Here is a 115,343-nt window from a genome sequence, read left to right on the forward strand (position 1 = left end):
ATCGAGACGGAAGACGATCTCGCCTTAAAGAATTTCCCGTATCACTTAACGGTGAAGAACGGGGAGATCGTCCGGATCGTTCAGCAGTATGTCCCTTAACCGGACCGGTCCCGTCAACGGCAACGTACGTCAAATTATGAGGCTGTCTCCCGATTGGAGAGACAGCCTCGTTCCGTTCGCGGCGCCGTCCTAATCCCTTCCGGCCGAGTAAAGCTTCTGCGCCACCATGCGCGGCTCCGTCATCGCGGTGGACATATGGTCGCCGCCGCCTTGGATGAACCGGAACAAGCCAAGCCGGCTAGACATATGGGGATGCCAGCCGTACTCGCTGCTGCCGAGCGGAAGGACGTTGTCTTCCGTCAGGTAGACGTAGCTCCTCGGCATATCCAGGGCGTAAAATTTCTTCAAATCCAGCTTCTCGTAGGAGGGACCGGCCGGTTCGGGCGAGATGCCGCGATAGATCCGCTCGGCGAGGCCGAGGCTGGCCAAATTGACGAACGTCTCGCGGAATAGCGCGAACGGCAGCATGATCGTGTCGTCCTGCGAGCTTCTCCGGAGCAGGTCGAACAGCTGCAGCGCTTGCGGCGGAAATTCGTCCGCGACGCTCTGTCCGTCGTTCAATACGAAGGCGTTAAGAAAGACGAGCCGTTTGATGCGCTCCGGTACGAGTTCCGCCGTTTTCTGAATGAGCGTGCCGCCGAAGCTGTGGCCGACGAGCACGATGTCCCGCAAGTCGTTCCGCCGGATGTAATCGGCCAGCGACTCCGTCATCATCGCATGCGTGACCGCATTGTTCGAATCGGGCCCATGGCCCGGATACTCCGGCACGTGCACGGTGTGGCCCATCGCGCGAAGCTCCGCAGCGATTCCGTCCCAGAAGCCGGCGTCCGCCCAAGCGCCATGGATAAGGACGAAGGTTAGCGGAAGCTGCTTCTCGAGCCAAGGCGTCGCGGCGAGCTGCGGCCACGCGGGCTTCGCGTAAGCCGGATAGTTCGGAGGGAACCGCCAATCGTGCGAATAGGGGGGCGCAAAGCCGTAATGCCAAGGATGCGCAAGCCCGTTCATTCGGCCGTCTTGCCGGGGAGCGCCGCAAGGAGACGTTCGATCATATTGGAAATTGCGCTGCATAGTCATTTTCCTCTCCAAAATCGGATAGTTCAGCATATGCCTAATCGCGGGAGAGGTTAAACCGTTCGCTTACGGATTCGAAATAACGGACAAATGTGTGAATGTTGTCGCATCGAGAGAGGAATAAGGGAGAAGATGTCGAAAAAGGTTATGAGCTGGATCATATCATTCAATCGGGGAGTGGGCCGTTTTGTTTTTGCATTTTCTGCAGACGAAAGAGGATAAACTCGCTTTTCTGGAATTGGCGCATGTCGTCGCGAACGCGGACGGTTTCGTCAACCGGAAAGAGCGGCAATATTTAAAGTCCTACATGGACGAAATGGGGATCGAGCAGTCGGAGATTTCCTTATCTGCAGATCGTAAGCTCCCGGACATTATCGGCGGCCTTCGGGACGAACAGGTGAAAAATATCTTTTTTGCCGAGATTTTGCTGCTCATCTTCGCGGACGGCGATTACAACGACGAGGAAAAGCAGATTGCCGGAGAGCTTAAGCGGCAGTTCGGCTTCTCCGACGAAGCTTATGAATCGTTCAAAGGCTGGGTCGTCCGGATGGATTCGCTGCGGATCGAGGGTTTGAAGATGATTTTGGAATATAAGAGATAATCGTAGCCGCGCGAAGAATGGAGTGCCGACGAAGCCGTCGATAGCACTCCATTTTGTTTGTCATCGGCTACGGCGAATAGTTCCTGAATTTATAGATCCACTTCTTCAGGGCGGCCGCCTTCGTCCGTTTATCATGCATCTGCGCCGTCCTTTCGGCAAAATCCCCCCTGCGGTCGCGCTTCTTCCATTCCTTCTGACGGTCTTCCCATAACTGCTCGGCGATAAACGAATTCCACATGCCTTGTTCCTCCTTGCGGGCGGCTGGCCCGGCTTTGATTTGTTGACTTTCATGCTTTCATTATGCCGTCGCAAAAAGGGGATAAAAAGTGTATAATCTGATTCAGAGATTTCCCCTTTTATGAAACTGCCGGAACGGGGCGCGATAGAGGAGGAATGCCGATTGTTAACGGATGAGCGTTATTTAACGCTATTAACGAAATATGCCGGCACGGACGAAACGGCAGGCAAGGAGCATGAAGTATCGCTCGAGGAATTGTCGGAGGCTCTATACTGCACGACCCGCAACGTGAAGCTGATCATCCGCAAGCTCGAAGAGGACGGACTGATTCGCTGGAATGCGGGGCGCGGCAGGGGCAACCGATCGAGGCTCTCCTTTCTAGTCGGTCTGGACAGGAAGCTGCTGGAGCTATCGCAGCAAAGCGCGCTCAAAGGCGAGTACAAATACGCGTTCGAGCTGATCCGCAAATACGGCGAGGGTACGCAGGTGCGCCATATGTTCGTGGAATGGCTAAATGATCACTTCGGTTATAGTTCGGTTCAAGCGAACGACGGGAATTCGGATATTTTGCGGCTTCCGGTATACCGGCCGATCCTGACGCTCGACCCGAAGGAGCTGTATTACGCGTTCAGCGCGCATATGATCAAGCAGCTGTTCGATTGCCTGCTTCGTTATGACCGGGACGCCGGCAAAATCGTCCCTTCGCTCGCGCATGCCTGGGAACACGACGAGAGCGGCAAGGAATGGACCTTTCACCTGCGCAAGGGCGTCCTGTTCCATCATGGCAGAGAGCTGGTCTCGGAGGATGTCGTCTATACGCTGAACCGGCTTCGCGGCAGCAGCGCTTCGGGCTGGTTCGTCCGTTCGATCGTGCGGGCGGAGGCGATCGGGAAGCGAACCGTCAGCATCGGACTGGCTGAGCCGAACTGGCTGTTTCCCCGCTTCCTGTGCTCGCCGGGCTTATCGATCGTCCCTCACGATCTGGCGGAGCAGGATGAGCGGTTCTGGCATCACCCGGTGGGAACGGGGCCGTTTCGTTTCGAGGAGTGGACGGCAGACCGGTTCACGATGTCCGCGAACCCCGTCTATTTCCAGGGCAGGGCGCATCTGGACGGCGTGATCATCGTCACGATGCCGGAGGATACGATGGAATATTCGAAAACCTGGGAACAACTGCTCGTCGATCACGACCTGAGAGATATGAAGCCGGAGAACGGCTGGAAAAAAATCGAGACGATCTGCAACGGCTGCAGCTTGCTTTCTTGGAACATGGGCAAGGACGGACCGCAGCGATCCCCCTCGTTCCGCAAAGCCGTCGACCTGCTCGTTGACCGTTCCCGGATGATCCGCGAACTTGGCGAAGACCGCATGTACCCTGCGCGGGGGTTTCATCCGAATGATGAATCGCCCTTCTGGCAGGACAGCTGCGATGCCGAGCCGGCGCTTGCTCTTCTTCGGGAATCGGGCTATGACGGCAAACCGATCCGGATTTGCACGCATGGCATTCATGAGCATGATGCCAGATGGATCCAGCGCGAGCTGGGGAAGTTCGGGATCCCCGTCGAGGTTAAGATCGAATCATGGGACAGCATTAGGGAACCGGACGTCTTTCATAGCGTGGATCTCCTCTTATATTGCGTCGTGTTCGCGGAGGATGAGGTTTGCTTGATCGAGCTCTACGAGCAGAACGGCAATTTTCTAAGAGAGCATCTCGATCCCGGCCTGCGGGCTTGGGTGAAGGAGAAGATCGACGCGGCGCTCGCTTGCCGGAGCGCGGAGGACCGGCGGGAACAGCTTGCGATCATCGAGAATAAGCTGAGGGACGAGACGCATATTCTCTTCCTCGTGCACAAGAAGCTGAACACGTTCTACAATCCGAATATTAAAGGGGTAGGCGTCAACTCGCTCGGCTGGATCGATTTTAAGGACATTTGGCTGGATTAACCGATAAGCGTTTCTTAAATTCGCATTGAGTTGCGCCCTTCAAACGCTTATAATGAAACGAGAAAAAATCGAGAAGAAAAGGTGTCATACATGAGTATTTTAAATGTAGAACGATTAAGTCACGGCTTCGGCGACCGCGCCATCTTCAACGACGTATCCTTCCGCCTGCTGAAGGGCGAGCACATCGGCCTCATCGGAGCCAACGGCGAAGGCAAGTCCACCTTCATGAACATTATTACGGGCAAGCTGCAGCCGGACGACGGCAAGGTGGAATGGTCCAAGCGTATGCGCGTAGGCTACCTCGACCAGCATGCGGTGCTGAACAAAGGAATGACGATCCGCGACGTGCTGAAGGGGGCTTTCCAGTACCTGTTCGACATGGAGCAGGAGATGAACGACATGTACGGCCGGATGGGCGACGTATCCCCGGAGGAGCTCGAGCGGCTGCTCGAGGACGTCGGGACGATTCAGGATACGCTGACGAACCAGGATTTCTACATGATCGACGCGAAGATCGAAGAGACGGCGCGCGGGCTCGGCCTTACCGATATCGGGCTGGACAAAGACGTGCATGACCTGAGCGGCGGCCAGCGGACGAAGGTATTGCTCGCGAAGCTGCTGCTCGAGAAGCCGGACATTCTGCTCCTCGACGAGCCGACGAACTATCTCGACGAGCAGCACATCGAATGGCTGAAGCGATACCTGCAGGAGTACGAGAACGCGTTCATTCTGATCTCGCACGACATTCCGTTCCTGAACAGCGTCATCAACCTGATCTATCATATGGAAAATCAAGAGCTGACTCGCTACGTGGGCGATTACGAACACTTTCAGCAAGTGTACGAAATGAAGAAGCAGCAGCTCGAATCGGCGTTCAAGCGCCAGCAGCAGGAAATCGCCGACCTGAAGGATTTCGTCGCCCGCAACAAGGCGAGCGTGGCGACGCGCAACATGGCGATGTCCCGTCAGAAGAAGCTCGACAAGATGGAAATCATCGAGCTTGCGAAGGAGAAGCCGAAGCCGCAATTTAACTTCAAGGACGCGAGAACGTCCGGCAAGCTGATTTTCGAGACGAAGGAGCTCGTCATCGGTTACGACAACCCGCTGTCCAGACCGCTGGATCTTCGCATGGAACGCGGCCAGAAGATCGCGCTCGTCGGCGCGAACGGCATCGGGAAGACGACGCTGCTGCGCAGCATCCTGGGCGAGATCAAGGCGCTGTCCGGCTCCGTCCAGCTTGGCGAGAACCTGGAAATCGGCTATTTCGAGCAGGAAATGAAAGACGCCAACTACAATACGTGCATCGATGAAATCTGGAACGAATTCCCTTCCTTCAACCAATTCGAGGTCCGCGCGGCGCTTGCGAAGTGCGGGCTGACGACGAAGCATATCGAGAGCAAGATCGCCGTGCTGAGCGGCGGGGAGAAGGCGAAGGTACGGCTGTGCAAGCTGATCAACCGCGAGACGAACCTGCTCGTGCTCGACGAGCCGACGAACCATCTGGACGTCGACGCGAAGGGTGAGCTCAAGCGGGCGCTCAAAGCCTACAAGGGCAGCATTCTGCTCATTTCGCACGAACCGGAATTTTACCGCGACGTCGTAACCGATACGTGGAACTGCGAGTCGTGGACGACGAAAGTATTTTAATCGATCGATCAAGCAGCGTAAGCTGTCTCCTTAGGTCGTGAAGCGACCGGGGAGACAGCTTGCGTTTTTTTACAACGACGACTTTTGGTCAAAAGTTGGCGATGAAAATTTCAAAAAATGAAACTAATTCACTCAAACACCCAGTTATTCTCGATTTTGTTTCAGTATTTGAAATTAATCGGCACCATCCAAGTAGTCCAGCTCGAAATAGGCAATACTATTTCAAAATTTGAAACTAAACCCACATAACACCTCTATATTACTCATTTAGTTTCATTTTTTGAATTTATATCTTGCGTAGATGAGCTCGACGTCCATCTTTGGGGAAGTCAAATATATTGACGCGAATCGGCCGAAAAAGGCTTATGAAATCCGATAATTCGACTGAGAAGGAAAACCAGGTCAAACAAGGGTTGCGTGTTGGCCGATTTATAATCCCCCAGCCAATCCGAGGGTACTACGAAAGATAGAACTGCATCGTCCGCGAACGATTTGTTACGATCATATTGACCAATTGGATTTGCAGCACCGCCGCAAACCAAACCTAACGAGGTGGAAATATGAGTAAAAAAATCGTGATCGCCGGAGGAACCGGCTTTATCGGAACGTATTTGGAACAGGGGTATAAAGCGCTCGGGTACGAGGTTATCGTCGTCTCCAGACAGCCCGGACATACGGGCTGGGACGAGCCCGGCAAAATAACCGAAGCGCTCGAAGGCGCCGAGCTGCTCGTCAATCTGGCCGGCAAGTCGGTGAACTGCCGCTATCATCGCAGAAACAGGGAAGCCATCGTATCCTCCAGAACCGAGACGACCCGAATATTAGGAGATTCGGTATCGGCATGCCGGAAGCCGCCGCGGCTGTGGATTAACGCAAGCACCGCAACGATCTACCGGCATGCGGACGATCGGCCGATGACGGAGACAGGAGGGGAGCTCGGGACGGGATTTTCCGTGGAGGTCGCGAAGGCATGGGAGAAAGCCTTTTTTGCGTATGCGCTGCCCGGCACGAGACAAGTCGCCTTAAGGCTCGCGATCGTCCTGGGCGACGGGGGAGTCATGACGCCGTATCGCCATCTGGTTCGCTTCGGGCTTGGCGGCGCGCAAGGATCGGGCGGGCAAAGGTTCAGCTGGATTCACGTGGAGGACGTCTTCCGCATCGTCCGTTTCCTGGAGCAGAAGGACGAATTATCCGGCGTGTTCAATGCCTCGTCGCCGGATCCCGTGACCAACCGCGAGTTCATGCGGATATTGAGGCACGCCTTGAACCGGAGCATCGGCTTGCCCGCGCCGAGATGGATGCTCGAGATCGGCGCCCTGGCGATCCGTACCGAAACCGAGCTCATCCTGAAGAGCAGGTGGGTCCTTCCGGAGCGGCTGACGAGCGAGGGGTATGCGTTCGCCTATCCCGGACTCGATACCGCTCTGCGCGCGATCGTACGGGGTCAATGACAGGATTGCGCTTTCCGCGATAAGCCGCACCGAGAATTCCTTGACAGGAATATTCCGTAAAGGTTATGTTAAGATTATGGAATAGTAACGACCATCTGCTTATTTGGGCATTTTGTTCGTTATGAGGCTCAAGGATCGGAGGGGTTAACAATGAATACAGCTACGTTGAGCGCACTGGCAGAGCCCACCCGATTGCAAATGGTCGAACTCCTTCGCGACGGACCGCTGACCGTCGGCGAAATCGCCGACCGGCTCCATGTGCGTCAGCCGCAGGTATCCAAACATTTAAAGGTTCTCAATGAAGCCCAGATCGTCGAGGTACGCCCGGACGCCAACCGCCGGATCTACAACCTTCGGCCCGAGCCTCTTCAGGAAATGGATTCCTGGCTCGACTCGTTCCGCAGAATGTGGGAGGACCGGTTCGACCGGCTCGACGAATATTTGAAGGAAATTCAAAAGGACGGGTAGGCGTAGACGCTTTCGGCGTTGACCGTCTCATCCCGTCGCTTCAAGCCCTTTCCTGCCAAGGGCTTTTCTTTTTGTCCAAACCTTGCGCGGCCCGCTTCCATACATTGTATTGTTGACGAATGCTTGGAGGTGTCGGAGCGTGGTTACGATTAGCTTGTGCATGATCGTGAAGAACGAAGAGCGGGTGCTGGGCAGATGCTTGGAATCCGTTCAGGGGATAGCGGACGAGATCGTTATTGTGGATACGGGCTCGACCGACCGTACGAAAGAAATTGCCGCGAGTTACACGGATCGGATCTATCCCTTCGATTGGATCGACGATTTCTCCGCCGCGAGAAACGAGTCGTTCCGTTATGCGACGCAGCAGTACGTACTGTGGCTGGACGCGGACGATCTGCTGCAGGCAAGCGATCGCGAGAAGTTCAAAGCGCTGAAGCGGCAATTGGACCCGGCGGTGGACGCGGTATGCATGGACTATTATTTGGCGTTCGACCCTCATGGCCGGCCGACCGCCGCCGTGAAACGAAACCGGCTCGTGAAGCGGTCCCGGCAATTCCGGTGGCACGATCCGGTTCATGAACAGCTGGCCGTCGACGGGAACGTGATCTACGCCGACATCGCGGTCAGCCATGCGCGGGAGCATGCGAATTCGGACCGTAACTTGCGCATATTCGAAGGGCTGCTCGCAAAGGGGGGGAAGCTGTCCGCGAGACAATCGCTGCACTATGCGATGGAGCTTGCCGCAAACGGCCGCTACGAGGATGCCATCGCGATCTTCGAGCGCCGCATTGACGATCCGGCTGCCTACTTCGAGCAAAAATTGGACGCTTGCGACCGGATGGCGCATTGCTACCGGGAGCTTGGCCGCAAGGAGAAGGAGCTGCAAGCCTTGTTCCGAACGTTTCATTACGATGTCCCACGCGCCGACTATGCATGCCGGATCGCTTACTTCTTCCAGGAAAACGGCGATTACGAGAAAGCGGTGCATTGGTACCGTCTGGCTCTTCGGCTCGAGAAGCCCGCGCACCGGTTGTACGGCATAAATCACGCGGCTTGGACATGGATTCCCCACCTGCAGCTCGCCGTATGCTACGGCAAGCTCGGGCTGCCCGAGCAAGCTTACGAACATAATGAAATCGTGCTGTCCTACGATCCGGAGGATCCGAATCTATTAAGCAACAAGCGGCTGCTGGAAGACATCTTGAACGGGAATAAGCGCGGCCGGTGACGAGGGATTGCGCGGAATTGAGGCTTTGCCGGGAGGCAAAGCCTATTTGCCGTCGTACAGGCAATTACCGTTCCTATCGATCCGCCTCCTCCATATAATAGATTGCTAGAACTAGATTGCTAGCTTGTAGCCAAACCAGCGGGAATCGAGGAGGAGAAGGCATGACGCCGAACAGGAAAGGGACCTGCAAGAAGGTTGTCAGCAAAAGCATCTTTTTCAAAAAAACGGTCATCAAGAAGACGGTATGCAAACCGCCGACCGGTAAAAAATGCGTCGGGAAGAAGGTAAGGAGGGTAAGATCCGCATTTCGGGCAATCGCCGGAACCGAACAGAACGTTATGCAAGATCTATTTACGAAAGTGCGGTTTCAAGTCGAAGAATTCGACTTGAACAACGAGTACAACGCTTCCACTTCAACGTTCCGGCCAAGGCAGAGCGGAATTTATTCGCTGCTCGCAAGCGTCTCGACCGAGACGATTACGATGACGCCCTACACGCTTGATTTGGAGATCAGGGTAAACGGCGTGCCGCGCATATCCGACCTTGAAAATTTTCTGCCTCGACCGGGCATTATCGACGCATCCGGCATCGTGCAGCTAAGAGCGCGCGACCGAGTCGAAGTGTTCCTGCGTTCCACGTTCGAGAACGTCATCGTGCAGAGCGGCCTTGCCACCCGGTTCGAAGGAAATCGGGTCAGCGGATGAATCTTATGAACGGATAGTCTTCTTACGAGAGTAAGAAGGCTATCTTTTCGAAATATTAGAATTTATAATTTTGCACTTATAAAATCGCTTATATTTCATCGTGAAACGAGCTTATCCCGACAAAGGACGGCATAAGCCGTTTACACTTGGAATTGGACGAATTGAACGTACATATGGTATGGAGACGAGAGGGAAGCGATAAGGAGGCGTTAGGCATGGCGGGTGAGTTCGTCGCGCGCTCATTGGAGGAAACGAGGTTTTGGTCGAGGATCATGAAGGAGCATTCGCTGTTTCTTCGACTCGGCTTCCGCTGCGAGGACACGCAATTGATTAACGAGGCTAATCAATTTTATTCGATTTTCGAAGCGATCGAGAACCGGGCGAATGCGTTCACGCTAGGTACCGATCCGAGCGTGATCCGGCGGTTTAACGAAGAGGTCCATAACGCGGTTTCCCATATTTGGGCGTTCAAGCGGAAAGTGCTCGGACTCATTCTGTCATGCAAACTGCCGGGCGGCAATAACTTTCCGCTATTGGTGGACCATGTGAGCCGGGAAGCCAATTACTTCCGCAACCGCTTGGAGGACCTGAATATGGGCCGGATGGAGCCGCTGCCGGACGCGATCATCGACGAGAACGTGTTTTTCTTGCGAATCATGGCCGACCACGCGAAATTCATCAGCCATTTGCTTGATCCATCCGAACGAAGCCTCGTGGAGCAAGCCAATAACTTCAGCGAAGAATTCGACTCGCTTCTGTTTCAAGCGCGGGAGCTGGACTTCATGCGACCTCAATCCCAGACCGTCCCGCTTCTCGATCAATTCCTCGATCAGAACCGGGTATCCGTCAAGTCGCTGCGCGATTTCAAGAAAACGGCACGCGATTTGATCGAAGCCTGCCGAATCAAGAGCATCATCCATCCGCTGCTAGCCGATCACGTGTTTCGGGAGGCTGAGCATTTCCTTGTCATCATCGACCTGTTCGAAGCCAGTCTGACCGGCCAGTCGGCCGGGTGACGAAGCGCGCGCCGCGTTCGAAAGCCGCTATTTTGCGGCTTTTTCTTTTTCGCTGCGAGGGTGACATTCGCCCTGCGAAGGAGTATTATTTTAAAATATAAGATCGTATAAGCAGCAGCTTGGAGAGGAAGGTGGCCATGCGGCCGATTCGATTGGAGGAAATTACCGCTTTGCTAAGCCCGTACGAAGGCCGTTCGCCGTTCATGCACATCGAGGTGACGCCGGGGGCGTTCGTCAGGAACGTTCAGGCGACGGTTGTGCAAGCTTATGTTCGCGGCGCCGGACCGTTCCGCGTCGCGCTCAGGCTGGCGGATGACGGATGGACACGCGTAGAGGGACTCACCCATTTGACGGTGGACGAGGAAGGACGGCTGCTTATGGCCGGACACGACGACAAGGGGAGGCTTACGTGCGCGCTTCAGCTCAGCCTCGAACGCTTCCCGGCATAAGGAGGAACGATAGACGATGGATTTAACGAATAAAAGGATTCTCGGCCTGTTCGCCCATCCGGACGATGAAACGTTCATTTGCGGCGGGTCGCTGGCCCACTTCGCGAAGAGAGGCGCCAAAGTAACCGTCGTGTCGGCCACGAAGGGAGAGATGGGCAGGCGCATGGGCAACCCGCCGCTTATCTCGAGGGAGTCCATGCCGCAAGTCCGCGAAGAAGAGCTGCGCGAAGCATGCCGCCGCCTCGGCATCGAGGAGCCGGTCTTCCTGGGCATCCGGGACAAAACCGTCGAATACGAGGACGAAGCATCTCTAATCGGGCGACTCGCCTCAATTGTGGCTGACGATCAACCTGACGTCGTATTGACGTTCCACCCCGTCTGGGGAGGACATCCCGATCACTGCGCGATCGGAAGCGCTTCGGAAGCCGCGGTCGCGGCGGCCGCGAAGGCGGGCAGAGCCAATCCCGCCTTGTACTACTTATCGTTCGGCGATCCGCTCGGCGGCATTAACCACGGCGGAACGCTCCGGCCGCATGACGTCGTCCGCGTCGACGTGTCCGACAGCCTGCGGGAGAAGCTGCTTGCGTTCCGCGCACACCGCTCGCAGACCGAGATGGACGCGTGGGTATGGCAGCCGGACCGGCAGGCGCTGAACCGGTTCAACAAGCATGAGTTTTTTATCGCGGCGGGCGCCGCTTCCGTCCACCATTCGGCGGAATGGTTCGGCGAGAAGTATTGAACGGAGCAGTATATAACCATTAAGGAAAAGGGCAGCCGGCGGGCTGTTCTTTTCTTTTTATATATTGAATATATATTTATGGCGGATATTCGACTTGTCTTTGTCGAAATGACTGCAAATAAAGGAGGGATTAGTGGCATTCAGAATCGTTTTTTGCTCAAGAAATCGAAAGAATTTATTATTGCACATATTTTATATGTATGATATATTCAGGGCGATTGTTAAAGGCTGGGGGTGAGGACCTTGGGCAGCACGTGATTCACGGACGGCGATCGGTCACGATGACTTCATGTCAGGCCTCATAAGAAGAAGCGTATAGCAACGTTTCCACAACGTTAAATCGGGAGGGTGTCGAATGACTGCTTTGCAGCAGGAACAAAGCTTTAACGCGATTTCTCAGCCGGGCGAATTCACGGAGCTTGACCGTTTCATGTTTGAATCATGGGGCTATCTGATTATCCCGGACGTGCTGACGGCCGATCGGTCGAAAGCATGCCTGGATGCCTCTATCCGGCTTCACGAGAAAGCGGGGACGTCGGGTTGGGCGCAGGTCGGACGGGGCTTCGAGTCGGAGCAGGTGCTGGACGATCTCATCGACCATCCGGCTGTGCTGCCGAAGATTAGGGCTCTTTATGGCGACCGCTTCATTCTGCAATCCGCGTGGTGCACGAAGCAGCCCGCGTTCGGAGGCGTCGGCGGCTGGCATCAAGACGGCTCGGGCGCTTACGATTTCAAGCAGCTGGGCTATCCGATCCCGCTGCTTCAGCTGCGCGCTTCGTATTTGCTCACCGACCAGTCCCTTCCCGGGATGGGCAATATGGAGATGATCCCGGGCAGCCACCGCGCGCAGGCGCCGCTGCCGGCGGACATTCGCCGCGACAAATCCGATCTGCCGATCGGACACGTCGTTTGCGCGACGGCAGGGTCCGTTCTGCTCTTCCACAATGCCGTCTGGCACCGCACCTACAAGCACGACCACGACTATGACCGCTACACGGCGCATTATATATACAGCCCGCCTTGGGTCCGCTTCTCCGACCGGTTCGCCAACGACAAAGCGTATTTGGCGCGCACGACGCCTGTGCGCCGTTATTTGGCTGGCGAGTTCGAGCGTCCGGACGCTCCGTTCGGCGCCGGTTACCCGACCGCCTTCGAAGATTAACGCGCACAAGCCCCTGCTTATTCTTTCACCTAGAACGAACGTGAGAAGATACACTGACGCAGAATCACAATCGATAGGGAGGAATACACGAATGCTTAACGTCGCAATGATCAGCAAATGGCATGTTCATGCCGATGGGTACGCGAAGCACCTGCAATCGCTCGGGAATGTCAAGATTACGTCCGTTTGGGATGAAGTCGCGGACAGGGGACGCGACTGGGCGGATCAGCTCGGAGCCGACTTTGAAGCCGACCTCGACGCGCTATTGCGCAGGGAGGACGTCGACGGGGTCGTCGTCGACGCTCCCACGAGCATGCACGCGGACGTGATGGTCGCCGCGGCCGAAGCGGGGAAGCACATCTTCACGGAGAAAGCGATGGCGCTCACGGTGTCGGAGTGCGACCGGATTTCGACAGCCGTTCGGAAGGCCGGCGTCAAATTTTGCATTTCGTTCCCCGCCCGCACGAGACCGCATCATCTGCTCGCGAAGCAGCTCATGGACGATGGGCTGCTCGGGGCGATCACGCTGCTGCGCATCCGCAACGGCCACGACGGCGCGTTAAACAACTGGCTGCCCGAATACTGGTACGACGAGAAGCTGGCGGGCGGCGGAGCGATGATGGATCTCGGGTGCCACCCGATGTATTTGGCCAGCTGGCTGCTCGGGCAGCCGAAGCGCATCACGTCGATGTTTAGCCATTTTACGGGGCGGGCCGTCGAGGATAACGCGCAATGCTCGATCGAATTCGCAGGCAACGCGGTCGCGCTTCTCGAAACGAGCCTCGTCACGTACCAGACGCCGCCGGCGTTCGAGCTGTACGGCACGGAAGGAACGCTGATCGTCTCCGGCGATCAAGCCCGCTTCGCGTCGAAGCGGACGGATTCGCCGCTGCAGGGCTGGATCTCGCCCCGCCAGCTCCCGAAGGAGCAGCCGCTGCCGCTTACGCAGTGGGTGAACGGCATTCTGAACGACGGGCCGATGCCGTTCGGCCTCGAGGACGGAACGAAGCTGACGGAATTGCTGGAGACGGCCTATATTGCCCACCGCGAGAAGCGGACGGTCGATTTCAAGCAGTCGGGAGGGAACTAGGCGATGCGAACGGTGAAAGTCGGAATCATCGGCTGCGGCATGATCGCGGGCGGCAAGCATATGCCTAGCCTCGCCAAGGTGGGCAACGTGGAGATGGTCGCCTTCTGCGATCTCATCGTGGAGAGGGCGGACGAGGCGGCCGCCAAGTACGGGGTGCCGGACGCGAAAGTATTCACGGATTACAAGCAGCTTCTTGCGATGGAGGATATCGAAGTCGTCCACGTGCTAACGCCGAACGTATCCCACGCGGTCATCTCTATCGACGCGATGGAGGCAGGCAAGCATGTCATGTGCGAGAAGCCGATGGCCAAGACCGGCGCCGAAGCGAAGGCGATGTACGAGGCGCACGCAAGGACGGGGAAGAAGCTGTCGATCGGTTACCAGAACCGAAGCAAGGCGCAGTCGCAGCTGCTCAAAAAAATGATCGAAAACGGCGAGCTCGGCGACATTTATTACGCCAAAGCGGTCGCGGCGAGACGAAGGGGCGTTCCGACATGGGGCGTATTCCTGGATAAGGAGAAGCAGGGCGGAGGCCCCATGATCGATATCGGCACCCATTCGCTCGACCTGATTCTTTGGCTGATGAACAACTACGAGCCGGAGAGCGTCGTCGGCAGCGTGTTTCACAAGCTGAAGCATACGGAGAATGCGGCCAACGAATGGGGCTCGTGGGATCCGAAGACGTTCGAAGTCGAGGACTCCGCCTTCGGATACGTGAAGTTCAAGAACGGCGCCGTCGTGTCGATCGAGACGAGCTGGGCGCTCAATATCGCGAAGCCAGAAGGCTCGTACTTGTGCGGCACGAAGGGCGGCGCCGATTTCAACGGCGGCCTGCGCATTAACGGCGAGCGGGACGGCAGCTTGTTTCTGAACGTGATCGACGTGGACCCGAACGCGAGAGAGCTGTTCCGCGGGGAGAGCATGACCGATTTCGATTATGAAGCGAAGCAATGGATCCACTGTATCGTGAACGATACCGAGCCGCTCGTGAAGCCGGAGGAGGCGATGGTCGTATCGGCGATACTGGAGGCCGTCTACATTTCCGCCGAAACCGGGAAGCCGGTCTACTTCGATTAATCCCGATATTGCGGCATGCCCGAAGGGACGGACGATTCCACTCGTCCGTCCTTTCCTTTTTACGCTTGCATTATGGATATCGTTTATCTATAATGAAGGCGAGAAGCGTTTAACCGAGCAGGAAGGAGAAGCCGCCATGCAATTTTCCAAAAGCACGGGCTACGCGCTGCACGCGCTCATTCATCTGGCGCATGCGGAGCGCGGCCAGAACGTAGGGATCCGGGATTTGTCGTCGATGCTCGGCGTTTCGGAAAGCTACTTGTCCAAGATCATGTCCAAGCTGCGGCAGGACGGCGTCGTTCGCGCCGTAACGGGAGTGAACGGCGGCTACGAGCTTGCGCGCCCGGCCGCTCAAATTACGTTTCTGGAAGTGATCCAGGTAGTCGAAGGCCGGCAAAATTTGTTCGAATGCTTCAACGCAAACGCGGAGCGCCACCGGTTGTTTTTTGAAGCGGAAGAATCGGACGAGGACATTCCCGAACATCGGGGCGGCAGCGAATGCTTGGTCAAGAAAGTGATGGACGGGGCCGAGAAGCAAATGTACGACTATTTGCGGGAGCATACGATTCAATGGGTGATGGATGCATCCTCGTTCGACGCCGATTGCGCGGCAACCAAGAAGCGATGAGCTTCTTTTGCACATATTATGGATATTAAAGATCCAGGAGGATGATAGAAATGGAAAAACGATTTGATGCGGCGATTATCGGAGGCGGACCGGCAGGCCTGAATGCGGCGCTCGTGCTCGGCAGGGCGAGGAAAAGCGTCGTTGTGATCGACGAAGGGCGCCCCCGCAACCGGGTTACCCGCGAGACGCACGGCTTTCTCACAAGAGACGGCATAAGCCCGGGCGAATTCCGTCAAATCGCCAAGGAACAGATCATGGCTTATCCTTCGGTGGAATTTGCGGAAGATACGGTCGTGGCGGTAACGGGCGGCGACGGCGATTTCCGGCTGACGACCGCGCAGGGGAGGAGCTATCGCAGCAAAAAGCTGCTCTTCGCGGCAGGGATGAAGGATGAGCCGCTTGCCATTAACGGATTAACCGAGGTATACGGCAAAAGCGCCTTCGTATGTCCGTATTGCGACGGTTGGGAATTGCGGGATCAGACGCTCGTGCTGATCGTGAACGGAGCCAAGGCGATGCACCTGGCGAAGACGATTGCCGGTTGGACCGAGCGCTACACGATCTGCACGAACGGACCGGACGAGCTTACGGGCGAACAGCGCGAGGAGCTGGCGCGGCATAACGTTCCCGTCTTCGAGTCGCCGATCGCGCGAATCGAATCGGACGAAGGGATCGTGCGGCAGGTCGTGCTCGAGGACGGATCGGTCATTCCGTGCCGGGGCATCTTCTTCGCGCCGCGGCTCGTTCCCGGCTCGGATCTTCCGGAGGCTTTGGGCTGCAGGACAACGGAGGCGGGCGCCGTCGTCATTGACGACTTAGGCAAGACGAACGTGCCGGGCGTATTCGGCGCAGGCGACTCGGCATCGCAAAAGTACCAGGCGATTGCGGCCGCCGCCATGGGGGCGATGGCCGGCGCGGGCATCAACAGCGAGCTTCTGGAGGAAGCTTGGAGCAGCCAAACCGGGGAATCGTGACTTAGCGGCGGGATGAAGGCAGGAATCGGCCCTCGCGACCGTGAATTAGGAAGAGCGAAGCCAAATTCCGGTTGGAGGGATGAACCGTATGAACGTTTACAACGAAGCATCGGACGCTCGGAATCCGCGCGCCGGCCACAAGCTGGCCGATATTCCCGCCCATGATCCGTTCGTCGCGGCCGATGCGGCCTCGGGCACCTATTATTTATATACTGCGGCCAGCCCACGGCTGACCGGCCTGGACCGGTACGGCGTGCTCGCCTACAAGAGCCGCGATCTGGCCAATTGGGAAGGACCCCTTGTCGTATTCCGCGTCCCGGACGGCGTCTGGGCGAACCCGCGGCACGGCGCTTGGGCGCCCGAGGTGCATGCTTACCGCGGACGCTATTACTTGTTCGTCACGCTGCACAACAACGACAGGCCGCTCGAAGGGGAGGCGCACGGCGGCTACAAGCTCCACTGGCGCGGAACGGCGATCGCCGTCTCGGATTCGCTCGAAGGCCCGTTCGAGCTGATCCGGCCGGACGAGCCGGTCGCGCCCGCGCGGCTTATGACGCTCGACGGCACGCTGCATATCGACGAGGAGGGCAGCCCGTGGATGGTGTATTGCCACGAATGGGTCCAGACCGCCGACGGGACGATCGAAGCCGTCCGTCTGAAGGAGGATCTGTCCGGGAGCGCCTCGGAGCCGATTCATCTGTTCAACGGCTCCGAGGCGCCGTGGGACAACGGGGAGCATCCTGCCGGCAGCGCAGGTTCGATGTACGTGACGGACGGGTGCCAGCTATACCGCACCGGCGGCGGCAGTCTGATTATGCTCTGGTCCAGCTACGACAAAGGAAGCTACGTGCAGACGATCGCCCGTTCCGTATCCGGCTCGCTCCAAGGACCTTGGGAACAGCTGGAGCCGCTCGTGCGCGGCGACAGCGGACATGGCATGCTGTTCCGTACGTTCGAAGGAAACTGGATGCTCATCCTGCATTCCCCGTTCCGCATGCCCGACTCCAGGTGCAGGCTGTTTGACGTGACCGATACCGGCGATTCGTTCATCGTCAGCGCGGCCAGGCCGGATTTGGACGGAAGCCGGATTGAAGGCCATCCGGCCTAAGCGTTTGACCGTTCTCCCGTTTCGGGGAAATAGGACTTCCGGCCGCGACATATAGTCTATCGTACGAAGAAAAGTACGGGGGCGAGCGGCCTTCCGTCTAATCGCTTTCTGAACGGGGGAGACCATATGCGATTTTCGGTTGTACTTGACGCGGTTTATGCAGGGAAGAACGTTTATGAAAGCATGCTTGAGGTGAAAAAGCTCGGCTTTCATGCCGTCGAGTTTTTCGGCTGGGCGGATCACGACCTGCAAGCCTTCGCCTCGGTCAAAAACGCGCTTGGCCTTCAGGTCGCCGCAATATTGGCAAAGCCGGTCAGCATGACGCATACCGCACAGAGGCCGGCTCTCGTTGGAAGCGTCAAGCAGGCGATTTCCGCCGCCAGGCAGCTCGGCTGCCATCGGATCATCATGCTGACCGGCCCGCTCGAGGATGAGGGCCGGGGGAACGCGCACGAGCAAATCGTGATTGGATTAAAGACGGTCGAGCCGCTGCTGAGGGAAGCGAACGTGATGGCGGTGCTTGAACCGCTGAATACGCTAGTCGATCATCCGGGCTACTATTTGAACCAATCCGAAGAAGCCTTCCGGATCGTCGATGAAGTAGACAGCCCCTATGTCAAAGTTCTGTACGACATTTATCACATGCAGATCATGGAAGGCAATATTATCGCCACGATCAAGGAAAATATCGCGCGCATCGGACATTTCCACATGGCCGGCGTGCCCGGTAGGCATGAACCGTATACCGGGGAACTGTATTACATCACCATTCTGAAAGCGATCGAGGATACCGGTTACAGGGGATTCGTCGGACTTGAATACAAGCCGGCCGAGGAAGCCGCGGCCGGCTTGGCGAAGTTTCGCGATTGGGTGAGAGCCGCGTCGCTCTATTAAGCCTGCAGCCGGTGACGGACGATATGATCGGCCGTCCGGAGCGCAAGCGCTACGGTCGTAAGCGTCGGATTGGCCGTGCCGCTGGTCGGTATGACGCTGTTATCCGCAACGAACAAGCCTTCAACCCCGTGGATCCGGCCATATGGATTCGTAGCCGACGTTTGCGGATCGACGCCCATCCGGCATGTGCCGATTTCGTGGTTTTCCAATCCCGGATCGAGCAAATAGGCATCCGGCCGATCGGTCTCGGCGACGAGGGCAATGCCCGCCGCGGCTGCCGCATCCCGCACGCCTTGCAGCAAGAGATCGATAACCGCCTGGTCCTTCTCGCTGTAGGCGAACCGAATCTTCAGCTTCGGCACGCCGTCCTCGTCGATGTCGGCCGGATCCAGCTCGATGCGGTTATCGCGGCGGCTCTCCACCCGGCCCGAACCGTAAAAGGCGACTCCCCATTCCGGCTGCAGCGGCTGGATTCGCTTCTGGACCTTGAAGTATCCGTCCGGCCCCGCAATCTGAATCTGGTAAGGCCTGTCTTCCCGCGGCGGAATGATGATATGAAGCGGTCCGAACACTTCGGGGAACTCCTCCCTACGGACGATGCCGAATCCCATGACGCGGGAATGATTCGTCAAGTATCGGCCGATGGCGGCTCCTTCGATGCCGGACTGAAGCAAGATTTGCGGCGAACCGAAGGTGCTTGCAGCCAAAACCACGTTTTTGGCCTTTATGAACGCGTTCCGCCCGTCCGGCGTCCGGACGCAAACGCCGACCGTTCGGCCCTTCTCCGTAACCGCTTCGGTTACCCGCGAATGGACTGCCAAATCGAAGGGAGCGTTCAACGCCTCCGCCAGCCATACGATCGAGCTGAAGAACGGATTCGAGTTCACGACTCCGAATTTGGTCGGCTCCACGTTGATGGCGAGCGGGGCATCGATGGCATCGGGATACCCGCTTCCCTGAAGCCGCTTCAATACGATGTCCTCCAGGCTGGACCCTCGCGTATACTCGGCCGAGACGGCCATGATTTTCTCCGCCAACCGGTAATAATCGTTCATTTCCCGCAAAGGAACCGGCCAGCCGGCGAGATCGGACAGGCTCATCCTCGGAGCCGCCAAGCCCCAAAACAACGTTCTTCCCCCGATCGCGTAGATTTGCGGGGACAGGAAGTCCGGAGGCATGGAGGCGGCATCGAGGAACATCGAATCCGCCAATGCGTCGGACATCGTTGCGATATTCCAAACATGGGTCGGCAGCAGCAATCCGCCTCTTTCGAGAACGCCGATCTTTTTCCCGCTTCCCCCAAGCCGCTCGAGCAGCCGCCACAGCATGGCACCGCCACCCGCGCCGGTGCCGACGACGAGCACGTCGTATTCCTTGTCGGCCATGTCCTCAAGGGATGCGAGCGGTAGCCATTGCGCAGTTCGGCTTGCCGAATCATTTCGCATTTTTGCCGTCTCACCTCCAATCAGGATGGGCTGCCGCCGCATGCTCCGGGAATGAATTCGCATGCGCGCCACGACAAAATATATGTTTGCCGCAAAACCGGCATGACTCGGGATTTTCCCCGCCGGTTTGGACAAACTAGGAAAAGCAGACTTGAGCGGGGTGGAGAAGAAGGTGATGGAAGCGGATAAAAGCACGGCAGCATTATTAACGAAAAAGCCTGCGGCCTCCAAAGGTTTTTTCTTTCTGTTGGGTTATAGCCTGAACGACGAGAGCTTCATGGTCGGCGTACTGAAGGATAACGCGATTTTGCCGGTCGGTTCTTTCGCTACAGGCTTGAAGCGGGAAGAGGCCCGTTCCTTGCTGGAGACGATTCGAACGCATCAAGTCCGGTCGGACCGCACGGCCATCCGGGTCAATCCGGGCATTTGCGTCGAATTGTCGTTCGACGCGGCGGAGGGAGACCGATTGATCAATCCCGCGTTCCGGTCGTTCCAGTTCGGCATGGATTGGAAAGCGTGCACCTGGAACAAGCTGATCGTGGATCAGGCACCCGTGCGGCCTGAAGTGAAGCTGACGCATCCGGACAAAATCGTCTGGGACAATCCCCGCATCGATAAAGAGGGCTACGCCGCCTATCTCGTACAAATCGCGCCGCAAATGCTGCCATTCTTGAAAAACCGGGTGCTGACGACGATCCGTTACGTTCACGGCGTGCCCGGAGAAGCCTTTTATCAAAAAAACTGCCCGGATTACGCTCCGGATTTTATCCAAACCGCGGTAGAGAGCGGGATCCGTTATATCGTGTGCAACGATTTGTCCACGCTGCTGTGGCTGGGGAACCAGCTCGCGATCGAATTCCATATTCCGTTTCAAACGGTCGGCGAGGAGAAGCCGCTCGAAATCGTCTTCGATCTCGATCCGCCCGGGCGGGAGCGCTTCCCGCTCGCGGTGAAGGCCGCGTCGGAGCTGCGGACCGTCTTCGAGCAATTCGGCATCCGAAGCTACCCGAAGCTGTCCGGCGGCAAAGGGCTTCAAATCCATATTCCGCTTTCCCGCAATACGTCCTTGACCTATGACGATACGAGAATTTTTACGGCTTTCATCGCGGACTATTTGGTCGAGCGGTTTCCGGACGATTTTACGACCGAACGGCTGAAAAAAAACCGCGGCGCGAGGCTGTACGTCGACTATATCCAGCACGCGGCCGGCAAAACGATCGTCTGCCCCTACTCAGCGAGAGGGAACGCGGAGGCGACGGTCGCGGCCCCGTTATACTGGGACGAAGTAAACGCCCGGTTAAGACCCGATACCTATAACCTCCCTTTCGTCCTGAATCGCCTCGCGACGGGGGAAGAGCCGATGCGCGATTTTTTCGAACAGGAGAACAAAGCGTTAATTCCCCTTATCGCGCAGCTTAAACATAAATAACGCGCCGAGCCGCCGCGATGATCGAGGCCGGCGTCCGGGAGCCTGCTGCCCGCGCAAGCTCCTTTTTGCCATGCCGTGGCGCGTTCGTCCGGTTGCCCGAAAATGACACCCAAACGACACACGACGTACACGGCAATGCTCTATACTTCGATTTGCAACGACAAACGGAGGTGAAGCGGGCATGCGCGGCGGCTAGGCAGGACGGCGATTTACGGGTAAGCTTACGTTAGATCGAGAGAAACGAAAACGGAGCGTATGGCAATGAAACGAAGCCTATTATTGGTCGAAGACGACTCGCTTATGCGGGAGTTTAATACAGACTATTTCAAAAAAGAACAGTGGGACGTCCACGAGGCGGAGAACGGGAAAATCGCCCTAGACCTGTTCGAGACGACTTCCGTCGACCTGGTCGTGCTCGACATCATGATGCCGGAAATGGACGGCTGGTCGGTATGCAGGCGCATCCGCGCCAAGTCGGACGTACCGATTATGATCATTACCGCCAGATCGGACGACGACGATCAAATGCTCGGCTTCGAGCTCGGCGCCGACGAATACGTTACGAAGCCGCTGAGCCCGAGGGTACTTGTCGCCCGCGCCGGCGCATTAATGAAATTTGGGAGATCCGCGAGCGGTGGATACCCATATCAAAAAAACTGCGGGCCAAGCTCGGTGACGAAGGCCGATGGATCTCGTCCGTCATCCGCGCCGGCTATAAATTCGAGTACGCCCCATGAGAAGGCATAGCGTCGTTTTTAAGCTTTTCGTCGCGACATCCGTCCTTATTCTGATCGTATTTTCCTTGGCGACGCTTGCCGAGGGCTTGTTCTTCGAGCGGTTCTACCGCGCCTCCAAAATGAATGGGCTGGAGAGGGCGATGAGTGGGTTCGCGGAACGGTTCCAGCGGGCGGATTCCGGGGAGCGGCAGCGCTCGCGGCTGCTTGGGACCTTCATGAACGACCATGACGCGAGCGTCGCCGTCCTGAACGGACGGCTCGAACGCAACTGCCCTTATTAATTTCAGAAACTGAAACGGGAAGCGAAATAAAAGGGGCAGCGTGGGTTTTAGTTTCAAATTTTTAAACTTAATCGGTTAGTATCGAAAGGTGAAGCGCGAATGATATTGTTTACTTTCAATCATTGAAACTAAATAACATAGGCGAGGTGTTATGAACCGTTTAGTTACATTTTTTGAAATTAGCATCGCAGTCTCATGTTCGTCGGAGCCCCAATGCCCCTATTTCGAACGCGGATTTAAGAAAAGCTTTAGAATGTCCGCCGCTTCTTTTTAATCCTGTTCCGTTATTCTGTTCTACTGATTGCAGGAAAGCGGGGAGCGGGAATGAACGTTAGGCGGCTATTGCATCATGTCATCATCTTCATCATGTATCTAATCTATATTTACGGTTTGTTCAAAGTCGTTTTATTCAAGTTCAGGGCGATCGAGCCTGTCGATCTATGGCGGCGGCTCGAGCGCGGCCTCGGTGATCCCGGCGCCGTCGCGGAGCGGGCGCAAAGCGGCAATTTGATCCCGTTTCGCGAAATCAATCGGTCGCTTCATCATGTATCGGGCCATTCCGTCTTGAACCTGGCCGGGAACGTGATGATTTTCGCGCCGTACGGCATGCTGCTCGCGCTGCTGGCAAATAATAGGATAACCGCGGCGGGAGCGCTGCTCCGATCCTTCGGCTTAAGCCTATGCCTCGAAGGCGCGCAGCTCGTCCTGTCGCTCGGCAGCTTTGACGTGGACGATCTTCTGTTAAATACGAGCGGAGGCATTATGGGATTCCTTGTTGCGAAGTTTTGCGTTAAGCTTGGACATAAGGCCGGTACGATCCGGAGAGGCCGACGAGAGGCCCACGATTAACAGGGAGTGGAACGAATGAAGACAATTACGATACTCATTGCCGATGACGAAGCGGAAATCGCCGATCTCGTCGAGCTGCATTTGCTGAAGGAAGGCTACCGGTGCTTGAAAGCATATGACGGATTGCAGGCTTTGGAAGCCGTGCAAAAAAACGCCGTCGATCTGGTCATCCTCGATATTATGATGCCGAAGCTGGACGGCTACGAAGTGACGAGGCAAATCCGGGAAAGCCAGCATATGCCGATCATTTTCCTAAGCGCCAAAGCGACCGATCTCGATAAAATCGCCGGGCTCGTCAGGGGGGCTGACGATTACGTGACCAAGCCGTTCAACCCGATGGAGCTCGTGGCCCGCGTGAACGCGCAATTAAGGCGCTCCTTTCAGTTCAACGCATCGGCGAAGGCCGGACAAAATATGCTGGAAGCGGGCGGGCTCGTCATCTACCCCGAAGAACGTTCCGTGTTCCTCTACGGGAGTCCGGTCGAGCTGACTCCGAAGGAGTTCGATATTTTGCATTTGCTGGCCCGTTATCCGAAGAAGGTGTTCAGCTCGGATAATATTTTCGAACAGGTATGGGGGGAAGCGCATTACGACGGCACGAGCAATACGGTCATGGTCCATATCCGCACCTTGCGGAGGAAGCTCGGAGAGGATACGAACAAAAACAAGTGGATCAAGACCGTCTGGGGAGTAGGGTATGCGTTCAATGGCTGACGCGATTCGCAGCTTCCGGTCGAGGATGGTGCAGCTGTTCGGGCTCAGCATGCTCTTCTCCGCCGCGATTACTTATTTGATCTATAGGTTGCTTCAGCTCTATTACCATACGACGCGGTACGAAGACCCGCTCACGCAGGTAAGGTTCTTCATTAAGCGGGTCGGCGACGTCAACTTCTTCCTGATCCTCTTTATTCCGCTCTCGATCTTGTTCTTCTTTCTTCTGACCAAACGGTACGTCGCGTACTTTCGCGAAATTTCGGAAGGGATTCACAAGCTTGCGCGCGGCGAATTCGGCACTTTGGTGGAGATCCGGTCGAAGGACGAATTCGGGGATATCGCAAGAGACGTGAACATGGCGAGCGCGAAGCTCCGCGAGGCGATCGAACGAGGCGATTTCGCAGAGAACAGCAAGGAGCAGCTCGTATTGAATCTGGCGCATGACTTGCGGACGCCGCTTACGTCGGTGATCGGCTATTTGGACTTCATCCTGAAGGACGAGCAGCTGACCGCCGAGCAGACGAAGCATTATTTGAGCGTCGCGTTCGCGAAATCGCGGCGGCTCGAGAAGCTCATCGACGAGCTGTTCGAAATTACCCGGATGAACTACGGCAAGCTTACGATCGACAAAGACTCTATCGATTTGAGCGAGCTGCTTACGCAATTGACGGAGGAGCTATTCCCGGTCTTCGAGAAGAGCAAGCTGTCGGCCCGGCTGAACGTGCCGACGAATTTGACGATCCAGGGGAACGGGGAGCTGCTCGCGCGCGTATTCGAAAATTTGCTGACGAACGCCGCGCGCTACGGCAAGGACGGCCGGTACGTCGATATTCACGGCTATCCGGAAGCCGGCGAAGCGGTTGTCCAAGTGATCAACTACGGCAGCAGCATCCCGCCCGAGGAGCTGCCTCATATCTTCGACATGTTCTTCACCGGCGATAAGGCGCGCACCCATCGCGAAGGAAGCACGGGGCTCGGCTTGTTCATCGCGCGAAATATCGTCACGCAGCATGAGGGCGTCATTACGGCCGAGAGCACCGTCATCCGCACGATATTCGAAGTCCGTCTGCCGCTTGACGATCCGAATCGGACGCCAGAGTAGTTCATCCGTATTGAAATGAATCCGATCCGGCTTTATGATTGAAGAAAATGGCAGTCCGGGGAGAGAAGCGCAGATGAAAAGCAATGACGCCGATACAAAGCGCAAGGAGTCGACCGCCGAGTCTCGCGTTCAAGGTAATCAGCCGAGGCCCGCGCGCGCGGGCCTCGGCTCTTACGAGGGAATCATGACGCTTCAGCGACTGGCGGGCAACCGGGCGGTCGCACAGCTGATGAACGCGGCGCAGACCGCGGACGCCCCGATTCAGCGGCAGAGCGGCCTGAATTCATTGGGCGCGATCAGTCTCGATCTGGCCGGCGGCGACGTGGCCAAGGCCGACGTCATACGCCGAATGATCGACAAGTACGGCCCGATCAAGGTCAGGTCCGCCGCGATAGATCTTCCGGACGCGTTCGCGAGCTTGGAGCGCGCGGAGATGACGATGCAGTTCCTGGAGCAGCCCGGCGCCGGACCGGAGCTGGCTGCCGTTGCCCAGCGGTTGGCCGGCGCGGCGGACGACCGATACTTGAAGCTGCTGAAGCTGATGCTGGATGCGAAGGCGGCCGCAGGCTCCATGGACCTGGACGCCGCCCGGCTGGAAATCGTCTGCGCCCTCGCCGACGAAATCGGCGAGAACAAGGGCCATCTGCAATACGTCGTCTTGTCCGTCGTTCGATCGGACGACTTGGAGGCAACCGCCAAGAAGCTGGATCGGGTCAAAACATTCAATTTCAACGAAAAACTGGAGCAGAAGGTCGACTCGGAAGCGAAAAAATTCGCGGATTGGAACTTGAAGGACAAGCTGTTCGCCATCGATAAGGAAGAGTCGGAGCAGAAGAAGAAGGCATTCGACGACCAGCGGGAAGCGGCTTCCCAGGTTCCAAAGGTGAAGAAGGAGAAATCCGAGTTCAAGAAAGGGCAGCTTCTCGGGGAAGAGCAGCAAAAACGGGCCAAGCCGAAGCAGGACGAAATCGCCCTTGACGCGGAGAAGAAGCGGCAGGATGCGAAGGGTCCGGAATATGAACTGGCCCTGGACGAGAGGAAAGGCAAATACGCGCAATATTATCAAGCCGTCGGCTTCCATCCGCAAGCCGACGCCGCGCTTGCAATGGCCTCCAATTGGTTTGACCAGGCGCTGAAGATCATGGACATCGTGATGCTCGGCAAGGACGGGGAGACGCTCGCCTTCAAATCGGGGCTGTCGATCGATAAGCTGATCGGCCTGCGGAATAAGTTCGCGCCCGGACAAATCGCGCAGCTGCTTCAACAGCTCAAGATTGCCGGGCTTACGCCGTTCATGGAGTATCCGATCTACACCGCTTTTCTGAAAGCGCTTCTTGCTCAAGTACCATGGGCGCCGCTGCAGGACCTTGCCAAGTACGTCGGCAAGTTTCATGCCTATTGCGAGGATCCGGCTGCCACCGGGCATTTCGTCACGCTCGTTCAAGGCTATTCGGTGAAGGAGATCGTCAATTTGCTGGAAGCGGCTCCGCCATACAAGACGCCGGATGTTAACAAAATGAGTCTTCTCGTCGCTTTGTCCGCCAAAGCCGACTCGGCGAGCACGCTTCTTGCCGCCTTGAATCTGTGCGAGCGGGCCGAATGGGACGCGGCGCGCGTCCTTGCGGAGCAGGGCGCATGGCCTGACGGCGCGAAAGCGGCGGAGCTGGAGCTCGCGATCGAGGGACGCATGATGGCGAATATCGATAAGGACGACCAGTTTGCGAGATGGATCAAAAATTTGGCCGTTCTCGCGGAGAAGGGCTATCATACGATCACATACGGCAATGTCGTCACCTTAGGCGGCAAAATGCTTACGAAGGAAGTGCTGTGTACCGTCAGCGGCAACGGATTAAACGAATCTTTCGTCGTGCACGGCCATCCCGGAGCCGGCAAAGCCCAGGTAGGATCGCCGAACGCATCGGATATCCATTTGAAGCCGTCGGGCGGCTACAACGTCAATACGCGGCTTAAGCGGGAGCAAATTCCGGTCGTTATTTGGAACGGAATCGGCGACGCGCGAAGAAAGGAGCTGACGAAGCAGTAGAGGGAGAGGAGCATTGGCCTTCACTTGAATACGGCATCGGCAGGAGGGGCTGTCCCGCAGAGAGGGACGGCCCCTTGTTCTTTCCCGGCGCAACCGCCATTCGGTGCGGATTCGTAACGATTTTAAGAAAAAATTAATGTCAATACCTCTTTCTTTTTCATCCGTTTCCCTTATCCTATAGTCAACGAACAAATTCGTTACGCCACAAAATCCATTCGAAAAGGAGCTGGACCAACGGAAATTACCGGAGCCTATGCGCGTTGAACGAGCCTTCCGCTATTGATGAACGACATCTCGGCATGGACCGTATTTACGAAACGATCATGCATAGGGAAGAAAGAGAGTGCAACATGAAAAAACAACCAAAATACCTGTTCTACGGGTTATTGATGATAAGCATTATGCTGCTGTCCGCGTGCGGCGACGCTCGGCAGGAGAGCGGCGCCGCCTCCGCGAACCAGACCGGTCCGCCCGAAGCCGCCGGCGATTCCGATCCGTCCGAGCCGACGTACAAAGTCGTGATCGATCCCGGCCATGGCGGCGACGATCCAGGCGCAACGGGCGCCAGCGGCCGATACGAGAAAGATTTTACGCTAAGCATTTCCAAGAAGGTCGTTCGGCTGCTGAAGCAGATCCCGCAAGTTCAGGTTTACATGACTCGGGAGGACGACCGGACGCTGTCCACCGTCGACCGGGACCGGACGAACTACGCGAACGGATTGAATGCGGATTTATTCATCTCTTTGCACGGCAACACGTACGAAAGCTCTTCCGTATCCGGCATCGAAACGTTCTACTACCATGATGACTCGCTGCCTTTCGCCGAATCCATCCACGCGAAGCTGGTCGAGGCCTCCGGCTTCAACGACCGGGGAATCAAGCACGAGGACTATTACGTTCTGAAAGAAACGAACATGCCGGCTATCCTGCTGGAGCTTGGTTATTTAACGAATCCCGAGGAAGAGGCGGTCATGCTGTCCGACGAATTTCAAAATGCGATCGCTTCCTCCATCGACGAAGGGGTAAAACAGTTTTTGCAGATTCAGGCATAACCGACAATGACAAGGTGCGGGAGGCGGCCGGCAGGCGCTGCCCGCGCCTTGTTCATTTTGTTTAAAACGTTTCATGATGCAGGAATTGAGCGGTTAGCGGCTAATAGGTTAAAGAGTGAACAAGCTTCACGGTCATTTCTTTCGCAATGTATGCGCTTGCAATGTGAAGTAAACCGACTATGACGCAGGAGGTTAAACGTTTCATGGAGCAGCAAGTGAAAGACGATTTGACAAGGGGTACCGGAAGCAAAAAACAAAGCATCATCGATTGCGACGTCCATCCGTCGCCGCGGAATACGGACGAGATCCGGGCTTACTTAGCGCAGCCTTGGCGTGACCGCTATCATGGCAGCACGCGCGGCTTCTTCGGCAATCCGGTGCATGGCGCGCGCCTTGACGCGACCCCGCCGAACGGAGGACCGACCGGCTCGGATCCGGAATTTCTTCGGGAGCAGCTTATCGACAAGTATGGTCACGCCTACGCGATTCTATTGCCGCGCGCTTTCTGCAACCTGCATCCCGATCCCGACTTCGGGACCGCCATCGCCGCGGCTTACAACGATTGGCTTGCCGACACCTGGCTGGGCGCGTATAATCGCGACGGCGTATTCAAAGGCTCGATTACGGTCAACCATCAGGATCCGCAGGCGGCCGCCCGGGAAATCGAGCGGTGGGCGGGACATCCGCATTTTGTCCAGGTGATGACGGATTCCGGGGCGCGGGCGCCTTTCGGGCAGCGGCATTATTACCCGATCTACGAGGCGTGCGCGCGCCACGGCTTGCCGTTCGCCATTCATCCGGGAACGGACGGCATGGGCATCAATATCCAGCCCTCGCCGGGCTATCCGACGCATTACATCGAATGGCATACATGCCTCTCCTTGGGTTTCCAGGCCCATCTCGTCAGCTTCTTGACGGAAGGGGTGTTCGAGCGGTTCCCGAACTTCAAAATCGTGCTGACCGAAGGGGGCGTCGCGTGGCTGCCCGGCCTGATGTGGCGCCTCAATGCCGAATACAAGGCGCTGCGGTACGAGGTACCGTGGATGAAGCGTCGCCCGAGCGACTATTTGCGGGATCATGTCCGGATCACCTCGCAGCCTCTTGAGCGGCCGGACGACGACCGCGAGCTGCTTCAAATGCTGCAGATGATGGATGCGGAGCATATTCTCATGTTCGCCAGCGATTACCCTCACTGGGATTTCGATTCGCCGACGCACACGTTTCCGAAACTGCCCGAAGCGATGCATCGGCGGATCTTTTTCGAAAACGCGCGCGAATTGTACAATTTATAACGAGCGGGGAACGGAGGAGCTGTCTGGCATGGGGAGACATATAATCGGCGCGGCGGCGGACTTACCGCCGGGCAAAAACAAAATATTAACGGTTGAAGGCCGGTCGGTCGGCGTCTTTAACGTGAACGGCACGTATTACGCCCTTAAGAACAGCTGTCCGCATCAAGGGGCTCCGTTGTGCAAAGGACGGGTAACCGGCATGACGCTTCCGTCCGAGCCCGGACAATATGTGTACGGACGCGAAGGGGAGATTCTCCGTTGTCCGTGGCATGGCTGGGAATTCGACATCGCAAGCGGCAAATCGATCTTCGATCCGCATAAGTGCCTCGTAAAAACGTATGAGGTTGCCGTAGAAGCGGAGGCGGAGGAGAGCCCTTCCGTGGAGACGTACGAGGTCAAGGTCGAGGAAGCGAAAATCGTCGTCTATATTTAGCTTGTATTCGGCCCGCCGCAAAGAGAGATGCGCGGCGGGCCGAACATTAGCGGAACGGACGTCCGGTTGAGCTTGACAATGGGGAGGATCCGCTCTATCATTAGTTTATTAATAGTTAATTATTTAATTATTAGTGAATTAAATTCTGGTTGTTCGTAAAAGCGGCATGAGGAGGTACGGTTATCGAGAAATGGGATCCGTTTGAACGGCCGGTTAGGTCGGTCGATGTTTTTTTGACTCTCTACAAGACGAATCATCATCTGGTCCAGCGGTTGGAGGAGCAGCTGGGAAAGTTCGACCTGACGCTAGGCAGGTGGTGCTTGCTTGTGGCCCTCAGGTCGGGCGGCAGGGCAATGCTGCCGTCGGAGCTAAGCGACGACCTTGCGGTTACGAGGGCCAACATCAGCAATTTATTGAATGCGCTGGAGAAAGCGGGACGGATCCAAAGGGAGTTCGACCCCGCCAACAGAAGAAGAATTCTTGTGAGTCTTACGCCGGACGGCCATGAATTAATTGCGAAAGCTTGGCCCGTCTACGAGGAGACGATCGTCCGGCATGTCGATGGCAAGCTTACGGCGCAAGAACAAGAGCAACTGAAAAAACTGTTAAAGAAATTAGTTTAAAAGCCGGAAACCGCCGCTTAAAAGTTGGCGGTCGCCTATCTTTTGATTAAATAATTAATTATTAATTATAAAACTATAAGGGGAAATGGAATATGTTCGATAACAAGGTTGCGATTATTACGGGCGGAAGCGGCGGTATCGGTCTCGCGGCGGCCCGCTTGCTGTCCGCGAAAGGCGCGAAGGTGCTCATCACCGGCCGACGGCAGAGCGTATTGGATGAGATCGCGTCCGGCGACTCGAATATAAGAGGCTTCGCGGCGGATGCCGGCGATCCCGAGGCGGCATCCCGGACGGTTGCGGCGGCGATCGAGCATTGGGGACGAATCGATATCGTCGTCAACAACGCGGGAAGCGGCGTATTGCAACCATTAGCCGACGCGAACGCGAAATCGATTGCCGACATTTTCGCGGTCAACGTCGCCGGACCTGCTTTGCTTGCCGCCGCTGCCATCCCGCATCTTGAACGGACGTCGGGCGCGATTGTCAACATTTCCAGCACTTACGGCAGCAAAGCGGCATCCGGACTGTCGCTGTACGCCGCCAGCAAGGCGGCGGTGGAGCATTTGACGAGGTGCTGGGCGCTTGAGCTGGCTCCGAAGGGCATTCGGGTGAATGCCGTCGCATCGGGGCCCGTCGAGACTGCTTTCTTGCGCGAGCGGATGGGACTTTCCGACGAACAAATCGATGCCGTGAAGCGGCAGGAGCGGGAAGCGATCCCCCTCGGCCGGAGGGGAGTGCCCGGCGATGTGGCCCGCTGGATCGTCAGCCTGGCCGACCCGGATGCGAGCTGGATTACCGGCCAAGTCATTGCGGTTGACGGCGGTCTTGCCATTGCCTGATATCGGGGGAGCTGCCTTTTGGCGGCTCCTTTTCATTTTGCTCCTGTCCGGCAACCGATTCGATGTTAACCCTTTACAGGCGTACCACGCTCTGCTAAAATGACTTTGTTTTAATTGTTAACCTTTAAAAAATAAATTTGGTTAACAATTCAACCGAAAGGAGTGTGATAACGATTGGGATTGACGTACGATCAGCTGGCCGAGATGAATAAGAAGCATTTATGGCATCCTTTTACTCCAATGAAAGCGTACAACGCGGCCGATCCGCTTATAATCGAACGCGGGGAAGGCGTATGGCTATACGATGTCCATGGCCGACGATATTATGACGGATTTTCGTCGGTGTGGCTTAACGTTCACGGGCATAACGTGCCGGAGCTGAACAAGGCGATAACCGACCAGCTCGGACTCGTCGCGCATTCGACGCTGCTTGGTATGGCCAATGTGCCGGCGGTCGAATTGGCCGCGAAGCTGGCCGGCATTGCCCCGCCGGGGCTCTCCAAAGTTTTTTTCTCCGACTCGGGGGCTGCCGGCGTGGAGATCGCGCTGAAGATGGCATTCCAATACTGGCAAAATCGAGGCCGCCGCGGCAAAGCAACCTTCATCTCGATGAACGGGGCGTATCACGGCGATACGATAGGCGCAGCCAGCGTCGGATCGATTCCGCTGTACCGGGAGACGTTTCTGCCGCTGCTGTTCGCACCGCGCATTCTTCCGTATCCGTACGCTTACCGCCATCCCGAAGGCGCCGAGGGTGCGAAGGATGCGACGTTGTCGGCGCTCAGAAAGCTGCTGGAGCAAGAGGCTGACGAGATCGCGGCGCTTATCGTGGAGCCGATCGTCCAAGGGGCGGGCGGCATCGTCGTCATGCCGCCCGGCTGCCTGAGCGGAATCGCCGCGCTATGCCGCGAGTACGGGGTGCTGCTCATCGCCGACGAAGTGGCGACCGGCTTTGGCCGGACAGGCGAGATGTTCGCTTGCGATCTGGAACGCGTATCGCCGGATCTCATGGTCGTCGGCAAAGGCTTGACCGGCGGGTACCTGCCTGTAGCCGCAACGCTTGCGACCGACGAGGTGTACGATTCGTTCTGCGGCGATGACGAAAGGCGGACGACGTTTTTCCACGGCCACTCGTTCACGGGCAACCCGCTGGGCTGCGCCGCCGCGCTTGCCAGTCTCAGGTTGATGGAGGAACGCACTCTGGTAGAGGAGGTACGCGCGAAATCCGCATTCGTATCGCAGAAGCTGGCGAAGGCGGCGGAGCTCGTTCACGTCGGCGATGTTCGCCAACAGGGATTGATGGTCGGCATCGAGCTTGTCCGGGACAAAAGCACGAAAGAGCCGTTCCCATGGGCGGATCGCATCGGGGTTCGCGCTGCTCAGCGGGCGAGGGAACTGGGCATGCTTACGAGGCCGCTTGGCCATGTTGTTGTATTTATGCCGCCGCTTGCCAGCACCGAAGCGGAGCTGGACGAGATGACGGATATTCTCGTTAAGGCGATAGACGACGCTACGATGGGAAGCGAATGGCGATGAGGCAGCGATCCGGCAAGGCTGGGGAACGCCCCCGCACAGCCGATTGCGGCGCGCGCGGCGGTGCAGGCGAGCATGTCAGCCCGACAAGCCCGCTGCGCGGATTGTTCGTGACCGGTACGGATACCGGCGTCGGCAAAACGGTGGTGACGGCAGCCATTGCCGCGGCCTTGCGCGCCGAAGGGACGAATGCCGGCGTCTGGAAGCCCGTTCAATCCGGCGGGCTGCCCGGCGGCGGCGGCACCGACGCGGAGCGGCTCATCCGCGGCTCGGGCATCGACGAGCGGCCGGATGCCGTCGCGCCATACGCCTTCTCCGCGCCGCTCGCTCCCTCGCTGGCCGCCGCCGCTGCAGGCGCGTCCATCACGATAGGCGAGCTGATCGCCGCGGGCAAGCCGCTAGCCGCACGGTATGAGGCGCTGCTCGTCGAAGGCGCCGGCGGCGTCGCCGTTCCGTTATCCGACGATGCTCTAATCGTCGACCTGATTGCGACGCTGGGTCTTCCGGCTCTCATCGTGGCCCGCTCCGGTCTCGGCACGGTCAATCATACGCTGCTTACCGCTTCGATGCTGCGCGCGGCCGGCGTTCCGGTAGCTGGCGTCGTGCTGAATGACGGATATTCCCTGAACCCGGAGCGGGACGATCCCAGCGTCGTGATGAATGCTGGGTTAATCGAACGGTATGGCGGATTGCGCGTTCTTGGCCGGTTTCCGCACGTCGGAGATGATCCGGCTAGCGCCGAGCTTGCAGCGGCCGCCGCCCGTTCGATCGATTTGGCCCCCGTGAAGGAATGGATGGCGCGATAAGGGAACCAAGCCCGTCTCGTCACCCGATAAATAACAATCAGGAGGTTGCCGACATGGAGGAAATAACCGCTGCTTCGCGCTGGAATGTTCTGTCGCGGAAAGCGTTAAACGGTGAACGGCTTACGCCCGATGAGGGGCTTGCGGTTCTGGAGGCGGATGCCGACGAGCTGCTGCCGTTGATGCACGCCGCCTTCGCGGTCCGTAAGCATTTCTACGGGAAGAAGGTAAAGCTGAACATGATCATCAATGCCAAGAGCGGCCTATGCCCGGAGGATTGCGGCTACTGCTCCCAATCGATCGTATCGGCCGCGCCGATCAGGAAGTACGCGCTGCTGGATAAAGAATCGCTGCTTGCTGGCGCTCGCGAAGCGATTGCGCGCCAAGCGGGGACGTATTGCATCGTCGCGTCCGGCAGGGGCCCTACGGACAACGAGCTCGATCAAGTCATCGACGCGGTACGGGAAATCCGCGGTACGACGCCGCTTAAAATTTGCGCCTGCCTCGGCATTCTGAAGGACGGGCAAGCGGAGAGGCTTGCCGATGCCGGCGTTCACCGCTACAACCATAACCTCAACACGAGCCAAGCGAATTACCCGTCCATAACGAGTACGCATACATACGATCAGCGCGTCGATACCGTGAAGAAAGCGAAAGCCGCGGGAATGTCGCCTTGCTCCGGGGTCATCATCGGCATGGGGGAGAGCAATCGGGAAATCGTCGACATGGCCTATGCGCTGCGCGAGCTCGACGCGGATTCGATTCCGGTCAACTTTCTGGTCGCCATTCCGGGGACGCCGCTGGCGGGCGCAGTCCGGACGCCGGCGATAAAGGCGCTGAAAGTGCTCGCCTTATTCCGGTTCGTCTGCCCGGCCAAGGAAATTCGCGTATCGGGCGGGCGGGAAGCGTGTCTCAGGTCGCTTCAGCCATTATCGCTCTATGCGGCGAATTCGCTGTTCGTCGGCGATTATTTGACGACGTCCGGTCAAGAAGCGGCAAGCGACCACCGGATGATTGAAGACTTGGGCTTCGAGATCGAATTATGCGCGCTGTAAGGGGGAGACTGCATTGCAATGGATGGAACGCGAGCTTGCCGAATGGGCAGAGCTGGCGCAGGAACGATCGTTAAAAGGCGCGGAGCCGGTTCCGGGCAAGCCGGGCTGGTTGCTTAGAGGCGGCAAGCCGCTTCTCGATCTGTCCTCCAACGACTACCTCGGGCTGTCGCGGCACCCCGATATCGCCGAAGCGATGCGCCAAGCGTTATTAACAGGCGGCGCCGGCGCCGGAGCTTCCCGGCTGATGACCGGCAACCGGGAAATCTTCGCCGAGCTCGAAGGCGCTTTGGCCGATTGGCAGCAATGCGAGGCGTCGCTTGTCGTCGCGAACGGCTACATGGCCAACGTCGGCGTCGTTAGTTCCCTGGTAGGCCGCGGCGACGCCGTATTCAGCGACCGGCTGAATCATGCCAGCCTGACGGACGGCATCGCACTCAGCCGAGCGGCTCACTACCGTTACCGCCATAACGACGTCGCTCATTTGGCCTGGCTGTTGGAGAAGAACCGCCACGCGAGACGCAAGCTCATCGTAACGGACACGATCTTCTCCATGGACGGCGACCGGGCGCCTCTTGCCGCTCTAGCCGACCTGAAACGCCGGTACGGCGCCATGCTCATGGTCGACGAAGCGCACAGCGGCGGCTTGTATGGCGGCAGCGGCGAAGGATTGTGCCGCCAGCTTGGCATCCATGGCGAAGTCGACGCGCATGTGGGGACGTTCGGCAAAGCATTCGGAGTCTATGGCGCATACGTTAGCGGAAGTCGAACGCTGATCCGCTATCTCATGAACAAGATGAGGCCGTTCATGTACTCGACGGCGATGCCGCCGTCCGTCGCAGCCGGCGCGATGGCGGCTCTGACGCTGGTCCGGGGCGCCGAGGGCAGTCGGCGCCGCGGCCATGTCCATGCCGCAAGCCTAAGCTTCCGCGGCATGCTGTCGGCCGCCGGCTTTCAAGTCGGCGGCGGCGATTCGCCTATCGTGCCGATCGTTGTCGGCGACAACGAGACCGCGCTTCGCTTCGCCGCCGCGCTCGAGGACGAAGGCATCGCGGCCGTGGCGATCCGGCCGCCGACCGTGCCTGCGGGCCACGCTCGCATTCGTTTCTCGCTATCGGCGGCGCACGCGGACGATGAGCTGGCGGAGGCGGCGCGGAGCATTGACAACGCCGGTCGAACGGCAGGCATCGAGCGGCGATGAACGCAGGGAAAGGAACGATCTTATGGTTGACCGGCTGGAGCTTCGCAGCTTCGTTGTTCGACCCGTTGCGCGAGCAGCTTCCGGAATGGCGTCATGCCGCCGCGCCCTATCATGACGCCGATGCTCCGGAGCGGTTTCTGGAGCTGGCGGCGCAGGCGGCACGTTCTATCCGGGAAGCGGGGGAAGGCCGACTGCTCGTCGCCGGATGGTCGCTCGGCGGGCTGTCCGCTTTGCGGCTGGCCGCGGAAGAAGAGGTGGACGGGCTAGTGTTGCTGAGCGCAACTGCCAAGTTCGTCCGGGCCATAGAGGAAGGCAAGCTTGGCTGGCCCGAGCGCCACGTTCGCAGAATGGACGCCGAGCTGCACCGAAATCGCGAAGCCGCGGAGGAACGGTTTCGCGGAACGCTCCTCACGGACGAGGAGCGAGCCAGCGGCTATGACGCGCTCCTGCCTCCGTCCGGCGGCTGGACGGCCGGCGCGCTTGCCGCCGGGCTGGAGCTGCTGCGGCAAGAAGATTGCCGCGCGCTGCTTGGAGCCGTTGCATGCCCGGCGCTCGTCGTTCACGGCAGCTTGGATACGGTATGTCCCATCGGAGCGGCCGATGAACTCGTCCAGTCCCTTCCGCGCGCGGCGCCTCATATCATGGATAAAAGCGGGCATGTCCCGTTTCTCGGCAGGGAGAAGGAGTTCGGCGAAACGATACGGAGGTGGTGGAATGAGCGGCAGCTTGAACGCGATTAGCCGCCGATTCGAACGCAGCGCCGCCGGCGCTTATGACGCGAATGCCGGCGTTCAGAGAGAGATGGCGGGGAGACTTGCCGGGCTTTGCGCCGATAACCGGGATGACGGCGGCGGGAGGCCGGCCCGCATATTGGAAATCGGCTGCGGCACGGGGGCGTTTACGGAGAAGCTGACGGCCGCTTGGCCGAATGCGCAACTAACGGCCCTTGACGTCGCACCGGCCATGCTCGAAGCGGCTAACCGCCGATTAAGTTCGTCCGGCAGCGCAGGCAGCGAAGCGGTTGGACGGAACATCAGCTTCGTGCGCGCCGACGCGGAGACCTGGGTCAGCGATGCGGCTCCGGCAAGCTTCGACCTGATCGCTTCGAACGCATGCTTTCAATGGTTTTCGAGGCCAAGGCAGACGCTGCATGAGCTTCGGAGGCTGCTGCGTCCCGGCGGATCGCTCGCCTTCGCGACGTTCGGGCCGCTTACGTTCCGCGAGCTGCACCATTCCTTCGAGGCCGCCTATGCGAAGCGGGGGCTCGCCTCGCAGCGTCACGGTTTAACGTTCTGCGAACCGGGATTATGGGAAGCGATGCTTGCCGACGCCGGCTTCGGGCGTCCGCAGCTTGCCCGGCGTATACAGCTGGAAAAATACCCGACCGTACGAGACTTTCTGCATTCGGTCAAGGCCACGGGAGCGAGCGCCTCGCAAGCTTCCGCCTCGGCGGCTCACGGGCTGAAACGTCTGTTTGCCGATATGACCCGCTCCTATGAGTCGCAATACGGGAGCCCGTCGGGCATTTGCGCCACGTACGACATTATTCTCGTCCGCGCGGCGGTACCGCGCTAGAGGAAGCACTCGGAGATCCAGACCGATCTGCTGCTCGGCCTCCAAGAGCAGCGCTAGCCCGTATCCCGATCGCTTTATCCGCACGCCCCGGTCACGTTTCGTGATCGGGGCGCTTTCGCTTGCCGCCGATTCGGCCCGCAGGCCGTCTTATGCAATACGGCTGACCATCCGCCGATCTAATGGTACAATCAACATGATTGTACGATACTTAGAGGAAGGCAGGTTGAAACGAATGTCCGAGCAAGCCGTATCCGATTGGCCGGTCGTACATAACGTCGGCGACATCATCATGCAGGCCGGATTCGTTCTCGGCCCGCGGACGATCAACGATTACGAGCTGGTCTACTTTCCCGACGGTTCCGGCACGATCTACGAGGTCGAGGGGATGCCGTATTTGCTGGACGAGCCATGCTTCGTCTTCACGCGTCCAGGCGAGTGGCATGCGTACCGCTTCGCTCCGGAGAAGAACGTGCGGCATATGTTCGTTCATTTCGAATATGCATCCCTCCGGGAGGGGAGCGAGCGGTTCGAGCCTCTGCTAAGCGGCGGCAACCGCTTCTTGGCCGAACATTACGCCTTGGTCGCCGGCATGATGCAGAAGCTGCTGTGGATCGCCAATCGACAGCCTCCCCACTGGGCAAGAAGACTGGCTGCGCTGCTTTCCGCTTCGCTCGAAGAGCTGTCGATTGCACCGGAGCCGTCCGGCGGCGACGAAGCCCGTCCGCTGCCCGTCCAGGTTCAAAGAGCGGTCGAGTACATGGAGGAGCATCTGTCGGGCCCGCTCACGATCGAAGAAATCGCGGCGCGTTCCGGCTGGACGCACGAGCACTTCACCCGCGTGTTCTCCCAATCGCTCGGCATGACGCCGAAGCGCATGCTGCTCGAGCGAAGACTCCGGCGCGCGGAGCTCCTCATGATGAGGGGAGCCGGTTCGCTCAAGCAGATCGCCTATTCCGTCGGATTCGGGGACGAGCATCATTTCTCAAAAATGTATAAGCGGATTCGCGGCATAACCGCCTCCGAATATATTAAGCGCTGCAACGATCCGCTGTTCCGTCATACGGCCGCCGCCATGGACGCGAGAGCGCACTACCCGGTCAACCGGTATATCCCGGTCCAAACGTGATCAAAAAAAGACATCGGAAACCGTCTTGGAGCCATGGCAGGCGAGTCTCGCGCACGTTTACAATGAGGGTGCAGACATTTTCGAGATATCGGAGGGATTTAGAGCGATGGGGAAGTTTTATGTCCCGAAATCACGAGCAAGGGATAACCGTTATTTGGTTAGCGTGAAGGAGTACGCCCATTACCACAAGGAAGGCTATCTGATCGTCAAAGGACTGCTCTCCACCGATGACGTTGCCGAGCTGTACGAGCTGGCCGAGCAATCCAGACTCGATCGTCTTAAGCTCGATCAAGCGGCGGATGCCGCCAGCACCGACCCGCTCAAGGAAGAATTCGCGAAGGCGACGCGGATTCATATGTTATCCCGGCTCCATCCGGCGGCGGAGCGCGGCATGCTGCACCCGAGAATTCTAGATGTAACGGAAGCGTTGATCGGCCCGGATGTATACGCCCTGCAATCGATGCTGTTCCTGAACCCGCCCGGCAAGGGAGGCCAGGGCTGGCATCAGGATTCGTGCTATATCCGGACCCACCCGGATACGCTGATCGGCGCATGGATCGCCCTGGAGGAAGCGGACGAAGAGAACGGATGCTTATGGGTCGTTCCCGGCTCGAACCACGAGCCCGTCTATCCTCCCGATGGGATGGGAGGCGGCAACGTGCATGCCGTAGACGCCTTCGGAGATTTAAACGGCGTGCAGAACGTCAGTCATCTGGACGATGAGGTGAACACGCTTTCAAAAATTGTCGCCAACTATCCGCCGCCCATTCCGGTTCCGCTAAGCCCGGGCGACGTCCTGTTTTTCCATTCGCATTTGTTCCACCGCTCCTATCCGAACCGAACGGCCGACCGCTACCGTCGCTCGTACGTGTGCCATTACTGCAATGCCAGGTCGTGGGTTCCATGGGATCATGACGGCTTCGAAGGCGATTCGGGCAATTACCGGCAAATTCTGGCCCGAGGCAGCACGCATCTCCCATACGCGGTGCCCGCGTTCGGCACCGAGCTGTTTTTGTCGGAAGAGGGGGATGAGTCCGGCAGCGTAACGATGATGGGCATGGACGACGGCATGATGATGCCGATGGGGATGAAGAAGGACGATTGATCGGCGGCAAGACTAATAATCGAGAGGAGACGAACGCATGAACGAAGCCAATGTTGCGAAGCTGCCGGAGGACGCGAGGATACGCCGTCTCATGCCGCCTTCGGGCCTCGTCGAGCTGGTGCTGGACACCGACGCCTATAATGAAATCGACGACCAATTCGCCATCGTCTATTCGCTGCTCGCCAAAGACCGGATCCGCCTGAAAGCCGTCTACGCCGCTCCGTTTCATAACGAATTGTCGGACGGGCCGAAGGACGGCATGGAGAAGAGCTACGACGAGATGATCCGCATATTGGAGCGCATGAACGTTCCGCACGAAGGCTTCGCGTTCCGCGGCTCCGAAAGCTATCTTCTCGAGGCCGGCAAGCCGGTCGAGAGCGAGGCCGCCAGGGATCTTGCTGCCAGGGCGATGGCGATGCCGGACGGCGAACCGCTGTACGTCGCGGCAATAGGCGCGATCTCGAACGTCGCCTCGGCCATCCTGCTGGAACCCCGGATCATCGACAAAATCGTCGTCGTCTGGCTGGGCGGCCATGCGCTCTGGTGGAACGACGCGAAGGAATTCAATCTCGCGCAGGACGTTATTGCGGCAAGAACGGTGCTCGATAGCGGCGTGCCGCTTGTCCTGATCCCGGTCATGGGCGTCAGCTCGCACCTGGCGACGACGCTGCCGGAGATTAACGCGTTCGTGAAGGGAAGAGGAGCGATCGGCGATTTTTTGGCCGAGCGGTATGAGAGCTGCAGCAAGGACCATTTCGGCTATTCGCGCGTCATCTGGGATATATCGACGATCGCTTATTTGCTTCAACCGGAAGCGATGCGCACCGAGCTCGTGCCGAGCCCCGTTCTGACCGACCTGGTCACCTGGAGCAGGGACGCGAGCCGGCACCTTATCCGAAGCGTCACCTATATTAATCGGGATGCCGTTTTCCGCGATTTCTTCCGCAGGCTGGACGAATATAGCAACGGAATGGAAGCGTGATCGATTCCGCCGTTGTTGTCAGCTGATCACGCCGGTGCTTCTAATATGAACTTGAACGCTGGTTTTCAACTTCACATCCTTGTACTCGTTCTTCCAGTCGATGCTCTTCCATAGCTCGGGATGGCTGACTCGCAGCTTCCTGCCGATCCCTAGCGCATCGCAATTCGCATTCAGCAATTTATTCGCGGTATTGGACGCCCGAATGTTCAGTGCTTCGGCTAACTCCTTTTTCAGCCGCCCCCGATCGACTTTTCCTCCTTCATCCGTGGGGTAGCTGCTAATGTCGCCGTATAGGTCAACCTTTACGGCGCATTCGATTTGCTGCGTGTTTTTATCGACGGACACGTCCATCGTCCGCTTTTCTTTCCGGACCTGAAAAGTAATCATTTTTGCTGCAGCTTCATCGGTGTCACGCTCATTGGAGCTTTGGTTCATAGGGATATCCAGGAGAACACGCTTGTTTAGCTTGTTCATCAGAAGCAATAACATCATGCTTTCATCCCTGGACAAAGTCACGCCGCTGTACCGGCTTCCGTCGAATAATCCGATGTTGTCCACGACCAAAGCCTTATTCTTCGTCTTATGGATCACAGGCAGCACCGTATCAACGCCCGGGGCAGTCATTTGACTCCACAAGGTAAACAAGGTTTGCTCCGGAATAATCGTTTTGGCTACCGCTCCTTCGACCATTTGTTTAATGCTGTAAGCGGCGGGGCTATTTTCCGCGCTTTTAATAGCCAACACTTCCGAAGCCAATCCCTTGCTTATTAGAATATTCGATGTCAGATACCCTTTAGGATCCCGGTAAAAAAACTCCAAAGTAGACATGACGCCGCGCTTAGCCAGCTCTTCCCCAATAATAAATACATGTGTTTTGGTTGCTTCGATGGTGCCCGGAAGCATGCTGTCCATAATCGAACCGATATGTAATACGGAATCCCCGGTCGCTTGAATCAATTGATCCTTTACCTCGAATTGTCCGCTGCCTTTGCTATCCAGAATGAGCGTTCTAACCGCCGCCGCCACTTGACCGTCTTCCGAGGCATCAAGGCTGATTCCATTTATTATCTTTTTTTTGGTTAAATAATGAATGTCCCAACACCCCGTAAGGGCCGCGGCCAGCAATCCGATACAAATCGCAAAAGTCATTTTTTTTCTCATGCGGACCCGACCTTCTTCTTGTTTTTTAGCAGGAAGGATGCCAGCCACAGCAGAAACGGCAATGCCGCAATCATTGCAAGGTAACCGTATTCCACCCATTTGCGGAAGAGGTCTATGCTTTCCATGGAGGATAAATATAATCCCAATAGATAGACCAGCACGCCGCTGAACCATATAAGCTTTCGATAAGAGCTTTGATTTGCGGTCAGGCTTTTCCCGGCCAGGCATAAATACGAAACGATGGTGGCGGTCATCGGAATAATCCAAATGGCTAAAAAGATGAGATCCAAGCGGTCAAACAATTGATAGGTTAACCCTTTGAACATATACAAAACCGGTTCATTCACCCGTTCCAATACTTTGGGGCTGAATCCGATCAGACAGAGGAATACAAAATAAGCATAAAACAAGGTGACAAAGCCATTCGCGAAGGAGAAGACGCGAATCAAGCTTTTGCCATTGTTTTGGACCTGGGCGGCGAAATAAAGAATGACTTCAAAACCAAACATCGCAAAAACCGTTTTTTCGCTTCCCTGGACCATATGCGCGAATCCCGATTCGCCTACCGGCAAAATATTAGCAACCTGCAATTCATTCGTAAAATTTAAAGTACTGATCAGGATCAGCAATCCGAAGAGAACGGAGGTCAGAACAAAAAATCTTGCGATGACGCGCAAATTTTCAAGAGCCAGATAGATCCCCGTCCCGATAATGAGCAGAAGCAGAACCCAACCGGGAGTCATCGGGAGCATCCAAATATGGACCAGCCGGACATAAAGCGTAATCGCGTAACCTGCAATGAGAACAAATAAAACATAATAAATAAAGTTGACGGCTTTACCTATATAAACGCCAAACAATCGTATCGTAATATCGCTTAATGTCTGGTTCGGAAATTTTCTGAGCAGCTGCGAATATACGATCAGCAACAGCTGAATGGCTGCCCCGGCCATAAGAACCGAGATCCAGGCATCTCCTTTGGCCGAGCTTTGGATTTTCGAAGGCAAGGATAAGAGGCCTATGCCGATCTGCGTTTTGACGATCAAAAAGAACAGCTGAGGTCTGGTTACCGAATGATTCAAGACCGTTTCCACCTCCCGGAAAATAACGGTTTTAAAGGATTGGATTTCCCACTCTGCGGTTCTTTATCGTCCATCCATCTTGGCAGCCGCAAATACATATCTTTCGCGTTCTCCTTCCCTTTAAAAGGACCAAACGGCGTGAAATAGGGAACTCCGAGCGTCTCGATCTTGCATAAATGAATGAAGATGGCCATCAGCATAATGGATATGCCGAAAAAGCCGAACAAAGCCGCGGCAAGCATCATCGGAAAACCCAATATTCTTAAGCTTGTCCCGAACTCGTTCAATGGGGTCGCGAACGAGGCAATCGCCGTCAAACCGATAACGACAATCATCGTATGCGAAACCAGCTGAGCCTCAACAACGGCCGTGCCTATAACCAAACCCCCGACGATACCGATCGTTTGGGCGATGGGCGAGGGGAGCCGGATCGCCGCCTCTTTCAGCAATTCAAGAATGGTTTGCATGAGGAGCGCCTCCAAGATCGGCGGCAACGGCACGTAGGTTAAAGAAACCTTGACGGAATAAAGAATCCCGATCGGCAGCACCTCGGAGTGGTACGACACGATGGCGATATAGAACGCAGGCAAACAGGTGGCCAATATAAAGCTGACTAACCGTATAATCCGATAAAACGAACCGATGATCCATCGGCTGTTATAATCGTCGGGCGATTGGTAAAACGAGAAAAAGGTAATGGGCAGAACCAATACATTCGGGCTGCCGTCAACGGCAATCGCGATTTTTCCCTCCATGAGGTAAGATACAACGCGATCCGGCCGTTCAGACTGAATCGTTTGCGGGAACGGGGAAAAGGGGTGTTCCTCAAGCCATTCATCGATGTTGCCGGCGGAATACAAATAGTCGAGCTGAATGGACGATATCCGTTTCAAGCATTCCTCGACGATCTTCGGGTCGGCCAGGTCGTCCATATAAATGATGGCAACTTTCGTATTCGTGACGCTGCCGAGCGTATAGTAGCCGAGCTTGAATTTCGGACTTTTGATCCGCTTGCGGAGCAAATAAATATTCGTGCTCAAGCATTCGTTAAAGCCTTCATGCGAGCCTTTAATAATTTGCTCGCTCCTGGGTTCCTCGACGGAACGGCCTTCCTTCTTCCCGGCGGACATCATGACCGCTTCCGAATCGTTCTCCGTAACCGCGACGCAATACCCTTCGAGCAGCGCACGGCCGATCCGGACGACGTCGGATGATTTGGCGATCGAAGCGGACGAAACGACCTGACCGGGAGCTAATTCGATCGATTCCTGCAATGGCTGAATGATGGCGGCCTGCATGAAGTCCTTGTCGACGAGCCCCTCCAAATAGAGCAGGGCATAGCTTTGATCGTTCGTTTCGATCCGTCGGATCATCAAATCTTCCGTATGCGACATATAAGCGTTAACTTGATCGATTTTCCTCTCGATCGATCCGGCCTCCAGCGCAATCGGGAACGATCCTGCTTGCGGGGCGAGCGGCGTTCGACGAAAAGTAGACTTCATGGGATCATCTCCCTGCGCTGATAATCATTGCCGATGATTTAAATATCCCCATAATCGTTTTCGACAATACCTTGCAGGTTTACGGTAAGTTATTCGATGGGAAGAAGGAGGCTAACAAAAAAAGGAGTTGTCTCAGCAGTCGACAGCGACTTTGAGACAGCTCCTATGTTTGATTTAAGCTTTCGGGGACAACGTAATCCGAATGTCGTCGAGGTAGAAGGTCGTGCGTCCTTCGTAACCGGAATCGCTGCCGATGATGACGTAAAGCTCTCCTTCGGCGTTCGTCTGGAGCGTTGCCGCATGGCTCATCCGCTTCTTCTGAAAGCCTTCGACTGCGTTATCGGGCTTGACCATATTGCCCACGATCTTCAAATCCGCGCCTTCCGTCGATTGGTTGCCTTTGTCGAGATTCAAAGCGAAGAAGGCTTCTTCGCCTTGGGTCTGCTCCACGACCTCCGGCGCCTTCGCGGCGAAACCGGCTTTGATGCTGACGGCTTCTCCCGGCGCGCCTCCGACGCCAACCATGCCGCCTTCCTCGTCGGTGTACAGGCTGAACGACAGCGACGCGTTATAGGCCGTATTCGGCTGCAGGCCGTCGATCTTGCGCGCGGCGAACATGAACAAGTCGTCGCTTCTGTTCATTCCGCTTAATTTCAGTCCGTAATTCGAAGCGTTATCCTTGAGAGGAATAAGTTCCCTGGCGTAAGCAAGCTCGTAGATCGAAGGCTCGAAGTTCACCGGAAGATCGGCAAAATCGCCCTGCCAGCCCTCGTCGTCCCGATCGAGAGAATAACTCTCGGTGACGACGCCGTCTTCTTCGGCGTTCGCTTGGATCGTTACCTTCTTTTCCTTCGCGTTCCAGGACGTATTCGCGTCCAGCAGTTCCGATACGGCTTTGGCCGGAACGAATGCTTGTCCCCGGATCGCCGTAACTTTGGCCGGAAGCTTGACGTTTTTGACATAGGTGCCCGCAACGGCGTCTTTGCCGATTTGCAGATGAACCGTTAATTCGCCTCTTGCAAGCCGTATCGACTTATCGGCCGGCTCCCAGTTCAGGGAAGCGTCCAGACCGTCCGCGAGTGCCCGAACGGGCACCATGGCCGTGCCTTGCTCGATATAAGGCGCGATCGGCAGTTTGACCGGCCCGTTATGATCAATGGCAGTCAGGTTTCCAATCTGGAATTGCACGGAAGGAAGCGCGTTCTCGTCTGCGCCGAATGCCGTGGCCGACGGAAGGACCGCCGTCAACGCCGCCGCTGCCAATAAGGGTACGATGCCTTTGCGAATCTTCCTCTTCGTCTTCGTTATGTTGTTCATGAGCTGTACCTGCCTTTCTATTATTGAAGCCGTTACAGTGCTATAAACGCCGCGATGATTAAAAAGGTTGCAAGAGCTGGGGCAGGGAGTACTTGACAAAAAAAAGCAGCCAGCTTATGATTAGAATGAACATTCGATCTAGATAGTGGGAAGGAGAGACGGAGCATGTTTGCGCGCTACAACAAAGTTCAGCAAGCCGTGCTGGAGACGACGCTGAGGCTGATTATCGACAAGGAACTGCAAGCCACGTCCATGTCGTTGATCGCCAAGGAATCTAAAGTATCGACGGGGAATATTTATCATTATTTCTCGAGCAAGGAAGACATCATCAACGAGCTGTATAAAGCGATCGTGCAATTCAACGGCGAATACGTAACGAAAAATTGGAGCGATGCCGATCCGGTCCGGGTCCGGTTCGAACGGGCATGGGAGAACGTCATCCGGCTTGGCATGGAATACCCGCAAGGCTTTCAATTCATCGAGCAGTACTCTTTCTCGCCCTACATTTACGAAGCGTCCAAGCTGGAGGCGTACAAGGGGGGATGGTGCGGTCCGCTGGAAGCCGTTTATCGGGAGGCGATCGCCGCCGGCCTATTCAAACCCGGTCTCGAGCCCAGGCTGATGGTCCAAATGCATTACGGCTCGTTCGTCTATCTTCTCAAAGCGCATTTGCAGCAGTATTTGGAGCTGAACGAAGAGACGATCCGGAGCGCAATCTCGTCGTCCTGGAACGCGTTCGGTACGGACAAAGCCGTCATGACGTAACAGTCGGAGGAACGACTCCTCCTTTCCTTACATTAGATCGAACGTTCGATTTATATTTGTTTATGTAAACATTCCTAAGGAGGAATATCCAATGACGAAAACGATTTTTATTACGGGGACCAGCTCCGGGCTGGGCAAACTAACGGCCATCCATTTTGCGAAGAGGGGATGGAAGGTGGCGGCGACGATGCGCTCGCCCGAGAAGGAGACCGAATTGACCGCCTATGACAACATAAAGATATTCAAGCTGGACGTTACGGATGTCAAGCAAGCGCAGCAAGCGGCCGCCGACGCCATCGAAGCGTTCGGGAGGATCGACGTCGTCGTCAACAATGCCGGAATGGGCTCGTACGGCCCATTGGAACTGGCCGAGGAAGCGACGATCGATTGGCAATTCGCGGTCAACGTCAGAGGGCCGATCAACGTCATCCGGGCTTTCCTTCCGCATTTCCGAGAGAGCGGGGGAGGGAAATTCATAAATATCAGTTCGTATATGGGCGTAACGACGGCTGTCCCGACCGGTTCCTTGTACAACATGTCGAAGTTCGCGTTGGAAGGCTTGACCGAAGGTCTATATTACGAACTAAAGCCATTTAACATCGATCTGCATCTGATTGAGCAGGGAGGTACATCGGGCAACAACTTCATGAACAACGTCATTTGGAATGCCGATGATGCCGTGACCGCTTACGACGGCATAACGAATAAAGTCAAAGCGCTCATGCAAGCCGCCGTCAACGGTCCTATGGACGATCCGCAAACGGTCGTGGACGCGATCGCCGCGGTCGCGCTAGGCGAGAACGTCGCGTTCCGCACGCTGGTCGGCGACGAGGGCAAAGGCTTGATGGCGATGAGGAACGCCATGCCGATCGAAGCCTACTTGGAGAATATATACGCCAAGTTTCAGTGAGATGCGTTCAAAGAATGTAAAAAAAGAGGAGGTTAACCGGCATTTCCGTTAGCCTCCTCTTTTATTTTGCCATTATCCGACTCTTGCCGCTTCGAAACGGGTGCCAACGCCCGATTGGATGTTACCGGCTACCGTACCGCCAATCGTGAAGAAGACCTGCACCTGGTCGCCGGCTTCCAGCCGGACGATTCCTCCGGCGTCGATGCTGTCATCGCCGAACGTAAACGTCTCGGAATCGGTCAGTACCGGCGAGTTATTCACCCGCACAGCCATGGCGACCTGCACTAACGTGCTCGTGTTGAGCACGAAACTCACGCTGGCGAATATCGAGTAAATGCCGCTTCTTCGCGGAATGAACGTCGATGTGGCCGGGTTGTATTCTCCGTTCACATCGAATTCTTCCATTCCGTACAACACTTGAGGGAAGGGATTGCCACCGGCGCCCGGTACGGGCTGGTTCGCGCTCGCGATGGCTCTGAACGCCGATCTGCAGCCGCATGCATTCGTTTTTTTGGCGCCGCTTCTTTTGACGATGGTCCGCTTGAAGACGATGTTGTTCACGATTTTGTTCACCGGCCATTTCGGACACTTCGCCACGGGCTTCTTGCCGCGTTTTTTTGCAGGACCTGTCCGTGTTTTGGAAGGACATGCCCGTTTTTTGGGAGAGCTCTTCGCAATCTTTGGATATCCCATTCCTCCACCACCTTCTATTAATCTAGCAGTCGCTACATGATAGTGTATGCATCCGATAGGTTTATCGTTTGGATTGGAGCCCGCAATCGATATTTTGAACATCGGACCTGCACCGCGGCTCCCCGAATCGATAGGATATAGAAACGACCATGAGGAGTCTGAAGCGAATGGCCAGCTCGAAATGGAATTTGCATAAATTTTATTACCGGGATGCTTATATTCGAAATTTTTTGCCGGACACGGCTTTGCTGAACCAGGAGTCCCTTAAGCAGTTTTTGGATAAATACGATTCGGTCTACATCAAGCCGGATAGACGCCACGGCGGCAACGGCGTCATTCGCGCCCGAAAGTCGGAGAACGGCTATTCGTTCACGGCGATTGCAGGCAGGAAGGCCGAGAACGAGTCGGATATCCCAACCGTCCAGGAGCTTTACCGAAAAATCGCAAAACGCGCGATCGACGACAACTACATTATTCAGCAGGCCATTCCGTTAGCCGTCATTAACGGACGTCCTTACGACATCCGTTCGATGATGATGCGCAAACCGGGAGGCTTATGGCGATTTTACGGCTATTTCGCCAAAGTCGCGGGTACGGTCTCGATCATCACCAACGTGTGCCGGTCCGGCGGCTACGTAATCACGATCGAAGAAGCGCTGCGCAAATCGCTGGGCTTGACGCAGGAGCAAATCAAACAAAAAAAGGAGAGCATGCTCGATTTAAGCTTGAAAATATGCAACCGGTTTAAGAAATACAAGGCCTCGACCACGCAAATCGGCATTGATTTCGCCTTGGACGATAAAGGGGAAATATGGATTATCGAGGTTAACTTCGACCTGCCCGATCATTCGGGCAACGCCTTCGCCGAGCTTCCCGATAAAACCAATTACCTGCGAATCAGAAGAATGAAGCGATGGCTGCGGTCGATTCGGCGAAAACGGATCATTGCCCGCAGAAGAAAGAAAAAGTAGGTTGCACCCGTCACGTCAATCGAATGAACCGCTGACCATGGACAGCGGTTCTTTCGATTGCCGTGACGCGAAGGCGTCAGGAAAGGCTATAATAGATTGGCGAAATATGGCGCGGGTTCCACGGGAAGGCTCGGATGGCTGCGAGAAAGCGGCTTTTGATTGGATTTCATCCAGTCAAAACCGCCGAATTTGATGGCAACCCGTATTAGAATGGATTCCATCCAATCAAATGAACTCGATAGGGAGCATATAGGCCGAATCAGACTATTTGCCTGTATAAAATCCAATCAAACCTCTCCTCAAGCATCGATCGGGTCTGTTTGGTTGGATAATATCCAATCAAACTAACTTGGAAAAGGACATTCGGACCTTGAAGTCAAAATTAGCCTGCGCTCGAGCATAAATAGTCGCTGGCTGCCGTAGAATCGGGCTTGCACGACTTCGGCGGCATTCCGCTTACTCCATCTCCAGCACGACCATCTGGTGATTTTCCAGATACGGAACCGTGTAGGCGATCCCGCCGTCTTCCGCGGCGCGATACGGCAGCTCCGTCATCGACGGGGCAAGATAGACCCGCTTGACGGGCGCGGCCGAAGGAAGGCGCAGGCTGACGGAGACGTCCCGCAGCGGCACGATATCTTCGATGACCTCGACGCGTCCCTTCAGCACGGGGGTGGCGTACAGCAGGTGGTTGACGTAGCGGTTCTCCTTCGGCTGGTACTGCACTGTGGCAATGCCGCGGGCCGGCAAATCGGTTCGCAGGACGGGCTTCGGCAGCAGTCGGCCCAAGGCGTGCAGAACCATTTCCTTCAGGATAAGGTGGCCATTGTCCGCGTAGTCGCCGAACACATTCCAGGCGATATAGATGCCGTTGCCGCTTTCAATCATCCCCGGACCGGCGTCCGCTTTGCTGCTCGGCGTATGCTGATGGGAGCAGAAGGCGAACAGATCGCGGTTGAAATACGGATTTTCTTTGCTGCCAAGCGAACGTCCTCCGTTTAATTCCACGAGCTGGCCCTCTCCGTACATGACGAAGGAGGCGGGCGGCAGGGCGTCAAGGTCGAAATCCGGCCGGAAATAGGCCGGCCGGTAAGGGTTGACCCCTTTCCAGTCCAGTCCGAGGTCAAGCGCGAAGGCGTCGCCTGCGACGTTCAGCCCGGAACGGCCGGTCGCGAGCACCTTGCCGCCTCCCTTGACATAAGCCGCAATGGCGCTTGCGAGTTCCGGCCATACCGGCACATCGTCAGGCAGGATCAACACCTTGTAGCGGCCGAAATCGGCTTTGGCATCGACGACGTCGAACAGATAGTGGCCTTCGGTCAGCATGCGCACCGCGCCCGGATCGGCCAGATTGGGCTTTTCCTCCGTCGCGTGACCATCCGGGCAGGCTTCCCTTACCGCCTCGAGCGACAAGACGGCGATATCCGCCACGGACTGCGTCTCGTCGCACCATGGCTCCTTCGTCTCCACCTCGGCGTATGCGGCGCCGATCAAGGCGTAGGTCGCTTCGTCCATAAAGCCCGACGGATGAAGCTGGTCGCCGATCGAGCATTTCGCGCCGTGGGCGAGGCTAAGCGCCGCCTCGAACCGCAGCGCGTTCGGATGCTTGTACCCGCCGAACTCGCCCCAGGACGTATGGAACTTGCCGGTCATGCCGAGAAATTCCATGCCGAGCGTCTGGGCGTAGCGGGCCGACAGCGGAAAATGATCGTAGCCCCATCCGCCGGTCGGCAGCGACTCCAGCTCGAGATGGCTGTTGACATGAGCGAGGTCGCGCCGGCCCCGCCGTTGATGGCCGCTGTTGTGAAAGACCGGAAGGCCGGGCTTGACGGCGTCGACCGTCTCGCGCACGCGGCGCGCGTAGTTCAGGTACGTCCGCTCGCCCAAGTCGGCGACGGCCGCCTCGTCGCGCGGGTCTTGACCGGCCTCCCGGAGGGCGGCCACGCAATACTGGCAACGGCAATTGCGGATGCCCACGATATCGAGGAAGATGCCGTCCGCGTCGTAGCGGGAGACGACTTCATGAATTTGCGCCAGCAGCAGGTCCAGGTACGGCGTATTGAAGCAAAATTCGTGATAGCCCGGGGACATGAAATCTTTCACCCAGCGCGTTCGGTCCTCCGCGTCGCGGATCAGCCATTCGGGATGGCGCCGCGCCAGCTTCTCGTCGAGGCCGGCCGACAAATAGACCGGCGTCTTGACGCCGATTTCATGGGCGGCGGCAATCATCTCGCCGAGCAGGTCGAACGATAGATGCGGATGTATCTCGTTCGCTTCGCTCGGATGGTAAGCCCAGCCGTGATGGCATTTGGAGAAGACGGTGATCGAATCGACATGCCCGGCCCGCAGCATGGACTGAAACTGGGATTTGGAAAACTCGCTTCCGATGCCCGGAATCGCTTCGGATGTATGGAAGTCGAGGTGAACTTGACGAAATCGCATAAATAAAAGACCTCCTTGAGCGTTGGATTGATAGCGGATGCCCCGTAAATGTACCTCTTTTTCGCCGGAGCGACCAGTGATAATATAGACTTTGAATAGCACAAAACTGACTTGCGACAGGAGCGATGCGACATGCTTTGCCTGGAATTCGCCATTCCGCCGCTGCCCCAATTCGTTACGGCGGGACATGCCGTATGGCCGCCCGGAGACCAACATTTCGCCCGAGCCTTCGGCGTATACGATCTGCTGCTTGTGACGAGGGGGACGCTCTACATGACGGAACAAAATACGGAATATGCGATCGGTCCGGGAAAGCTGCTGGTGCTGGAGGCGGGTCTGACGCATTTCGGGCATCGGCCCTGCGAAGAAGATACGGAAATTTATTGGGTCCATTTCATCCATGGTCGCCCGCCGGAACCTATTCGGAGAGAGGATATCCCATGGTCGTCGCTGCTGTCCCAAGGGACGGTCGCGGACGAGGAGCCGTCTTCGCAGCAGCGCTTGTACATGCCGAAATTCGCCTCCGTCGACGTGGAGGCGCTGGAGCCGATTTTGCGGTCGATGAACGAGATCCATAATCGCCTTAACGGCGAGAACGCGCTCAGGCTCCATCTCATGCTGGCCGAGCTTCTTGCGGCGCTTCAGGCGGAATGCGCGCGCATGTCCGAGCCGGAGCCTTCAGTCCGCCTGGCCCGAGCGGCCGCGGCGTACTTGAACGGCCATTGGAGGGAACCGTTCGATCTGGCCGCGCTGGAGGAGGAGCTGCATTTCCAGGCCGGTTACATTGCCAGATGCATGAAGAAGCATATCGGCAAAACGCCGCTTCAATACGTGCTGCATCTGCGCCTGGAGGAGGCCAAAAAATTGCTCGACGGCACGGTGCTAGGCATTCCCGACATCGCAGAGCTGGTCGGCATCCGCGATCCCAATTACATGACGAGGCTGTTTACCGCCAAGCTGGGCGTTACGCCGGGAGCGTACCGGCGGCGACGGCGGCTGAGAGAAGAAGGGGAGGGGGGCGCGGTCCGGGATGGGGATGAAAGGTAACGCCCGGCCGCGTTCAGGGCTCTCGCATAAGTCCGTCACATGGAAGAAGCGCTGCGGCAGATTCAATGAAAAGCTGGCCGGCGAGCCGGTCGGGCATGTCGCTATTGACGACTCAGACGAGGTTATCGAAACGTTTCTCCATCGAATATGACGATAATTTAATAAATGACATGAAGAAAGACGGCTTGAAAGCGCTTATATAATGATGTATGCTTAATGAATCGAAACGTTTCGTTCAAGGCAAAATCGCTTTGATCAACATCGAGGAGAGCTGCGGAACAATGCGAAGCGTTTTGGAAGAAACCGACGTCACTATCCCAAACGAAAGAGATTGAAGGAGAGGATTTCGAAGTGAACAAGCCATCCGTCTATCGAGTCGCTTTTATCGGCTGCGGCAAGCGCGCGCATGAGCACGCGATCGGCGTGCAAGCGGACAGCAGGTGCCAGGTTGTCGCATTGTCCGACATCTCGGGGCAATCTGCCGAAACGCTGAACGCCGAGTTTGGATTTCAAGCCGCTATCTACGCGGACCATAAGGAGATGCTCGCGCGGGAGAAGCCCGACGTCGTGCTTATTTGTCTATGGACGCCGCTGCATTTGCCGGTATTTCGCGATTGCGCGGAAGCCGGCGTCAAAGCCGTGCTGTGCGAGAAGCCGATGTCCGCGACCTGGGGCGAATGCCGGGAGATGGGCCGCATCGCCGATGAGTCGGGCTGCCAGCTGACGTTCTCCTTGCAGCGCCGGTTTGCCAAAGGGAACCAGACGGCGCGGCGCCTGATCAAGGAGGGGAAAATCGGGCAGCTGCTTCGGATGGACCTGTATTCGCCGCCGAACCTGCTGGACTGCGGCATCCACACGCTCGACCAGGCGATGAGCTTCATGGATGAAACGCCGGCGAAGTCGGTGCTGGGCGCGGTCGATACGACCGAAACGTACAACTGGTTCAACGTGCCTTCGGAATGCGGGGCGTCCGGAGGGATCGTCTTCGACAACGGCGTCCATGCGAGCCTCTATTCCGGCTCCATCGATACATGGGAGCCGTCCGAGGATATGACGAAAGTTTGGGCCGGCGTCCGGGCGACCGGAACCGAAGGCTTTATCGAGGTCATGTGGGACGGCCAAATCGTAAGAGGCGTCAATTACGCGGATCCGTCGTGGAAGCCCGAGATGGAGCTATCCTCGATGTCCGATCAAATGAAGGGCTACGTCCGCCATGCGATCGACTGCCTGGAGACGGGCGAAGAGCCGGAAGTATCGAATCGGAAGGCGCTTCGCGCCTCGGAAATCATTTTTGCTTTCTACGAGTCGGTACGCCAAAACGCCCGCGTGGAGCTGCCGCTTACCGGCGTTACGGATAGCCCGTTTATTACGATGCTTGAGAGAGGCCAATTTGCGAAAGAAGGAGCGCGAGGCTGACGATGACAAGACCAAAGCTCGGATTGATCGGAATCGTTCACGAAGAAGCAAAGCAGGATTTCTGGGGTACGATGCGGCGCGTCGCCGAAATCGGCTACAAGGGGATCGAAGGCGGCTCGGAGCTGCTCAAGGGCGATGCGGCGTCGAATGTCGCGCGGTTTCGCGAGCTGGGGCTTGAAGTGGCGACCCATAGCGTGAACAAGGAACAGCTGCGCGACGAGAAGGAGCTGGATCAAGTGATCCGCGAAGCCCTCTCGCTGCAAACGAAGGACGTCACCTTCTGGTGGGACGTGATCGATACGCGGGAGCAGCTGCTTCGCGACGCCGAGTTGTACAACGCGGCGGGCGCCCGCATGGCGGCCGAGGGCTTAAGGTTCTGCTACCACAACCATGCCCATGAATTCCAAAGAACGTTTAACGGCGTATACTCGCTGGATATTTTAGCCGAACATACGGACCCGCGAAACCTTTACTTTCGGCTGGACGTCGCCTGGATAACGCTTGGCGGCGCCGATCCGGCGCACATCCTGCGCAAAATGGCCGGCCGCGTTCCGGCCATCCATTTGAAGGACGTCTACGGCACCGACGAGGTTGGGAAGTGGACGGCGGTCGGCACGGGCGTCGTAAACATCAAGGAGTCCATCGAAGCGGCGACGGAAATCGGGGTCGAGTGGATGACCGTCGAGCAGGATCAGCTCCGCAACCTGACCGGCATCGAGACGGCGACCGTCAGTTATTTGAACTTGAAAGAGAAGGGCTTGCTTTAGCGCGTAAGCGGACGGCGGCCGTTCACCGGGAACATCCGGATGAACGGCCGCTTCTTTGTTTGCTTCATCTTGACGCCGCTCCGCTCCGCTCGTCCGGCCGCGCCAGTCAGAAACAAACCGCAATATGCGGCAGGACGGCTATCGTTTCATTCGTTCCCTTTTTGGCAATAACTTGTTCTAACTACGGGGTTCGGAAAGGACGGGGGCAAATGATCGTTGTTTATTTCGTCGTTATGGCCTGGATCAGTATCCATATTCTTTTGAGCGTACCGCGCAGGCTTCCGCTTGCGGTTAATCTATTGTTGTTCCTGGCGATCGAGGTCGTATTGACCAATAAACTAAGTTACGTTGCGTTTACGCTAGGGCTTTTTCAAATCAATACCGATGCCCCCCATTTCATTGCTTTAATTTTGCACAACGACTTTACGATCACTTTTATTTTGCTCGCTTTAGTCAATGGATTTTGGACAACGGATCGCTTCCGGGCACGGGTGGTCTTCGTGATTTACGGAATTGGCGCACAGCTCTTGACGGCGTACGCTCTTAGGATATCGGATGTGCTTACGGACATTCGCTGGAGCATTCTGATGGAAGTCATAACTGTAATTGGCCTGTCGGTTTACACCCTCCTCTTGGGATGGGTGTTTCAAGCTATGGCCTCTAAGGAAGGTTGGGTTCGATGACAGATATAGTCTCTTATGACAAGGGGTTCAATGCGAACGAATGGTTCGTCATCGCCTCATTTGTAATTTCGACCGTATTCATCTGGGTTTTCCCGCGAATCTTATCGCCCCTGGAAACGAGTTATGCTTTGCTTGCCGGCATGGTATTCGGGCTTATTGCGGACCATACGGTCGCCGTTCCGCCGCTCGATCTTTATGACGTCGGCGACGATTCGAACTTTACCTTGTTCGATCTATTCTCTTATGTGATGTACATGCCGTTCGGTTACTGGTTTATATATTGGCATGAAAGGATGCGAATCGGCGGGATCGGTACCATGTCGTACATCCTGCTTTGGACGATATTCGGCTACGGAATCGAATGGCTGGGGACATTGGCGGGGGTGTTTCACTATAAAAACGGTTATCGGATCGAACACTCAATTCCCGTCTATCTGTTCGTGCAAAGCTTGCATTTGGCGTTGTACAAGCTCGCATTTTCTCGAGATCGCATGGAGCATTCAAAATGAAAGGAGGGACGCCCCGCATGGAGAGTTTGATTCGTCGAAGATTATCGCTTTTGCTTTCAGCAAGTTTTCAGCCTATTTTTATTCTCCTATAAGATGGAACTCATCTGCGTTTCAGGCAAGCGTTCTATCGTTAGCTTGTACGATAAAACGTGACGGGAGGAGGTGGCAGCTTGAAAACGAATCGTATCGCAAGGTGGGCGATGCTTGGGATCGCCGGCATCGCGGCGGTACTGCTGCTCGCAAAGGCCGCAGCGCTATTCGGCCATACCAACAACTACGTGTTCATTCCGCACGGCCCGGGTAGAGGCGGACATGGCGCATACCTGGCGTTCCGGAAGATTGAACATCATCCGACTCTGGCGGATTGGTTCGCGCCTGCATGGATGTTCCTGAAGCTGGCGGTGCTCGCGGCGGCCATGTGGCTGTGGTCGAAGTCGTCCGGCATCCTTCGCGGCGCGGGCGCGGCAGCCGCTGGAATTGCGCTTGCGAGCCTGTTATCGCCGATATGGGGAGCGCTGCTCGCGATCGCCATGCTCGTTTGGAAGCCGAAAAACAAAAGCATCGACGCGCTTGCGTCCTACGGCGGAGCGCCGCTTATCGGCGGCGGATCCTACGCCGGAGCGGATGCCGCGCCATTGACGAGGCGGTCTTCCGATACCGGAACCTACCTCGATGAGTGGGAGCGCAAGACAAGGGAATCATTCAAATAATCAGGAGGAGATTCATATGGGAGTATTCAAACGGGTAAAAGAAATCGTGGCCGCCGACCTGCATCGGATGCTGGATAAGTGCGAGGATCCGGTGAGCATGGCCCAGCTCTATTTGCGCCAGATCGAGGAGCGGATCGAGAAGACGAACGAAGCGCTTGCCGGCCAGCTCGCCGCGGAGCAGGAAACGGCATCGCTTCTTGATCACATGGCGCAAATCGTCGCGAAACGCTTGCGCCAGGCGGAATTGGCGGTGGATCGGGAAGAGGAGCGAATCGCGGAAATCGCGATCGCGGACAAGCTTCAGCATGAGAAGCTGATGGAAGGCTACGCGCGAAATCTCGACTCGATCCAGGTGAATATCGGCGCGTTGAAGCAGGAGATCGTCCGTCTGAAGGAATTGCATCGCGAACTGCGGGAGAGGCTGTACTTCCTTGCTTCGAGAGCGAGAGCAGCGCGGGCTATCGAAGGCGCCGCCTCGTTTCCGGCCTATCGGACCGATAAGGTCATGCGCGGATTCGAACGGCTGGAACAGAACGTGCGCCGGCTGGAGGCCGGGGCTTCGGCGAAGCGATGGGCGGCAGCTCCGCATCAGGGCGAGCTGGATCGGATCGACCGGAACGAGGAGATCCAGGCGGAGCTGAAGCGTATTAAGGACGCGCGGGGCAAGAAGCAAACCGGATAATCGATCGCTTCCGCGTCTTTGAAAAGCCGCTTGACTTGCCGGACATATTATAGTTATTATGGATACATTAAATCCATAATAAAAATGGACGGATAAGGAGATGAGGCTATGCCGAACCGGCATTTAACCTTTCAAGGAGACGCCGGGGCTTATCCCGGCAAGGCGGATGTGACCGCCCGACCGGGAATAGAGGTTTTGTCCTTGCTGCAGCCCAGACCCGGGGAGCGAATATTGGACTTTGGCTGCGGGAATGGAGACTTAACGGCCGAGATCGCTGCCTCCGGCGCTCTAGCTGCGGGTATCGACCTGTCGGAGGAAAGCGTGATGCGGGCGAAACGGAAGTACCCCGAGCTGGATATTCGGGCGGCCGATGCCCGTCTCTACCGGACCGAAATCCCGTATGACGCCGTGTTCTCGAACGCGGCTTTGCACTGGATTCCCGATGCCGCCGCCGTTGCCCGCTCCGTCTGGCTGGCCCTTCGGGAGGGCGGCCGCTTCGTGGCCGAATTCGCTGGCAGCGGCAATCTCGCCGCGCTGACCTCCGCCATGGAGGAGGCGCTGGAAGCGCATGGCTATGCGCGGGCGGGACGGACTCCGTGGTACTTGCCCACCATCGGCGAATATGCCGGCCTGCTGGAGCGGTCGGGCTTCCGCGTCACCTTTGCGCAGCACTTCGATAAACCGTCTCCGCTCAAAGGCGCTGCGGGGATTCGCGGCTGGCTGGACAGTTTCGCCGAATATTTCTTCTACGACGTCGCGCCTGCCGACAAAGAATCGATCTACCGCGCCATCGAGTCCAAAGCGAAGCCTCGTCTTGAGCGGGACGGCCAGTGGTTCTTGGATACGAGCCGTCTGCGGATCGCGGCCGTTAAGGAAAGGGATCCGGAGCAATGAGATCGCCAAGGCACCTTACTCGGGCGAGCGTCTAATCGTCCCTGCTTTTTCCGTAATTGACGGAAGAAGCGGGGGCTTTTTTTCGCCTCGAAGGAGATTGGAATTGTCAATAAACAAACATTGTATTAAAATGTTTGTTTATAAACAAACGAATATTAAATTTGTTTGTTACGATAAAACAAGGAGGGTGAAAAATGAAGAATAAACCGTTGCAAACTCCTGTGAGCAACATTCGGAGCTCGTTGGACTTCCAGCATCAAATTTCTTGGCAGCTCCTGGATTACCATCTTACCGGACTGGTCGACGAAGAATATCGCTGGCGGCCTGCCGCTAGAGGACTGCATGTCGCGAACGAATCAGGCGTTTGGCGCGCAGATTGGCCGGAATCGGAAACGTACGATATCGGTCCGGCCAGCATCGCATGGCTAACCTGGCATATTACGTTCTGGTGGTCCATGGTGCTTGACAATTCGTTCGGAAACGGAACGCTGACCCGCGAGGAAGTGCGTTGTCCCGGCAATATCGAGGAGACGATAAAGAGGATTAACCAATTGCGCATGGAATGGCAGACAGCGCTCGCGATAATGCCGGATGACGAACTGCTTGCCGTTGAACGAACCAAATGGCCGTTTACCGGGAAACCGTTTCATGAGCTTGCGGCATGGCTGAACCTTGAACTTATGAAAAATGCCTCTGAAATCGGTTATTGCCGGTTTCTTTATGCCTCTCGGAATAACAACGGTTGTCACGGTTGAACGTAAAATTAACCATTTTCGGTTCAAACAGACTATTCACTGGGTAATGTTATTATTGGATAATCAGGTTGTCCGTTGCATGCGAAGGTTCGATCCGTTTCTTCCAATATTTTTATAGCGGAGGTGTTCGTTTGATGTTTCAATTACAAGCGTTTAGGATTGGCGACAAGCCGTTCAAAATGTTCGTGTCCGTCATTCTCGCAGCAATTCTGTTCGGAACGTCCGTATTGCCCGTATTCGCGGCATCGCCCGAGAAAACGGTAAACGCTTCGGCAACGCTCGCTTACAATCTCAAAGGGCTGAAGCACAACCTGGCCGTTCAGAAAGCCTACATCGCGTCAAAGTACGTTTATGTGACGCAGCGGACCGGGGGAACCGTCTATCTCTCAAGATTGCTTATTAACGGCAGCAACGCCACGTACGTCGACGAAATGACCATCACCAATTCCGGTCATGGCCAAACCTTGGACATGTACACCTACAATGGCATCAATTATTTTTACTTCAGTTCGAAAGACGATCCGTCCACGTCGTATAACTGGTCTCTTCAGGTAGCAAGACTTCAATACTCGGCAGGCTCGACATACGATTATACGGATCTTCATCGCTTCACCTATATGAATTACGCGAGCGAGAGCGGCGCAAGATTAGGTAAGACGTAGCGCGTGGATGGCGGCGGCAACAGCGCGTATACCTTTTTCCGCATCCAAACCGCGGAAGGGACCGTAACCTGGTCCATTTACGATACGGCAGCGCTCAACCGGCTCCTTGACGGCAATGAACAGGTGCGAATGGACAGTACGGCGGCGGTAGACGCGTGCGTAGACAGCTTTACGCAATCGGGCAGCGCAATCGTCAGACCGAACGGCTCTTTCCAAGGTGCCGATATGCTCGATCGGACGGAGATCTATACGTCGGGCGGCGCGGAGGGCGATACGCCGCGAATTGCGATGATATCGAATACGGGCGCCTACAAAACGCTCGTCAATATAACGAATGTAGGCAATCATGAAATCGTAGGCGTCCAGACAAAAAACGGAAACGTTTATTTTACGATCGTTACGGACCCGGTAAATAAAAAAGATACACAGAAAATTTATTATGTTCCGGATCGCGTCTTTCAATAACTGCCGAATGCGGCGAACCGCGGTTGCAAAAAAACAGTCAATCGAGGCGTTATGCGCTTCGGTTGGCTGTTTTTTTCATTGAGATTGAAAGCGGAACTCATAGCATTCTATTATGTTGTTGCCCAGCAGGACAGGCTCTTGTACACTGATTTTAAGGTTAAAATACCGAGTCTGTCATATACGATGAATCATCCGCATGGTCGCATGGGGAGGCGAACGCGATTGAAAGCAAATGATCAAAGGCAAATATCGAATGAACTGCGGTCGATATTGGAAGCGGTCTCCAACCGGCTCATTCCGGAGGACGACTGGCCGTCGGCGACCGATGGAGGCGTTCTTGCTTATCTGGAACGTCGCGCGGGCGAGGATCCTGCGGCCTGGGAACGGATGGAAAGCGGACTTCGCGCGCTCGATGCGGAAGCATCGTCCCGCTATAGCCGGCCGTTCCCGAATCTGACGGCCGGCGAACAGGATGACTTGCTGCGGCTTGTCCAGCAGGAACATGTCCGGAATTGGTCCGTATCTTCGGCGTCTTTTTTTAACGAGTTGTTAAGCCTCGTCGCCGAAGGCTACTACGGAAGTCCCGATTCAGGCGGGAATCGCGAAGCGAAATCATGGCGCATGATCGGATATCGCCCGGGGCCTGCAACGGGCGGCCAGACGCCGGCAGCGGAAACCGAATTGCCGGAGCGTGCGATTCACCAGCTGCGCGAACGATACGATGCCGTCATCGTAGGGGCCGGGGCGGGCGGCTCGGTAGCTGCTGCTACGCTCGCCGAGTCGGGCATGAGCGTCCTCGTCGTCGAGCGCGGGAGCCGGCTTGGCTACAACCAGGTCGGCAGCGACCACTTGCGCAACCATCGCTTGAGCAAATACGGCCATAACACGGGACCTGATCGCGAAGGCAATCCGCGAACGATTCTGACGGAGGCCGGGGAAGAACGAGTGACTGCGCCTTTCGAAAGCGATTACCATAATAACGCAATGACCGTGGGAGGGGGGACGAGGGTGTACGGCGCGCAGGCGTGGCGGTTCCATCCGGAAGACTTCCGCATGGCGACCCGCTACGGCGTTCCGGACGGAAGCTCGCTCAGCGACTGGCCGATCGCCTACGAGGAGCTCGAGCCTTATTACGAGCGCGCCGAGTGGGAAGTCGGCGTGTCCGGCGACGGTAACGCCCATCCCGGACATGCGAAGCGCAGCCGGCCGTACCCGATGCCCGCCCTGTCCATGACGCTGGAGGCTCGGCGGTTGGCAGAGGCGGCAGCGAAGCTTGGCTGGGACGCAGGGGCGGTTCCGCTGCTCATCAACTCGGTGGAACGGGACGGCCGACCGGCCTGCGTGCGCTGCGGCCAATGCGTCGGCTTCGCTTGTCCGACCGACAGCAAGAACGGCGGTCATAACACCATGCTCGTCAGAGCCATCGCCACCGGCAACTGCGACCTGATTTGCGATACGATGGTGGAACGCATCGATACCGAAGGCGGCAAACGCGCCACCGGAGTGCGGCTCGTGCAGCAGGCGGGAGATGGGGCGAGGCGCCGGCAGGTGCGGGCCGGGCATGTGGTCGTTGCCGCCGGCGCGATCGAAAGCGCCCGCCTCCTGCTCCATTCGGCAAGCGATGCGGAGCCGGACGGCATCGGCAACCGGAACGGACTTGTCGGCAGAAACTTGCAAGGCCATGTCTATTCGGGCGCTTACGGCCTGTTCGATGATCCCGTTCAGGATGGTCTTGGGCCCGGCGTGGGCATCGCCACTCTCCGATTCGCCCACGGCAACGGAGGCGGCGTCATCGGGGGCGGACTGCTGGCCAACGAGTTCACGCGGCTGCCGCTCATCCATTGGAACCGGGCGCTGGCGCCGGACGCGCCGAGATGGGGACTCGCCGGCAAGCATACGATGCGCGACAGCTATTTGCGCACCAGTCAAATTCAAGGTCCGATCCAGGAAATACCGAGCCCCGAATCGAGGGTGCGGCTCTCGCCGACGATCAAGGACCGATTCGGCATTCCCGTCGCCCAGCTCTCCGGGAGCATTCATCCGGAATCGCTGCGGGCAGCGGAGATGCTGGGCGAGCAGGCGGAGAGATGGCTCTGGGCCGCTGGCGCCAGACAGGTATGGCGAACCCGTCCGGGCGGCGGTCTAAGCGCCGGACAGCATCAGGCGGGGACGCTGCGGATGGGGAACGATCCCGCGACATCCGTTACGGATCCGACGGGCCGCGTGCACGGATACGACAATTTGTGGGTTAGCGACGGTTCCGTGCATGTGACCAATGGAGGCGTCAATCCGGTGCTGACCATTCTCGCCCTTGCTTTCCGAACGTCGGATAGCCTCGTGAAGCACGGATGAGCCTCGACATGGCTCATAAGACATATCGACTTTATTGAATGTTCATGGTAGTATTGGATAATAATAGATTCATAGAAGGAGGAGCATTGCAATGGGAACAAGTAACCCAGTGAAGATCACCGTAGAAGCGATCGTTCACGCGCCCGTCGAGAGCGTCTGGCATTATTGGAATGAACCGAAGCACATCACCAAATGGAATACGGCTTCCGAAGATTGGCATACGCCGTTCGCCGAGAACGACCTGAGGGTCGGCGGCAAGTTCTCCTCGAGAATGGAAGCAAAGGACGGCAGCTTCGGCTTTGATTTCGGCGGCGTGTACGACGAGGTGATCATCAACGAGAGCATCGCCTATTCGATGTCCGACGGCAGAACCGTTAAGATTTCGTTCATCAGCCAGGACGGGAACACGAAGGTCGTCGAAACGTTCGATGCGGAAGAAACCAACGCCGTCGAGATGCAGCAAGCCGGATGGCAGGCGATTTTAGACAATTTCAAGAAATATGCGGAATCGGATAAAGAAGAATAATAACTTTAGCTGCCTCGAGAAGCGGAAGCGCATGCCGATAACGGCATGCGTTTTTACTTTGCAAGCCTCTTCCACATGTGCCGGGATAAACGGTTAGTTAGACAATCGATCTGGACTATGTCCAAAAACTTTGCGCTCTAACAATCATTCATGCGATCCGTTATACTTACCGTAAACCCCTAAAAACGAATCCGTCGTGTGCTGGCCACGAGCGGAAGAGGAGCTGTCCAAGATGACGATTACCCGACAAATTGTATTAAAGAGCAGGCCCATGGGCCGCCCTGATGAAACGAATTTCGAGTTTGTGCAGACTTCGCTTCCTGCTCTTAACCAGAATGAAGTTCTTGTAAAAACCCGATACTTGTCCTTAGATCCTTATTTGCGCAACATGATGAACGAAGAGGAGTTCGTGGGGCCTTCCTTTCAATTGGGTCAAGTATTCGGAGGCCTTGCGGTAGGAGAAGTGATCGAATCGACAAGTCTTCTATTTCAATCAGGCGACTTTGTTTCAGGTGCTTGGGGCTGGCAAACGTTCGCGAATGTTGACGCTGAGCCATTAACAAAAATTAATCCCGATCTGTCGCCGGTTTCTACCGCGCTTGGCGTTCTCGGGATTTCCGGATTAACGGCTTATTTCGGATTAACGGAAATAGGCAAACCAAAAGTCGGCGAAACCGTCGTTATCTCCGGAGCTGCCGGAGCGGTAGGCATGCTGGCGGGACAAATCGCCAAACTATTTGGAGCAAAAGTAATTGGTATAGCGGGATCAGCCGAAAAAAATGCCTATTTGCAAAATGAACTCGGATTTGATGCGACGATCAACTATCGAATGTCGAACGCCGAATTGCTTGCAGAATTGAAAAAAGCGGCTCCTGACGGGGTTGATGTCTATTTCGACAACGTTGGAGGCACGATTACCGATGCCGTTCTTCAGCTAATAAATCCTGGTGCGAGGATACCGATAAGCGGCCAAATCGCTCAGTATAATCAGACCGGAACTGAAATGGGACCGAGGATCGGCATGCTCCTTGTAAAAAATAGCGCACTTATGCAAGGCTTCTCCTTTACAAATTACTCCTCGCAATTTCCGGAGGCGCTGGAGAAGTTAAGCGGTTGGATAAAAGAAGGCAGGTTGAAATACAAAGAGCATATTATTGACGGTTTTGAGCATACGCCGAAAGCGTTCTCCGGATTGTTTTCCGGCGAAAATACGGGGAAGCTGCTCGTGAAAATTCCGGATTGAGAGTCGTGATCATAGAAGCTTCGGCCATATTGCGCCGAGGCTTTTTTGACATGTCGCCAAGAAGCCAAATGGGACATACTATCAAGAATTGACAAAAACAGCTGACTGACCAGTTAGATGTGGCGTCTAAAAAAAAGTTGACACGACACCGAACGGTGTCCTATAATCAAATCGTCACCAAATGGTGTCCAATTGGGGAACATCCAAAAACTTAGGAGAGGGTGTTGTGAGCGATAACAACCAGTTGCGGGATGTATTTGACGCGATTGCAGATCCAACCAGGCGCCGGCTGATCGAGCTGTTGGCAAAGTCGGAGGAGCTGCCGCTTCACGAGTTAACGGCACAGTTTGAAATGGGCCGGACGGCGGTATCCAAGCATTTGACAATACTGAAAGAGGCCGGACTGGTACTTGACCGAAAAGTCGGCAGAGAGACGCGATTCAGACTGAATGCTTCCCCGCTCCGGGAAGTGCAGGACTGGGTAGCCTTTTACAGCAAGTTTTGGGCGACGAATATGATGCGCTTAAACCTGTTATTAGAGGAGGAAGAAGAATGAGCTTATCCTTAACATTGGATTTTGAATACAAAACATCGATTGAGAAGCTGTGGTCCGCATTAACCGATTCCAAGCAGCTTGCCAAGTGGGTGCTGGAAAACGATTTCGAGCCCGTCGTAGGACACCGTTTTCAATTTCGATCGCAGCCGAACGAATATTGGGACGGCATAATTGACGGCGAAGTGCTGATCGTGGATCCGCCGAGCCGCTTGTCCTATACTTGGGCCGTCGGAGACGAGAAGCATACGGTCAACTGGACGATCCAGGATTTAGGGGAAGGAAAGGTTAACCTCCATCTCGAACAAACCGGAATCTCGAATGCTCAAGGACTTGCAGGCGCCAAATATGGCTGGAGCAATTGGTGCGGCGAGCTTGAAAAGCTGTTGGCCCATTAACCTTCATCAAACCAATATCAACTCGTTACCCATTGCGAAAGGAATGGAGACGATCGTTGAACCGCGCTTGACCCGCATCAACATAAACCGGCTGCATCTCGTTTGCAGCCGGTTTATGTTGATGCAGAAATGAACACGTTCGGAAGGATGGTAAAGCATGAGCGAAATCAATCAGGAGTATATCGTACTCTCGGGTGCGAGGGAAAACAATCTCAAGAACGTATCCCTGCGCATTCCGAAGCGGAAGATTACGATCTTCACCGGGGTATCCGGTTCCGGCAAGTCCTCGATCGTCTTCGATACGATCGCCGCGGAATCCACGCGCTTGCTGAACGAGAACTTCAGCATGTTCGTGCGCACGTTCCTGCCCCGCGTTCCCCAACCGGATACCGACGCGATCGAGAACCTGAGCATGGCCGTTATTGTGGACCAGAAGCGGCTTGGCGGCGGATCTCATTCCACGATGGGCACGATTACCGATATTTCTCCCATTCTCCGTCTTCTCTTCTCGCGAGTGGGACAGCCTCACGTCGGACCGGTGAACCTGTTCTCGTTCAACGATCCGCAGGGCATGTGCCCCGAGTGCAACGGGATCGGCCGCAGGCTGGGCGTCGACATGAGCAAGGCGGTGGACATGTCAAAATCGTTAAATGAAGGGGCTATTATGCTGCCGGACTATTCGGTCGGCGGCTGGGAATGGAATATGATCGTGCAGTCGGGGAATCTCGATCTCGACAAGAAGCTGAGCGATTATTCGGATGAAGAGCTGGAGGAGCTGCTGTACGCCAAGGCAAAGAAAGTGCAGATGGATTTTGCAGGCAAAGCCATGAATATTACCGTGGAAGGCGTCATCGAGAAGTTCACCAACAAGTACATCAAGCAAGATGTGAAAGCCAAGTCAGAGCGTACGCAAAAAACGGTCATGCCGTTTATTACGGAAGGCTCCTGCCCAAGCTGCCGCGGCGCGAGACTGAGTCAGGCCGCGCTTAGCTGCAAAATCAACGGACTTAACATTGCGGAGATGTCTTCCATGGAGGTCGGGCAGCTTCTCCGCGTCGTTCGGGAGATTGACGATCCCGTTGCGGCGCCGGTCATCAAGTCGCTGTCGGAGCGGCTGCAGCATCTGGTCGATATCGGACTGGACTACTTGACGCTGGACCGGGAGACGGATACGTTGTCCGGAGGCGAGTCGCAGCGCGTCAAGATGGTGAAGCATCTGAGCGGCAGTCTGGTGGATGTCACTTACATCTTCGATGAGCCCAGCGTCGGCTTGCACCCCCGCGATGTACACCGGTTAAATGAATTGCTGCAGAAGCTGCGCGACAAGGGCAATACCGTGATCGTCGTCGAACATGATCCCGATGTCATCAAGGTGGCGGATCATATCGTCGACGTCGGGCCGCATGCCGGCAGCCGAGGCGGAACCATTGTATATGAAGGAAGCTACCAAGGCTTGCTTGCGGCAGATACGCTGACAGGCACCCATATGAAGCGGCCGCTCGAGCTGAAGCAAAATTGCAGGAAGCCGTCCGGCAAACTGTCGGTCAAGGATGCTACTCTGCATAACTTGCGGAACGTTAGCGTGGATATTCCGACCGGGGTGCTGACCGTCGTTACCGGCGTCGCCGGCTCGGGCAAAAGCACGCTCATTAACGAAGTATTTCTCGGCCGGCATCCGGATGCGATCGTCATCGACCAATCGGCGGTAGGCGTGTCGACACGCTCGAATCCCGCAACCTATACGGGCATCATGGATGATGTGCGCAAGGCGTTCGCTTCCGCGAATAAGGTCAATCAAGGCTTGTTCAGCTTCAACTCCAAGGGGGCTTGCGAGAACTGCCAGGGGCTGGGCGTCGTGTATACGGACCTTGCCTTCCTTGACAGCGTCAAGCTGCCATGCGAAGGATGCGGAGGCCGGCGATTCAAGGAAGAGGTGCTCGAATACAAGCTGAACGGCAAGAACATTGCGGAAGTGCTGGAGATGACGGTAGAGCAGGCGTTGGATTTCTTCGAGCTCAAAGAGGTTGTGCGCAAGCTTCAGGCGATGAGCGACGTGGGGCTGAATTATATTACGCTCGGCCAGCCGCTCAGCACGCTCTCGGGCGGAGAATGCCAGCGCATCAAGCTGGCAAGCGAGCTGCATAAGAACGGCAGCATCTACGTGATGGACGAGCCGACGACCGGTCTGCATATGTCGGATATCGGTCATCTGATGGAGATTATGAACCGCTTAGTGGATGCCGGCAATACGGTGATCGTTATCGAGCATAACCTCGAGGTGATCAGCAAAGCGGACTGGATCATCGATATGGGACCGGACGGAGGAAGCAAGGGCGGCCAGGTCGTGTTCGAAGGCACGCCTTCGAAGATTGTCGATGCGGAGCGGTCGATAACGGGCAAATACTTGATGGATGAGTAGGGGGATGGGAAAGTGAGCTTTTTTCGGGACATGATGAAAGTATTCAAAAAAAGGGAAATCACATTTCTAGAAAGCTATAAAGAATCGGAAGACGTCTATACGTTTCTATTCGAAAAAGACAGAGACGTAACCTGGATTGCCGGACAACATGGACTGTTCAGCATTATTCATAAGAAGATCAAAAATCCGCTGAAACCGTTCAGCGTGGCGTCGGCTCCGTCGGAAAATGTCATTCGGCTTACGATGGGCATTGGCAATGAACCAAGCGAATACAAGAAAGCGATGCTGGAATTAAAGCCGGGCATGAAAGTAAATATGAGCGGGCCCGTGGGAACTTTCCATCTTCAACCTAACAATCCCACGGTCCTGGTCGCAGGCGGAATCGGCATTACGCCGTTTCGATCGATCTTAAAACAACTAGAGGCAGAAGGGAAGCGCGACGGCAAGCCTGTTCATCTGCTCTACATGGATAGCAACAAAGCCTATCTGTACAAGGACGAACTGGACGAAATTTCCAACCATCCATCGATTGATGTAACTTTCCTGAATTCAAGGGATGACTTGCACCGGGAAATTGATAAGTTAGCCGCCTCCTATAAGGACGATGGCAAATACTTGATTTCGGGATCGAAGTCCATGGTAGAGTCTGTTTCCGCTTATTTGCAAAACAAAACGATTTCGAAACGAAATATAAAAAAGGATGTCTTTTTTGGGTATTAGTAAAACAGAACAATTGGGATAGGGCTGCCGGTTAACGGCAGCCCTTGTCGCGGTATCCGGGCTGCATAAATTTAAAGCGATTACTGCAATGGGACCTTTGCAGTATCAGAAGCAGCTTCGACTTCAGGAAGCCAGGCGCCTGATGTTGAGCGAACCGATGGGGGCAACGACGGCGGCCTTGACCGTAGGCTATGAAAGCCCGACGCAATTCAGCCGGGAGTACCGGCGGCTATTTGGTCTGCCGCCTCTGCAAGATATAAGAACGATGCGCAATTCCGCTAGCGATTGGGGATTCGAGGATCGTTAGCGGCAGATGTCTTCTCGTAAATAATAAAACAATCATTACGGAGCAGCGCGGGTGCGGCTGGAGGAGCAAGGCGCATTATTGGAATAGTAGAAAACCAAAAAAAAGAACCTGGATCGTTCACCAGGTTCTTTTGTATTGCATATGAACAGTTGTAGTGATATAATCGGATCACGACTGGATAAAGTCTTATAGACATAATTATTTTATCTTACACTCTCAGTGTACCATGCCGGTAAACTCTTGTCAAATGTTTTTTTCTCAATTGAAAGGATAGGGGAGATAACGAATGCGTTCATTGGTTCTCGGGTTGCAGGAAATGGATAAAACGCAGCTTCAGCACGTTGGAGGAAAAGGGGCCAACTTAGGGGAATTGTCCAAAATCGATGGCATACATGTGCCGGAAGGATTTTGCGTTACGACAGCGGGCTATCGAAAAGCCATCGAACAAAACGAAACGTATTCGGCTTTGTTGGATCGGCTAACCATGCTGAAAGCAGAGGATCGAGATCAAATTGGCGAAATCAGCAGGCTGATTCGGCAAACCATTATGGAAACGATAATTCCCTCCGATGTTAAGGAAGCCGTCACCCGCTATCTCTCCCGGTTTGGCGAGGAACATGCTTATGCCGTGCGTTCGAGCGCGACTGCCGAAGATTTGCCGCATGCCTCCTTTGCCGGTCAACAAGACACCTATTTAAATATTATCGGCGTCGATGCCATCTTGCGGCATATGAGCAAATGTTGGGCTTCCCTGTTTACGGATCGCGCGGTCATCTATCGAATGCGGAATGGATTCGATCACAGGCAGGTTTATTTATCCGTTATCGTTCAAAGAATGGTTTTCCCGCAGGCCTCCGGGATTTTATTTACCGCCGATCCGATTACATCTAACCGCAAGCTGCTATCGATCGATGCCGGTTTTGGACTTGGCGAAGCGCTCGTCTCCGGCTTGGTATCCGCCGATTGTTATAAAGTGCGGGAAGAGGAAATCGTCGAGAAGAGAATCGCAACCAAAAAATTGGCTATCTATGGGAGGAAGGAAGGCGGAACGGAGACAACGCAGCTCGATCCGGATCAGCAAATGTCTCAAACGCTTACGGAGCAGCAAATTTTACGGCTGTCACGCATCGGAAGACAGATCGAAGCTTATTTCGGTTGCCCGCAAGATATCGAGTGGTGTTTGGCTGATGATACGTTTTATATTGTCCAAAGCCGCCCGATCACCACTTTATACCCGATCCCTGAAGCGAAGACCCAAGAAAACCACGTCTATCTATCTGTCGGTCATCAACAAATGATGACGGATCCCATCAAACCGTTGGGATTGTCCTTTTACCTGTTAATTACTCCTGCGCCTATGCGTAAAGCCGGCGGAAGGTTGTTTGTCGATGTTGCGCCCAGGCTGGCTACAGCTGTCGGCCGGGAAACTTTATTAAATACCCTGGGATCCGATCCGCTCATAGTAGGCGCACTCACGACCATAATCGAGCGAGATTTTATCAAATTGTTGCCGAATGATCCATCAGCGCCGATTCCCGGTAATAGCGATAAAGGATTGCCATCTGCGGGTTCTCAAGCTCCATTCGAGAACGATCCGACAATCGTTTCCGAATTGATTAAGCGTAGTGAAACATCGATCGAAGAGTTAAAACAAAACATCCAAACGAAATCGGGCTCGGATTTGTTTGATTTTATTCTGGAAGATATCCAGCGATTAAAGAAAATCTTATTCGACCCTCAAAGTACGGCTGTGTTTATGGCTGCGATGGATGCTTCAGCATGGATCAATGAAAAAATGAACGAGTGGTTAGGCGAAAAAAACGCAGCGGATACGCTGACTCAATCCGTACCGAACAATATTACTTCGGAAATGGGTCTGGCGCTATTGGATGTCGCGGATGTGATTCGCCCTTATCCGGAAGTGATTGATTATTTGCAGCATGCAAAAGAAGATAACTTTCTGGATGAGCTGGTTAAGTTTGAGGGTGGACAGAAAACCAGGGACGCTATCTATGCTTATCTCAGCAAATACGGCATGCGGTGTGCCGGAGAAATCGATATGACGAGGACTCGTTGGGGTGAAAAACCAATAACGCTTGTCCCGTTGATTCTGGGTAACATCAAGAACTTTGAGCCTAATGCCGGCCATCGAAAATTTGAGCAAGGGCACCGGGAAGCTTTGGAAAAAAAACAAGAGTTATTAGATCGATTGAAGCAATTGCCGGACGGCGAACAAAAAGCCAAAGAAACAAAACGAATGATCGACCTCATCCGGAATTTCATCGGCTACCGGGAATATCCGAAATACGGCATCGTCAGCCGCTACTTCGTTTATAAGCAGGCTTTGCTGAAAGAAGCCGAACGACTCGTGCGAGCCGGCGTTATCCATGACAAAGAAGATATTTTCTTTCTCGCTTTTGAAGAGCTTCACGAAGTCGTACGCACGAACAAGCTCGATGATCGGATCATCAACAAACGAAAAGAAGATTACAAATGTTTCGAAAAACTAACGCCCCCGCGTGTCATGACGTCTGATGGCGAAATCATTGCAGGGGAGTACAAACGAGAAAATTTGCCGGCTAATGCGATCGCAGGTCTGCCTGTTTCTTCCGGCGTGATAGAAGGAAGAGCGCGTGTCATTTTAAACATGGAAAATGCCGATCTGGAAGATGGGGATCTATTGGTCACCTCCTTTACCGATCCTGGCTGGACGCCATTATTCGTATCCATAAAAGGGCTGGTCACCGAAGTTGGCGGACTGATGACCCATGGAGCCGTTATCGCGCGCGAATATGGCTTGCCGGCCGTTGTCGGAGTGGAAAATGCGACCAAACTGATCAAAGACGGGCAGCGAATCCGCGTGAATGGAACGGAAGGGTACATTGAAATATTGTAACTTTCTTTTGTGACTACGCAAATCGTTCAGATAGAGCAGTCCCATACATGGAGCTTTTTGCGATAAATAATTTCTCCATTGTCGATTAATGGAAAAATCACAGACAACAATCAGTGTCTGTGATTTTTTATGGGTTTAGTAAGTCCATACCATTCGATAAAAACGAGGACGGATAATGGAATAAAAAACCGCCGATCCGTCAACCTTAAGAAAAATAAGGGGGACTTCGGATGGATCAGCCCATGCAAAGCCTAGCGGCCGTTATCAAGCAGAGACTTAACGATTCACCCGATCTCGTGATCAAAACCTATCGCATGCAGGAACTAATCGAGCTAACCTGCATGTATTTGTGTACCATAACGGACCAGAAGCTGGTCGACGAATTAGTCGTCTCCGGTTTATTGACGCCGTACTTCCCGCTTCAGAAAGGGCAAGACCCGATTGATTGGTTAATGACCGCCTTTAAACAAGCGGATATCAAAGAAGTAACCGGTGCGGATTCGTGCATCGAAGAGCTGCTGGAGGGACAATGCATCGTAGCCCTGCCCGGGAAACGAGCCGTATCCGTTAACATCCGCAAACAAGAACAGCGCAGCGTAGCCGAGCCGGGAACGGAATCTGTGGTCCGCGGACCTCGCGAAGGCTTCGTGGAAGATTGTTCACGCAATATTTCACTCATTCGGAAACGCTTGAAGAGCGAGAAGCTGACGATTGAGGAGATGATCATCGGCAGCGAAAGCCGTACGAAGGTTTGCTTGCTCTACATGCGGGGAATTGCCGACGCCGGCCTCATTGATGAATTTCGCAAAAGATTGAATGCCATCCAAACCGACAGCATTCTGGAGAGCGCGTATATCGAAGAGTTTATCCAGGACAAGTCCCGGACTCCCTTTCCTCAATTTATGTCGACGGAAAGGCCGGACGCCATTGTCGCGAAATTGCTCGAGGGACAGGCGGCCATCATTACCGATGGGACGCCTAATGTATTGACGGGGCCGATTACGTTCTTCCAATCGTTCTCCACCTCCGAGGATTATTATCAAAGAGCCGATATTGCTACCGTGCTTCGCTGGCTGCGCATGCTGGCATTTGTCATTTCCGTATTTACGCCTTCGTTATACATAGCCATAGCTTGCTATCATCAGGATTTGCTTCCTTCCTCCATGCTCGCCAACCTGGCTTCCCAGAGGGAAGGCGTACCGTTCCCGGGAGTAGCGGAAGCTTTCGGCATGATGGTCATCTTCGAGATTCTGCGGGAAGCCGGGCTTCGCATGCCGAGAATATCCGGCCAAGCGATATCCATCGTTGGGGCATTGGTGCTCGGTCAAGCCGCGGTAGAGGCAGGGATCGTCTCGGCTGCCATGGTCATCGTCGTCTCGTTAACCGCCATCGCCAACTTCGTGGCTCCGAATTATGGCTTCGGGATCGCGCAGCGCCTGCTGCAGTTCGGATTCATGGGTTTGGCCAGCGTATTAGGATTATTCGGCGTCATGTGCGGCGTGTTTGTACTGCTTATCCATTTGGTGTCGCTTCGCTCCCTGGGCGTTCCGTATTTTGCGCCGATGGCGCCGATCAACCTATCGAATTGGAGAGACACGTTTATCCGAACGAACCGGCCATCCATGAAACGGCAGCGAAGAAAGGGGAATGCATAATGGGAGACTCGTTATGTTGAGAAAACTTCTAGCGGTCTTATCGATCATGCTCATTTGCGCAGGGTGCTGGGACATGAAAGAGATCAACCAGCTGGCCATCGTCGACATGATCGCGATTGACCGGGATAAGCAGGGCACGTTCCATGCTTATTATCAAATTCTCAATCCCCCAAGCATCGAAGCCCGAAGATCCGGCCCGGCGAAAGCCGCCGTTTATACCTATGCAATCACAGCGCCGACGATGGGAAGCATGCTCGAGAAAACCGGGGCCGTCATGTCCAGAAACTTGTACACCTCGCATCTTCAATGTTATGTCGTGTCGGAGCGGATGGCGCGGGAAGGCTTGTTCAAGATGGCGAATTATTTGGAAAATTATAAAGAGCGCAGAACGAATGTTTACGCGATCGTATCGGAGGATCCCGTGTCCGAAGTGATCAATACGTTCACGCTGCTGGACCGGGTTCCCGGCCGAAATATTCGTTTATTATTGGACTGGCATTCCCGCAGATTCGGAATTAAAAAGCTGCCGACGAGAATGAAAGATATCGTGGAGGGCATTCCGTTCAGCAGGCCGACAATCGTTCCCGTCATCCAATTTACGGGAAACGACTCGGCAGCGTTATCGGATCGTCTTGAAGATATCAAGGCGACCAGTAAGAGCTTGTCCTTTAAGGGAGGAGCGGTGTTCATCAAGGCGAAGATGGTCGGGAAGGTTAACGATGAAATCAAGAATACGTATTATGTGTTAAACAGCTATGCGACCCGCAAACAGGAAACGTTCCAAATAAACGGCCAAACCGTCGATGTGGCCATGAAGGTCGTTCAACTTAAGCGCATATGGGCAACCAAGGATAGGCTTCAAATTCGCTTGGACGCCACCATGGGAATCATCAACAACGAGCAGGACGTCAGACTGACTCTCCGCAATATCGAGGACATGGAACGGGAATTCAATAACGCCTATAAAAAGAAATGCGAGCAGTTCGTCAGCTTCGCCAAGGAGAAAAACTGGGATTTGCTTGGAATCGGAGATATGGAGCAAGGCCGTAACCGCTGGAAGGACGTCCAAGTCGAATTCATTATTCATTCGAAGCTTACCGCTCTGGGAAATACGATTACGCCGTACGAATAGGAGAAATACGTTGGAACAAACTTCGTTAAGCCCATTCCAAATGTTTTGCGTCGTCACTTGTTTCGTTGTCGGGACGACTTTCATTATGCTGCCGAACGCCACGATTGCGGACGCTAAGCAATTCGGATGGCTCGTACATGTATGGGGCGTCGTGTTCGGCCTTCTTGTCGGAATGTTATGGATATATATTTCCGGGAAGCATCCCGGCCTGACGCTCGTGCAAATATTGAACCGCGTATTCGGCAAATACGCGGGGGGAGCCATCTCCGTCTGCTACATCGTCTTCTTTATTCAGATCGCGGCTTGGGTAACGAGAAATATAAGCGATTATATGCATGTTACGATGATGCCAAGGACGCCTCCAACGGTATTTCATCTCATGACCCTGGGGGTGTGCGCTTATGCGGCCGTGAAAGGAATCCGCTCCATATCTCTCGTTAGCCTATTTGTCGTTCCGTATATTTCCGTTTCATTTTGGCTTCCTTATACGGTCATGCTCAACGAATGGGAATGGCGAAATTTTCATATCCCGAATGATTTTCACTTTTGGCCAGTGCTCGCCGAAACCCGGTATGCCCTTGGATTTCCTTTCTTGGAAACCGTGGCTTGCATGATGATTTTCCCTATGGTTCGATCCAAGCTCAAAGCATCCGTTTTGGGAGGAACGGCCTTTGGAGGCATTCAGATCGCGCTTTCCATTTTTTTCGCGATCGGGATACTAGGCGTCTACCGATCGTCTCATCTCCTGTATCCGAAATATACGATTTTTCGCGAAATGGAGTTTTCCAGCTTTTTTGAGCATCTCGAATCCATCATTTCGATAAATGTGCTGTTAGTCGTGTTCGTGAAGTTAAGCGTAATCTACTACTTTGCGGTTACGGCGATATGCCAAGTCTTTTCCGTCCAAAATCGTGCGTTGGTAGCCGTACCTCTGCTTGGGATCATCTCCGCATATTCGCTCTTGTTCTCGAACATTGCTGAAAATGCGGTTTGGATTCATGATTATTTGTTCATTTATTATGTTCCGTTCGGAATCGGCTTTCCCGTTCTGATTCTTTTGTTCACCTGGCTGCGCAAAGGGCGAGGGGAGCGGGCTTCATGATCGGGCTAATGACGGCGTATATTTTGTTTGGCGCGGCCGGATTTATTTTCCTGCGGAATTTGCGGATGCAGCGGAGAGAGGGATGGACGTTCGCGATTATGACGGGGGTCGGCTTCATCCTGTGGGCGAGCATCGTAATCGGCCGTCCGCTCGACTTGAACCGGGCGATTGCCTGGATGATCGATAACACGTTTTATAGGTAGGAACAGAAATTTCGTCCTAATTTGATGACATGGCTGCAGGCGATAACGATTGCGTTATGATTACCGGCCGCGGTCACGAGAAGAAAATCGTTACGGGCGATCATGTTGAATATTTCACCGATGAAGATGCCATAAAGGAATTCATTATCGGCACAAGAGAGAAAATGACTGGGCCTGAGCAGCCGACTATGTGACTGCTCATGACTCCCAACCATGCAAATTAAAACTCAAAAACCCGCTGAATAAACCAGAACAGGCCGATCGCGATTACGGCGGCGGAGCCGACCGAGACGGCGCGGGGATAAGTCCGGTAATGCCGAAAAAACGCGAGCAACGGGAATACCATGGAAATGATGATGATTTGTCCGATCTCTACTCCTACATTGAAAAATAACAAGGAAGACAACAAGCTTTCACGGGGAAGCGCCATCTCTTGCAGAATGCCAGAGAACCCGAATCCGTGCACAAGACCGAAAAGCAGCGTCACGATCGTGCGGTGCTTCGGATTTTTGTCGAACAAATTTTGAACCGCCACGAAGACGATGCTTGCCGCAATGGCGGATTCTACCCATCGACCGGGCAATTGAATCACTCCGAAGGTTGCCAATCCCAGCGTTAAGCTATGCCCGACCGTGAACGCCGTAACCACTTCAACGACGCCTGCCAAGCTTCTGGCAGCCGGAAGAAGGCAAAGCACGAATAAAATATGATCGTACCCGGTAAAGATATGCTCGGTACCGAGGAGAATAAATTGCCACGCTTGACGCAACCAGTCGCGTTCGCCTACCACCAGTTCCTGGTTCACAATGCTGAAGATGAACTCCTGATCCCCTTTGGGGCCGTTAATTTGAGCGATATTCGTATGGGACTTATTGATGTCCTTAATAAATACATCATAATCGATTCGCGTGGAATCTCCGTCTCCGGAATAAACCAACTGAAATCTGGCGAGCGGCACCTCGTTGACCCTTTCGACGCTCGTGCCGACAAGTTCCGGCTCGACGGGCACCTCGTCACGGTATAGCTTAACCCCGGATGCTACATAATCGAGCAGCGGCTCCGTCCTGTCGTCAAGCGCTTGCCCAAGCTCTTCAACCGACAGCGAAGACATCAAATCAACGGGCAGCGGAACTACGCTCGCGAGATCGTTGAAGTCCAGGAGCAGTTCTACATATACCTCATTCGACTCAATCTGCACGTCCATATATCCGTTGTCCATGGCATGCGCGCTTACGGGCTGCTGAAACGGCGCGAGTAATGGAACCGTCAGCGCGAAAGCCGCAAATAAAGCAGCAATAAACCTAATGATCCGTTTCATATTCGATCCTTTCTTGTATAACTTGCTTGATGCTTTGCGAAAAACAATAGGGACGGAGAGTGCGTCCCCATCCCTATGCTTGAACTTCTTGGTCGAATAAATCTTACTTTTTCTTTTCGATCATCTGCTTTTTGCCGTTAGGAAGCTTGCGAATCTCGAACTCGTCGAACGCTTTTCCGGTCGCCGTCCTCGCATCGTATCGGAGAACGTTTCCGTCGACATGAATAAGCTGGTACAGCTGGGTATTCGCGACTGCCTTGTCCACTTGAGCGCCGTTCTTATCCCAGACTTCCGAAGAGGATTCATACATTTTCGGACCGGAAACCGAGTTCACGAATACCGTGGTGCTGTCGGGATCCACTACTTTTTTTCCTGATTTTTGGTTCAGAACTTGGCCGCGCGCATACGTGTGATCGTGTCCTTGGAGCACCAAATCAACGTTATATTTCTGAATGATCGGAAGGAGCTTGTTCCGCACTTCGGCGTTGTCGCGGCCCTCCGCGCTGGAGAAGATCGGATGGTGGAACGTGAGAACCGTCCATTCATTCGGGTTGCTCTTGAGTGTTTGATCCAGCCACGCGACTTGCTTGTCGAGGTTTTCGCCCCGGAGATTCGTATCAAGCGAGACAATGCGCATGCCTTGGTAATCGACGTAATAGACATTCTCTTTGAATACGGCTTCATCCGGACCGTTCTCCGGAAGGGCAAACGTCGGGCGCCAATAAGGCGAGAGCCCGGCCGGCGTTTCGTTCGAAATTCTAGCATACTCGTGGTTGCCGGGAGTCGGGATGCTCGGCACCATCCCGTTCAGCCAACCGCCTGCTTTGAACCACTCGCCCCATTGATCGTCTGCGTCGCCGTGATTGATCAGATCGCCGGCATGGACGATAAAGCTCGCGTCCGGCAGGTCGGAGTAAGCGTTGCGGATGACGCGGGACCAGTGCTCTAAAATATCGTTCTGGGCGTCGCCAACGTAAAGGAACGAGAACGGTTTTGCTTGGTCGGATGCCGTTGTAAACTCGAACCATTCGCTCCAGTTGACCCCGTCTCCTACGCGATACAGGTAGGTTGTTTCCGGCGAGAGATTTTCGAAGTTGACCGAATGATATTTTTGCGAGTAACCCAAGTATGTAGCTACTTCGGAAGTGCTCTCGGCCGGTACTGTCACCGCGTCATCCTCAAAATCGGAATTGTCGCTTGCCACTGCGATTTGGGCTTGCGGCGAGTTGACGTTGACGTCCGTACGCCAGGTTACGGCTTGGGTAGTCGCCGTATCGCCTTCCCAAGTCAAGACGATCCTGTCGGGTTGCAGGGAAGGTTTGTGGATCTCGGCAGTCGGCATCTTCGTCGCCAATTGCTCTGCCAGAACATTGACGGCCGGAACGGCCACAACGGCAGCGGACAGCAGAAGCGTGGTGCGAACCCAACGCTTGTCGGTCCATTTTTTAAACATCATTAACATCCTCTCTCAAATCGAATTGAATTACGAGATTCATGCTACTTTAAGAGTGTTATACGAACGTCAACTTAATGTTATGTAATTATTTAGACAAACCTAGTAGAAACTTCATATCCGCAGATTTTTTCACACTAAAGGGAGTACGATTATGGAATAGAGTCTGATTAACAGTCGCTGATAAGGCGGCTGTTTTGTTTTTTATCGAATTGCGTTAAACGCTAAGCTGGATCAATCAATAGCTCGAACGGGCGGTTTATACGTAATTCACCGAGTTGTCGGAAAGAATTGATCCTTCCTTGAACGTTTAAAGGCGAAGTCGTGACCGCGATTGAATTGCCAAAAGCGAAAGCTATACTAATTTTAAATATCAGGTTTTGCAGTACTTTGATTCCATTCTGGGAAAACTATCCTTGGTATGGGCAATAACTTATTACAATCTTCAAACCGCTAATGAAGGGAGGCCGTAAAGGAATGGACGTTGATACGGTGCTGTGGAGCAGGCTGGTGACGGGAATGACCTTAGGGTTCCACGTTATTTTTGCGACGCTTGGCGTCGGTATCCCGCTTATGATCGCGATCGCCGAATTCATCGGCATCCGCAAGAAGGACCATCACTACACCCTGATGGCTAAGAGGTGGTCGCGAGGGTTTGTCATTTCCGTTGCGGTCGGCGTTGTGACAGGAACGGCGATTTCGCTGCAGCTGGCCTTGGTGTGGCCGAATTTTATGAAGCTGGCGGGGAATGTTATTGCGCTTCCGTTATTTATGGAAGTGTTCGCGTTCTTTTTTGAGGCCATCTTCCTGGGGATTTACCTGTATACGTGGGATCGGTTCAAAAACCGTTACATTCACTGGCTGCTTACGATTCCAATTGTCGCCGGGGCAGGGATGTCCGCCGTTTTTATTACGACGGTCAACGGATTCATGAATCAGCCTGGGGGATTTACGATGGAAGGAGGACAATTCACAGCCGTTGACCCCGTGCAAGCGATGCTGAATACGGCGACGTTCTCCAAGGTGTTCCATGTCTTAAGCTCGGCCTATTTGACAAGTGCTGCTCTGTTGGCAGGAATCGCGGCCTTTACGATGCTTAGGAAGGGCGTCTCCGGATACCATAAAAAAGCTCTGAAGCTTATGATGGGGGTTGTTCTGGTGTTCGGATTGCTAAACACGTCAACCGGTGATTTGTCCGCCAAATTTTTGGCCGAGCACCAGCCGGAGAAATTGGCCGCCGCGGAATGGCATTTTGAGACCGAAAGCGGCGCGGATCTGATTCTACTAGGGTGGCTTAATGCAGAGCATGAAGTGATAGGAGCCCTTCACCTGCCGAAATTTCTCAGCTTCCTGGCCTTCGGAGATTTCAATGCGGAAGTAACGGGTCTGAATGAATATCCTCTGGATGAACAGCCGCCTCTCCTGGTGCATTATTTGTTTGACTTGATGGCCGGCATCGGATTCGCGCTGCTCGGCATTTCATTGCTGTATTTCCTATTTGTATTCTGGAAAAAGCGCAATGAGCTCAACAAGTGGCTGCTTCGCGTTATTGCCTTAGGCGCGCCGCTCGCTTTTCTAGGGGTCGAGCTAGGCTGGTTTTATGCCGAGATCGGACGGCAGCCGTGGATTATACGCGGCTATATGCGTGTAGAAGAAGCGGCAACGACATCGCCGAGCGTGCGCATTCTTTTTTTTCTCTTCCTTCTTCTGTATATCGTACTGGGTGCCGTATTCGTTCTGGTGCTTCGGCGCTTGTTCAACAATAATCCGGCGGAAGCCGAGATGGAGAAGTGGATGCAGCATGCGGGCGACAATACAACGGAAAAGGGTGAGCACGAGCGATGAGTTACGAGTTGATTGGAATTTCGGTGCTCTGGCTGTTTTTGTACGGCTATTTAATTGTAGCCTCCATCGATTTCGGAGCGGGTTTCTTTGCCTTCTATGCCCGCTTGACGAAGCGGGACCATCTGATCAATCGCCTGATTTCCCGTTATTTGTCGCCCGTATGGGAGATCACGAATGTATTTTTCGTCTTTTTCTATATCGGCATGGTCGGATTTTTTCCGGATACCGCCTATTACTATGGCTCGGGGCTGCTTGTCCCGGGAAGCATTGCGGTTATTTTGCTCGCTATTCGCGGTTCGTTCTATGCTTTTGAAAACTATGGCTCCAAAAATAACATCGTCTATCTGTTTTTGTACGGAGCTACGGGCTTGCTTATTCCGGCTTCGTTGTCAGTGGCGCTGACATTGTCTGAAGGAGGCTTTATCTCGGAGCAGGGCGAGACGGTTTCTCTTGATTACTGGGGGTTGTTTACCGATCCGTTATCGTGGAGCATCGTCGGACTGGCGATCGTGTCCGTTTTGTTCATTAGCGGCTCGTTTCTGGCCTTCTACGCTTCCCGTGCAGAGGATCATTCCGCGTTAAAGCTGATGCGGAGCTATGCGCTGTTCTGGAGTACGCCGACAATCATAATCGCGCTGACTGCCTTTATTTATTTGGGCCAACATAATGAGCGGCATTTTCAAAATATGATGGATCTTTGGTGGCTGCTTGCGCTTTCCGTTGGATTCTTCATGACCGCTATGTGGCTGTTATACGGCGGACGCCGTTACGGATTGGCGTTCATCTGCATCATGCTGCAATTTTTCTGCGCCTTTTTCGCATACGGAATCGGCCAGTATCCTTATATTCTTGACCCGTACATCACAATTCAGAGCAGCGTCACTTCGCCATCGATGGGCTTCGCGCTCGTTGTCGTGTTTATCGGCGGGATGTGCCTGTTGATCCCTTCCCTTATTCTGGTCTTCAGGCTCTTCCTGTTCGACGCGGATTATGTGAAGGGGATGAAATAGGCGGACCCCTTATTGGATGCGAAGAACGAACCCTCGCAGGTCATTTACGTTAAGGAGGAGAGTTTGCATGAAGAGGAAAACAAGCTTGATCGCTAAACAATTGTCTGCGCAACGAAAACGTCTCGTCTTCCTCGCGGTCATTTCGCTCGCGCTTGGCGCGGCCATTGTGAGTCAGGCCGCCTTGCTGGCCGAAGCCGTCCAGCGGCTCTTCGTGGAGAGTGCTTCCTTCTCGTCGGTTGCCATGCTGCTCGGCATCCTGCTGTGCGTTATGGCTGTACGCACGCTTTTGTCGTATGGAAACGGGAAAGTCGGCTTGCATATGGCTGCCGCCGCCAAGACGAATATGCGAGCAGCCGTGCTGCAAAACATGACTCATGCCTCCATGCCTTCAGCCCTTTGCGGACAGACGGGGGGGAAGGTGAGCATTGCGCTGGATGCCGTGGATGAGGCTGACGGTTATTTCAGCCAGTACATGCCGCGTATGGCGGAAGCGGCCGTTATCCCGATAATGATTTTGGCCGTTACGTTCGTCCAACATGCCAACTCAGCCCTCATCATGCTGTTTACGGCTCCATTTATCCCTTTGTTCATGATTTTGGCAGGGCTGAAAACGAAAAACAAAGCAGAAGAAAAGTATGCGCAGTTGGCCGATTTTTCCGGAACGTTTCTTGATTCACTTCAAGGGCTGGTTACCTTGAAACTATTTGGACGGGCTCGCCGACAGCAGCAAGAAATCGAACGCAGCAGTTTGGGTTACCGCGATGCCACAATGGCTATTTTGAGAATCGCGTTTACGAATACGTTCATGCTGGAATCGATCGTCATGCTGAGCATCGGTATTGTCGCTCTCGAACTGGCCATTCAGCTGCTTGTATTCAAATCGATGACGTTCCACACCGCCTTTCTCGTTCTGTTGCTCGTCCCCGAGTTTTACAGCCTGTTGAAAAATTCGGGAACGGCGTTTCATAGCGGGCGAACGAGTATGGGAGCGATTCGCAAGGTCGAGAACATGCTTGCGGAAACGATCGGCGCGGCGCAGCCGGACGAATTCATGGCGTCCCAAACGAAGCTGCTTCCTATGCCGCCATCCATTGAACTGGATAATGTCACGTTTCGGTATGCGCCCGATTCGTTTGAGCTTAAGGCCGGACGGATCTCGGTTAAGCCGGGAGAACATATTGCCATTGTCGGAGCAAGCGGATCCGGCAAAACGACCTTGCTCCATCTCATCGCCGGTTTGCTGAAACCGGCATCGGGAACGATTAGGGTGAACGGAACCCCGCTCTCGCAGCAGTATGAATCTTTATGGTTCGAACGTGTTAGCTACATTACGCAGCATCCGTATATTTTTGCAGGCACATTCGCTGAAAATATCGCGATCGGCGCACGTCGGAACGTCACCAGGGCTGAGATCGAGCAGGCGGCGGAGGAGGCAGGACTTGCGGAGGTTGCGGCTCAATTGGAGCAGGGGTTTGATACCTACGTCGGTGAAGGAGGCAGGGGACTGTCCGGCGGGGAGAAGCAGCGGCTTGCGTTAGCGCGGGCTTTTTTGAAGCGGCCTGCCGTTATTTTGTTCGATGAGCCTACGGTGGGACTGGACCTGCACACCGAGCGCGTGCTGCAGCGGGCCATTGCCGCCTTGGCTAAAACGGCAACGATGATTACGGTAGCGCACCGATTGTATACGATTAGACATGCCGACAACATTTGGTTTATGGAACATGGAGCGTTAGCGGCTTCGGGACGTCATGACGAGCTTATGGAAAGTTTGCCTCAATATGCCGAGATGGTCGATGTTCAACGGAAAGGGGGGCTGGCATGAGCGAGCTGGTTATTTTGTCAAAAGCGATGATTCGGGAACGCAAAGACATCGTCCTTTCGATAATAGGCGGATTTATTGCCGGCATAGCCGGCGTTGCTCTATTCTCAGCGAGCGGGTATCTCATCTCGCAAACGGTATTTGCGCCGCCGCTCTACACCTTGATTGTACTTGCCTCGCTGGTCAAACTGCTTGGCTTGCTTCGGGCGGCGAGCCGTTACGGAGAACGCCTGTTTTCCCACCGGGCGACGTTCTCCATGCTTAGCCGTTTGCGTACATCCTTTTTTGCCAAGCTTATCCCTTTGACGCCCGGGATATGGAATAAAAATCGAAGCGGGGATCTGCTTGCGCGGATCGTTGGGGATGTGGAAGGGTTGCAGCATTATTTTTTGCGCGTCGCTTATCCGCCGGTCATTGTCGTTATGGTCTTTTTGGCGACGATGCTGTTTACCGCTTTTTTCTCGTTCTGGATTGCGTGCATATTCGTGCTGGGAATGCTGGGAACTGCGTGGGTCGTGCCGGGAATCGTAATGCTTGGACAGCGAAAAAAACATGAACGTATCCGCGAACAGCGGGCGCTGCTGTCCACGGATGTAACAGAGATGCTGTATGGTTTCCGCGATCTGAAAGTATACGGGCAATTGGCAGAGCGGGAACGGCAGCTCCAGCAGGCTTCCGCTGCGTTGGCAGCCGAGCAGCAGCGAGCAGCCGGACATTTGCTGCGCGGACAATCCATGCACGCCTTTGTTACGCTTCTCGTTTCCTGGGGGGTGCTGGCGCTTGGCGCCTATTTGATTATGGACGGAGCGCTTGCCGGCGTATTTCTAGCCATGCTGGTCATGGCCTCGCTAACGGTATTCGAAGAAGCGGCGGCAATGGCCACCTTACCCGCGTATAAGCAAGATAGCGAACATGCAGCCAAACGGCTGACGGAAACGGTACTCGCTACTCCCGCGCAGTCCTTGCATTCAAGCTGCAAGCTGTGGGCCGATCAGGCTGTCTCGATCGAGCTATCCGGCGTTACGTTTCAATATGAAGGGGAGTGGAGGCCGGCGTTGAACGATATTTCGCTGCAAATTTCATCAGGCTCCAAAACGGCGATTGTCGGGCCGAGCGGGTCAGGAAAGTCGACGCTGATCGAATTGCTGCTCAAACTGCGTACACCGTCGGCAGGCGATGTGCGATTAAACGGTATTTCGGCGAAAGAGCTGGACGAGACGGGCATTTGGGAGACGGCTAACGTGGTGCTGCAGCAAAGTCACTTTTTCCGGGGAACGATCCGGGACAATCTGCTGCTGAATGGAGAAGAATATGCGGACGGAAAACTAGTGGATGTTCTCTCTAAAGTGCAGCTGCCGACGAAGTCGTTAACCGATGCCGTGTACGAAAAAGGGGAGAACTTATCGGACGGCGAGAAGCAGCGCTTGGCTCTGGCGCGGGCCATGCTCCGCAAAGGACGGCTATGGCTGCTGGACGAACCGACGTCTTCGTTGGACTGCGTGACAGAGCAACGCGTCTTGAAGCAGCTGTACGAACAGGCGGCCGGAGATACCCTTCTTCTGATTTGTCATCGGCTTGCCGGTTTGGAAGAAATGGATCGGATTGTGGTCATGGAGCAAGGCAGGGTCGTGGAGACGGGCTCGTATTCGGAGCTGATGGAGCAAAAAGGCTATTTTTATAAGATGAAGCAAATTGAGCTGCAAATGATCGGAGAAGCTTCAGCGTGACCTCCTCATGCAATAAATAATTAATTGATTATATAAGTGAATGCGTATATATTTAAATGTGGGAATCACAATAGTTAGAAGGGGGGAGGGAGAACATGGAGAAAATCAATGAAGCGGCCGAGGAACTGAAACTGCTAGGAGACAAGACGAGGCTCACGATTATGGCCTTATTGAAGGAACGGGCTCTCTGCGTTTGCGACATCGCAGAACTGCTTGAAACCTCGCAACCCAACGCCAGCCAGCATTTGCGAAAATTAAAAGCGGCCGGACTTGTAAGCGAAACCCGTAAGGGTCAATGGATTTATTACGCATTGAACATTGAAGATAAGTCCTACATTCAGGCGATAATGGGCTACCTTCCATCGTTAAAAGAAAAAATCGATCAAATCAAAAATGATTGCGATTAGCGTGGGGGATTACATGGCTATCACGGCATTTCTTATTTTCTTAGTGACCTTGACCTTTGTCATATGGCAGCCAAAGGGATTGAACATCGGGTGGTCTGCAAGCGCCGGAGCCGTCCTTGCGTTAATTTTCGGCGTGGTCAGCTTCGGCGATGTTGGAACCGTTACCGGCATTGTTTGGAACGCCACTCTGGCTTTTGTGGCAATTATTCTGATTTCGCTTGTATTGGATGAAATTGGCTTCTTCGAATGGGCAGCGCTGCATATGGCCCGGCTTGCACGCGGAAACGGTGTGCTCATGTTCGTATTTATCATCCTGCTTGGATCGGCGGTCGCCGCCTTGTTTGCCAACGACGGCGCGGCGTTGATCATGACGCCGATCGTGCTTGCCATGGTCCGGGCGCTTAAATTCGATGACAAAATGATCCTGCCATTTATTATGGCGAGCGGATTCATTGCCGATACGGCCTCTTTGCCGCTTGTCGTAAGCAATCTGGTTAATATCGTGTCGGCCGATTATTTCAGCATCGGATTTGCGGAATACGCGAGCCGCATGATTATTCCGAATTTCTTTTCCATTCTTGCAAGCTTGATTGTGCTTTATCTGTATTACCGAAAAAGCATTCCAACCGGCTATAATCTCACCCAATTAAGAAAGCCGATGGAAGCCATCAAGGATAGGCGGCTGTTCAAATTATCTTGGGCCATTCTGGCCGCGCTGCTTATCGCGTATTTCGTCAGTGAATTTTTCTCGATCCCTGTATCCATTATTGCCGGGGTCGCGGCAATTGCCTTTTTGTTCGCAGCGAGGAAGAGCCCTGCGATTCAAACCTGGAAGCTCGTCAAAGGCGCTCCATGGACAGTCGTCATTTTCTCCATCGGGATGTATGTGGTCGTTTACGGGTTGCGAAATGCCGGTCTAACCGATGCGCTAGGCGGCGTCATTCATGCGGTCGCGGACAACGGGTTGTTCGCGGCTACGGTAGGCATGGGCTTTATTTCAGCGATTCTGTCGTCAATTATGAATAACATGCCGACCGTCATGATTGATGCGCTCGCCATCCAAGGCACTCAAACCGATGGTTTCATTCGCGAAGCGCTGATCTATGCCAATGTGATCGGTTCGGATTTAGGTCCGAAAATCACCCCCATCGGATCACTGGCAACCCTGCTTTGGCTACATGTTTTGTCCACGAAAAAAGTGAAAATCGGCTGGGGCTATTATTTCAAAGTCGGCATTTTGTTAACCATTCCTACATTGTTTATTACGCTCGTCGGACTTTACCTATGGCTGTATATTCTTCAATCGTTGCATGTGAATGTATGGCTCTGTATTGCAGGGTTTGTGATAGTACTTGCAGTGGTTGCAATGATCATCAGGTCGTTTCTGGGCAGCCGACAAGCTAAAAGAGGTCATCGAGGAGCGTAAATAATTGATATTAGAAGGAGATATTTAATCATGGAGAAAAAACCGCTCGTTTATTTTTTGTGCACCGGAAATTCCTGCAGGAGCCAGATTGCGGATGGTTTTTTAAAAGCTTTGGGAAGCGACAAATACGAAGTGAAAAGCGCGGGACTAGAAGCGCATGGACTTAATCCGCGTGCGGTTCAAATCATGCATGAATCCGGCGTGGACATTAGCAAAAATACATCCGATGTAATCGATCCCGATATTTTAAACCGTGCCGATTATGTCATTACGCTGTGCGGCCACGCGGACGAACATTGTCCTGTCATCTCCAACAAGAACGTTACGAAATGGCATTGGGGATTTGAGGATCCGGCAAAAGCGAACGGGACGGAGGAAGAAATCTTGAGTCAATTCCGCATCGTTCGCGACTCGATCAAGAACCGGATTGAGCAGTTCGTTAGAGAAGGGAACTGAGGTGGATTTCTTGATCATACGAATGCATGTCGCATTAAACTGTACCGATCTGAATAAATCCCTAGATTTTTATCGTGCTTTTTTTGGAGAAAAGGCGTGCTGAATCACTTGGGTTTCCAAGTGAATGGTGTATGATCCGGACGGTAACGCTTGGGAAGTTTTCTACGCCAAAGAAGATTCCGAATTTGAATCAGCCGGAGAAGCCAGGGATTTGTCCTTGTGCTGCGCGGCAGCTGATGTTGAATCGATGGTAAAAAAATGAAGGTATCGATGTGATCGTGGATCTGCGCGGTGAAGCGACGGAGTGCGCCTTCCCGGCGGCGAATGCGGAACGGATTCAAATCCCATTAGAACAAATTGTATCCCGATAAATAAGAAGCACAGGAGCCACTTAGCAAAGTGGTTTCCTTTTTTTTTGATATATTACTTGCAAAATGCAAATATATCATGTATAACTAAGTCATGAGGTGATATCACGTGGAAAACGTTCGCGAACTCTTTCAAATCATGACACGCCGTTTTGGCTTTCTCAATAAAAATTGCTGTTCTGCTGGCGGATGCGATATTTCTTTAGTGCAAAGCCATATTCTTTACGAAATCGATCATCAGCATAAACCGTCTGTTCAGCAAGTCGCCGAAGCATTGGGAACCGATATTACGACCTTTAGCCGACAAATCCAATCGTTAATCAAAATGAATTTAGTGAAGAAAACGCCGGTTCCGGACGACCGTAGGGTGCATGTGCTTTCGCTTACGACGGAAGGTAAGTACGTGGCCGCAACGATTGATCAGCAAATGAACGCCTACTTAGGTGAAGTGTTTTCGCACATGAACGATTTTGAAAAAGAAACGGTCATTCGCTCCGTTAAGCTTTTGAATGAAGCGATGGCAAAGTCCAGCCTGTGCTGTACCACCCCCATCGGGTGATTTCTTTTTTCTATTATACTTGCATATTGCAATTAATTCGGAGGATATTGGTATGAATGAGATTCTTGATACGATCGTTATTGGAGGGGGGCAAGCGGGGCTTGCTTCTAGCTACCATTTAAAAAAGAAAGGACTTCGATTTCTGATATTGGAGGCAAGCGACGAAGCAGGCGGTTCGTGGCCGAGTTATTACGATAGTTTAAAGCTCTTCTCACCAGCACGCTTTTCGTCAATGCCGGGAATGAAATTCCCCGGTGATCCGGACGGCTATCCTAAGCGAGATGAAGTCATTCGTTATCTACAAGATTACCGGACAACCTTTCAATTGCCGGTTATTACGAATCAACGCGTAGATTCAGTTGAAAGCGATGGAGCGGGATTTACGGTCCGCACGACGATAGGTGATACGTTCAGGACGCGTACCATCATTAATGCGACCGGCTCGTTCCACAATCCTTATACGCCAGTGCTAATCGGACAGGAGAGATTTCAGGGCCGTATCCTTCATTCTTCGGAATATCGGAATCCAGAGTCGTTTAACGATCAACGGGTAGTAGTCGTCGGACGCGGCAATTCTGCTGTACAGATCGGAGTGGAGCTGGCCGAAGTAAGCAAGACGTCTCTAGCGGTTTTACGGCCAATCCAATTTATCAATCCAATTGTGTTGGGTAGAGATCTGCATTTTTGGACGAAGCTGATTGGGTTTGATGCTTTTCCGTTTTGGCGACTTGGGAAAACGGCGCCAAGTCCGGGCGGTGTGAACGATTCAGGCCGATACAAAGAGAAAGTAGCTGCAGGAAAGCCGGAGCAACGAACGATGTTTACGTCCTTTTATGAGGATGGCGTTATTTGGCCGGACGGGACCAAAGAGATGGTCGATACGGTGGTATTCGCGACCGGATACAGGCCGCATCTGCCTTACCTCCAAGCCGTTGGCGCGTTGGATGGGAAAGGAATGCCAATCCAAAAAGCAGGTATAAGTAACGTACCTGGGCTTTATTATGTGGGACTCGAGGGGCAGCGATCCTTTGCTTCTGCCACTTTAAGGGGGGTGGGGCCGGACGCGAAGTTTGTTGTGAAGAAGCTGATGCGTCACCTTAAACGTTAAGCAGTCGTCACGTAGCCGTTATGTTTTGTAAAAATATTGTGCGAAGGTTGGATTCCATTGAACAATAATTGGTTTGCTATTGAAATGTTAGTGAGACAGAAGCAAGATGAAATCGAACGATCCGCAAGGGATGCTTGGAAATGGACAGATGCCACGCAAAAGCAATCAAAAATTTTCTTATGGAAGCGCCAAATCGCCTTCACGACATCTAGAGAATGCTGCGCTACTAGCTGCTGTTAATTCAATACAAATAGATTAAGGAGTGTTTTCCATGAATCAAGTTAGCAACGATCAAATTCGTCAAAATGTTCGTAGCCGATATAAGGAGATTGCATTACAACCGGCAGAGGCCAGCTCATGTTGTGCCCCGCCGTCAACGACAAGCGCGGGCTGCTGCGATTCGCCGGCAAATGCATCTGCCAAGCTTGGTTATTCGAATGATGAGCTAACCGCGGTGCCGGACGGCGCAAACCTTGGTCTCGGCTGCGGCAATCCGCAGGCGATTGCCGAACTGAAGCCGGGGGAAGCGGTACTTGATCTAGGCAGCGGCGGCGGATTCGACTGCTTCTTGGCCTCGCGTCAAGTCGGTGACACGGGTCGTGTAATTGGCGTAGACATGACGCCGGAAATGGTAAGCCGCGCACGCGCGAATGCTGCGAATGGCGGATTTGCGAACACCGATTTTCGTTTAGGAGAGATTGAGCATTTGCCTGTTTCCGATCAATCGGTTGACGTTATCATCTCGAACTGCGTCATCAATCTTTCCCCTGACAAACAGCAAGTGTTTAACGAAGCGTTCCGGGTGCTGCGCCCAGGAGGCCGTCTTGCCATTTCGGATATTGTCACGACTGCGGCATTGCCGGCAGAGATGAAGAATGATCTGGATTTGATGTATTCAGGCTGTATTTCCGGAGCCTCATCGGTCGATGAAGTTAAAGCCATGTTAACCCAAAGCGGATTTATGAATCTAGTAGTGGAGCCGAAGGATGATTCGAAGGAATTTATTAAAGATTGGGTGCCGGGATCTCATGTAGAGAATTACATTGCATCCTCGGTTATTAGAGCCAATAGGCCATTGTAATTAACTTCGATTTGTAGAGATCTATAAGTTTTCCTTAAAAAATAAAACTCGTTAATCACATTGATTGCCGCGTAAATCGCGGTTTTTTTGTTTTTGGGATAAAGGCGTGTTTATTGGGTCTTCTTTGCATTTTCCACATCATTCGTATTTTCTATCGGCTCCGAGTCCTCAATGATCAAGAGATTTTTAACAAAAATCCATATCCAACTGGGAAAATAATCAAATCAATGAAAATGAGACATTTACCGTAACCAATGACCATGATTACAATGATCAGCAAGTACGGGAGGGAGCAAATCCTTATTTCGTCCTGTACGCGGATCAATGAATGGAGGGGAGGGGCGACCGTTTTACCTGAACGCTTGGTTAGAGTATTCGTAAAGAAACCGATTAAATTTGAAAGGGGAAGTTTGATGCATTTAAAATGGATGCCGTTCAAAAAGCAATTGATCATTCTTACGATAACCCTATTCGGATTGTCCTCGCTGCAGCTGCAGTCCGCAGAAGCCAAATCGCCAATCGACAAACATTTCGGAGAACCTGTTTCCGTGGGAGCGCCTATTCAGCAGATTGCCATTTTTGAAAGCGCTTATGGTCAAGAGGATGGCCGGGATGTTATGTATACCACGGTGAACGGAAAGCCGGCCATGTTGAACGTCATTGACCTCGCGGACAATAAACTGCTCCGGACGTTCCCGCTTCCGGACGCGGACAGCTCCTGGGCGAAAACCGTAGCCGCAGACGGAACGCTCTATATAGCCGGTCAATCCAAAATGTACCGGTATTCGCCTCAAACCAAAGAACTTGATGATTTAGGGCAGGCGATTCCTGGCGAAACCTCCATTTGGGGACTGGTCGCGGATGAGAATGGGAACGTGTATGGCGGGACGTATCCGAACGCCAAAGTGTTTAAATTCGATCCTCAGACAAAATTATTCACGGATTACGGAACCATGGTGGAAGGACAAGGGTATGTTCGCTCCATTGCCTATGCGGACGGTATCGTATATGCGGGAATCGGCACGGTAGGTCATATCGTCAAGCTGGATCCGGTTACCGGGGACAAGTCGGAGCTGCCGATTCGGGACGTGCCGGTCATAAGCAGTCTTCCGTTCGTGTACGGACTGGATGTCAGGGGGGATTACCTCTTTGCTTACTTGAACGGCAACGGAACAACCGCATTGCTTATCTATGATAGAGCCAGAGGCGTCTGGCTGGACGAGGTGTACCATGGATACGGCGGCCTCGATGTGTCGCCCGAACGGGAAGGGAAAGTGTATTTCGTCCAAAATCGGAAAGTTCAAGCCTTTGACATGACGATGCGTCAGGTCACGGATACGGGGATTGCCTATGGAACGGGGTTCCGCTCCACCGGCTGGGTCCGGTTTCCGGATAATCCGGAGCTGCCCGGCGAGACGTTGGTGACGATTCAATTCGGCGGGAAAACGGCATTGTTCAACTTCGAGTCCGGCGTTCATAAGACGCTGCCCGCCGTTGCCGAAGGCCAACCTACCTTGATCCAGGCGCTGGAGAAAGGGCCGGACGGCAAAATCTATACAAGCGGCATGACTTCCGCATTGGGAGGTGCGTTCGACCCCGTTACGCGCACCCATTCGACGTATCCGATGGGCCAGGCCGAAAGCATCGGCGCGTTCGGCAATGACGTCTACTTCGGTATTTATCCGAAAGCGGAGATTCGAAAACTGGATACGACGCTCCCCGTTCAGACGGATCCGAATAAGCCGAATCCCAACCCGGTATCGTTATTCTACATGGAAGAGGATCAAGATCGTCCCTATGTCCAGACGACCGGCGGAGGCAAGATCTACTTTGGGACCATACCGTACTACGGGAAATTGGGCGGAGCGCTCGTTGCGTACGATCCCGCTTCGAATGCGTATGATGTTCACCGCCATGTCGTGCATAACCAGAGCATTGTAGGACTGGCTTACCGGGATGGCAAGATTTACGGCTCGACCAGCATACGAGGCGGTCTGGGGATCGATCCGACCGAATCGGAAGCGAAGATGTTCGTGTGGGATGCCGTTAGCGGAGAAAAGCTTAGCGAGTTCACGCCCGAAATTCCGGGCGCGGCGAAATCTCCGATCATGATTAGCGGGCTGACCTTCGACAAAGACGGACTCCTCTGGGCGGCGGCAGACGGCATCCTGTTTGCGGTGGACCCCGACACGCAGCAGGTCGTTAAGAGCAAGATCATTTATCCGGGCGTCACCGATTACGGGATGTGGAGGCCGATCCACCTGAGATGGGGAGAGGATGGCCTGCTCTATACCGACCTCCACGGACAGCTGACGATATTGGATCCCGAAACGATGGAGCATAAGGAGCTGGGCATCAAAACCGCACTCTTTACGTTGGGGGATGACGGAAATATTTATTATGCGCAAGAAACCCGAATGTATAGGATTCCCGTCTCGGATGCCGGAGAAGAGGATGCCGAGCCGCCGGTGACGGAGATCGCGCTCATGCCGGAACAGCCGGACGGAAAAAACGAATGGTACGTAAGTCCGATAACGTTTACTTTGTCGGCCCACGATGAAGGATCCGGTCTTGAAACCACGCAATATTCCTGGGATGAAGGAGAAAACTGGATCACCTATGACGGTTCGCCGTTACAGGTGCTTGAGAATGGCCGTCACGCGCTGACTTATCGATCCATCGACAAAGCCGGCAATGAGGAGGCTCCCCATACGATCAGGCTGCATGTGGATCGCGAGGGGCCGGCAATCAAATGGAAATCGGAAATTCCCGAAGAAATCGGCACTGCGGACGAGCTCAAGCTAGCGTTCGAGCTTCAGGACGAATGGTCAGGGGCAGATTCGGACAGTATCGCAATCACTTTGGACGAGAAGCGAGTCGATCATGGATCAGCCCTGCCGTTATTTCATCTTCCTCTTGGCGAGCATACCTTGACGATACGGGCAACCGACTTGGCGGGAAACGAATCCGTGCATGAGGCGAATTTTAAACTCGTCACCAGCTTCGACAGTCTGAAACAGCTTGTCTATCGATTCGCCGAACTAGGATGGATTGACAATCACGGTATCGCAAAGAGTCTTGCCGCTAAGGTCGCAAAAGGGAAGATCGAAGCCTTTATAAAACAAGTCCGTGCCCAAACCGGGAAGCATATATCAAAGGAAGCAGCCGCCTATTTAATTCGGGATGCGGAGGCGCTCCGGTAACAGCTGCCGAGTAACGATCATATGGATTGAAGGTTTCCAATAGAACGGAAAGGAAGGTGCGGAAAGTTGAAAATCGCAAAAATGAAAACGGGCTTGATGGTTATACTTTCATGCGCTGTACTGGCAACCATCCTCCCGGCAAAACCAACGGATGCGCAAAATTGGCAGGATGCAGGTCAGTCGAGTCCCGTTCGGTTGGCGGATAAAGTGTTCGGAGAGCCGCAGCGGTTGGCCCAGCCCATTAAGGGGATCAGCATCTATGACGGGGCGGTCGGGGAACAGGATGGCAGAAAGGTTATGTTTACAACGGTGAAAGGCTCTCCCGCACAATTCAATGTGGTGGATATGGCCACGAACGAGGTGATCCATACGACGGTTTTGCAAGGCGGGGGCGGAGATGCCTGGCACCATGAAGTAACGCCGGACGGAAAATTCGTATACGTAACCTCGCACCGAACGCTCTGGCTGTATGCAACGGAAACCGAAGAAATGAAGCTTGTCCATGACTTTGTTGACGAAGGCCCGTGGTCGCTTGTGACCGATAGTATTGGAAACGCTTATATTGGCACTTATCCCGGCGGAAAGGTATTTAAATACGAGCTTGCCAGCGGGACCGTCACCGAAGATTATGGAAGAATGCTTGGCAATCAGCCTCAAGAATACGTAAGATCGATCGCGCTGGACGAAGATGGAGGCCATATCTATGCCGGTACGGCCCACGGTCAAATCATTAAGCTGAATCTAACGACAGGGGAGAAAACCAATATCGCGCAACCGCTGATGGACAAACAGGAAACCGGCTTTGTGTACGATATGGATCTGGTTGATAAACGCTATATTTTCGCCAGATATTCCGAATCCAAAAATATGTATGTCTACGATCTCGAGTCTTCCCGCTGGCTGGACGTTGTATTATCCAACGTAACCGGTCTGCATGTCACGGACTCCTATGAAGACAAAGTTTATTTTATTGCGGACAACGCTTTAAACTATTACGACTTGGCAACGGGAGAGATCGGATCTACCGGAATGGCATACGGAAGCGGACTTCGAGGTGCCGATTGGGTCGAATTCGATCGCCATGAGAATCCGGATCTAATCGGCATGAATCTGGTAACCGTTCAATTCGGCGGGGGAATCGTTTATTTCAACATTACGCAGAACAAGACGGTAACGACACAACCGGTCGTAGAGGGGACGCCGCTGAATATTCATGTCATTGAGAAAGGCTCGAATAACCAGTTGATGATGAGTACATTGGGAGCGGGTACGGGGGCTGTCTTTGACGCGAACCAAAACAAAGTGGTTTCGATTTCCCTCGGGCAGGCCGACAGCATGGTACATCATGATCATGCCATGTACATGGGCGTGTACCCGAAAGCCAATATCTATAAATATGATCAAAATAGAAATCCGGGAAACGGCAATCCGTCATTGTTCATGCAAGTAGATCCAGGCGCCCATCAAGACCGGCTGATTGAAGCCGCCTCCGGCGGGGACCGGATCTATTTCGGCAGCGTATCAGGCTACGGCGTTAACGGGGGGGCCGTAACGATCATTGACCCGGCAGCCTATGCAAAGGACCGGACGGGGGTACTCGTCATTAGAAATGTCGTTCAAGATCAGAGTGTCGTAGGCCTTGCCTATAAGGACGGCGTGCTGTTCGGCTCTACGAATATTCATAACGGGCTTGGCAGCAACCCGACAGCGGAAGAAGCCAAAATGTTCGCGATCGATGCCTTGACCGGAGAGAAATTAATGGAATGGTCACCGCAAATCGAAGGCGTCGATAAACCTGAATTTATTGGACGTCTGACGGTAGGACCCCATGACGGTCTGATCTGGGGGGCGGTTAACGGCAGTATATTCGCGATGGACCCGGATAGCAAGGAGATCATAAAGAGCAAGCAGGTCCATACGGGATCGTTCAATTACGGCGCGTGGTCTTCCGTTCCGCTAAAATGGGATGCCGACGGCGTCCTGTACGCGCTGTTCGGCTCGAAGCTCGTCGCGATCGACCCGGTGACCATGGATCATCGAACCATAACGAACGCTTATAGCTTTACGATAGGCGATGACGGGTATCTGTATTTCTCGGATGGCTCGGATCGAACGTTCTTGTCCCGAATTCATATCGGTACCAAAGCAACGGTTCCAGAAGACGTGGACGGGAACGGAACCGTCGATCACCGCGATATCCGATTAGTGGCCAGGCATATAGGAAAAGAACCTGTAGGCGAATTGCGCAAACTGGACGTGAACCGGGATGGGCAAATAAACGCAAAAGATATTAGAAGAATTATAGCTAAAATGATGGAGGACCGGAAACGAAAATAACGCGATTAGTAAAAAAATCGGTACAGCTGTACCGATTTTTTTTCATATCGGATGGAGGAGGCCTGATGTCGTGGAACATGTTTACCGAGGGGAAGCAATGTATCTTTCTGTAAAGGCTTTTTATAAAACGTCAGTTGCTTATTTGTTACCGAGTTGTTCCGCCAAACCGATTAGAAGTCCTTCGGTTCCACGAATGTAGCAGAGCCGATACGAGTCCTCGTACTGAACCACTTCGCCAACGAGCTGAGCACCATGCTTAATGAGTCTGGATACCATTTCGTCAATGTCTTCAACGGTGAACATGACGCGTAGATAACCGAGGGCGTTAACAGGAGCAGTCCGGTGGTCTGATATAGCAGGCGGGGTGAGAAATCGCGAAAGTTCAATTCGGCTGTGGCCATCTGGGGTAACCATCATCGCAATCTCTACGCACTGAGAACCGAGACCGGTTACGCGACCAGCCCATTCACCATCGACAACGGCTCGCCCTTCGAGCTTCAAGCCAATCTCCTCAAAGAAAGAGATTGCGTTATCAAGGGATTCTACAACGATGCCGACATTGTCCATTCTTAGTAATTTGTTTTTTGCCATTGTTTTATCTCCTTATGTGTACAGATTTATTACCTCATATCAAGTTTGGCTGAATGAAGTTGCGCATAAAACCGGCTGAAACGTTAACCGTTGGAACGTTTGAAACGGTACGGACTTAAGCCGACATGTTTCTTAAACAGGTTGCAAAAGTAAGAGAAGTTCGTTAAACCGATCGCCTGTCCGACTTCCTGTACCGACAAATCGCTTGTTTTAAGCAGCCAACAGGCCTGGCGGATGCGGCGGGCGGCCAAATATTCGGTAATCGTGGTACCGACGGTTTGGCGAAAGACGGCCGATAAATGGTTGGGCGACAAATGAATCTCTTCGGCGAGACCCTCCAGTTTAAACTCTTCCATATAATGTTCTTCCACCCACTTCATCACCCGCTCGGCTGCGGACGACTTCCGCAGATGGGACGGGTTTTTTTGCCGTTCCGGCTGTTCGTGGGCCATAACAATATGAAGGAAGTCCATTAGAAACAGCCATTGCCCCTCAAGCTGAAGCGCCGAGGCCGGCTGCGGAATTCGCTCCCGGTAATTCTCGAATAGACGGAGAATCTGCTGCTGCGGCAATCCGTCAAACACTTGCTGCTCCAGCGGATCACTCCACAGCCGATGGAAAAAGGTCCGCAAGAGAGTAAACGGAACCAAGTACCGGTCGAGTTCGGTTGGCTCGAATACAAACAGGGAACGGATATAATGGGATTCCGGATCAAGCTTCATATGGATACGATGCAGTTGAAACGGACGGAAATAAAAGAGGCACCCCGGAGAAAGCTCAAAAATTTGTTGATTAACAATGACTTGACCATGCCCTTCGTGGACGTAAAGCAGCTCCATTCCCTGATGCGCATGATAGACGTCAACGAATTCATGCGTCCGGTCTTTCAGGAACGAAAGCCGCACCGGATGAAGATTCAAATTCATATAGTTCATGATTTTCACCGGCGAGCCCCCTGTTGCATGAATCGTATTTTAAAAACATTTTATCATAAGGGCGCCAAACTTTGAGCCTTCTTTTTTTGCTACGATGGAATAGAGCGGACAAAGGAAGACCGAATCGCACGTTGTCGTTGCGCAAAGCGGCAGTCCGATAAAAGGAGGGAGTTACGAATGATCGATGCGAATCTGGATTGGGCTTCCTTCCTGGGAAGGCACGATCTTACGTGGTCGGTGAAACCGGTCTCATGGGATGAAGGGGCGTTCATCGGCAACGGATGGATCGGGGCGATGGCCTACAGCGAGGAGCACAGATTAAAGCGAAATGTGCTGCGCTTTGTGCTTGGTCGCACGGATGTAACCGCGAAACGGCCGGCAGGAGGATATCCTCCGCGGGTTCCAATAGGCGAGCTCCACCTGGAGCTGGCAGGCTGGCTTTATCAGCCCTATAGCATGCGGCTGGATTTATGGAACGCGGAGCTTCGGGCGGAGATTGCGACTACGGCGGGATCGGTGAAACTGCGGGCGTTCGTCCACGGCCGCGAAATGGCGATGGCGGTGGAGCTTGAGACGTCCGGGAGTGAAGAAAGCGCCGCCTTTCAATGGTACCCCTACCCGGAAGTCGATCCGATTCTGAAAAATGCGGACGGCTATAATTTGAATCCATATATTCCTGAATCGGAAGTGATCCGGTCCTTAAGAAATGGAATCCATATCGGAACGGAAACGTTCAAGCCTGCCGGCTCTGGCGGCTGTACGACGGCTTGGATCGAGCGGAAGCTGGCGGCAGCGTCGGCGGGGTATGACGAACGGCGCGTATTGTTATTATCTATTCAGAACGGTTCGGACGAAACAGCCGTACAAAAGGCTGTGGAAGTCGTGAAGCATGCGGGCGGGCAGCCTTGGGACGAATGGGTGAAATCGCACCGAAGCTGGTGGCATGCCTATTTCCCGCAGAGCTTTGTTTCGATTCCAGATACGATGCTGGAAGGATTTTATTGGATTCAAATGTATAAGCTGGCGTCGACGACTAGAGCAGAAGGCATGATCATGGATAATCAGGGGCCGTGGATGACATCGACCCCTTGGCCTGGCGTTTGGTTCAATATGAACGTGCAGATGGCCTATTCCCCGGTCTACGCGTCCAACCGGCTGGATATCGGCCTGTCGCTGACGAAAGCGTTCAGCGAGCGCTTCGATCAGCTGATCCTCAATGTTCCCGAGACATTCAGGGCGGATTCGGCCGGTCTCGGCCGCAGCTGCAGCTACGACCTGGCCGCCAATGTCGACGACGAGAAAGGAAACCTGCTGTGGGTCTGCCATAATATATGGCGTCAGTATCGGCACTCGATGGATGATAAGCTGCTGAAGGAGCTGCTATATCCTCTGCTTCAGCGTGCCGTTCAGTATCACGTGCACCTGCTTGAGGAAGGAGACGACGGCAAGCTTCATCTGCCGCCGACCATCTCGCCGGAGTACGGTTCTTTCCTCAAGCTGACGGTGCCGGACGCCCATTACGATTTGGCCCTGCTCAGATGGGGCTGCGAGACTCTGCTGCGGATCAGCGAACGGATGGAACAGGTTGAGGCGGACAAGGCGGAGCGGGGAGCCGGGAGGAGGATGTGGGCGGAAGTACTCGAAAGGCTTACCCCTTTGCCCACGGACGAAACCGGCTATATGATCGGACGCGGGCAGCCACTCGAATTCGGGCATCGCCATTTTAGCCATTTGATGGCCGTTTTCCCCTTGCATCTGGTAAGCGGAGAGGCGGAAGAAGAGAAGAGGCTGATATTGCGCTCGCTTCGCCACTGGTTATCCAGGGAAGGGGATTTGCGGGGCTTTACGTTTACGGGAGCGGCGTCGATCGCGGCAGTCCTCGGCTTGGGCGACGAAGCGTTGACTTATTTGAAATCGCTTGTTCATCTTCTGAAACCGAACACGATGTATAAGGAAGCGGGACCGGTTATTGAATCGCCGCTCGCGGGCGCGGAATCGATTCAAGATATGCTGCTGCAAAGCTGGGGCGAGTGGATACGAATATTCCCGGCCGTGCCCGGCGAATGGCGGGATACGGTCTTCCACGATTTGCGGACGGAGGGAGCGTTCCTTGTGAGCGCCATCAGATCAAACGGGGAAACGAAGTGGATCCGCGTGAAGAGCCTTGCCGGGGAACCCTGCCGATTGATCACGGATATGAACGGCCGTGTCGGACTACGGGCGGCAGAGGGCAAGGCGGTCCTTCGAGAGCTTGGCGGCGGCCGGTTCGAGCTCGATATCGCTCGCGGGGGAGAAGCGATACTTTATGCCGAAGCGGCCGCTTCCGGGGCGCAACTCGCGGACGATCTCTCTTTGCAAATCCGTCCGGTACCCGCCGAACCTCGTCTATGCGGGTATTTCGGGGGCCGCAAGCCATGGAGGCTGTTCGGTCTGTCTCTAAGCGCCAATGCCGGTTCTCTGGTTGACGAGATAGTAAAGTGAGGAGGAAAAGGCTATGACCGAGAAAGATAGGCTGCTGGATGGGGAACAGGAAGCGAATGCCCAAGCGGTTCATGCTCATGATTTGGAGTGTAAGCCCGAGCCGGACCGTCGGCTCGGATGGTGGAGAGAGGCAAGGCTGGGGCTCTTCATCCATTGGGGACTATATTCACTCCCTGCCGGCATATGGAACGGCGAGGAATTGAAAGGAGCTTACGGGGAGCATCTGATGCTCAGGGCGAAAATTCCGGTGAAAGATTATGAAGCTATAGCCGGGCGCTTTAATCCCCTTAAGTTCGATGCGGAACAATGGGTGCAAGCGGCAAAGTCGGCGGGATTGAACTACCTGGTGTTCACCGCCAAGCATCATGATGGATTCGCGATGTACGACTCCGAGGTATCCGACTACAATATTGTCCGCAGAACGCCGTTCGGACACGATCCGCTTGCGGAGCTGGCCGAAGCTTGCCGCCGCCACGGAATTGTTCCGTGTATCTATTACTCCCATGCCATGGATTGGCATCACCCCGATTCGCAAGGAAACACCTGGGATTATCCGGGGAATATCGGCGCTTACGAGCCGGCGGAGGAATGGATCCGCGATGAAGATAAAAGCTCGCGGTTCGAGAAATATCTGGAGGAAAAAGCGATGCCGCAGATCCGGGAATTGCTAACGCGATACGGACCTATCGGGGTGCTGTGGTTCGACTGCGGGCATAAACTGACCGAAGCGCAGGGCCGGCGCTTCCTCGAGCTTGTGCGTTCCATTCAGCCCGATTGCCTTGTAAACCGGCGAGTTTGGAAGGAGCCGCTCGGCGATTATGGAAACACATCGGACAATCAGCCGCACGTGCGAATCCCGAGGCAAGACTGGGAGTCGATCGCCACGATGAACGATTCCTGGGGTTATAAGATAAACGACCATAATTGGAAAACCCCGTCCGAAATTTTACGGCAGCTGATCGATACCGTGAGCATGAACGGCAATTATGTGATCAACGTAGGGCCAACGGGCGACGGCGAGTTCGATTCCGAATCGCTCGCGCGCCTTCATCGGCTTGGCACATGGCTCCAAACGAACGGAGACAGCATCTACGGCACGGTGCGGAGCCCGATCGGAAAACCGCCTTGGGGCCGCTGCACCATGAAAGGACAAAGGCTGTTTCTGCACATCTTTGACGGTCCGTTGAGCGGACAGCTGGTCATTCCTGGGATTCGCAATGAGTTAAAAACGGTATATGCGCTAGCCGATCCGGAACGAAAACCGCTGCTTTGCCGGCGCCTGTCGGACATCGATTGGATCGTAGACCTATCAGGCGCTCCGCAAGACCATCTTGCCGCCGTAATCGTAGCCGAGTTCCTTGGCGACTTAGACTCGAACCCGGTGAAGCTGCTTGTGGAAGACGATTATCCGAATGTGTTCGGCGCTTTCGAGTGCGACATCGTCGGGAGCACGCTGAGGTTCGATACCGGCAAGCAGGGCCGCGACAATGTGACCGATTGGTCGGAAGGTGATCTTATCCGCTGGAAATTTCGAACGATTATCGCAACTGCGTTCCGAATACGGGTCGCTTATGGCGCGGACGCTTCCTGCATGGGCGGTGAATTTGAAGTGGCAGTCGGCGATCAGAAGCGGTCGGCCAAAGTAACGAATACGGGTGGGATGCACGCCTTCCGGGATTTTGAGATCGGAACCGTCGATATACCCGCCGGAGGGCCGTTTACGCTAACGGTCAAGGCTGTATCCATTCCCGAAGCTTGTTTAATGAATTTGCAAAAGGTTGTTTTAGTGCCAGCTTCCTCGTACGTACTTCGTTAGCGGTGGGGGGATCTCTGTGCGTCAATGGCTATCAGGCGCAGTCCGGGGAAAACACCTGGTTTTTGCGCGTTTGCTTGTACCTTATATGTTATTTCTAATCCTGCCGATGATTATAGGCTGGATTATTTTTCATGAGACAAGAACGCTTTTGGAAAAAGAAGTGACCGCAGGCAACATGAGCATGCTGGAGCAGAGCAAAGAAATCCTCGACAGCAGAATGGAGGAAATTAATGTTATCGTGCAGCAGCTCGCTTCGGATACCCGGATCGCCCGGCTCCTTTCCGTTCGGGACCCTTTTGCGGGCACGAACACTTTTCAAATACTGGACACCCATAAAAACCTGTACAATTATGCTTTGTCCAACAGCTTCATGACCGACTACTTTGTCTTCTTCCGAAACAGCGAGCTGGTATTGACCCCGGGAGGAACGTACCGATTTCAGGAGTTTTACGACCATGTCCTCTCTTACGACCGCTACGGCTATGACGAATGGCGCAGGATGATGCTCGGCAAATTTCACAATCGAGACTATCTCCCCGCCGAAGACGTTCAGGTTAGAGGCATGTCACGGAAAGCGATAACCTACGTGCAGTCGCTCGGTTATCCCGGAAATCCGCAAGGAGAGGTCGTCGTACTGATCGACGGCAAAGAAATCGAAAAGCTGTTCAAAGGGCTCGACAGCTCGGAAGGGGAGGCATTCATCGTTGATGAACAAGGACGAATCGTCAGTTCATTATCTCCGCACTCTTCTTTTTTGCCGATTGACGCAAGCAAGCTTGAAGGGGCACGGGGGGTCGTCGAACAGGCCGCAGGCTCAACGGATATGACGATCACCTATATCAAATCGTCTAATAATGGATGGACTTATCTTGTCACGCAGCCGACCCGTATTTTTTTGAAAAAGGTATTGTATATCCAGAAAATAACGTTTACGGCGACGTTTATTTTTCTTTTATTGGGGACGCTGGCCGCATATATACTGGCTTACAAGAACAGCAAGCCGATTAGAAACATTTTGAATCTCATCCTGGAAAGGTCGGGTGCGGGACATAACCGCCGCGATGCCTATCGTTTCATCGGAGAAACCGTCACCGGCTTGATCGACAACAATCTGAAGCTGAAAGCGGAGATCGATAAGCAGATTCCTCTGCTTCGGGCGGCAAGCCTTCAACGGCTTTTGAACGGCGGCTTCTTGTCCGTAGAGGAGGCCAAAGCGATGCTTGAGCACGTAGGAATCAAGCTTGATGATCGGTCGTTTGTTGTCTCGCTATTATATGTTAAACCGAGTGTAAGCGATTATAACGATCATTCGCTTGATGAACTGGATATTTGGAGAGTGCTGACCAAACAAATCGTAGAGGATGCCGCTTTGGACGAAGCGCTTTGTTTCAATACCAACGAGGACCACTTCGCGATCTTGTTCATTTGCCGCAGCTCTGAGAACAATTTCCGAGAGAGGGTGGAGAAGAAAACCGAGACGATCGCCGCGCTGTTCCGCGACCGGTTGAATAGGTCTCCCATCAACGGCTTGGGCGGACTTGCCGAAAGCTTGACGGGAATATCCCGTTCTTTCGAACAGGCCAAACAGGCGCTCAACTACCTTGTCTGGCAAAACCGCGAAGGGTTTATCTGGTTCGACCAGCTCCCGGGTGATAATGGCAGCTATTATTATCCGCTGGATATGGAGATACGTCTGATGAACCTGGCCAAAGCCGGCGACGAAGCCGAAGCGATGCGGCTGCTTGAAGAAATGCGGAAGGAAAATTTCGAGAACCGGAAGCTTTCCTATGCCATTGCGCAGCTGTTCTTGTACGAAATGTGGGGGAGCGTCTTGAAGCTTCTGCCGCAGCTTGAACTCAGCCATGACGGCGTGCTTCGCAGCATGAACCGGATCGGGGAGGATGTTGTATCGTTCGAGGAGCTCGAAAGCAACTATGGTTCCATTACACTTGCTTACAGGTGGATTTGCGGCACCGTGAACGAATATAAGAAGAGCCAGAATGGCAAGCTTCTGGAAAAGATCGTTGCGTTGCTGAACGAATCCTATATGCATGACGATCTGTGTCTGGAGGCGGCGGCTGACCGGCTTCGCATCTCGAAGGTCTACTTGTCGCAGTTTTTCAAGGAACAAACGGGGGTGAACTTTTCCGATTATTTGGAAAACTTGAGAATGGAGCGAGCCAAATCTCTTCTGCTCCAGACGAATCTGGCTGTCGGTGAGATCGCCTATCGGGTGGGATACAGCTCCTCCAACACGTTTTGCCGGGCGTTCAAGCGGATTAACGGGGTCAGTGCCACCGCTTTCAAGCAGTCGCAAGGGCTGCAGTTCATCAATTCTTAATTCAGGCACATTTGCTTTGGAAATGCACATCGTATTTCTTAAGTTTTGCACATCTTGTAATCGCTTTCAAATTTACAGAACATTCATCTCTTTATAACCTTGAATCATGCTTCTCGAAAGGGGAGCAAACGGCGGTGACGAAAGCTAACGTAACGAATGGAAAAATGAACAGAAAGGAGGGGCAAAAAATTGGAAACGGCTTCAGCAACTGACGTTCGTTCGGAGGCGGGATCGAAGCGAAGCGCAATACCGATAGGGAGAAGAATGGGCAGATGCTGGCAGCTTTATGTCCTGCTTGCGCTGCCGGTCGTTTACATTCTGTTGTTCAAATACTATCCGATGTACGGGGCGCAAATCGCTCTTAAAAATTATGTGGCCTCGAACGGCATTACCGGCAGCGAATGGGTAGGTCTCAAACATTTTATCCGGTTTTATCATTCCTATGAATTCGGGAAGCTGATTAAAAATACGCTGCTTATCAGCGTCTACAGTTTGCTTGCGGGAATTCCGTTTCCGATTATGCTTGCGCTGTCTATCAACTACGTTAAGAACAAGAAATTTAAGAAAACGACGCAAATGATAACGTATGCGCCGCACTTCATTTCCGTTGTCGTTATGGTCGGAATCATTCTCGAGATGCTAGATCCGAGGAACGGGCTGATCAATGTTATCATTCGCGGGCTTGGGCTTGAAACGGTAAATTTCATGGCGAAGCCGGAATATTTCAGCTCGATCTACGTATGGTCGGGAATTTGGCAAAATGTCGGATTTTCCTGCATCATTTATTTGGCGGCGCTGTCTGGCGTTGACCCGTCCTTGCACGAGGCGGCCGTTATGGATGGCGCGACCAAATTTCGCAGGATGCTTCATATTGATCTGCCGAGCATTATCCCCGTGATGGTCATTCTGCTCATTCTTAATACCGGTAACATTCTGGACTTGGGCTTCGAAAAGGTGCTCCTGATGCAAAACCCGCTGAATTTGAGGACATCGGAGGTTATCGACACCTATGTATACAAAGTCGGCTTGGCATCGGCGGCCATGAACTATTCCTATTCGACAGCAATCAATTTATTCAAATCGGTAGTCGGCCTTATTCTTCTGGTCGCCGTCAATCAGCTCGCCAAGAAAGCAAAGCAAGAGAGTTTATGGTGAAGGAGGAGCTGGCTTTGGAGCATTCAACCATAAAAGAAACGACGGCCGATCGATGGTTTAATGGGATGAATTATCTGGTGTTAACCGTATTTCTCCTTTTGGTGCTATATCCGCTTGTCTATATTGTCAGCGCTTCCTTCAGCGAGCCAAGCGCAGTCCTATCCGGGAAAGTATGGCTGTATCCGGTGAATCCGACGCTTGAAGGGTATATGGCGGTATTCCAGCATAAGCTCATCTGGAGCTCATTCCGCAACTCCATATTTTACACAGTGGCCGGAATGATTCTTAATGTTGCCATGACCGTAGCGGCGGCTTATCCGCTTTCACGAAAAGATTTGTACGGAAAAAACGTCGTCATGTTTTTATTCGTCTTTACAACGATGTTCTCGGGCGGCCTTATCCCTTCCTATCTGCTTGTCAAGGGTTTGGGGATGCTCAATACCGTATGGGCGATCATTCTTCCGGGAGCGATGGGTGTATTTCATGTTATTATCGCCAGGACCTATTTCAAGACGACGATTCCCGATGAATTGCTCGAGGCTGCGCAATTGGACGGCTGCAACGATTTCCGCTTTGTGCTGAAAATCGTCATTCCGCTGTCAGGACCTATTATCGCCGTCATTGCGCTCTATTCCGCCGTAGGATATTGGAATCAATATTTCAACGCGCTTATTTACTTGAAAGATCAGGAGCTATTTCCGCTTCAGCTTATACTGCGGGACATTCTCGTTCAGAACGAAGTGGATTCAAGCATGCTGACGGATTTGAAGGAAGAAGCCAAGCGCGAAGGGGTGCGGGAGCTTCTGAAATATTCCTTGATCGTTATTTCTTCATTGCCGATGCTGGCCGTCTACCCGTTCGTACAGAAATATTTTATCCAAGGCGTCATGATCGGCTCACTGAAAGGATGATTAAACAGTTGAAATGGGGGCTGGAAATGAACAAAGCACTGATGGCATGTTTAGGCTTGTTTCTCCTCACGCTTACCGTATTAGCGGGCTGTTCCGGCAACAAGCAGGAGCAAGAACCGGCCGAGACGGATACGATAGACTCCTTGTCTGTAAGTCCGGCCGGACAATTCCCGATCGTGAACGAAAAAATTACACTGAAAGTGTTGGTTAAAGGCAGCGCTTTCGTGGAGGATTTCGCAACGAATGAATACACGAAGTTTTTGGAAGAGAAGACGAATATTCATATCGAATGGGATGTGGCGCCTGAGAAGTCCGCTGTGGAAAAGCTGAATCTTGTGCTGGGAAGCGGAGATTTACCGGATGTCATTATGGGCTTCAGCATTTCGCCGACGCAGCAGCTGATTTACGGAGGACAGGGCAATTTCATTGCTCTGAACGATCTGATCGAAGAGTATGGGACCGAGACGAAAAAATTGTTTGAGCAGTTTCCTAAAGTGAAGGACGAAATTACTGCTCCAGGCGGAAATATTTATGCGCTCCCGCAAGTGAACGATTGCTATCATTGCTCCATGGCGCAAAAAACGTGGATTTATAAGCCATGGCTGGATAAGCTTGGTCTTGCGATGCCTACAACGACGGATGAAATGTATGAAGTGTTGAAAGCGTTTAAAACACAAGATCCGAACGGAAACGGCAAAGCCGACGAAATTCCATTGGCCGGAGCGTCTGTCGGCCCTTCGGTTAATATCGATTCATTCCTGATGAATGCCTTTACGCTTAATCCAGGCGATAAAAAGCTGTATATGAACGACGGGAAAGTAGATGTATCGTTCAATAAACCCGAATGGAAGGATGGTCTCGCTTATTTACACAAGCTGTATGCGGAAGGGTTAATCGCGCCGGAATCGTTCACGCAGGACCGGAATCAGGTTAAGCAAATGGGCGAAAATCCGGACATTCCAATACTCGGAGTAGCAACGGCCATGCATAACGGGGCATTCACCGATTTCAACGGTGAAAGCGGAAGATGGCTCGATTTTGTCGCAGTGCCGCCATTGAAAGGACCGAAAGGGCTGCAGATCACGCCATTCCGTTCCAGTGTTACTCAAGGGCAATACATTATTACAAGCGCCAACAAGTATCCGGAAGCCGCTTTCCGTTTGGCTGACCTGATGTACGATCAGGAAATGACGCTTCGCAATACCGTTGGGCGTCCTGGCATGGAATGGGACTGGGCGGAATCGGGAGAAGTCGGCATCAATGGAATGCAGGCCATTTGGAAGGAACTCGATTCAGATCTGCCTACGGTGCAGAATGTCAAATGGTCGCAAGTCGGACCGTCGCTTCGGACGAACGATTTCCGGTTAGGGATGATGGCCGATCCGGACAATCCGTTGGAAGTGATTCTTTATAATGAAACAAAGAACAAATATGAGCCGTTTCGGCAAAAACAGGAATCCGTGCTTCCGGAGTTGTTCTTTACAAACGAGCAGGCGGCCGAGCTTGCGGACCTGGACAAAACGATTACCGACTTCGTAAAAGAAATGACCGCCAGGTTCATCATCGGCGATGCCAATCTGGAGAAGGAATGGGAGACATACCTGGAAAACCTGGAGTCCATGAATCTGCCGCGGTACTTGGAAATTTATCAGAGCGCCTATGACGCCAAATATAAGGAATAAGCGAAGGGAGAAGGATGAAATGGATCAAACGCATACCCTGCAGTTGAAGGAGCAAAGAATGGGCTGGTGGAGGGAAGCGAAGTTCGGGATGTTCATCCATTGGGGATTATACGCCATCCCGGCGGGAAAATGGAAGGGCCGGGCGATTCCGGGAATCGGCGAGTGGATCATGAAGCGTGCGCAAATTCCCGCCGGTGAATACGCTATGCTGGCGCGGGAATTCAATCCGGTAGCGTTTGACGCCAAGGCATGGGTGGACGCTGCGGTGAATGCCGGCATGAAATATATCGTGATCACGGCCAAGCATCACGACGGGTTTGCGATGTATCGCTCCAAAGCGTCCGATTACAATATCACCCATGCTTCTCCGTTCCGGCGCGATCCGATGAAGGAGCTTGCCGAGCAGTGTGCGAAAGCGGGGCTCAAGCTGTGCTTCTACTATTCGCAGACCCAAGATTGGTATGAGAAGGACGCCGTCGGCAACGACTGGGATTTTCCCGAACCGAGCGATGAAGATTTTCAGAGCTATTTGGACCGGAAGGTGAAGCCGCAGCTGCAAGAGCTGCTGACCGGGTACGGGCCGATAGGACTGATCTGGTTCGATACTCCGAGGTCGATTACCGAGGCGCAAAGCAGGGAGTTGGCCGATTTCGTTCATAAGCTGCAGCCGGACTGCATCGTCAATGGTAGAGTTGGTAATGGCTTAGGCGATTACCTCTGCCTTGGCGATAATGAAACGCCGGCAACGGCGCTGGCGGCCGATTGGGAAACATGCGCTACGTTGAATCATACCTGGGGATACAAAACGGACGACCAATCGTGGAAGTCGCCCGAAACCCTGATCAGGCTGCTGAGCGATATTGTAGGGAAAGGCGGAACCTATCTGCTTAATGTCGGACCGACAGCGGAGGGCGTTATTCCGCAGCCGAGCGTAAACGTGCTGAGCGAGGTGGGCGAATGGCTGAAGGTTAACGCAGAGGCGATTTACGGCACACAGGCCAATCCGTTCGCAACGGAGTTCGATTGGGGGACGATAACGACCAGGCCCGGCAAAGTGTACGTTCACCTGTTCGAGCGGCCGAAGGAAACCTTGGCCTTGCACGGGCTCAAAAACCGTGTTCGCAAGGCTCATATGCTGGCCGATCCGCAAAGCGAGCTGGAGTTCGAGCAAACCTATGACGAGAGCACGGATACCCATGCGTTGCGCGTTTCGCTTCCCAAACAGATACCGGTGTCAGCGGTAACCGTCTTGGCGCTGGATATTGACGGCGCTGCCGAAGCGGACAATACGCTCGCCCAGCAGGCGGACGGCCATGTGATGCTGGAGGCGCACCGGTCTGTCATTCACGGCGGCGAAGCCGGAGCGAAAGCATGCTTGTCGAAGGCTGGCGTTCTCACGGACTGGTCGGATGAGAACGAATGGTTGAGCTGGGAGTTCAAGGTGACGAACCCCGGGACATTCCATCTCCGCATTCGATCATTAGCTGAAAAAGCCAGGGATGCGATGGGTGAAACGATCGGCCGCTGGGAGGGCGGACATCGTCTGCAGGCGGAGGTCGCCGGCCAGCAGCTCGAGTTCGACATCGTCGAGCATTCACGGGTGCAAAACGCGAGATCGGCCTATTTCCACCGCATTCACACCGAATGCGGCAGCGTATCGATCGATCGTCCCGGAACATACACATTCAAGTTGAAAGCTATTAAGCTGAATTATGAACAGCAGCTCGGATTAAAGCTGGTATCCGTTGATCTGCTGCTTAATTAAATTTTGCGATTAGGGGCGGCCTGCCGGTCGTCTCTTTCTTGTTTGATTGATTCGCAAGCCTTCAATCACTAATTGACTTATAAATTAATTTGTCTTACAATTAACTTTAAGAGAAACGACGATACCTATTTCACTTGAAAGGGGCAGCTAATCATGAGCGTTTTAAGAAAATCGCCTGATGGAATTTTAGGCTTTCCTGTAGCACCTATGAATCATCAAGGCAACCTTGATTTGAAAGCGCTTCAAACCAATGTTCAGTTTCTAATCGATGAAGGATTAAGCGCCATATTTATCGGATGCGGTTCCGGAGAATTTCACGCATTAGACCATAGCGAATACAAAGCGATGGTTGAAACGGCCGTAACCGTTGCCGGAGGGAAAGTGCCGGTGTACACCGGAGTCGGAGGCAACATCAGACATGCGGTGGAGCTTGCCGAGCTGTCGGCGAAACTCGGAGTCGATGGATATTTGATTTTGCCCCCGTATTTGATTGAACCGGAGCAAGAAGGATTGTACGAATACATAAAGACCATTGTTACGAGTACGGAGCTGAACGCTATCGTTTATCAGCGAGACAATTGCATTGTAACCGTGGAAACGCTTCAGCGCCTTGTGGAATTTCCGCAGGTTGTAGGCCTCAAAGACGGACATGGCAATATGGAACTGAACATGGAGATGACCCAAACAATCGGAGACCGGCTCAGCTGGTTAAATGGTATGCCGATGGCTGAAGTGACGATGCCGGCTTATGTCAACTTAGGTTTTCAGGCCTATTCTTCGGCTATTTCCAACTATATCCCGCATATTTCCGCGCTTTTCTATCATGCGCTGCTGAATCAGAACAAAGAATTGCTAAGCGAGCTGTATCGTTATGTCATCTTGCCGATCAACCGGATTCGCAAACAGAGAAAAGGCTATGCGGTCGCATTGATTAAAGCGGGGATGGAGATTGTCGGGCTTCCTGTAGGCACCAAGACACGCGTGCCGGTTATCGAAGTGGAGAAAGAGCATTACAACATGCTCGAAGCCATTCTGAACGATACATTCGAACGGTTCCCGAAAGGAAAACAAGTAAATTCCGTTACCGGTTAGGAGGAACAAGGAGCTATGGCTGAAGTCTGTACTTATTTGAATTATATAAACGGGCAGTGGACAGCTTCGTCGACAGGCGAGGTCGAGGCAAGCATCAACCCTGCAAATAAACACGAGATCATTGGTTATGTGCAAAAATCGGCTCTGCCCGATTTGAATCAGGCCGTATCCAGCGCGAAAGCAATGCAAAAGAAATGGAAAAAGCTGTCTGGCAACGAGCGCGGGAATTATTTGCTCAAAGCGGCTTCCATCCTGGAAAGCAGATTGGATGAAATCGCCGAAACGATGACGAGAGAAATGGGGAAAACGCTCCCTGAAGCCAAAGGCGAAACGGCAAGAGGCGTCGCCATATTGCGGTATTATGCGGGTGAAGGGCTACGCTCGATCGGCGATGTCATTCCATCCACGGACAGTGAGGCGCTCATGTTTACGACGCGGGTTCCTCTGGGCGTCATCGGCGTGATTACGCCATGGAACTTCCCTGTCGCGATTCCGATTTGGAAAATGGCTCCGGCTTTGATTTACGGGAATACCGTAGTGATTAAACCGGCAACGGAGACTGCAGTCACGTGCGCCAAGATCATCGAATGTCTGGCCGAAGCCGGATTGCCGGCCGGAGTCGTTAACCTGGTGACGGGAGCCGGATCCGTTATCGGGCAAGGCTTGGCCGATCACCCGGATGTAAACGGCATCACCTTTACCGGCTCGAACGAGGTTGGCAAACGAATCGGGCAAGCAGCTCTTGCCCGCGGCGCAAAGTATCAGCTCGAAATGGGCGGGAAAAACCCGGTCATCGTCGCGAACGACGCCGATCTTAATGTTGCGGTTGAGGCTACGTTAAGCGGCGGCTTGCGATCGACCGGGCAGAAATGTACGGCAACAAGCAGAGTGATCGTGCAAAGCGGTGTATACGATGCTTTTAAGGAAAAGCTTCTTCAAAAGGTAAAAGAGATTACGGTCGGAGACGGAATGAAAGACGGCATTTGGATGGGGCCTTGCGCAAACGAAGGCCAGCTGAGAACCGTACTCTCCTATATTGAAAAAGGAATTCAAGAAGGCGGCACGCTGCTTTACGGCGGCAGGCAGCCTCAAGGCTTGGGCAACGGATTTTTTGTCGAGCCGACGGTTTTCGATAATGTAACGGGCAATATGACGATCGCGCAAGAGGAAATATTCGGGCCGGTTCTTGCTCTCATGAAGGTAGAGACGATCGAAGAGGCGCTGCAGCTGGCTAACGATGTGGTATTCGGTTTAAGCGCATCGATCTTTACAGCCAATATCGGCAATATGCTGACCTTTATCAATGAAATGGATGCCGGACTCGTCCGCATTAATGCGGAGAGCGCAGGGGTCGAGCTGCAGGCGCCGTTCGGCGGAATGAAGCAATCGAGTTCCCATTCGCGCGAGCAAGGGCGGGCGGCTATTGAGTTTTTCACATCCGTTAAAACCGTATTCGTCAAAGCTTAATCGGAGAATTCCATACAAGGAGAGGATTGTATGATTCAGGAACAGACTCAGAATCAATTAAATCACGCTCATGGAACGCCGGTCATTATTGAAATGCAGGTCATCCCTGTAGCGGGACACGACAGCATGTTATTTAATCTTAGCGGTGCGCATGCTCCATTCTTCACTCGCAATATTGTCATTCTAAAGGATAACGCGGGAAATACAGGCGTGGGCGAGGTGCCCGGCGGCGAGAACATTCGTCGAACGTTGGAGGATGCGAGCTCTCTCATAATCGGCCGATCTATAGGTCAGTACAACAACATTCTTACTTCGGTGCGCAAGCAGTTTGCGGATCTGGATGCTGGAGGACGAGGTCTGCAGACGTTCGATCTGCGCATTACGATTCATGCCGTTACGGCTCTGGAGGCGGCGCTCCTCGATCTCCTCGGCCAATTCCTCGGCGTTCCCGTTGCGGCGCTGCTCGGGGAAGGACAGCAGCGCGACAAGGTAGAGATGCTAGGTTATTTATTCTATATTGGAGATAGCAGCAAAACGGATATGCCGTACTTGACTGCGCCGGATGCCGAAGATGATTGGCTTCGGCTCCGTCATGAGGAAGCGGTTACGACTGACGCGATTGTCAGGCTTGCCGAAGCCGCGCATAAGCGCTATGGATTCAACGACTTTAAATTGAAAGGAGGCGTGCTTCGCGGGGAAGAGGAGATCGAAGCGGTTACCGCGCTTGCGGAACGGTTCCCGCAAGCAAGAATGACTTTGGACCCGAATGGGGCCTGGTCTTTAGCGGAAGCAGTTCGGCTTTGTCGCGACCGACACGATGTACTTGCTTACGCGGAAGATCCGTGCGGAGCGGAGAACGGCTACTCCGGCCGTGAGGCGATGGCGGAATTCCGGCGCGCGACGGGTCTGCCGACCGCTACAAACATGATTGCCACCGATTGGCGTCAAATGGGGCATGCCATACAATTGAATTCGGTGGATATTCCGCTCGCCGATCCTCACTTCTGGACGATGCAGGGCTCAGTCCGGGTAGCTCAGATGTGCCATGAATGGGGGCTTACATGGGGATCGCATTCGAACAATCATTTTGATATTTCACTCGCGATGTTCACCCATGTTGCTGCCGCGGCACCGGGCAAAATCACGGCGATCGATACGCATTGGATCTGGCAGGATGGGCAGCAGTTGACCAAAGAGCCGCTTCAGATTGCGGGAGGAATGGTGGATGTTCCGGACAAGCCGGGGCTAGGCGTCGAGCTCGATATGGAGCAAGTCGAGAAGGCGCATCAGCTGTATAAGGAGCACGGCCTCGGATCGCGCGATGACGCAATCGCGATGCAATACTATATTCCCAACTGGAAATTTGACAACAAAAGGCCATGCCTCGTACGATAGTTAAATTTGGACATTTTATGCTCTTAGTCCACTGCTTCCTTTCTACGGAACAGTGGACTTTTTTAGATTCGACCACGTTGTTATTTTAATTTAATTGTCTTACAATATGATAAATGGCTTCAGCCGCAAAGAGATGAGGGTGTTTATGGTTGAACATAAAGGAATCTTAGAAGTGGGATCGGTGAGACGGAATACATTGTCGAAGCAGGTAGTGGAGAGTATCGTCCAGCTGCTGCTTAGCGGACAGCTCAAGCCCGGAGACAAGCTGCCGTCCGAAATGGAGCTGATCGAAATGCTCGATGTGAGCCGGCCGGTTTTGCGCGAAGCGTTAAGCTCGCTCGAAACGTTGGAGATTATTACACGCAAGACCCGCGGCGGTACGTACTTCAACAACAAGATCGGCAGCAAGCCGTTCTCGGTGATGCTCGCGTTGTCGGTCGGCAACCTGCCGGCGATTATCGAAGCTAGAATGGCGCTAGAATTAGGTCTCGTGACGATGGCCGCCGAAAAAATAACGGATGAGCAGCTGGCGCGGTTAAAGGAAACGATCGATAAAATAGCGGCCAGCGTCGATAATAATTACGGGGAAGTGGATAAGGAATTTCATCTTATCATTGCCATGAGCGCGAACAATCCGATTATAGAGGGTATGATTGATCCTCTGTTGATGAGCCATGACCAGATGAACAGCCATATCAAATACCGTGAACGCGATGTGACGGTTCGATTCCATACGGATATTTATCATGCGCTCAGAAAACATGATCCTTATGAGGCATTTACTCATATGTACCGTCATCTAAGCTATGTCCGGGATAAGCTTCTGAAGCATCAAACCATGCGCGAAAGTTGAATTATTGTATCATGGTGAATGAAAAATGCCGGTCGAGCGCGTAATTGATGGCGCCTAAAGCTCCGCCGGTCTCAGCTAACACGGCAGTGTTGACCGCTATTCCGGCAGAAAGAGACGTCATAGACCGTTGGTACATTACTTTTGTAGCGGTTTGGACATAAGTTCTGCACAAGCCAGGTATTGCTCCTCCGAGAATGACGGCCTCCGGATTCAGTAAATTAACGAGATTGGCCAGCGCGATACCAAGGTAAGTAGCCGCATGATTTACAACGCGTATTGCCAATTCATCGCCTTCATCGGCAGCCCGGCAAATAAATTCCGCTTGAAGAAGCTGGAGGTCGTTCCCGGGATAGCCGCTGCTCAACAGACTTTCCTCCTGTCCGGCGCGAAGCAGTCTGCGGGTTTCCTGCTCGATTGCGGAAGCGGTAGCGTAGAGGTGCAAACATCCGTTATTGCCGCACGGACAAACAGGGCCAGCGGGTTCAACCGTAATATGTCCGAGCTCGCCCGCTCCTCCGAATGAGCCTGATACTAGTTTCCTGTCGTTAAATATACCGGCTGCAATACCTGAGCCAACCCCGACATAAATCATATGGTTGTATTCTCTTCCGGAGCCGAACCGGCATTCCGCCAGCCCGCGCGCACGGTGCCTGTTTATGGCCACAGTCGGCCAACCAAGCGCACTGCTGACCATTTCCTCAATGACCACGTTGGACCACCCCAAATCAGACGCGCTCCTTATCGTACCCCGTGTTGTATCGACAAGCCCCGGCACGCCAATACCGAACATGGGGATGACGTTAGTGTCAAACGTCTTAATAAAAGCTTTCGTCTGCTCGACCAGCTCATGAACCGCCGTCTCGGGACGGGAAGAGCTGACGGGTATTTTGGTTACCTGCAAAACATTGCCGAGCAGATCGAATACACCGAGTGTCCATACCTGATTGTCCAAATCGGCGCCTATGACGGCTTGGGATCCGGGGACAAGCTCGAGGGAAATGGCGGGCCGCCCTCCGGTGGAGGGGGTTTTTTCCGTT

The 115,343-nt window shown here is 54.0% G+C and carries 99 protein-coding genes and 3 pseudogenes (2 of these 102 running past the window's edge); 88 read left to right on the forward strand and 14 right to left on the reverse strand.

The features are described 5' to 3' along the window. Positions 1–99 carry the 3' portion of a hypothetical protein gene (locus tag IDH41_RS15290; protein WP_190862484.1) on the forward strand. It extends 411 nt beyond the left edge of the window, so the window shows 99 of its 510 coding nt (coding positions 412–510); its start codon lies off the left edge, out of view; it ends in the stop codon at positions 97–99. A 90-nt stretch (positions 100–189) separates the two neighbouring features. Here IDH41_RS15290 and IDH41_RS15295 read toward each other — a convergent pair whose 3' ends face one another. Further along, positions 190–1,128, reverse strand: coding sequence for an alpha/beta hydrolase (locus IDH41_RS15295; protein WP_223829757.1), 939 nt, complete (start codon positions 1,126–1,128; stop codon positions 190–192). 190 nt (positions 1,129–1,318) lie between these two features. Between IDH41_RS15295 and IDH41_RS15300 the strand changes: the two genes are divergently transcribed. After that, positions 1,319–1,732, forward strand: a complete 414-nt coding sequence (locus tag IDH41_RS15300; RefSeq protein WP_190862486.1) for a TerB family tellurite resistance protein — start codon at positions 1,319–1,321, stop codon at positions 1,730–1,732. Positions 1,733–1,799: 67 nt separating this feature from the next. Here IDH41_RS15300 and IDH41_RS15305 read toward each other — a convergent pair whose 3' ends face one another. Further along, positions 1,800–1,970 (reverse strand): hypothetical protein, encoded by a 171-nt coding sequence (locus IDH41_RS15305; RefSeq protein ID WP_190862488.1) that lies wholly within the window; start codon positions 1,968–1,970, stop codon positions 1,800–1,802. Between the two features lie 162 nt (positions 1,971–2,132). Between IDH41_RS15305 and IDH41_RS15310 the strand changes: the two genes are divergently transcribed. From IDH41_RS15310 to IDH41_RS15385, 16 genes are all read left to right on the forward strand, one after another. Further along, a complete protein-coding gene (locus tag IDH41_RS15310; protein ID WP_190862490.1) occupies positions 2,133–3,914 on the forward strand; it encodes an SgrR family transcriptional regulator in 1,782 nt (593 codons plus the stop codon). A gap of 90 nt (positions 3,915–4,004) precedes the next feature. Beyond that, complete coding sequence (abc-f, locus tag IDH41_RS15315; RefSeq protein WP_190862492.1) at positions 4,005–5,561, forward strand: ribosomal protection-like ABC-F family protein; 1,557 nt, start codon at positions 4,005–4,007, stop codon at positions 5,559–5,561. 560 nt (positions 5,562–6,121) lie between these two features. Further along, positions 6,122–7,012 carry a TIGR01777 family oxidoreductase gene (locus IDH41_RS15320; RefSeq protein WP_190862493.1) on the forward strand — a complete coding sequence of 297 codons (891 nt, stop codon included), beginning with the start codon at positions 6,122–6,124 and terminating at the stop codon, positions 7,010–7,012. A gap of 150 nt (positions 7,013–7,162) precedes the next feature. Beyond that, positions 7,163–7,480, forward strand: coding sequence for an ArsR/SmtB family transcription factor (locus IDH41_RS15325; protein WP_190862495.1), 318 nt, complete (start codon positions 7,163–7,165; stop codon positions 7,478–7,480). Between the two features lie 139 nt (positions 7,481–7,619). Then, positions 7,620–8,708: a glycosyltransferase gene (locus IDH41_RS15330; protein WP_190862496.1), complete on the forward strand. Its 1,089-nt coding sequence runs from the start codon at positions 7,620–7,622 to the stop codon at positions 8,706–8,708. 161 nt (positions 8,709–8,869) lie between these two features. Next, positions 8,870–9,412: an ABC transporter permease gene (locus IDH41_RS15335; protein WP_190862498.1), complete on the forward strand. Its 543-nt coding sequence runs from the start codon at positions 8,870–8,872 to the stop codon at positions 9,410–9,412. Between the two features lie 215 nt (positions 9,413–9,627). Next, on the forward strand, positions 9,628–10,428 hold the full coding sequence (locus IDH41_RS15340) for a DUF2935 domain-containing protein (RefSeq protein ID WP_190862500.1): 801 nt from the start codon (positions 9,628–9,630) through the stop codon (positions 10,426–10,428). 137 nt (positions 10,429–10,565) lie between these two features. Then, positions 10,566–10,877, forward strand: a complete 312-nt coding sequence (locus IDH41_RS15345; RefSeq protein ID WP_190862502.1) for a DUF1806 family protein — start codon at positions 10,566–10,568, stop codon at positions 10,875–10,877. Positions 10,878–10,893: 16 nt separating this feature from the next. Continuing rightward, a complete protein-coding gene (locus IDH41_RS15350) occupies positions 10,894–11,616 on the forward strand; it encodes a PIG-L family deacetylase (protein ID WP_190862504.1) in 723 nt (240 codons plus the stop codon). A gap of 355 nt (positions 11,617–11,971) precedes the next feature. Beyond that, positions 11,972–12,778 carry a phytanoyl-CoA dioxygenase family protein gene (locus tag IDH41_RS15355; protein WP_190862506.1) on the forward strand — a complete coding sequence of 269 codons (807 nt, stop codon included), beginning with the start codon at positions 11,972–11,974 and terminating at the stop codon, positions 12,776–12,778. Between the two features lie 91 nt (positions 12,779–12,869). Then, positions 12,870–13,868, forward strand: a complete 999-nt coding sequence (locus IDH41_RS15360; RefSeq protein ID WP_190862508.1) for a Gfo/Idh/MocA family protein — start codon at positions 12,870–12,872, stop codon at positions 13,866–13,868. Between the two features lie 3 nt (positions 13,869–13,871). Next, complete coding sequence (locus IDH41_RS15365; protein WP_190862510.1) at positions 13,872–14,945, forward strand: Gfo/Idh/MocA family protein; 1,074 nt, start codon at positions 13,872–13,874, stop codon at positions 14,943–14,945. Positions 14,946–15,081: 136 nt separating this feature from the next. Then, positions 15,082–15,573, forward strand: a complete 492-nt coding sequence (locus tag IDH41_RS15370) for an RrF2 family transcriptional regulator (protein ID WP_190862512.1) — start codon at positions 15,082–15,084, stop codon at positions 15,571–15,573. Between the two features lie 50 nt (positions 15,574–15,623). Further along, positions 15,624–16,547, forward strand: a complete 924-nt coding sequence (locus IDH41_RS15375) for an NAD(P)/FAD-dependent oxidoreductase (protein WP_190862514.1) — start codon at positions 15,624–15,626, stop codon at positions 16,545–16,547. Between the two features lie 88 nt (positions 16,548–16,635). Then, complete coding sequence (locus tag IDH41_RS15380; RefSeq protein ID WP_190862516.1) at positions 16,636–17,655, forward strand: glycoside hydrolase family 43 protein; 1,020 nt, start codon at positions 16,636–16,638, stop codon at positions 17,653–17,655. A gap of 126 nt (positions 17,656–17,781) precedes the next feature. Continuing rightward, positions 17,782–18,549 (forward strand): hydroxypyruvate isomerase family protein, encoded by a 768-nt coding sequence (locus IDH41_RS15385; protein WP_190862518.1) that lies wholly within the window; start codon positions 17,782–17,784, stop codon positions 18,547–18,549. Here IDH41_RS15385 and IDH41_RS15390 read toward each other — a convergent pair. Further along, positions 18,546–19,994: a GMC oxidoreductase gene (locus IDH41_RS15390; protein ID WP_190862520.1), complete on the reverse strand. Its 1,449-nt coding sequence runs from the start codon at positions 19,992–19,994 to the stop codon at positions 18,546–18,548. The genes IDH41_RS15385 and IDH41_RS15390 overlap by 4 nt on opposite strands. A 160-nt stretch (positions 19,995–20,154) precedes the next feature. Between IDH41_RS15390 and ligD the strand changes: the two genes are divergently transcribed. The 21 genes and pseudogenes from ligD (at position 20,155) to IDH41_RS15495 (ending at position 40,766) form a co-directional block, all read left to right on the forward strand. Further along, positions 20,155–21,423, forward strand: a complete 1,269-nt coding sequence (ligD, locus tag IDH41_RS15395; protein ID WP_317890757.1) for a DNA ligase D — start codon at positions 20,155–20,157, stop codon at positions 21,421–21,423. A gap of 261 nt (positions 21,424–21,684) precedes the next feature. Next, a pseudogene (locus tag IDH41_RS15400) lies at positions 21,685–22,160 on the forward strand (response regulator transcription factor). Then, on the forward strand, positions 22,157–22,441 hold the full coding sequence (locus IDH41_RS15405; RefSeq protein ID WP_190862522.1) for a hypothetical protein: 285 nt from the start codon (positions 22,157–22,159) through the stop codon (positions 22,439–22,441). Before IDH41_RS15400 ends, IDH41_RS15405 begins: the two are co-directional and overlap by 4 nt. A 324-nt stretch (positions 22,442–22,765) precedes the next feature. Beyond that, on the forward strand, positions 22,766–23,290 hold the full coding sequence (locus IDH41_RS15410; protein ID WP_190862524.1) for a VanZ family protein: 525 nt from the start codon (positions 22,766–22,768) through the stop codon (positions 23,288–23,290). Positions 23,291–23,305: 15 nt separating this feature from the next. Further along, complete coding sequence (locus tag IDH41_RS15415; RefSeq protein ID WP_190862526.1) at positions 23,306–24,004, forward strand: response regulator transcription factor; 699 nt, start codon at positions 23,306–23,308, stop codon at positions 24,002–24,004. After that, complete coding sequence (locus tag IDH41_RS15420; RefSeq protein ID WP_190862527.1) at positions 23,997–25,106, forward strand: sensor histidine kinase; 1,110 nt, start codon at positions 23,997–23,999, stop codon at positions 25,104–25,106. The genes IDH41_RS15415 and IDH41_RS15420 overlap by 8 nt, the downstream gene beginning before the upstream one ends. Positions 25,107–25,179: 73 nt before the next feature. Beyond that, positions 25,180–27,150, forward strand: coding sequence for a hypothetical protein (locus IDH41_RS15425; RefSeq protein ID WP_190862529.1), 1,971 nt, complete (start codon positions 25,180–25,182; stop codon positions 27,148–27,150). 350 nt (positions 27,151–27,500) lie between these two features. Continuing rightward, complete coding sequence (locus tag IDH41_RS15430; RefSeq protein ID WP_190862531.1) at positions 27,501–28,202, forward strand: N-acetylmuramoyl-L-alanine amidase family protein; 702 nt, start codon at positions 27,501–27,503, stop codon at positions 28,200–28,202. A 203-nt stretch (positions 28,203–28,405) separates the two neighbouring features. Then, on the forward strand, positions 28,406–29,494 hold the full coding sequence (locus IDH41_RS15435; RefSeq protein ID WP_190862533.1) for an amidohydrolase family protein: 1,089 nt from the start codon (positions 28,406–28,408) through the stop codon (positions 29,492–29,494). Between the two features lie 28 nt (positions 29,495–29,522). Then, entirely contained in the window at positions 29,523–29,927 is a 405-nt protein-coding gene (locus IDH41_RS15440; RefSeq protein ID WP_190862535.1) for a Rieske (2Fe-2S) protein, read from the forward strand. Between the two features lie 233 nt (positions 29,928–30,160). Next, positions 30,161–30,550 carry a MarR family winged helix-turn-helix transcriptional regulator gene (locus tag IDH41_RS15445; protein WP_190862537.1) on the forward strand — a complete coding sequence of 130 codons (390 nt, stop codon included), beginning with the start codon at positions 30,161–30,163 and terminating at the stop codon, positions 30,548–30,550. A 92-nt stretch (positions 30,551–30,642) separates the two neighbouring features. Further along, on the forward strand, positions 30,643–31,389 hold the full coding sequence (locus IDH41_RS15450) for an SDR family NAD(P)-dependent oxidoreductase (protein ID WP_190862539.1): 747 nt from the start codon (positions 30,643–30,645) through the stop codon (positions 31,387–31,389). Between the two features lie 204 nt (positions 31,390–31,593). After that, on the forward strand, positions 31,594–32,925 hold the full coding sequence (gene bioA / locus IDH41_RS15455; protein ID WP_223829768.1) for an adenosylmethionine--8-amino-7-oxononanoate transaminase: 1,332 nt from the start codon (positions 31,594–31,596) through the stop codon (positions 32,923–32,925). Next, positions 32,922–33,728 (forward strand): dethiobiotin synthase, encoded by an 807-nt coding sequence (gene bioD, locus IDH41_RS15460; protein ID WP_190862544.1) that lies wholly within the window; start codon positions 32,922–32,924, stop codon positions 33,726–33,728. Before bioA ends, bioD begins: the two co-directional genes overlap by 4 nt. 53 nt (positions 33,729–33,781) lie before the next feature. After that, the gene (gene bioB / locus IDH41_RS15465) at positions 33,782–34,780 is read left to right on the forward strand and encodes a biotin synthase BioB (RefSeq protein ID WP_190862546.1); all 999 of its coding nucleotides are present in this window, start codon (positions 33,782–33,784) and stop codon (positions 34,778–34,780) included. A 22-nt stretch (positions 34,781–34,802) separates the two neighbouring features. After that, entirely contained in the window at positions 34,803–35,978 is a 1,176-nt protein-coding gene (bioF, locus tag IDH41_RS15470; protein WP_190862678.1) for an 8-amino-7-oxononanoate synthase, read from the forward strand. Next, a complete protein-coding gene (locus IDH41_RS15475; RefSeq protein ID WP_190862548.1) occupies positions 35,975–36,718 on the forward strand; it encodes an alpha/beta fold hydrolase in 744 nt (247 codons plus the stop codon). The genes bioF and IDH41_RS15475 overlap by 4 nt, the downstream gene beginning before the upstream one ends. Beyond that, the gene (gene bioC, locus IDH41_RS15480; protein WP_190862550.1) at positions 36,693–37,553 is read left to right on the forward strand and encodes a malonyl-ACP O-methyltransferase BioC; all 861 of its coding nucleotides are present in this window, start codon (positions 36,693–36,695) and stop codon (positions 37,551–37,553) included. Before IDH41_RS15475 ends, bioC begins: the two co-directional genes overlap by 26 nt. 232 nt (positions 37,554–37,785) lie before the next feature. Next, positions 37,786–38,679, forward strand: coding sequence for an AraC family transcriptional regulator (locus IDH41_RS15485; protein ID WP_190862680.1), 894 nt, complete (start codon positions 37,786–37,788; stop codon positions 38,677–38,679). 106 nt (positions 38,680–38,785) lie between these two features. Next, positions 38,786–39,784 (forward strand): phytanoyl-CoA dioxygenase family protein, encoded by a 999-nt coding sequence (locus IDH41_RS15490; protein ID WP_190862552.1) that lies wholly within the window; start codon positions 38,786–38,788, stop codon positions 39,782–39,784. A 37-nt stretch (positions 39,785–39,821) separates the two neighbouring features. Then, positions 39,822–40,766: a nucleoside hydrolase gene (locus tag IDH41_RS15495; protein WP_190862554.1), complete on the forward strand. Its 945-nt coding sequence runs from the start codon at positions 39,822–39,824 to the stop codon at positions 40,764–40,766. An 18-nt stretch (positions 40,767–40,784) separates the two neighbouring features. Here the strand turns inward: IDH41_RS15495 and IDH41_RS15500 are convergent, their stop codons facing one another. The 4 genes from IDH41_RS15500 to IDH41_RS15515 all read right to left on the reverse strand — a co-directional run bounded on the left by IDH41_RS15500 (position 40,785) and on the right by IDH41_RS15515 (position 45,828). Beyond that, positions 40,785–41,927 carry a Ger(x)C family spore germination protein gene (locus tag IDH41_RS15500; RefSeq protein WP_190862556.1) on the reverse strand — a complete coding sequence of 381 codons (1,143 nt, stop codon included), beginning with the start codon at positions 41,925–41,927 and terminating at the stop codon, positions 40,785–40,787. Beyond that, complete coding sequence (locus tag IDH41_RS15505; RefSeq protein WP_317890755.1) at positions 41,924–43,021, reverse strand: GerAB/ArcD/ProY family transporter; 1,098 nt, start codon at positions 43,019–43,021, stop codon at positions 41,924–41,926. Before IDH41_RS15505 ends, IDH41_RS15500 begins: the two co-directional genes overlap by 4 nt. Next, positions 43,006–44,511 carry a spore germination protein gene (locus IDH41_RS15510; RefSeq protein WP_190862559.1) on the reverse strand — a complete coding sequence of 502 codons (1,506 nt, stop codon included), beginning with the start codon at positions 44,509–44,511 and terminating at the stop codon, positions 43,006–43,008. Before IDH41_RS15510 ends, IDH41_RS15505 begins: the two co-directional genes overlap by 16 nt. Positions 44,512–44,685: 174 nt before the next feature. Next, positions 44,686–45,828, reverse strand: coding sequence for a copper amine oxidase N-terminal domain-containing protein (locus tag IDH41_RS15515; protein WP_190862561.1), 1,143 nt, complete (start codon positions 45,826–45,828; stop codon positions 44,686–44,688). Positions 45,829–45,993: 165 nt separating this feature from the next. Here IDH41_RS15515 and IDH41_RS15520 point away from each other — a divergent pair, with 165 nt between their 5' ends. Next, positions 45,994–46,593 carry a TetR/AcrR family transcriptional regulator gene (locus IDH41_RS15520; protein WP_190862563.1) on the forward strand — a complete coding sequence of 200 codons (600 nt, stop codon included), beginning with the start codon at positions 45,994–45,996 and terminating at the stop codon, positions 46,591–46,593. Between the two features lie 91 nt (positions 46,594–46,684). Further along, positions 46,685–47,503, forward strand: a complete 819-nt coding sequence (locus tag IDH41_RS15525; protein WP_190862565.1) for an SDR family oxidoreductase — start codon at positions 46,685–46,687, stop codon at positions 47,501–47,503. A gap of 72 nt (positions 47,504–47,575) precedes the next feature. Here IDH41_RS15525 and IDH41_RS15530 read toward each other — a convergent pair whose 3' ends face one another. After that, positions 47,576–48,196 carry a complement C1q domain-containing protein gene (locus IDH41_RS15530; RefSeq protein ID WP_190862567.1) on the reverse strand — a complete coding sequence of 207 codons (621 nt, stop codon included), beginning with the start codon at positions 48,194–48,196 and terminating at the stop codon, positions 47,576–47,578. Positions 48,197–48,363: 167 nt separating this feature from the next. Between IDH41_RS15530 and IDH41_RS15535 the strand changes: the two genes are divergently transcribed. Continuing rightward, positions 48,364–49,167, forward strand: a complete 804-nt coding sequence (locus IDH41_RS15535; RefSeq protein WP_190862569.1) for a YheC/YheD family protein — start codon at positions 48,364–48,366, stop codon at positions 49,165–49,167. 456 nt (positions 49,168–49,623) lie between these two features. On the opposite strand, the gene IDH41_RS15540 is transcribed toward IDH41_RS15535, so the two are convergent. After that, a complete protein-coding gene (locus tag IDH41_RS15540) occupies positions 49,624–51,609 on the reverse strand; it encodes a beta-galactosidase trimerization domain-containing protein (RefSeq protein WP_190862571.1) in 1,986 nt (661 codons plus the stop codon). A gap of 132 nt (positions 51,610–51,741) precedes the next feature. On the opposite strand from IDH41_RS15540, the gene IDH41_RS15545 reads away from it, so the two are divergent. The 23 genes and pseudogenes from IDH41_RS15545 to IDH41_RS15655 all read left to right on the forward strand — a co-directional run bounded on the left by IDH41_RS15545 (position 51,742) and on the right by IDH41_RS15655 (position 75,705). After that, on the forward strand, positions 51,742–52,656 hold the full coding sequence (locus IDH41_RS15545; protein WP_190862573.1) for an AraC family transcriptional regulator: 915 nt from the start codon (positions 51,742–51,744) through the stop codon (positions 52,654–52,656). A 351-nt stretch (positions 52,657–53,007) separates the two neighbouring features. Further along, entirely contained in the window at positions 53,008–54,072 is a 1,065-nt protein-coding gene (locus tag IDH41_RS31950) for a Gfo/Idh/MocA family protein (RefSeq protein WP_190862574.1), read from the forward strand. A 2-nt stretch (positions 54,073–54,074) separates the two neighbouring features. Beyond that, positions 54,075–54,839: a sugar phosphate isomerase/epimerase family protein gene (locus IDH41_RS15555; protein WP_190862577.1), complete on the forward strand. Its 765-nt coding sequence runs from the start codon at positions 54,075–54,077 to the stop codon at positions 54,837–54,839. Positions 54,840–55,048: 209 nt separating this feature from the next. After that, the gene (locus IDH41_RS15560; protein ID WP_190862579.1) at positions 55,049–55,522 is read left to right on the forward strand and encodes a hypothetical protein; all 474 of its coding nucleotides are present in this window, start codon (positions 55,049–55,051) and stop codon (positions 55,520–55,522) included. Next, the gene (locus tag IDH41_RS15565) at positions 55,519–56,031 is read left to right on the forward strand and encodes a hypothetical protein (RefSeq protein ID WP_190862581.1); all 513 of its coding nucleotides are present in this window, start codon (positions 55,519–55,521) and stop codon (positions 56,029–56,031) included. The genes IDH41_RS15560 and IDH41_RS15565 overlap by 4 nt, the downstream gene beginning before the upstream one ends. 170 nt (positions 56,032–56,201) lie before the next feature. Beyond that, a complete protein-coding gene (locus IDH41_RS15570) occupies positions 56,202–56,741 on the forward strand; it encodes a hypothetical protein (RefSeq protein WP_190862582.1) in 540 nt (179 codons plus the stop codon). Between the two features lie 16 nt (positions 56,742–56,757). After that, positions 56,758–57,423: a PspA/IM30 family protein gene (locus IDH41_RS15575; RefSeq protein ID WP_190862583.1), complete on the forward strand. Its 666-nt coding sequence runs from the start codon at positions 56,758–56,760 to the stop codon at positions 57,421–57,423. 108 nt (positions 57,424–57,531) lie between these two features. Continuing rightward, a complete protein-coding gene (locus IDH41_RS15580; RefSeq protein WP_190862584.1) occupies positions 57,532–58,317 on the forward strand; it encodes a methyltransferase domain-containing protein in 786 nt (261 codons plus the stop codon). Between the two features lie 194 nt (positions 58,318–58,511). Further along, complete coding sequence (locus tag IDH41_RS15585) at positions 58,512–59,072, forward strand: DinB family protein (protein WP_190862585.1); 561 nt, start codon at positions 58,512–58,514, stop codon at positions 59,070–59,072. Between the two features lie 179 nt (positions 59,073–59,251). Then, positions 59,252–60,199 (forward strand): annotated as a pseudogene (locus IDH41_RS15590) (phage baseplate protein). Positions 60,200–60,421: 222 nt separating this feature from the next. After that, complete coding sequence (locus IDH41_RS31955) at positions 60,422–62,551, forward strand: GMC family oxidoreductase (RefSeq protein ID WP_317890756.1); 2,130 nt, start codon at positions 60,422–60,424, stop codon at positions 62,549–62,551. 91 nt (positions 62,552–62,642) lie between these two features. Next, on the forward strand, positions 62,643–63,077 hold the full coding sequence (locus tag IDH41_RS15600) for an SRPBCC family protein (RefSeq protein WP_190862587.1): 435 nt from the start codon (positions 62,643–62,645) through the stop codon (positions 63,075–63,077). Between the two features lie 232 nt (positions 63,078–63,309). Further along, on the forward strand, positions 63,310–64,320 hold the full coding sequence (locus IDH41_RS15605) for an NADP-dependent oxidoreductase (protein ID WP_190862588.1): 1,011 nt from the start codon (positions 63,310–63,312) through the stop codon (positions 64,318–64,320). Positions 64,321–64,546: 226 nt separating this feature from the next. Then, a complete protein-coding gene (locus IDH41_RS15610) occupies positions 64,547–64,876 on the forward strand; it encodes an ArsR/SmtB family transcription factor (RefSeq protein WP_190862590.1) in 330 nt (109 codons plus the stop codon). Next, the gene (locus IDH41_RS15615; protein ID WP_190862592.1) at positions 64,873–65,271 is read left to right on the forward strand and encodes an SRPBCC family protein; all 399 of its coding nucleotides are present in this window, start codon (positions 64,873–64,875) and stop codon (positions 65,269–65,271) included. The genes IDH41_RS15610 and IDH41_RS15615 overlap by 4 nt, the downstream gene beginning before the upstream one ends. Positions 65,272–65,428: 157 nt before the next feature. Next, on the forward strand, positions 65,429–67,690 hold the full coding sequence (locus tag IDH41_RS15620; RefSeq protein ID WP_190862594.1) for an ATP-binding cassette domain-containing protein: 2,262 nt from the start codon (positions 65,429–65,431) through the stop codon (positions 67,688–67,690). Positions 67,691–67,702: 12 nt separating this feature from the next. Further along, complete coding sequence (locus tag IDH41_RS15625) at positions 67,703–68,410, forward strand: FAD-dependent oxidoreductase (protein ID WP_190862596.1); 708 nt, start codon at positions 67,703–67,705, stop codon at positions 68,408–68,410. 46 nt (positions 68,411–68,456) lie between these two features. Next, a pseudogene (locus IDH41_RS15630) lies at positions 68,457–68,717 on the forward strand (helix-turn-helix transcriptional regulator); the annotation flags it as partial. 286 nt (positions 68,718–69,003) lie between these two features. Continuing rightward, the gene (gene ppsA, locus IDH41_RS15635) at positions 69,004–71,613 is read left to right on the forward strand and encodes a phosphoenolpyruvate synthase (protein WP_190862598.1); all 2,610 of its coding nucleotides are present in this window, start codon (positions 69,004–69,006) and stop codon (positions 71,611–71,613) included. A gap of 230 nt (positions 71,614–71,843) precedes the next feature. Continuing rightward, on the forward strand, positions 71,844–73,268 hold the full coding sequence (locus IDH41_RS15640) for a spore germination protein (RefSeq protein ID WP_190862600.1): 1,425 nt from the start codon (positions 71,844–71,846) through the stop codon (positions 73,266–73,268). Positions 73,269–73,284: 16 nt separating this feature from the next. Further along, the gene (locus tag IDH41_RS15645; RefSeq protein WP_190862602.1) at positions 73,285–74,400 is read left to right on the forward strand and encodes a Ger(x)C family spore germination protein; all 1,116 of its coding nucleotides are present in this window, start codon (positions 73,285–73,287) and stop codon (positions 74,398–74,400) included. 10 nt (positions 74,401–74,410) lie between these two features. Next, positions 74,411–75,502 carry a GerAB/ArcD/ProY family transporter gene (locus IDH41_RS15650; RefSeq protein WP_190862604.1) on the forward strand — a complete coding sequence of 364 codons (1,092 nt, stop codon included), beginning with the start codon at positions 74,411–74,413 and terminating at the stop codon, positions 75,500–75,502. Then, positions 75,499–75,705, forward strand: coding sequence for a hypothetical protein (locus tag IDH41_RS15655; RefSeq protein ID WP_190862605.1), 207 nt, complete (start codon positions 75,499–75,501; stop codon positions 75,703–75,705). Before IDH41_RS15650 ends, IDH41_RS15655 begins: the two co-directional genes overlap by 4 nt. A 220-nt stretch (positions 75,706–75,925) precedes the next feature. On the opposite strand, the gene IDH41_RS15660 is transcribed toward IDH41_RS15655, so the two are convergent. Both IDH41_RS15660 and IDH41_RS15665 read right to left on the reverse strand, forming a co-directional pair. Then, complete coding sequence (locus IDH41_RS15660) at positions 75,926–77,023, reverse strand: HupE/UreJ family protein (protein ID WP_190862607.1); 1,098 nt, start codon at positions 77,021–77,023, stop codon at positions 75,926–75,928. A 103-nt stretch (positions 77,024–77,126) separates the two neighbouring features. Beyond that, positions 77,127–78,476 carry a purple acid phosphatase family protein gene (locus tag IDH41_RS15665; protein WP_190862609.1) on the reverse strand — a complete coding sequence of 450 codons (1,350 nt, stop codon included), beginning with the start codon at positions 78,474–78,476 and terminating at the stop codon, positions 77,127–77,129. Positions 78,477–78,953: 477 nt separating this feature from the next. On the opposite strand from IDH41_RS15665, the gene IDH41_RS15670 reads away from it, so the two are divergent. The 12 genes from IDH41_RS15670 (at position 78,954) to IDH41_RS15725 (ending at position 95,822) form a co-directional block, all read left to right on the forward strand. Beyond that, a complete protein-coding gene (locus IDH41_RS15670; protein WP_190862611.1) occupies positions 78,954–80,321 on the forward strand; it encodes a cytochrome ubiquinol oxidase subunit I in 1,368 nt (455 codons plus the stop codon). Next, positions 80,318–81,331, forward strand: a complete 1,014-nt coding sequence (locus IDH41_RS15675; RefSeq protein ID WP_190862613.1) for a cytochrome d ubiquinol oxidase subunit II — start codon at positions 80,318–80,320, stop codon at positions 81,329–81,331. The genes IDH41_RS15670 and IDH41_RS15675 overlap by 4 nt, the downstream gene beginning before the upstream one ends. A gap of 67 nt (positions 81,332–81,398) precedes the next feature. Continuing rightward, a complete protein-coding gene (cydD, locus tag IDH41_RS15680; protein WP_190862615.1) occupies positions 81,399–83,153 on the forward strand; it encodes a thiol reductant ABC exporter subunit CydD in 1,755 nt (584 codons plus the stop codon). Continuing rightward, positions 83,150–84,877, forward strand: a complete 1,728-nt coding sequence (gene cydC / locus IDH41_RS15685; RefSeq protein ID WP_190862617.1) for a thiol reductant ABC exporter subunit CydC — start codon at positions 83,150–83,152, stop codon at positions 84,875–84,877. Before cydD ends, cydC begins: the two co-directional genes overlap by 4 nt. A 95-nt stretch (positions 84,878–84,972) precedes the next feature. Beyond that, positions 84,973–85,284, forward strand: a complete 312-nt coding sequence (locus IDH41_RS15690; protein WP_190862619.1) for an ArsR/SmtB family transcription factor — start codon at positions 84,973–84,975, stop codon at positions 85,282–85,284. Positions 85,285–85,297: 13 nt separating this feature from the next. Then, the gene (locus IDH41_RS15695; RefSeq protein WP_190862621.1) at positions 85,298–86,710 is read left to right on the forward strand and encodes an arsenic transporter; all 1,413 of its coding nucleotides are present in this window, start codon (positions 85,298–85,300) and stop codon (positions 86,708–86,710) included. Between the two features lie 30 nt (positions 86,711–86,740). Beyond that, complete coding sequence (gene arsC / locus IDH41_RS15700) at positions 86,741–87,166, forward strand: arsenate reductase (thioredoxin) (RefSeq protein ID WP_190862623.1); 426 nt, start codon at positions 86,741–86,743, stop codon at positions 87,164–87,166. Positions 87,167–87,643: 477 nt separating this feature from the next. After that, positions 87,644–88,093 (forward strand): MarR family winged helix-turn-helix transcriptional regulator, encoded by a 450-nt coding sequence (locus IDH41_RS15705; RefSeq protein WP_190862625.1) that lies wholly within the window; start codon positions 87,644–87,646, stop codon positions 88,091–88,093. Positions 88,094–88,145: 52 nt separating this feature from the next. Continuing rightward, entirely contained in the window at positions 88,146–89,201 is a 1,056-nt protein-coding gene (locus IDH41_RS15710; RefSeq protein ID WP_190862627.1) for a flavin-containing monooxygenase, read from the forward strand. A gap of 271 nt (positions 89,202–89,472) precedes the next feature. Then, entirely contained in the window at positions 89,473–90,282 is an 810-nt protein-coding gene (locus IDH41_RS15715) for an arsenite methyltransferase (protein WP_190862629.1), read from the forward strand. Between the two features lie 413 nt (positions 90,283–90,695). Then, entirely contained in the window at positions 90,696–93,485 is a 2,790-nt protein-coding gene (locus tag IDH41_RS15720; protein ID WP_190862630.1) for an OmpL47-type beta-barrel domain-containing protein, read from the forward strand. A 228-nt stretch (positions 93,486–93,713) separates the two neighbouring features. Beyond that, the gene (locus IDH41_RS15725; RefSeq protein ID WP_190862632.1) at positions 93,714–95,822 is read left to right on the forward strand and encodes a dockerin type I domain-containing protein; all 2,109 of its coding nucleotides are present in this window, start codon (positions 93,714–93,716) and stop codon (positions 95,820–95,822) included. Positions 95,823–95,960: 138 nt separating this feature from the next. Here IDH41_RS15725 and IDH41_RS15730 read toward each other — a convergent pair whose 3' ends face one another. Both IDH41_RS15730 and IDH41_RS15735 read right to left on the reverse strand, forming a co-directional pair. Next, positions 95,961–96,413, reverse strand: coding sequence for a VOC family protein (locus IDH41_RS15730; protein WP_190862634.1), 453 nt, complete (start codon positions 96,411–96,413; stop codon positions 95,961–95,963). Between the two features lie 83 nt (positions 96,414–96,496). After that, positions 96,497–97,348, reverse strand: a complete 852-nt coding sequence (locus IDH41_RS15735; RefSeq protein ID WP_190862681.1) for an AraC family transcriptional regulator — start codon at positions 97,346–97,348, stop codon at positions 96,497–96,499. 177 nt (positions 97,349–97,525) lie between these two features. Between IDH41_RS15735 and IDH41_RS15740 the strand changes: the two genes are divergently transcribed. The 11 genes from IDH41_RS15740 to IDH41_RS15790 all read left to right on the forward strand — a co-directional run bounded on the left by IDH41_RS15740 (position 97,526) and on the right by IDH41_RS15790 (position 114,306). Further along, positions 97,526–99,829 carry a glycosyl hydrolase family 95 catalytic domain-containing protein gene (locus IDH41_RS15740; RefSeq protein WP_190862636.1) on the forward strand — a complete coding sequence of 768 codons (2,304 nt, stop codon included), beginning with the start codon at positions 97,526–97,528 and terminating at the stop codon, positions 99,827–99,829. Between the two features lie 13 nt (positions 99,830–99,842). Beyond that, entirely contained in the window at positions 99,843–101,645 is a 1,803-nt protein-coding gene (locus IDH41_RS15745; RefSeq protein ID WP_190862638.1) for an alpha-L-fucosidase, read from the forward strand. 148 nt (positions 101,646–101,793) lie between these two features. Further along, positions 101,794–103,986 carry a helix-turn-helix domain-containing protein gene (locus tag IDH41_RS15750; protein ID WP_190862640.1) on the forward strand — a complete coding sequence of 731 codons (2,193 nt, stop codon included), beginning with the start codon at positions 101,794–101,796 and terminating at the stop codon, positions 103,984–103,986. Between the two features lie 264 nt (positions 103,987–104,250). Continuing rightward, entirely contained in the window at positions 104,251–105,141 is an 891-nt protein-coding gene (locus tag IDH41_RS15755) for an ABC transporter permease (RefSeq protein ID WP_190862683.1), read from the forward strand. 14 nt (positions 105,142–105,155) lie between these two features. Then, a complete protein-coding gene (locus IDH41_RS15760; RefSeq protein WP_223829761.1) occupies positions 105,156–106,052 on the forward strand; it encodes a carbohydrate ABC transporter permease in 897 nt (298 codons plus the stop codon). 41 nt (positions 106,053–106,093) lie between these two features. Continuing rightward, positions 106,094–107,734 carry an ABC transporter substrate-binding protein gene (locus IDH41_RS15765; RefSeq protein ID WP_317890758.1) on the forward strand — a complete coding sequence of 547 codons (1,641 nt, stop codon included), beginning with the start codon at positions 106,094–106,096 and terminating at the stop codon, positions 107,732–107,734. A gap of 19 nt (positions 107,735–107,753) precedes the next feature. Beyond that, positions 107,754–109,499 (forward strand): alpha-L-fucosidase, encoded by a 1,746-nt coding sequence (locus IDH41_RS15770; RefSeq protein WP_190862645.1) that lies wholly within the window; start codon positions 107,754–107,756, stop codon positions 109,497–109,499. A 153-nt stretch (positions 109,500–109,652) separates the two neighbouring features. Continuing rightward, positions 109,653–110,591, forward strand: coding sequence for a 5-dehydro-4-deoxyglucarate dehydratase (gene kdgD / locus IDH41_RS15775; protein WP_190862647.1), 939 nt, complete (start codon positions 109,653–109,655; stop codon positions 110,589–110,591). A gap of 15 nt (positions 110,592–110,606) precedes the next feature. Continuing rightward, positions 110,607–112,058 carry an alpha-ketoglutaric semialdehyde dehydrogenase GucD gene (gene gucD, locus IDH41_RS15780; protein WP_190862648.1) on the forward strand — a complete coding sequence of 484 codons (1,452 nt, stop codon included), beginning with the start codon at positions 110,607–110,609 and terminating at the stop codon, positions 112,056–112,058. 30 nt (positions 112,059–112,088) lie between these two features. Beyond that, positions 112,089–113,453, forward strand: coding sequence for a glucarate dehydratase (gene gudD / locus IDH41_RS15785; protein WP_190862649.1), 1,365 nt, complete (start codon positions 112,089–112,091; stop codon positions 113,451–113,453). A gap of 145 nt (positions 113,454–113,598) precedes the next feature. Continuing rightward, the gene (locus IDH41_RS15790) at positions 113,599–114,306 is read left to right on the forward strand and encodes a FadR/GntR family transcriptional regulator (RefSeq protein ID WP_190862650.1); all 708 of its coding nucleotides are present in this window, start codon (positions 113,599–113,601) and stop codon (positions 114,304–114,306) included. 1 nt (position 114,307) lies between these two features. Here the strand turns inward: IDH41_RS15790 and IDH41_RS15795 are convergent, their stop codons facing one another. After that, on the reverse strand, positions 114,308–115,343 hold the 3' portion of the coding sequence (locus IDH41_RS15795) for an ROK family protein (RefSeq protein WP_190862651.1). Its footprint extends 167 nt past the window's final position; only the last 1,036 of its 1,203 coding nucleotides appear in the window; its start codon lies off the right edge, out of view — the gene reads right to left on this strand; it ends in the stop codon at positions 114,308–114,310.

Origin of the sequence: Paenibacillus arenilitoris (genome assembly GCF_014705655.1) — a bacterium.
Taxonomy (GTDB): Bacteria; Bacillota; Bacilli; order Paenibacillales; family Paenibacillaceae; genus Pristimantibacillus; species Pristimantibacillus arenilitoris.

What these genes read in the sequence shown, in the direction of transcription:
- IDH41_RS15295 (WP_223829757.1), bottom strand. Translation starts at nt 1,128, where the DNA reads ATGCAGCGCAATTTCCAATATGATCGAACGTCTCCTTGCGGCGCTCCC.
- IDH41_RS15305 (WP_190862488.1), bottom strand. Translation starts at nt 1,970, where the DNA reads ATGTGGAATTCGTTTATCGCCGAGCAGTTATGGGAAGACCGTCAGAAG.
- abc-f (WP_190862492.1), top strand. Translation starts at nt 4,005, where the DNA reads ATGAGTATTTTAAATGTAGAACGATTAAGTCACGGCTTCGGCGACCGC.
- IDH41_RS15320 (WP_190862493.1), top strand. Translation starts at nt 6,122, where the DNA reads ATGAGTAAAAAAATCGTGATCGCCGGAGGAACCGGCTTTATCGGAACG.
- IDH41_RS15325 (WP_190862495.1), top strand. Translation starts at nt 7,163, where the DNA reads ATGAATACAGCTACGTTGAGCGCACTGGCAGAGCCCACCCGATTGCAA.
- IDH41_RS15335 (WP_190862498.1), top strand. Translation starts at nt 8,870, where the DNA reads ATGACGCCGAACAGGAAAGGGACCTGCAAGAAGGTTGTCAGCAAAAGC.
- IDH41_RS15340 (WP_190862500.1), top strand. Translation starts at nt 9,628, where the DNA reads ATGGCGGGTGAGTTCGTCGCGCGCTCATTGGAGGAAACGAGGTTTTGG.
- IDH41_RS15345 (WP_190862502.1), top strand. Translation starts at nt 10,566, where the DNA reads ATGCGGCCGATTCGATTGGAGGAAATTACCGCTTTGCTAAGCCCGTAC.
- IDH41_RS15350 (WP_190862504.1), top strand. Translation starts at nt 10,894, where the DNA reads ATGGATTTAACGAATAAAAGGATTCTCGGCCTGTTCGCCCATCCGGAC.
- IDH41_RS15355 (WP_190862506.1), top strand. Translation starts at nt 11,972, where the DNA reads ATGACTGCTTTGCAGCAGGAACAAAGCTTTAACGCGATTTCTCAGCCG.
- IDH41_RS15360 (WP_190862508.1), top strand. Translation starts at nt 12,870, where the DNA reads ATGCTTAACGTCGCAATGATCAGCAAATGGCATGTTCATGCCGATGGG.
- IDH41_RS15365 (WP_190862510.1), top strand. Translation starts at nt 13,872, where the DNA reads ATGCGAACGGTGAAAGTCGGAATCATCGGCTGCGGCATGATCGCGGGC.
- IDH41_RS15370 (WP_190862512.1), top strand. Translation starts at nt 15,082, where the DNA reads ATGCAATTTTCCAAAAGCACGGGCTACGCGCTGCACGCGCTCATTCAT.
- IDH41_RS15375 (WP_190862514.1), top strand. Translation starts at nt 15,624, where the DNA reads ATGGAAAAACGATTTGATGCGGCGATTATCGGAGGCGGACCGGCAGGC.
- IDH41_RS15380 (WP_190862516.1), top strand. Translation starts at nt 16,636, where the DNA reads ATGAACGTTTACAACGAAGCATCGGACGCTCGGAATCCGCGCGCCGGC.
- IDH41_RS15385 (WP_190862518.1), top strand. Translation starts at nt 17,782, where the DNA reads ATGCGATTTTCGGTTGTACTTGACGCGGTTTATGCAGGGAAGAACGTT.
- IDH41_RS15390 (WP_190862520.1), bottom strand. Translation starts at nt 19,994, where the DNA reads ATGCGAAATGATTCGGCAAGCCGAACTGCGCAATGGCTACCGCTCGCA.
- IDH41_RS15405 (WP_190862522.1), top strand. Translation starts at nt 22,157, where the DNA reads ATGAGAAGGCATAGCGTCGTTTTTAAGCTTTTCGTCGCGACATCCGTC.
- IDH41_RS15410 (WP_190862524.1), top strand. Translation starts at nt 22,766, where the DNA reads ATGAACGTTAGGCGGCTATTGCATCATGTCATCATCTTCATCATGTAT.
- IDH41_RS15415 (WP_190862526.1), top strand. Translation starts at nt 23,306, where the DNA reads ATGAAGACAATTACGATACTCATTGCCGATGACGAAGCGGAAATCGCC.
- IDH41_RS15420 (WP_190862527.1), top strand. Translation starts at nt 23,997, where the DNA reads ATGGCTGACGCGATTCGCAGCTTCCGGTCGAGGATGGTGCAGCTGTTC.
- IDH41_RS15425 (WP_190862529.1), top strand. Translation starts at nt 25,180, where the DNA reads ATGAAAAGCAATGACGCCGATACAAAGCGCAAGGAGTCGACCGCCGAG.
- IDH41_RS15430 (WP_190862531.1), top strand. Translation starts at nt 27,501, where the DNA reads ATGAAAAAACAACCAAAATACCTGTTCTACGGGTTATTGATGATAAGC.
- IDH41_RS15435 (WP_190862533.1), top strand. Translation starts at nt 28,406, where the DNA reads ATGGAGCAGCAAGTGAAAGACGATTTGACAAGGGGTACCGGAAGCAAA.
- IDH41_RS15440 (WP_190862535.1), top strand. Translation starts at nt 29,523, where the DNA reads ATGGGGAGACATATAATCGGCGCGGCGGCGGACTTACCGCCGGGCAAA.
- IDH41_RS15450 (WP_190862539.1), top strand. Translation starts at nt 30,643, where the DNA reads ATGTTCGATAACAAGGTTGCGATTATTACGGGCGGAAGCGGCGGTATC.
- bioA (WP_223829768.1), top strand. Translation starts at nt 31,594, where the DNA reads ATGAATAAGAAGCATTTATGGCATCCTTTTACTCCAATGAAAGCGTAC.
- bioD (WP_190862544.1), top strand. Translation starts at nt 32,922, where the DNA reads ATGAGGCAGCGATCCGGCAAGGCTGGGGAACGCCCCCGCACAGCCGAT.
- bioB (WP_190862546.1), top strand. Translation starts at nt 33,782, where the DNA reads ATGGAGGAAATAACCGCTGCTTCGCGCTGGAATGTTCTGTCGCGGAAA.
- bioF (WP_190862678.1), top strand. Translation starts at nt 34,803, where the DNA reads ATGGAACGCGAGCTTGCCGAATGGGCAGAGCTGGCGCAGGAACGATCG.
- IDH41_RS15475 (WP_190862548.1), top strand. Translation starts at nt 35,975, where the DNA reads ATGAACGCAGGGAAAGGAACGATCTTATGGTTGACCGGCTGGAGCTTC.
- bioC (WP_190862550.1), top strand. Translation starts at nt 36,693, where the DNA reads ATGAGCGGCAGCTTGAACGCGATTAGCCGCCGATTCGAACGCAGCGCC.
- IDH41_RS15485 (WP_190862680.1), top strand. Translation starts at nt 37,786, where the DNA reads ATGTCCGAGCAAGCCGTATCCGATTGGCCGGTCGTACATAACGTCGGC.
- IDH41_RS15490 (WP_190862552.1), top strand. Translation starts at nt 38,786, where the DNA reads ATGGGGAAGTTTTATGTCCCGAAATCACGAGCAAGGGATAACCGTTAT.
- IDH41_RS15495 (WP_190862554.1), top strand. Translation starts at nt 39,822, where the DNA reads ATGAACGAAGCCAATGTTGCGAAGCTGCCGGAGGACGCGAGGATACGC.
- IDH41_RS15500 (WP_190862556.1), bottom strand. Translation starts at nt 41,927, where the DNA reads ATGAGAAAAAAAATGACTTTTGCGATTTGTATCGGATTGCTGGCCGCG.
- IDH41_RS15510 (WP_190862559.1), bottom strand. Translation starts at nt 44,511, where the DNA reads ATGAAGTCTACTTTTCGTCGAACGCCGCTCGCCCCGCAAGCAGGATCG.
- IDH41_RS15515 (WP_190862561.1), bottom strand. Translation starts at nt 45,828, where the DNA reads ATGAACAACATAACGAAGACGAAGAGGAAGATTCGCAAAGGCATCGTA.
- IDH41_RS15520 (WP_190862563.1), top strand. Translation starts at nt 45,994, where the DNA reads ATGTTTGCGCGCTACAACAAAGTTCAGCAAGCCGTGCTGGAGACGACG.
- IDH41_RS15525 (WP_190862565.1), top strand. Translation starts at nt 46,685, where the DNA reads ATGACGAAAACGATTTTTATTACGGGGACCAGCTCCGGGCTGGGCAAA.
- IDH41_RS15530 (WP_190862567.1), bottom strand. Translation starts at nt 48,196, where the DNA reads ATGGGATATCCAAAGATTGCGAAGAGCTCTCCCAAAAAACGGGCATGT.
- IDH41_RS15535 (WP_190862569.1), top strand. Translation starts at nt 48,364, where the DNA reads ATGGCCAGCTCGAAATGGAATTTGCATAAATTTTATTACCGGGATGCT.
- IDH41_RS15540 (WP_190862571.1), bottom strand. Translation starts at nt 51,609, where the DNA reads ATGCGATTTCGTCAAGTTCACCTCGACTTCCATACATCCGAAGCGATT.
- IDH41_RS15545 (WP_190862573.1), top strand. Translation starts at nt 51,742, where the DNA reads ATGCTTTGCCTGGAATTCGCCATTCCGCCGCTGCCCCAATTCGTTACG.
- IDH41_RS15555 (WP_190862577.1), top strand. Translation starts at nt 54,075, where the DNA reads ATGACAAGACCAAAGCTCGGATTGATCGGAATCGTTCACGAAGAAGCA.
- IDH41_RS15560 (WP_190862579.1), top strand. Translation starts at nt 55,049, where the DNA reads ATGATCGTTGTTTATTTCGTCGTTATGGCCTGGATCAGTATCCATATT.
- IDH41_RS15565 (WP_190862581.1), top strand. Translation starts at nt 55,519, where the DNA reads ATGACAGATATAGTCTCTTATGACAAGGGGTTCAATGCGAACGAATGG.
- IDH41_RS15575 (WP_190862583.1), top strand. Translation starts at nt 56,758, where the DNA reads ATGGGAGTATTCAAACGGGTAAAAGAAATCGTGGCCGCCGACCTGCAT.
- IDH41_RS15580 (WP_190862584.1), top strand. Translation starts at nt 57,532, where the DNA reads ATGCCGAACCGGCATTTAACCTTTCAAGGAGACGCCGGGGCTTATCCC.
- IDH41_RS15585 (WP_190862585.1), top strand. Translation starts at nt 58,512, where the DNA reads ATGAAGAATAAACCGTTGCAAACTCCTGTGAGCAACATTCGGAGCTCG.
- IDH41_RS15600 (WP_190862587.1), top strand. Translation starts at nt 62,643, where the DNA reads ATGGGAACAAGTAACCCAGTGAAGATCACCGTAGAAGCGATCGTTCAC.
- IDH41_RS15605 (WP_190862588.1), top strand. Translation starts at nt 63,310, where the DNA reads ATGACGATTACCCGACAAATTGTATTAAAGAGCAGGCCCATGGGCCGC.
- IDH41_RS15615 (WP_190862592.1), top strand. Translation starts at nt 64,873, where the DNA reads ATGAGCTTATCCTTAACATTGGATTTTGAATACAAAACATCGATTGAG.
- IDH41_RS15620 (WP_190862594.1), top strand. Translation starts at nt 65,429, where the DNA reads ATGAGCGAAATCAATCAGGAGTATATCGTACTCTCGGGTGCGAGGGAA.
- ppsA (WP_190862598.1), top strand. Translation starts at nt 69,004, where the DNA reads ATGCGTTCATTGGTTCTCGGGTTGCAGGAAATGGATAAAACGCAGCTT.
- IDH41_RS15640 (WP_190862600.1), top strand. Translation starts at nt 71,844, where the DNA reads ATGGATCAGCCCATGCAAAGCCTAGCGGCCGTTATCAAGCAGAGACTT.
- IDH41_RS15655 (WP_190862605.1), top strand. Translation starts at nt 75,499, where the DNA reads ATGATCGGGCTAATGACGGCGTATATTTTGTTTGGCGCGGCCGGATTT.
- IDH41_RS15660 (WP_190862607.1), bottom strand. Translation starts at nt 77,023, where the DNA reads ATGAAACGGATCATTAGGTTTATTGCTGCTTTATTTGCGGCTTTCGCG.
- IDH41_RS15665 (WP_190862609.1), bottom strand. Translation starts at nt 78,476, where the DNA reads ATGTTTAAAAAATGGACCGACAAGCGTTGGGTTCGCACCACGCTTCTG.
- IDH41_RS15670 (WP_190862611.1), top strand. Translation starts at nt 78,954, where the DNA reads ATGGACGTTGATACGGTGCTGTGGAGCAGGCTGGTGACGGGAATGACC.
- IDH41_RS15675 (WP_190862613.1), top strand. Translation starts at nt 80,318, where the DNA reads ATGAGTTACGAGTTGATTGGAATTTCGGTGCTCTGGCTGTTTTTGTAC.
- cydD (WP_190862615.1), top strand. Translation starts at nt 81,399, where the DNA reads ATGAAGAGGAAAACAAGCTTGATCGCTAAACAATTGTCTGCGCAACGA.
- cydC (WP_190862617.1), top strand. Translation starts at nt 83,150, where the DNA reads ATGAGCGAGCTGGTTATTTTGTCAAAAGCGATGATTCGGGAACGCAAA.
- IDH41_RS15690 (WP_190862619.1), top strand. Translation starts at nt 84,973, where the DNA reads ATGGAGAAAATCAATGAAGCGGCCGAGGAACTGAAACTGCTAGGAGAC.
- IDH41_RS15695 (WP_190862621.1), top strand. Translation starts at nt 85,298, where the DNA reads ATGGCTATCACGGCATTTCTTATTTTCTTAGTGACCTTGACCTTTGTC.
- arsC (WP_190862623.1), top strand. Translation starts at nt 86,741, where the DNA reads ATGGAGAAAAAACCGCTCGTTTATTTTTTGTGCACCGGAAATTCCTGC.
- IDH41_RS15710 (WP_190862627.1), top strand. Translation starts at nt 88,146, where the DNA reads ATGAATGAGATTCTTGATACGATCGTTATTGGAGGGGGGCAAGCGGGG.
- IDH41_RS15715 (WP_190862629.1), top strand. Translation starts at nt 89,473, where the DNA reads ATGAATCAAGTTAGCAACGATCAAATTCGTCAAAATGTTCGTAGCCGA.
- IDH41_RS15720 (WP_190862630.1), top strand. Translation starts at nt 90,696, where the DNA reads ATGCATTTAAAATGGATGCCGTTCAAAAAGCAATTGATCATTCTTACG.
- IDH41_RS15730 (WP_190862634.1), bottom strand. Translation starts at nt 96,413, where the DNA reads ATGGCAAAAAACAAATTACTAAGAATGGACAATGTCGGCATCGTTGTA.
- IDH41_RS15735 (WP_190862681.1), bottom strand. Translation starts at nt 97,348, where the DNA reads ATGAACTATATGAATTTGAATCTTCATCCGGTGCGGCTTTCGTTCCTG.
- IDH41_RS15740 (WP_190862636.1), top strand. Translation starts at nt 97,526, where the DNA reads ATGATCGATGCGAATCTGGATTGGGCTTCCTTCCTGGGAAGGCACGAT.
- IDH41_RS15745 (WP_190862638.1), top strand. Translation starts at nt 99,843, where the DNA reads ATGACCGAGAAAGATAGGCTGCTGGATGGGGAACAGGAAGCGAATGCC.
- IDH41_RS15755 (WP_190862683.1), top strand. Translation starts at nt 104,251, where the DNA reads ATGGGCAGATGCTGGCAGCTTTATGTCCTGCTTGCGCTGCCGGTCGTT.
- IDH41_RS15765 (WP_317890758.1), top strand. Translation starts at nt 106,094, where the DNA reads ATGGCATGTTTAGGCTTGTTTCTCCTCACGCTTACCGTATTAGCGGGC.
- IDH41_RS15770 (WP_190862645.1), top strand. Translation starts at nt 107,754, where the DNA reads ATGGATCAAACGCATACCCTGCAGTTGAAGGAGCAAAGAATGGGCTGG.
- kdgD (WP_190862647.1), top strand. Translation starts at nt 109,653, where the DNA reads ATGAGCGTTTTAAGAAAATCGCCTGATGGAATTTTAGGCTTTCCTGTA.
- gucD (WP_190862648.1), top strand. Translation starts at nt 110,607, where the DNA reads ATGGCTGAAGTCTGTACTTATTTGAATTATATAAACGGGCAGTGGACA.
- gudD (WP_190862649.1), top strand. Translation starts at nt 112,089, where the DNA reads ATGATTCAGGAACAGACTCAGAATCAATTAAATCACGCTCATGGAACG.
- IDH41_RS15790 (WP_190862650.1), top strand. Translation starts at nt 113,599, where the DNA reads ATGGTTGAACATAAAGGAATCTTAGAAGTGGGATCGGTGAGACGGAAT.